Raw genomic sequence first — 115,343 nt, forward strand, 5'->3', positions numbered from 1 at the left:
GGCCCTCGGCGATGCACAGGCTGCGCCGGGAGTCGGCGGCGAACTCGAGGTCGTGCGTCGAGATGATGAGGCGCACGCCTCGCCGGGCCACGAGATCCGCGAGCAGACCCCGCAGCAGTTCGCGGTTGGCGAGGTCGAGCAGCGTGGTGGGCTCATCCAGCACGAGGACGGCCGGATCGACCGCGAGCACCGCCGCGAGCGCCACGAGCTGCCGCTGCCCGCCGGAGAGCTCGTAGACGCTGCGCTCGGCGAGGTCGGCCACGTCGAGTTCCTCGAGGACCGCGAGCGCCTTCTCCCGCCTCTCCCTCCGCCCCTTCACGCTGCGCCGGAGCGAGAGTTCGACGTCCTCGAGGGGCGTGGGCATGACCAGCTGGGCGGCGGGATCGGTGAAGACGAAGCCCACGCGCCGGCGCACCTCCGGCCCGCGCGCGGCGACGTCCAGCCCGTCGACGGAGACGGTGCCCGCATCCGCCGGGACCAGTCCGTTCACCAGCTGCAGGAGCGTGGACTTCCCCGAGCCGTTCGCACCGACGATGCTGATCGTGGGCTCCGCGAGGGTGCAGGAGATGTCCGCGAGGACGGGTCGCAGCCGGACGTCACCCGGTCGGCCCCCGGGGATCTGCTCCTCCACACCCACGGAGACGGAATCGAACACCACGCCCGAGGCCGCCGAGGCGGAGTGAGGGCTCATCGGCGGCGGACCAGGAGGGACGGGAAGGCCCGGTGCACCGTGACGGCGAGCGCAGCCGCGAGCAGATTCTTGACGACGTCCCCGGGCCAGAACGCCATGTCCGCGAACAGGGCCTGCTGCAGGGTCAGGTCGAGATTGAGCGACATGCCGAGGATGCCGCCGGGGTGGTTGGTGAGGAAGCTGCCGAGCAGTCCGCCCACCGCCGCGAAGGCCCACAGGCGCCAGCCGGAGAACCGGCGCACCGCCCAGCGCACGACCAGCCCGCACAGCAGCGCGTAGAGCGGGAACGACAGCACATAGCCCGCCGAGCCCCCGGCCAGCACCCCCAGCCCGCCGGAGAAGTTCGAGAAGATCGGCAGCCCGAGGAGACCGAGGGCGACGTACAGCAGCGCGGCGAGGACACCGCGGCCGGGGCCCAGCACCATTCCGCACAGGGCGATGCCGACGGTCTGCAGAGTGATGGGCACCGCCCCGCCGGTGGGGATGCCGGGGACCGCGGCGAGTGCCGCGGTGAGGGCGGCGAAGACGGCGATGAAAGCGGTGTCGGCGGCGCGCAGACGGGGCGTGCGCGGAGCCCCTGCCGCGGAGGCCGCGGCAGCCTCCTGCGCCGCGGCAGCCTCCTGCACCTCGGCGAATGCGCGGGAGGATTCGGGGGTCGTCGTCATCTCGGACCTCGTCCTTCTTTCGGGGGCAGGTGTTCGGTCACCGGCGGCTCACACACGACCTGAACACCGTTCAGCAACGCCCCGAACATTACCTGAACGCCGTTCAGGACGACAAGCGGACGGAGTCCCGCCTTCCGTCACTCCGCTCGGCGCTGCCCTCGGACGCCGCTCGCACCTCCACAGGCTGTGCTCGCACCTCCACGGGCAGCGCTCGCACCGCACGCAGGCCTCGACCGCATCGCCCGCCGTCCCCGGCCGCACTGCGCCGGGCTCTCCCGCGATCCCGAGAACAAGCGACGCCTGCGCACCGGCCGTGCTGAGCGACCCGTGCGCAGGCGTCATGTGCAGGGGCCGTGAGTGCGGCACTGCACTCACGGCCCTGCCGCGCTCACTCCCATTCGATGGTGCCCGGCGGCTTCGAGGTGACGTCGAGGACCACGCGGTTGATCTCGTCGACCTCGTTCGTGATGCGGTTGGAGATCTTGGAGAGCGTGTCGTACGGCACTCGCGTCCAGTCAGCGGTCATAGCGTCCTCGCTGCTGACGGGACGCAGCACGACTGGGTGGCCGTAGGTGCGGCCGTCACCCTGCACGCCCACGGAGCGGACGTCCGCGAGCAGCACCACGGGGCACTGCCAGATCTGGGCGTCGAGGCCCGCGGCGGTGAGCTCCTCGCGGGCGATGGCATCGGCCTCGCGCAGGACCTCGAGGCGGTCGTGGGTCACCTCGCCCACGATCCGGATGCCGAGGCCGGGACCGGGGAAGGGCTGACGGCCCACGATCGCCTCGGGCAGGCCCAGCTCACGGCCGATCGCCCGTACCTCGTCCTTGAACAGGGCACGCAGCGGCTCCACGAGCTCGAAGTCGAGATCATCGGGGAGGCCGCCCACATTGTGGTGGGACTTGATGTTCGCGGTGCCCGCACCTCCGCCGGACTCGACGACGTCCGGATAGAGGGTGCCCTGCACGAGGAACTTCACGGGTGCGCCGCCGGAGGCCTTCGCCTCCTCGACGAGATCGCGCTGCACCTGCTCGAAGGCGCGGATGAACTCGCGGCCGATGATCTTGCGCTTGGCCTCGGGGTCCGTCACGCCCTCGAGGTGGCCGAGGAAGGTGTCGGCGGCGTCGACGGTGATGAGGCGGACGCCGGTGGACTCGACATAGTCCTGTTCCACCTGCTCCCGCTCGCCCTTGCGCAGCAGGCCGTGGTCGACGAACACCGCGGTGAGCTGGTCGCCGATGGCCCTGTGCACGAGCGCGGTCGAGACAGCCGAATCGACCCCTCCGGAGAGCGCCGAGATGACGCGGGCATCGCCCACCTGGGCCCGGATCCGCGCGACCTGGTCCTCGATGATGTTCTCGTTGGTCCAGTCCGGGGTGAGGCCCGCGATCCGGAAGAGGAAGTTCTCCAGCACGTGCTGTCCGTGCTCGGAGTGCATGACCTCGGGGTGCCACTGCACGCCGGCGCACCGGCGCTCGATGTTCTCGAAGGCGGCGATGGGCGTGGACTCCGTGGAGGCGAGGACCGTGAAGCCTTCGGGAGCGGCGGTGACGGAGTCGCCGTGGGACATCCACGTGGTCTGCTCATGGGGCTGGCCGGCCAGCAGCATGCCCGCATCCGCGGCCAGGCGCGTGTGCGTGGAGCCGTACTCCCGCCTGCCGGTCCGCGCCACGGTGCCGCCGAGGCGCGCGGCCAGGGTCTGGAACCCGTAGCAGATGCCGAAGATCGGCACCGCGAGGTCGAGGACGCCCTCGGCCAGCTGCGGCGCGCCCTCGTCATTGACGGAGGAGGGGCCGCCGGAGAGCACGATGGCGCGGGGGGCCTTCGCCTCGAACTCCTCCGGGGTCGCGGTGTGCGGGATCACCTCGGAGTACAGGCCCGCTTCCCGCACACGGCGGGCGATGAGCTGGGCGTACTGTGCGCCGAAGTCGACGACGAGGACGGGGTTGCGCTGCGCCGAGCCCGGGGCGCCTTCCGCGCCCGCGGCCTCCGGCTGCGCCGGATGGGGTGAGGTCATGGCACCGATTCTAGACGCAGGGCACCTGCTCACCGACTGCGCGGGAGGTCCGGCCGGTGAGCGATCGGCCACGTCGGACGATGGCCTCGCCTACGGCCTCGTCCGCAGCCGGCCCCGCCGGAACCGGTCCTGCCGGAACCCGCTCCGGCGGCTGCGTCCCTCGGATCGCCGTCCCTCAGGCGTCCGCGCCGGCCTCGGCCGCCGCGGTGCGCACGGCGGCGGCGAGCTGGTCCAGCGGCAGCCCGCGGGCCCGCGCCTCGGCCACGGCCTCGCCGGCCCAGCGGGTGACGGCCGGGTCGGTCCCGTCCAGGGTGGGCAGCGCCGAAGGATCCAGCCCCTCCGCGATGCGCGTGCCCGCCCCGCGCCGGGTCGTGATGACGCCGGCCTCCTCCAGCTCGCGGTAGGCCCGCGCGGCAGTGCCGGCGGCCAGCCCGAGATCGTTCGCGAGCGCGCGGATCGCCGGCAGCCGGTCGCCGGGCAGCAGCGCCCCGCGGGCGATCCGGTCGAGGACGCCGCGGCGGATCTGCTCGTACGGCGGGGTGGGGTCGTCGGGCTCGATGGTCAGCCGGTCCATGCGGTGCTCCTCACTCCTTGGGTGCGACCACCACGGCGGCGTCGAGCTCGGCCTCGACCTGGTGGTGGATGCGGCGCTCCAGGATGAACGACATCACCGGGACCACGCCGGCGAGCGCCAGGACGAACAGGCGGCCGAGCTTCCAGCGCATCGACTGGTTGAGCCAGAAGCAGGCGATGAGGTAGACGACATAGCACCAGCCGTGGCTGATCGCGATGGCGGCGGCGAGGTTGAAGTCGCCGAACTGCAGAGCCTCGGACGGCGAACCGCCCAGCACCACCGGCACATAGACGTACTTGTACAGCATCTCGACCGTGAGGATCATGAGCATCGTGCCGGTGAGCAGCGCCAAGACCCGGTAGAACCGCAGGGCATTGCGCGCGGAGGTGAACTGCTTGACCGTCCACACCTCGTCCGGGTCGAACGCGGGCGCGGCGTCGGGGTTCTGGCTCAACGTGGGGCTCCTGTCACTGTGGGGCTCATCGGGTTCCGGACTCCGACCGGGCGGCGGGCAGGGCGGTCATCTCCCGCTCCCCCGCCTGTTTGACGACGACGTACTCGACCGGCCCCTCCGCGGCCCGGCGCTCGGCCTGCTCGCGCCTGTGCGCATCGCGCAGCAGGGTGAACCAGATCGTGAGGGCGAAGCCGGCGAAGAAGATCCACTCGACGGCGTAGATCGCGGACTGGAGGTCGAAGCCACCGCCCTCCTGCCGCTCCAGGACCACCTGCTCCATGGGCGCCGAGTCCGGCGAGCCGACCGCGGCCGCGAAGTCCTCCGGGAAGAGGATGCCGGAGTACGAGTACACATCGAAGAGGTTGACGAGCTGCGCGGTCGAGACCGAGCGGACCTGTCCGGCGGGCAGGCCCGCGGCGGGTTCGGCACCTTCGACGGGCCCGAGCCGCGCAGTCATCTCCCGGCTCCCCTCGGGAGCGGGGGACGCCTCCGCCGAAGCGGCGTCCGGCACCCAGCCCCGCACCACCGGAACCGCGATCGGCTTGGGGCCTGCGGCACCGGCCTGCGGCTGGGCGCCGGCCTGCGCCTCGGCGGCGGGCTCTGCCTCCGCACTGCCCTCCGCGGGGGCGAGCTGGGCCTCCTCACCCAGGTGCGCGCCGTCCGGGGCGAACATCGTCACGACCCAGAAGCCGGACTCCCCCTCGTGCAGGCGCCCCTCGACCAGCACCTGCGCGTCCGGCAGGTACTCCCCTGTGAGGCTCACGCGCTGGTCGGAGAGGATGCCGGGCATGGGGACCTGGGCGTCGAGGGTGTCCGTGAACGCGCGGACGGTGTCGACGTCCTGGGCGACGACCGCATCGTTCTTGTGCTGGGCCCGGTCCACCTGCCATGCGGAGAGGCCCACGAAGCAGGCGGCGAGCGCCAGGACGAGGGCGAGGAAGCCGAGCCAGCGGGGCGTGAGGGCGAGGCGGAGCACGGAACTCAGATCTCCGGCGGAGAGTCCGGTGTCACGACGACGTCCACGCGCTGGAACTCCTTGAGCTCGAGATAGCCGGCGGTGGACATGGCCCGGCGGAGGGCGCCGGTGATGTTGACCTCGCCCAGTGCGGTGTGGCCGGGGCCGAACAGGAGCTGCTCGAGCGGACCCACGGAGCCCAGCTCCACCTTGCGGCCGCGGGGCAGCTGGCCGTGGTGGGCCTCCGCGCCCCAGTGGGAGCCGCGGCCGGGGGCCTCATCGGCGCGGGCGAGCGCGGCGCCGAGCATGACGGCGTCCGCGCCCATCGCGAAGGCGCGGACGATGGAGCCGGAGTGGCCGAGGCCGCCGTCGGCGATGACGTGGACGTAGCGGCCGCCGGACTCGTCCATGTAGTCGCGGCGGGCGGCGTGGATGTCTGCGAGCGCGGTGGCCATCGGGACGTTGATGCCGAGCGTGCGCTGGGTTGTCGAGGACGCCCCACCGCCGAAGCCCACGAGCACGCCCGCCGCGCCCGAGCGCATGAGGTGGAGTGCCGGCGTGTACGAGGCGACTCCGCCGACGATCACCGGCACGTCCAGCTCGTAGATGAACTGCTTGAGGTTGAGCGGCTCCTCGGCACTGGAGACATGCTCGGCGGAGACGGTGGTGCCGCGGATGACGAAGAGGTCGCAGCCGGCCTCCACGACGGTGCGCCAGTGCTCCTGCGTGCGCGCCGGGGTGAGCGCTCCGGCGACGGTCACGCCCGATTCGCGGATCTCCTCGAGGCGCGCGGTGATGAGCTCCGGCCGGATGGGCGCGGCGTAGATCTCCTGCATGCGGCGGGTGGCCGCGGCCGCGTCGAGGCTCGCGATCTCGTCGAGCAGGGGCTGGGGGTCCTCGTAGCGGGTCCAGAGCCCCTCGAGGTCGAGGACGCCGAGGCCGCCCAGCCGTCCCAGCTCGATCGCGGTCGCCGGCGACATGACCGAGTCCATGGGCGCTGCGATGAACGGCAGCTCGAAGCGGTAGGCGTCGATCTGCCAGGACAGGTCGACGTCCCGGGGATCGCGCGTGCGGCGGGCAGGGACGATGGCGATGTCGTCGAGGGTGTACGCGCGGCGCCCGCGCTTGCCCCGGCCGATCTCAATCTCTTGGCTCACGCACCCCAGGGTACCGGGCCGTGTCCGGAAGGCATGTGAGCGGGCGGCATATGAGAAGGGGCGGCCGCATGCCGGACCGGACGAGTGGCGAGGACGCCCTCGGCTTCCCGCATGCTTCCGCGGGTATGACGGATGTCTCAGCCGCCGGCCTTGCCGCAGCGGACGTCCCGGTCGCATCCTGGATGTACGCGGACACCGACTCCTGCCCGACCGGACGGCTCCCCCAGCCGGTCGAGGCGATGGAGCCGCGTTCCAGGGCAGCAGCGCAGACGGGCACCGCCCCACCTCCGGCGAAAGCGCCCTCCCCGCCGCGGAAAGGAGCTGTCATGCTCTCCTCGATCCTTCTCTTCCTCCTGCTCGGCCAGCTGGCCTTCTGCTTCCTGGTCGGCCACCTCGCCTGCCCCCGGCACGACCGGATCGCCGTCAGGGAGATGACGCAGGACGACCTGACCTCCACCATCGTCCGCGGCTGGCACCGGCTCGGCAGCCTGCAGAGCCACCTCCGCGAGTGACACCCGCCCCTCCAGCCCCAGCCTCACGCCCAGTCCCACACCCAACCGTCGAGTGAGCGGTTTCTGTCGGATTCACGGACTGATCCCGACAGGAAGTGCTCATTCGACGGGGCCTGGCCGAGGGAGCCGCAGCTTCTGCCTCACCCGGGCGATGAGTCGGACGCGATCCGTGCGCGCTGTCACCTTCTCCACCGTCCACCCGCAGGCCTGGAGCGCATTCCATCTCTCCGCGTCGCGCGTGAACTGCACGGGGTCGAGCCTGTGGTGCTCCCCCTCGTACTCGAGTGCGACCCGCTCGCGCTCGTAGACCAGGTCCGGGGCGATCTCGCAGCCGAGCTCGGGCACCCAGATCGCCTTGTTCACCGCCGGCTCCGGCAGGCCCGCGCGGACGAGCGACAGCCGCAGCCGCGTCTCCTGGGGAGACTGCACACCGGGACGAGCTCGCACCATCGCAGCCCGGAGCGTTCTGATGCCCCTGATCCGGCCGGCGGCTTCGATCCGCTCACCGATCTCGGTCGCGTCCACAGGCGGTGTGCGCCACGGGCCCAGCAGTCCCTCCATCGCCTCGACCAGCTCGTCCTCATCGAGCATCGAGGCAAGGCCCACGAGGGTCTCCCACCAGGACACCAGGGTCACACCGAAAGCCTGCTGGGTCGTGGGGACGCGTGCGCTCCGGTGTGCCCGGATGCCTTCCCGCCGCAGAGGCCGGGCCAGGGGCACCTGCACGTGCAGGTGCGAACCCTGCCGCTGCAGGCGTGAGGGCAGCGGGATGCCGAGCAGTTCGGCGGCGGTCGCATGCGAGCCGAGGGCGTCCGGCCGGCACAGCTGCAGCGCCTCGAGGCGTTCGCGCAGCGAGAGCCAGCGCGCATCAGCCCATGCCGCCACCTCGCGCGGTCGCGTCACTGCCGGAAGGACGCGGGCTCCGCGGACGGGGCGACGGTTCTCCGCCGAACGCGCGAGGCTGTATGCGGAAACGCCGGCGATGTCGGCTCCTGCAGGCCGCGCCACCAGGGGAACCGCCCGCACCTCCGTGCCCCGGCGCAGGTACAGGGGCAGAGGGTCCGCGAGGCGGACGTCATCATCGGGCGCACCTGCGCCGCAGGGCTCGACTGCGCCCTCAGGCACGCCTGCCCCCCTCGGACCTGCCCGTGCCGTGAAGCCCGAGTGCGTCCCAGTGCCCATTCATGCCGATGCGAGTGCTGCCTGCCCGTGCGGCCCCGGGTCGGTGATCATCCATGAACCCAGAGTGCTCAGGGGAGGCTCCGGTCGGAACCGGCTGCTTCGATCTGTGGATGGGCATCCGCTGTCCACAGGGCGATCGTGCACACGGTCGGACGCTCCCAGCACCCTCCTGTGACGCACAGTGCTCGTGCCTGAACCACATCCCCCAACTGCCCCGCGTCCCCCCCCCACCACCGAAACGCCCAGTGAGCACTTTCTGTCGGATTCAGGCAGCGAATCCGACAGAAAGTGCTCACTGGGCGGATGGGTCAGACCGTCCAGTCCTCCAGGGCGCCCGCGCGAGCCCAGAAGTGGAGCTCGTACACCGTCGCGCGGCGGAAGGCCTCCTCCATGCGCGCTCGGATGTCCGGACCGGCCGCCGCTGCCAGCCGCTCGTAGACCGCCACGGCCTCCTCTGCGGCATGATCGAACTCCTCGGAGTCGTACATCTCGATCCATGCGGAGTAGGGGTTCGCAGCGGACCCTCCCACGTTCTCCGCCGCCTCGGATGCCCGCGCCGTCAGCACCTTGCCCATGTGCGCATAGATCCAGAAGCACGGCAGAATCGCCGCGACCCCGACCTCGTAGGGCTCCGTCGCTGCCGCTGCCACCAGGTACGACGTGTACCCGAGCGTCGTGGGACCCGGCACCGCCGCACCGTCCGGAGCGAGCTCTGCCGCCAGCTCCGCGAATCGCGCGTCCGCCAGCAGATCGGCCTGCATCGCCTCCTCGTCCGCAATGGCACCGGCGGCCGAGGAGCTCCAGAACCGCGCCTCCTCCCGGACCGGCGCCTTCGCCGCGAGCAGGCTCATCGCCCGTGCATAGCCCTCCAGGTAGATCCCGTCCTGGAGGATGTAGTTGACGAAGCTCCTCGGCTCCAGCGAGCCCGCGAGCAGCTCGCTCAGGAAGTCGAGGCCTTCGATCGCGGTGAGCGTCTCCCCCACCGAGTCCCAGACCCGCTGCGAGTGCTCTCCTGCGTGGTACGTCCTCATCGTGCGTCCTCTCTCGTCTGTGTGCCCGCGCGCTCTCCCTCGACGCACGGGCACGTGCTGAACAGCGGATCTCGGTGCGCAGGCTCACGGCGTACGGCAGCGCCTTCATTGCGTCCGGCGGCATCGCGCGCGAACGGCTCAGCGCCGCGGCAGGTCCACGAGGTGGTCGACGGGCCCGTGCGCTCCCGCGGGATCGCGCATGAGCTGCCACCGCGCGCCCGAAGCCAGCGCCCGTGCCAGATAGTCGAGCCCGGCGCCCACGACGGCGGCGAGCTCCTCCGGTGCCCGCGGATCGCGCCCAGCCCGCACGCTCGCAGCCGCCTCGGCCGTGATCGCCGCCGAGAGCGTGCACCCCGTGCCGTGCGTGTGCGCGGTCGCCACCTTCGGGTGGCGGAACTCGCGCAGGAGCACATCGCCGCGGCGCTCCCAGGCGCCGCGGGCGGCATCAGCCTGAGCGGCGGCGCCTCCCGCGGCATCACCACCGTCGGCTCCGGTCTCATCCGCCCGCACCGCGAGGACGTCGAGCAGCTCCTCACCGGACATGTGCCCGCCCTTGAGCAGCACCGCGCGCGAGCCGCGGCGCACCAGCTCCACCGCCTGCGCGCGCTGCTCCTCCGCATCCGCGGCCGGGGCGGTGTCCTCGCCCAGCAGGAGGGCGGCCTCGGGCAGATTGGGCGTGATGAGATCTGCGAGCGGAGTCAGCCGCGTGCGCACCGCATCCACGGCCTCCTCCTCCAGCAGCCTGTGACCGGAGGTCGCGACCATGACGGGGTCCACGGTCAGGAAGCCGAGGTCTCGCGTGGCGGCGGCATCGGCGGCGAGCTCCACGAGCTCACGCGAGCCGAGCATGCCGGTCTTGCTCGCGTCCACCGGCATATCGTCGAGGACCGCCGCGAACTGATCCGCGACGAAGTCCGCGTCGACCGGGTACACGCGGCTCACCCCGTGCGTGTTCTGCGCGACGAGCGCCGTCACGACGGTGGTCCCGTACGCACCGCGGGCGGTGAAGGCCTTGAGATCGGCCTGGATGCCGGCCCCGCCGGAGGGATCCGTCCCGGCGATCGACAGCGCAACGGGCGGGCGCTGGGGCAGGGCGGAGAGGTAGGCGGCGCGGATATCGGCCGCCGCCCGCCGCGGATCGGCCGCCCGGCAGATCGCCGAGACGACGCAGATGCCCAGCAGCGGAGCGCCCGCGAGCTCCGGTGCGCGCTCGGCCGTGATGCCGCCGATGCCCACCGCGGGCATTCCCATCTGCGCGGCCGTACCCGCGAGGTCGGCTATCCCCTCAGGCCCCAGGCCCGCGGGCGCGCCCTCCTTGGTGGTCGTGTCATAGGCGGGTCCGATCCCCAGCAGGTCCACGAGCGCCGCACCCGTGGCGCCATCGCGCAGGGCGGCCGCGGCGGAGAACTGCGCGGGCGTCCGCGCGGACAGGCCCACGAGCGGCTCAGGCCCGAGCACGCGACGGACCTCGGTCACCGGCTCATCCGTCTGGCCCACGTGGATGTGCACCTCGTGGCCCTCCTCGCGGAGGCGACGCACCACCTCGAGGCGGTCGTCCACGAACACCGCGATCGGGGCGCCTCCCGTCGACGCCTCGTGATCGGCCACGGCCGCAAGCACCTCGCGGGTCAGCTCCTCCACCTCTGCGTCCCCGGCCTCCTTGTCCCGCACCTGCACCACGCCGACTCCCCCGGCGAGCGCAGCGGCGACGGTCTGGGCGACGGTGCGGCCCGCGGATGCGCACTGCGCGGTGTCCGTGACGAGGTAGAGGGTCCAGTCGTACGGAGCCAGCCGCGGCGGAAGGACGGTGGTGCTCATGCGGAGGGGGCCCTGTTCTGCGAGAGCGGAGCCTGCGGGAGCGGAGTGTGCGAGCCGAGGGGTGCAGGCGAGCCGGAGCCCGCCTCCCGCACCTCCGACAGCGGTGTGCGCCGGAGCCGGATGTCCGCTCCCGCGATGTCCTCCGCGCTCACCGCGTGCAGCGCATCGAGGAACTCCGTCTGGAAAGTGCCCGGACCGCCCGCGCGTGCGCCTGCCGCCGCGCCCGCCGCCGCGAAGTGCGCGTGAGCGGCGACGACCGCGTGGAAGCGGGCCCGCAGGAGGCCTGCGACTCCCGTGCCAGCGCCCGCCGGCGTCTCCCCCTCGAAGCCGCCCGCGCCCGAGGCGGACTCGCCGCGGTCAGCCGCCTGTGCCTCGGCGGCGGCCTCCTTTGCGGCGAGTTCCTCTGCAGCAGTCTCCTCTGTGACGGCGCCCAGGTATGCGGCGGTGAGCGCGCCCAGGGAGCAGCCGGTGCCCACGACGAGGGGCATGAGGCGATGGCCGCCCGCGATGCGCGCGATGAGCGCTTCCCCGTCCTGGACCGCCACGACCGCGTCCACCGGGCCCGAGACCGCGATGACGGCACCCGTGCGCGCGGCGAGCTCCGCGGCCGGGGCGAGGACGTCGTCCACCGTGTCGATCGACTCGATTCCCCGCCCGCCGGCGCCGGTGCCTGCCAGCCCGGCGATCTCGGAGGCGTTGCCGCGGATGGCGGTCGGCCCGGAGTCCGCGAGGCGGCGGATGTGCATGGAGCGGTGGTCGGCCGCGCCCAGGGAGACGGGGTCGAGCACCCAGGGCGTGCCGAGCGCGTTCGCGGTCCGGACGGCCGCATCGGCGGCGAGGAGCTGATGGCTGGTCGCGGTGCCGAAGTTCACGAGGACCCCGCCTGCGAGCGCGGCGAACTGCGCGGCGTCCGCCTCATGGTCGAGCATCGCGGGCGAGGCTCCTGCGGCCAGGAGCACGTTCGCGCTGAACTGCTGGACCACCGTGTTGGTGATGCACTGGACCAGGGGCACCGAGGCGCGGACCCGTTCGAGCGAGGCCGCGGCGAGCGCGGAACTCGATGCGGCGGCCGATTCGGCGGCCGCTGCGGTGGATCCAGCGCCCGCGGCCTGTGCCGCGGACTGCCCGGAGGATGGATCTGAGACGTCGACGCCTGTCATGACGATCCCTTCGCTAGTGCTGGCTAGATCAGGTTCGATGGGTGTGTTCTCAGCCCGTCCCCGCTGCGGGCCCGGCGCGGTCGGCCGGGCTGCCCTCTCCGCCTGCACGAGCCGGAGATGCGGGGGTGAGCACCCCATGTCACTGCCCGCCACTGTAGCCCGCGGGTCGGGGGCCCGTCACACCGGGCCGTCGCGGCGAAGCGGTGGGCCGTCGCGGGTGCCGGGCGGGCGCGGGCACGCACGAGACCGATGCCGGCCGGCACCTCGGCGCCGCCTATCATCGAGGCAGTGCCAACGGCCCGCACGACCGGGCCCGAACGACGTGACCGGGAGGTCCCCCATGCCAGAGGTCGGATTCGCGCGGCTGAACCCCCTCGAGGGCTCCTTCGCGGCCATGATGGAGCTCGAGATGATCGACGAGAACATCTACCGGGCCGGGTACGTGTTCGACGAGCCCTATGCCCTCTACGGCGGACAGGTCGCGGCGCAGTCCCTCCGTGCGGCGGGGCTCACAGTGGAGGCGGAGCGGCGGCCGCATTCGCTGCACGGGTACTTCCTGCGGCCGGGCAACGCCTCCCAGCCCACCGTCTTCCAGGTGCACCGCGACCGCGACGGGCGCTCGTTCTCGGCCCGGCGCGTCGTGGCCCTCCAGGGCGGGAAGGTCATCTTCAACATGGCCTGCTCGTTCGCCGCTCCCTTCGAGAGCCCGGAGCGCTCCGAGCCCATGCCCGTCGCCGAGGCGCCCATGGGCTCGGTCTCCCCCCTCCCCCGCATGTTCGGGTTCGAGGCGCGGCTGACCGAGCAGGTGCATACGGCACCGGACTACCCGCTGCGGTTCTGGGCGCGGTGCACCGAGGACCTCGGCGATCCGGCCGAGGACCAGCTCCTGCACCTGTGCGCACTCACCTACCTGTCCGACATCTCCAGCGGAGTGGGCGCGTGGAACACGGAGGAGTTCCGCTCCGATTCGAGCCTCGACCACGCGCTGTGGTTCCACCAGGATGTCGACATGAACGCCTGGACGCTCATGGACCTGCATCCGGAGTCCGTCTCGCACGGCCGCGGCCTCTACCGCGGCAGGCTGGGCACGGAGGCCGGCGTCCAGGTCGCGACGATCGCGCAGGAGACCCTGTTCCGGCCTGTCCGCAGGGACTGAGCCGGCGGACGGGCCGGATCGCCGAGGCCGGGTCGGAACCGGCGCAGAGTCCCGGGCGCTGAGTCGGCAGACGGGCCGGGCCCGCGGGAAGGCCGGTTCAGCACCGGCGCTGGGTCACAGCGACTCCAGGTAGAACAGCACCGCCCGGACCCGTCTGCTGTGCCCGTCCGCCGGGTCCAGCCCCAGCTTGTCGAAGATCGAGCCCACCGCCTTCTCGACGGAGCTCGTGGAGAGGAACAGCCGCGAGGCGATCGTCGGGTTCGACCGTCCCTCGGCCATCTCCGCGAGGACCTCCCGCTCGCGCTCGGTCAGCGCGTCGAGCGCGCTGGGCCTCTGCGGCTGGGCGAGCAGCTGCTGGATGACGCTGGGGTCGACTGCCGTGCCGCCCGCGGCCACCCGCCCGATCGAGTCGAGGAACTCGTCGATGTCCGTGACCCGGTCCTTGAGCAGGTACCCCACGCCGGAGGTGTGGGTGGACAGCAGCGTGACGGCGTAGTCGCGCACCACGTACTGGGAGAGGACGAGGACGCCCATCTCCGGGTGGTCGCGCTTGATCTCGATCGCCGCGCGCAGCCCCTCGTCCGTATGGGTGGGCGGCATGCGCACGTCGACGATCGCGAGTGCGGGCCGCTCCCGCCCGACGGCGTGACGCAGCTGATCCGCATCCTCCACCGCGGCGATGACGCGGTGGCCCTCATCCTCGAGGAGCCTGCGCAATCCCTCCCGCAGCAGGATCGAATCGTCCGCGATCGCGATGCTCAGGCCGTGTTCGCTCATCTGCCCATCCTCGCACCCGGGCGTCCGCGCGTCCGGGTCTCGTCGTGCTCACTCATAGGGGATCTCCGCCGTGACGACGGTGGGGCCGCCCGCGGGACTGTTCACGCTGAACGCGCCGTCCAGGGCCTCGACCCGTCTGCGCAGCCCCTGCAGTCCAGAGCCCTGCGGGTCCGCGCCGCCCCGGCCGTCATCGCTGACCACGAGCCTCACCAGCGGCATCCCGGCGGTCGTCACGGTCTCGAGCGTGAGTCTGACGGCGGTGGCCCCGGCGTGCTTGACGGTGTTGGTGACGGCCTCCCGGGCCACGAAGTAGGTCGCCGATTCCACCTCGGGAGCCGGACGGGAGGTGAGAGAATCGTGCAGCTCCACCGGGAGCAGGGAGTTCTGAGCGACCACGGTGAGCGCCTGATTGAGGCCGAGGTCATCGAGCGCGGCCGGATAGATGCGCCAGGCCACCTGCCGCATCTCCTCGATGAGCTCCTGTGACTGCGTGTGGGCGCGCTCCAGCAGCTCTGCGACCCGCTCCGGGTCCTGACTGCGCCGCGCGCGGGCGAGCAGCATCGACAGCGAGATGGTGTGCTGCTGGACCCCGTCGTGGAGATCTCGCTCGATGCGCCGCCGCTCGTCGTCGATGGCCCGCACCACGCCCCGGCGCGTGGTGATGAGCTGCCCGATCCAGTCCTCCACCGTCCCGGTCCTCTCCACCGTGGAGGTGCGGCGGACCCATCGTTCCGTCAGCCATGCGGTGCCCTCGGCGGCGAGCCATGCCGCGCCCCCGGATGCCAGCACGAAGACCCATCCCGAGAGCCACAGGGGCTGGTAGATGGTCCACACCGCGAAGTCGAGGACGATCATGGACAGCGGACCCGCCACCAGCAGCTGTGTCAGCACGGCGAAGACCGTGCCCATGAGCTGGAGCGTCATGTGCAGGGCGAGGTAGCCGCCCACGATGCTGATGAGCGCCTGCCCGGCGAGGCTCAGCGGCCGTGGGGGCGGATCGGTGTGCGCCGAGGCACCGGGGGCGGGGTGCTCAGGCGCGGAACCTTCGCTCCCCTCCACCACGCGGAGCCGATAGAACCGCTCGAGGCGGCGCCGGTCCCACCGCTGGACCTTCACGGCGAAGCCCGGGCTCCAGCGCAGGACGACGAGGGCGGCGAACAGCATGAGCCCGTAGGCGAACCCCAGCAGGGTCCCGGCCGTGCGCAGGCCCGCTCGCCGGAGCAGCCGATACGACTCGACACCGGTCTCGCGCATCGCGGCGGGCGGGCGTGTGCTCATGGACTTCACCCTAGGGCGGGGTGCACGGGCCCTCAATAGGGAGGACCGCACCCCCGTTCCGGTCTGCCGTAAGTCTGCGCTGCGGCCGTCTGCGGCCCTCGTGAAGTCAGCACCGTTCTGGGCAGGAGCGCCGAATTCTAGCGTGGAAGACGTTCCTCCGACGCGTCCGTCGGCCGTCCCCGCAGAAAGCACAGACATGAGTCTCCCGACCCTCCATGCACACTCCGACCGCATCCGCCCGGCTGCGGACGGCCCCGCGCTCCGGGTCCTCGTGGTCACCGAGTCGTTCCTCCCCCAGACCAACGGGGTGACGGCCTCGGTGTGCCGCGTCCTGGAACACCTGCGGGAGGCGGGCCACACCGCCGAGGTGATCGCCGCCTCGGGCCCCGACTGCTACGCCGGTGCCCGCGTGCGCACCGTGCCCGCCGCTCCCCTGCCCGGCTATCCGGGGTTCCGGGTGGGACTGGGCAGCCGCCGGAGGATCGCGGCGATCATGGAGGACTTCCGCCCGGACGTCGTGCATCTGGCCTCGCCGTTCATGCTGGGAGCCGCCGCCGCACGTGCGGCCCGGACGCTGGGCGTCCCCACGGTCGCCGTGTACCAGACGGATCTCATCGGGTTCGCCCGCCGCTACGGCTTGGCCGCCGCCGTGCCCGCCCTGGAGCGGCAGGTGCAGCGCATCCACTGCTCGGTGGACCGCACGCTCGCACCCTCCACCGCGAGCCTCGCCCAGCTGGCGGAGCTCGACGTCCCCTCCGTGCATCGCTGGGGGCGCGGCATCGACCTCGAGCGCTTCTCTCCCCGCCTGCGGAGGCCGGCGTCCGCGTGGCTGCCCGCATCCGAGGGAGCCCTGCCCGAGGAGCCGGTCGTCCTGGGCTATGTGGGCCGCCTGGCGAAAGAGAAGAACCTCGAGCATCTTGCGGCGATCCAGGACCTCCCCGGCACCCGGCTGGCGATCGTGGGCGATGGGCCGCTGCGGCCCCGGCTGGAACAGGCGCTCGACCGCGCGACCTTCCTGGGCGAGAGGTCCGGACAGGAGCTCGCCCGGATCATGGCTTCCCTGGACGTCTTCGTCCATCCGGGCGCGGAGGAGACGTTCTGCCAGTCCGCGCAGGAGGCCCTGGCCTCCGGCGTGCCCGTCGTGGGACCGGCCTCGGGCGGCCTGCTCGATCGGGTGCGGCACGGTTCCACCGGCCTGCTCTATGCGCCCGACGACCGTGCGGGCCTGCGCGGCGCGGTCACCGCGCTGCTGGATCCTGCGACCCGCCGGCGCATGGCGGAGGCGGCCCGGCCCAGCGTCGAGGACCGCTCGTGGCACGTGGTGAACGCCGAGCTGATCCGCCACTACCGGGCGGTGGTGCGCGAGTCCCCGCTGCGGACTCTGCCTCTGTGCAGGGCATCATGAGCGCCGCACTGGAATCCGTGCTGGAGTCCGCGGGACCGCTGTCCTATTTGCTGGCGGCCCTCCTCGCCGCACTGCCCTTCGGCCCCGGCGAGGCGACGGCGCTGACCGGCGGTCTGCTCACGACCGGTCCCGCCCTCGACGCCCGGATCATGGTCCCGGTGCTGGCGCTGGGGGTCTTCCTCGGTGATCTGGCGGTCTTCCTGACCGTGCGCAGGGCCGTGCCCGGAGTGCTGCGGCGCTGGCTGCCGCGGGCCTCGGCGGCGCTCAGCGTCCGCCGGGGCTCCGAACCAGCGAGCGCCACACCAGCGAGCACCGAGCCTGCGGGCTGCCGGGCCGAGGGCGGCGGGTTCGACGGCTGCCGGACCGAGGGCGGAGACCCGCACGCGAGCGGAGATCGGCGCGCGCCGCGGTGGGTGCACTTCGCCGTGCTGGGCGCGCGGTTCGTGCCCGGCGGTCGCACTCCCGCGACCGCACTTGCCGCGGCCTCAGCGCTGGAGCTGCGCCGGTACCTCGGGCTGAGCGCGGTGAGCGCCGGGCTCTGGGCACTGGTCTGGGTGAGTGCCGGACGTGCGCTCGGGGCGGCGGGGACGCCGCTCGGCCCCCTGCTCCTGAGCGCGGTGCTGGTTCTCGCCGTCCTCACCGCAGGCATCCACGCGCACCGGCGCAGGCTCGCACGCACCGCGGCCGCCTCGGGCTCCGCCATCGCCGAGGCGGCGAGCGCGGCCACACGCGCAGCGGGCGAGAACGCGCGCGCTGAGGGGACGAACCACCTCACCGCCCGCGCGGTCCCACGCACGGCGGGAACGCGCCCGACCGACACCGACCACCACCTCACCTCACCTCGGAAGGACACCTCATGGACACCGTTCTGAGCCTCCTCGAAGCCGGCATCACTTCGCCGTGGTTCCTGCTCGTGCTGTTCCTGGCCGTCGCGGTCGATGCAGTCGTCCCCGCGGTTCCGGCCGAGACGCTTCTCATCACGGCCGGCACGTATGCGGCTGCGGGCGCTGTCGAGCTGGTCCCCACGATCCTCGCCGCGACGCTCGGCGCGCTCGTCGGCGACACCGCGTGCCACCACATCGGCCGTGGGGCGCATGGGACTTCGCGGCACCTGCGTCGGTTCCGAGGGGGCGAGAGGGCCTTCGAATGGGTCCGCCGCGCGCTGCTCAGCCGAGGCGGGTCCGTCATCATCACGGCTCGCTTCATGCCGGGCGGGCGCACCCTCGCGACGTTCGCCTCCGGGTACACGCAGTATCCACGGAGGAGGTTCGCGGTGTACGCGGCGATCGGCGGTCTGCTCTGGTCGGTCTGCATCGGCGGGATCGGATACCTGGGCGGTCTCGCCTTCGCCGAGCGGCCGCTGCTGGCCGTCGCGGTCGGACTCACGGCTGCGGTTCTCATGAGCGGAGTCATCGAGCTCGTGCGCCGGGTGATCGCCGGGCGGAGAGCCGCGGCGTGCGGTCAGGACCGGGTACGCCGCACCGAATCGCACGCCCGGCACGCCTCGGACCAGGGCGAACAGCAGGATGCGCGGCATGGGACGCTCTCGGAATGCCGGTGAAGAAGGCGACTCCGACAGTTACTCCATCACACTCTCTCAGTTACTCTGTCAAGCTCTATCAGCGCCTGATAGAGCTTGACAGAGTAACTGAGAGAGTGCGCCGGGGCCGCGCAGGGCCCTCAGACCGGACGTCACTCCGGCGAGGCCCTCAGCCGCACGGGCGCCCTCAGCCCCGGCTGGAGACGAACACCTGCGCGGCGGCTGCCGTGCCCAGGCTGGTGGCCTCGCTCCCGGCGGGAGTGACGGGGAAGGACCCGGAATACGGCTCGCCATGCCCCACCTCGAGCACGGCCCCCACCGTGATCCCGCGCGAGGCGAGGAACTTCAGCAGCGCGGAATCCGCATCGGAGATCCTCTCCACCACGACGCGCGTCCCCGGCTCCGCGTCCGCAAGCGCAATGGCCTCAGGCCGTTCCACCCGCCCCTCCGCATCCGGGATGGGGTCTCCGTGCGGATCACGGGCAGGGCTGCCCAGGAGCTGATCGATCCGGTCGATCATGAGATCGGAGACGGCGTGCTCGAGGTGCTCGGCCTCGTCGTGGACCTCGTCCCAGCCGTAGCCGAGCGTCTGCACGAGGAACGTCTCGATCAGCCGGTGCCGGCGCACCATGGCGACCGCACTCCGCCGCCCCGCCTCCGTGAGGGAGACTCCGCTGTACGGCTCGTGCACCACGAGCCCCTGCTCGACGAGCTTGGGCAGCGCGCCGGAGACGGTCGAGAGCCGCAGCCCCACCCGCTCCGCGATGAGACTCGGGCTGGTGGGCGCGTCCGACCATTCCTGCAGGTTCCAGATGACCTTGAGATAGTTCTGGGTGCTGACGGAGAGACCGGCGACAGACATGCCGTCAGCCTATCGGGCGCACGCACTCCCCTCCGAAGGACTCAGGTCAGATCGGCGGCGCCGCCGGAGAGCCCGTCCGCCACACCGCCCTGGAGCCCGTCGTCCTCGGCCTTCTCCTCGTCCTCGGCCTTCTTCCGTTCCGCCTCCTCGGCGGCCTTCTCCTCCTCGGCGGCGTTCTCCTCGGCGGCCTTCTTCTCCGCCTCGAGGTCCCGGCCGTCCTGGATCTCCTTCGCGGTGGTGCGCACATCGCCGAAGGCCGCGTAGAACGCGTCGCCCGGGCACGAGGTCGTCCCCAGATCGCGATGGCCCACGATCGCGTCGATCCGCTCCCCCGCCACCGTCGCCTTCCCGTCCGCGGAGACGCCGTCCTTCCCGAGCTTCCACGCGATGGCGGAGCTCACGGCATCGAGAGTCTCCTGCGGAGGGGCCTTCTCGTCGAACGAGCCGAGCACGGAGATGCCGAACGTGCCGGTGTTGTAGCCCGCGGCATGCGCGCCCACGACGGCCTTGTCGACACCGCCGGCCCGGCCCTCCCAGAGCCTGCCGTACTTGTCCGCGAGCACGTTGTAGCCCACATCGGCCCACCCGCGGCCATTCACGTGGAACGCGTAGATGCCGCGCAGGATCGCGGGGACGTCCTCCTGCGAGTAGTCGTTCTGACCGTCCGTGTGGTGGATGACCGCCGCGGAGACCTTCGAGGCGACGTCCGGGCTTCCCTTCTTCAGGCTCTCGTCCGCGCCCCAGGACTTGCGGGAGCGGATCTCCGGCTTCTTCGCCTCGGTCTTCGCGACGTTCTGCACCGAGGCACCCTCTCCCGCCGGGCGGTGGACGGCGTGCTCCGCGGATGTTCCCGGCGCGGCGTCCTGCATGCCCGCCTGCGCCTCGCCCTCCGCGCTCGCGGCTGCGGCTGTGCCCTGTGCGCCCGAGGCCGCGGCAGCGCACTGCGGGCACGTGCAGCCGCCCGTGGTGCAGGTCCGCCCGGAGTTCGCGCGGGCAGTGACGTTCGCCGCCCCCTGCACTCCCACGTCCTCGGAACCACCCGCGCCCCCGGACTCGCCGGAACCGCCGGCAGTCTCCTCCGAGGCGCTGCTCGCAGGGATCTCCGCCGGCGGATTGTCACGGATCGCCTCGGCGTCGGAGGCCAGTCGTTTGGGATCGACGAGGACCATCCGGGTGTGCTCCGGCGCGCCCTGTTCGCCCAGAATCCGGAGCTGCAGGCTCTCCGCGTCTGCGACGTAGAAGGGGTCCGTACCCGGCTTCCCCTCGTCGCCGGCGTCCTCGACATGGACATGGCGCCAGTCCGACCAGCCGTCCTCGGTCCTGGTCCTGATCTCGAACTCGACCGCGGCATAGTCGTCGAAGACGAGACCGACGACCCCGGGGGCGTCCGCGGGCAGGTCGACCTCATCGGAGAGCGCGGCGATCGCGATGCCGTCCTCGGTCAGCTCGGTCACCGAGCCGGCGGGTGCGGGCGCTTCCTCCTGCGCCATCGTGGAGGCCTGGAAGCCCCCGCTCAGGTCGCCTTGGGAGGACTCCTGCACATGCTGGGCGACGGACTGCGTGAATGCGGCCGAGGTCGCCGCATAGGAATCGGGTGCGCGCAGCAGCGGTGCCAGATTCCGGGTCTGCGGCTGCGCCTCGGCGGCCGCAGCCGTCGCCGAGGAGCTCGACCGGGCACCGGGCAGGCCCAGACCGTCCTCGCTCACGTCCACGAGGTCTGCTTCCGTGACCTCGGTGCGATCTGCCGCGACGGCGGCACCGGCCACCAGGCCCAGCGCCGATGTGAGCACCACGGCAGTGCCGCATGCCGCGGCCGTCTTGAGTCCATTCTTCATGCGCGAACCTCTGCGTATCGGGGAAGTGACGATGCGCGCAGTGCGGATTGTGCGATCACCGCACGGCGCGCATCCGGGTTCTTGCCGGACCTCGGTCCGCCAGTCATGCTCGCACGGATCGGCTCCCGCGCAGCGCTGCCACGCGGGGCTCCGATGCATACAGCGCTGATGCGCCCGTGGAACCCCGTCGCAGTATCGACACAGTAACTCAGGTGTTTTGTTCAAACAACACAAAAGTTGCGCAATTGATTGCGAACGGCGAGGCGAAGGTTCACCGAAAGCAGGACGCCCGCCTCACGCACGCTCACCCGGAATCCGCCGAAAGGCGTGGGCATATGTGCGAGAAGCGGGCGTCCTGGACGAACCGGTCACGCCTCCAGCAGCGTGAGGAGATGGCGGTTGCGCATGCGGATGAGTCGGCGCAGGTAGGGCATGAGCACCGCACGCTCAACCAGCCGGCCTCCCAGAGGCGCACTCAGCGCCACTCGATCGAGCATCCGCGTGCCCCCGCCCTCCGGCTCGAAGATGTGCTCATGGCGGAAGGAGCGAAAAGGTCCCGCAACCTGCGCGTCCACGAAACGGTGAGGGGCTTCGAGCACCTCGATCCTGGAGGTCATCGTCCACATCACTCCGAAGTGACGCGCCCGCCACGTGACGGACTCACCGCACGTGATCTGGCCCGATGTCACCCCCGCCACCGCTCGCTCTCCCGAGCGGGTCATGGACGACAGATGCGCGTCGATGCTCAGGGACACCTCGCAGAGACGTTCCGGACTGTGCCGGCTGTGCGTAACCAGCTCGAAGTGCGCAGTCACCGGCGCCCCCAGATCACTTCACGTGGTAGTTGGGAGCCTCGACCGTCATCTGGATGTCGTGCGGGTGGCTCTCCTTGAGCCCCGCGGTCGTGAGCCGCACGAAGCGGCCGCGCTCCTTGAGCTCGGGGATGGTGCGCGCGCCGACGTAGAACATCGTCTGGCGCAGACCGCCGGTGAGCTGGTTCGCAACCTGGCGCAGCGGACCCCGGTAGGCGACCCGGCCCTCGATGCCCTCGGGGATGAGATCCGTGTCCGTGGCGACGTCGGCCTGGAAGTAGCGGTCCTTGGAGTACGACTTCCCCTTGCGCGGGGCCATGGCGCCCAGCGAACCCATGCCGCGATAGGCCTTGTACTGCTTGCCGTTGACGAGGATGAGGTCGCCGGGGCTCTCCGCCGTGCCCGCGAACAGGGAGCCGAGCATGACGGAGTCGGCACCGGCCACGAGCGCCTTGCCGATGTCGCCGGAGTACTGGAGGCCGCCGTCGCCGATCACGGGCACGCCCGCGGCACGCGCAGCCTGCGCCGCGAGATGGATCGCCGTCACCTGAGGCACGCCCACACCGGCGACCACGCGCGTGGTGCAGATGGAGCCGGGCCCCACACCCACCTTGATGGCATCGGCCCCGGCATCGATGAGGGCCTGCGCGCCCTCCGTCGTCGCGACGTTGCCCCCGATCACCTGGACGTCCCGGAACGCGGGATCGGTCTTGAGGTGGCGGATCATGTCCGTCACACCGCGGGCGTGCCCGTTGGCGGTGTCGACGACGAGCACGTCCACCCCGGCCTCGGCGAGCAGACCGGCGCGCTCGAAGGCGTCGCCGTAGAATCCGACGGCCGCGCCCACGAGGAGGCGGCCCTGCCCGTCCTTCGCCGCGAGCGGGTACTCCTCGCGCTTCACGAAGTCCTTGACGGTGATGAGCCCTCGCAGCACATTGCCCTCATCGACGAGGGGCAGCTTCTCGATCTTGTGCTCGGCGAGGATCCGGTAGGCCTCCTCGCGGCCCACCCCCACCAGCGCGGTGTGCAGCGGGCTGGTCGTCATGTGCTCGCCCACGGTGGCCGTGGCGAAGTCCGCATGGGGGATGAAGCGCAGGTCGCGGTTGGTGATGATGCCCACAAGCACACCGCCCTCGTCGACGACCGGCAGGCCGGAGATGCGGTACTGGCCGCAGATCTCGTCGAGCTCCGCGATCGTCCGGTCGGGCGTGATCGTCACCGGGTTGTCGATCATCCCCGATTCGGAGCGCTTGACGTAGTCGACCTCCTCAGCCTGGTCCTCCTTGGACAGGTTGCGGTGGATGATGCCCATTCCGCCGATCCGGGCCATCGCGATCGCCATCCGCGATTCCGTCACGGTGTCCATCGCGGCGGAGACGAGCGGGATGCTGATGCTGAGCTCCCGCGTGAGCCGCGTGGCGGTCGAGGCCTCGGACGGGATCACGTCCGTTTCGCCGGGGAGCAGGAGGATATCGTCGTAGGTCAGACCCGTGAGCCCGAACGGATCTCCCCCCGCCGCCGCTGCCGCATGGCCCGTGTGATCTTCCGCCATCTCTCCCTCTCCGCGCAGTGTGGTGCCGGCCGCGGGAACCGCTTCTCCGCCCGGCGTCGACCGTGCCCTCCATGGTACTCCGCACGAGGGCCCCGCCGGGCATGAGAGCCGTCACCCGGACGGAGCCGCGCAGCGGGCGGGCAGCAGCTGCTTCACCGCAGCCCGCCGCAGAGGCGCGCGCCAGGGCCTCCCGCAGCGGACCGCCCGGAGAGCCCGCACTCACCGCCTTCAATGTTTGCCATGCAAAACTCAATTGCTTGTACGGCAGTAGACACCCGCCCGGCGGCAGTGCTAGAACTAGATATCGCGCTTCGAGAGCGCACGGAACACAACATCTGGTGGTTGAGGATCAAGAGCCCTGCCAGGGAGGAGAGCGGGAAAGTGCAGACGGACAACCGCAGCAGGCCCATACCGGTCCGCGAGCTGTCGAGCGGGGAGTCAGCGGACCTGGTGTTCTTCTCCAGCGTCTCCGAGAACACGCGGCGCTTCGTCGAGAAGCTCGCACGCCCGGCCGTGCGCATCCCACTGCGGCCCAGGCCGGAGGGCATGATCCGGGTCTCTCGGCCCTATGTGCTCGTGGTGCCCACGTACGGCGGAGGAGCACGCTCCGGAGCGGTCCCCAAGCAGGTGATCGCTTTCCTCAACGACCCCGTCAACCGGGCGCTGCTGCGCGGGGTGATCACGGCGGGGAACACCAACTTCGGTGAGCACTACTGCCTCGCCGGACCCGTGATCTCCGCGAAATGCCGCGTGCCGGAGCTCTACCGCTTCGAGCTGCTGGGCACGCCTCACGATGTCGCCCGCGTCGACGAAGGCCTGTCCCTGTTCTGGGCGGAGCCGCCCTCGACACCCGCACACTCCTGAAAGGAACCCCATGACCACGCCCACCTCACTCCTCAGGTCCTCCGTCACTCCTCCCGGATACAGGCGCGACCCTGCCGCCCGCCTGCGCCCGATCAACTGGAACCGGGTCTCCGATGAGAAGGATCTCGAGGTCTGGAACCGCCTCACCGCCAACTTCTGGCTGCCGGAGAAGGTCCCGCTGTCCAACGACCTCCCGGCCTGGCGCGGCCTCTCCGCCCCGGAGCGCACGTTGACGATGCGCGTCTTCACGGGGCTGACGATGCTCGACACGGTCCAGGCCACGGTCGGGGAGATCTGCCAGATCCAGGACGCACGCACCGAGCACGAGGAGGCGGTCTACACCAACATCGCGTTCATGCAGTCGGTTCATGCCCGCTCCTACTCCAGCGTGTTCTCCACGCTGACCAGCACACCGGAGATCGACGACGCCTACCGCTGGGCGGTGGGCAACGACCTGCTCCAGCGCAGGTGCAAGGCGGTGCTCCAGCACTACTGCGGGGACGACCCGCTCAAACGCAAGGTCTCCTCCACGCTGCTGTCGTCCCTGCTGCTCTACGCGGGCTTCTACCTGCCCCTGCACTTCTCCGTGCACGCCACCCTGACGAACACGGCGGACATGATCCGGCTCATCCTCCGCGACAAAGCGGTCCACGGCTACTACTCCGGCTACAAGTACCAGCGCGGTCTCGAAGCGCACGGCCCCGAACGGCAGGAGCACATGCGTGAGTTCACCTTCGCCCTGCTGGAACAGCTCTACGAACTGGAGCTCGAATACTCCGGTGAGCTGTATGAGCCTCTCGGGCTCATGGACGACGTGTCCGCATTCGTCCGCTACAACGCGAACAAGGCTCTCATGAACCTGGGGTACCCGGCGCGGTTCGCCACCGAGGAGACAGCGGTCAGGCCCGAGATCCTCGCGGCCCTCTCGCCCGGCGCGGACGAGAACCACGACTTCTTCTCAGGGTCCGGCTCCTCCTATGTCATCGGCACAGCGGTGGACACAAGTGACGAGGACTGGGATTTCTGAATCGCCGATCCCATCCGCCGCTCGACGCGGACCGCCGGTTGACCTGAAGCTGTGGGCACGTGCCCACACATCCCACCGCCCCTACCGATTCAGAGACACTGAGGATTCTCTGAGGACTCTCCCCTACCGTCGTGGATCATGGATCATCGTGACGGGAAGAACCTCCGGCCCGAGGCGCAGCCCGGGGCTCAGTCCGCGTCCCGCTCCGGGCAGCCCCGCCGAATCTCCGCCGGGGCCGACCAGGTGAGACTCTCACTCTCCCAGACCTCGACCGAACCCGTCCCCCGTCGCCGCCGGCGCCACGAGGCGCCCGCCCATGAGCCCGAGCCGCAGGACTTCACCGCCGCCCCGGAGATGCTGGGCGAGCGCGTCCGCCTCGAGCAGCTGAGCGAGGACCATGCCGCGGACCTCGCCGAGGCAGCGGGCCGGCTCGGCGATGTCTGGGTCACCTCGATCCCGGCCCCGGGGGGCGTCCCCGCAGAGATCGCCCGGCGGCTCGAGGAGCAGAGCGCGGGCCGCATGGCCCCGTTCGCGGTGGTGGACGCGGAATCGGGGCACGCGATCGGCATGACGACGTTCATGAACATCGACGCGGCCAATCGCCGCCTCGAGATCGGCTCCACCTGGATCGCGCCCGCGGCCCAGGGCGGGAGCATCAATCCGGAGATGAAGCTCATGCTCCTCACGCGCGCCTTCGAGGAGCTCGGCTGCATCGCGGTGGAGTTCCGGACCCACTTCCACAACCACCGCTCACGGCGTGCCATCGAGAGGCTCGGCGCCAAGCAGGACGGCATCCTCCGCAGCCACCAGATCCACCGCGGCGTCCTGCGCGACACCGTCGTCTACTCGATCACGGCGGCGGAATGGCCCGCGGTCCGGCTGGGACTGGAGCATCGACTCGACGGCTCGCACGGCTGAGCGCGCACCGCGCAGTCGGCCGCAGTCACACGTCCGCGTAGTACTGCGCGGCCGTGAAGACGTTGTCCGCGTACTCCTGTGACGCGTTGTAGGCGAAGACCGCGGAGAGCCAGTCCTCGTCCCGTGTGAGATCGCGGTCCCCGCTGCACAGATAGCGGGCGGTCGTGAACGCCGCGTCGTCGATCGAGTGCGGGTCCGGCGCTCCCGTCCCGCGCGCATCGACGCGGTACCGCTCCCATGTCTGCGGGATGAACTGGAGCGGACCCACGGCACGGTCGTACTCCGTGTCCCCGTCGAGCGCGCCGCCGTCGGTGTCCGGGATCCGCGCCGTAGGGCCCTCACCGTCGAGCCGGATCCCGATGATGGCGGGGCGGGCCACACCGTCCGCGTCGACCTCCGCACCGCTGATCGTGCCGTGGCGGCTCTCCACCCAGCCGATCCCGGCGATCGTGTTCCACCCGACCCCGCAGGAGGGATAGGTGGACTTCGCCCATTCCGCAGCACCGGCGTAGGCGGCGAGCGCCCGCGCACCGATCCCCGTGCGCGTGCTCAGCTCCTCAGCCCACTCACCGGCCACCGCGAACTCCGCTGCGGGCGAGCCGGCGGCGGGAGGCGGGCCGGCGGCCGAGGCGCCACCGTCCTCCCTCTCGGCAGAGGGGTCCTGGGCCTGCACTCCCCCGAGCGCGGGGGCGGCGGGCAGCGCGGGTGAGCCCTCCGCGGGTCCGTAGTCCGCCGAGGCCGGCCCCGGCTGCCTGTCCAACGGCGCGGGAGCCGGCGTGGAGAGGAGAGACCCCAGCGCCCAGATGCCTCCGACGAGCACGAGTATGACGACGAGGGCGAGTATGCCGAGCAGTGCCGCAGTTCCGCGTCGCATCCGTCTCCGTCCCCGTCGTTCTCGTGCCTCTGCCCTCGGGTCTCCGGCCGGCAGCGATGCGCACGGCCTCCGTCCGAGGGCGCACTCACCCTACCGGCCCATCCGGAGGGACCGCTGGGAGGCCGCGGACAGCAGGCCGTCCGCGGCACGCGCACACGCTGCAGGCCGGTCGGCGCCTCGCCCGGTGCCCTGCGACGGGGAGCACCACGGCGCCTCACCCGAAGGGCGTCACCCCTCCCGGCGGGCGAAGGCGAGAGCGAACTCCTTCCGGCTGTCCGCGACAGCCTCGCGCTCGAAGGTGTTCTGCCACGTGCGGAAGAGCCGCTTCTGCTGGGCGAGCACCTCCCTGTCGGCCAGCGCCGTCTCCAGCAGGAGGGCGAGCGCACGGGACTCGGCCTCGGCGTCCGGGACGAGGGCGGTGAGGAAGCCGCACCGCTCCATCTCCTGCGCGCTGAAGCGGCGGGCGGTGAGGATCAGCTCCGCGGCCTTGGTCCAGCCCATGAGGCGGTGGAGGTTCGCGGCCTCGAGGACGGAGGGGATGCCGATGCGCACCTCGGGCATCGAGTACCACGAGCGCTCGCCGCCCACACGGAAGTCCGCGGCCGCCGCGATCTCCAGCGCTCCCCCGATGCAGTACCCCCGCAGCGCGACGGCCACCGGCACCGCGCAGGCCTTGACCGCCTCGCACACCCGCCCGAGGCGCGCGATGGTCTCCCCGGCCCGCACGGGGCTCGCGTGGTCGAACTGCGCGGTGTCCATACCCGCCGAGAAGCCCTTTTCCCCCGCCGAGGTCAGCAGCACCCCACGCACCTCGGGATCCGCCGAGGCCGCCTCGAACGCCGCGCACAGCTCCGTGAGCATGGGGGCGGTCAGAGCGTTGGCCTGGCCCGGATTGTCGAGGACGAGGGTGACGATGCCCTCGGAGCGGGACTGACGGATCATGGGGAGGGCCCTTCCTTCGCGGGAGGCCGGGGCACCGGGCGGACGGGCTCCGGCGGGCACCCTCGGCAGGTTCTCGCAGGATACGGGACGGCCGAACCTCAGACCCCGCCGAGGCACAGGCGGGTCTCGAAGACGCGCGGCTCCCAGGTGAGCGGGTCGCGGAACTCGAGCCTGCTAGCAAGCAGCTGCAGCGGCGAGGAGAGGTCATAGGGATCGGGTTCGAGGTCGACGGGATAGACCGGGTCGCCCACCAGCGGCATCCCCCAGGCATTCATGTGCACGCGCAGCTGATGCGTCTTCCCCGTGAGCGGGTGGAGTTCGAACTCGCCCACGGCACCGTCCGGATGCGTGCCCCTGTGCCCGGCAGAGCTCCCGAGGCCGCCAGGGCTCCCGCACCCGTTCTCGCAGACGCGCAGCAGCCGCGCCTCGGTCCGCGCATTGGGCGGGCCCGGCTCCTCGAGCACCTGCCGTCCGCCCTCGGGCTTGTGCAGACGGGAGACGCGGCAGGCGGCCCAGCCCGGTGCGAGCATGCGCCCGGACGCCGGTGCGAGCGCGCCTTCGGGCCCGCTGCGGCCTCGGGCACCAGCCTCGGCCCCACCCGCACCCCCGCCCTCCGGGAGCCGAGCGAGCGCACGGTAGGTCTTGCGGATGAGCCGCTCCTGGAACAGCGTCTGGTAGGCGCCGCGGGTCTCGGGCCGCCGGGACAGGACGAGCAGGCCCGCCGTCACCCGGTCGAGGCGGTGGATCGCCACGAGGTCCGGCTCATCCCGCTCCACTCGCAGGCGGGTGACGGCGCACTCGCGCACGAAGCGTCCGTTGGGCGTGCTGGCGAGGAAGTGCGGCTTGTCGACGACGAGCAGCTCCGCATCCTCGTGGACGACGCCGATCTCCACCGGCAGCCGCTCCTCCGGCGGGAAGTCGCGGTGGAAGAAGTAGAAGCCGCCGGGCACGAGCGGGCTGTCCAGGGCGACCCGGCAGCCGCTCTCGTCCGTGAGCTCGCCCGTCGTGGTCAGCGCCTCCAGCTCCGCCGCCGAGGCCTCCGGAAAGTCTCCGCGCAGCCACTCCCCCACGGTCTCCGGCGGGGTCTCGTGCGAACGCGCATGCGTCCGCGTGCCGCCGGGAGCGCGCAGGCGCTGGGCGGTGATCCCCTCGCGCGGGGGCAGAGGCGGGCGCATGACTGCGAGGCTAGCACCGCGGCAGAGCCGGCGCTGCGGCGCCGTCAGCGCCCGGCAGGAGGGGCGGCAGGCTGCGCGGCCGGGCCTCGGGACAGCCTCGCCGCCACCGGCCGCGCAGCCGCGACGAGGATCCAGAACCTCTGCCGGTTGCGCAGCCAGGTCACCACCACGAGCACTCCGGTGATGCCCACCAGGAGCAGGAAGAGGGGATCGGCGAGCGGCGCGAACACCCTGCCCAGCGCGGATTCCGCGAAGGCTCGGACCAGTGCCTCACGCGCCGGGAGGGAGAGGAGCGCGACCGGGCCGCAGAGCGCGGCGGCGGCGAGGACCGCAGCCATCAGCCGCGGAGGGACCGCAGGCGGGCGGACGCAGAGGCGGGGAGCCGAGGGGTCATCGCACGGACTGCTCATGGAAAGCGACCGTACGGATTCCCTGCCACAGACCCAAGCCGACGCACCCGCCCGCCCGCAATGCCTCACGGCCGCACGGTGAGGCCCCGGGTCACGCAGCCTGCGCCGGGGCGGCCGCCGCGACGCGGAGCTCGCCGTCTGCCGCCGTCACCGCGACGCAGTCAGCGGCGCGCAGCCGCTCGGCCATGAGGAGCTCAGCGATCCGGTCGTCGAGCTCGCGCTGCAGCACCCTCCGCAGCGGCCGTGCTCCGTACTCCGGCTCCCAGCCGCGCTCCGCGATCCAGTCGACGGCGTCCTCGCCGACCTCCAGTTCGAAGCCCTGCGCCCGCACGCGCCGCCGGGTGTCCTCGAGCTGGATCTGCACGATCCGCCGCAGCTCCTCACGGTCGAGCTTCCCGAACAGGACGATGTCGTCGATCCGATTGAGGAACTCCGGACGCATCGTCTCCTTGAGGCGGGACATCACCCGGCTGCGCACCCCGGCGTCCATAACGCCGGCATCCGCGGCGTCGCCGGCCTCGGCGGAGAACCCGATGGTGCCGATCGAGCTCGTGAGGAACTCGGCCCCCACATTGGAGGTCATGATGACGACCGTGTTCCGGAAGTCCACGGTGCGCCCCTGTCCGTCCGTGAGCCGGCCGTCGTCGAGCACCTGCAGCAGCAGGTTGAACACGTCCGGGTGCGCCTTCTCGATCTCGTCGAGGAGGATCACCGAGTACGGACGGCGGCGCACCTGCTCCGTGAGCTGGCCGGCCTCGTCGAAGCCCACGTAGCCGGGAGGCGCGCCCACCAGCCGGCTGGCCGTGTGCCGCTCCCCGAACTCGCTCATGTCGAAGCGGATCATGGCCTTCTCATCGCCGAACAGCGAGGCGGCCAGTGCTCGGGCGAGCTCCGTCTTGCCCACGCCTGTGGGACCCAGGAAGAGGAACGAGCCCACGGGCCGGCCCTCGTCGCTCAGCCCCGCACGACTGCGCCGCACGGCACGGGCCACGGCGGAGACCGCATCGGACTGCCCCACGACCTGTTCGTGCAACTCGTCCTCGAGGCGTGCCAGGCGCTCGCGCTCGCCCTCCGCAAGGCGGGCGACCGGGATCCCTGTGGACCGGGCGACGATCTCCGCGATCTCGTGCTCGTCCACGATCTGGTTCGCCTCGCCTGCGGCGGAGGCTTCGGACGCGCCCGAGGCCGTGCTCCCCTGGGCGGCGGCACCCTCGGGGGCACCCGAGACCGCGGAGGCGTCCTGCGCAGCCGCATCCCGCCGAGCGGCGCTCCCCTCGGCCGCGGCGATCCGCCCGTCCACCTCCTCGATCTCGTCACGGAGGCGGGCGGCCTCCTCGAAGCTCTCGGCGGCCGCAGCTGCGGCCTTCGCGGCGTCCAGCTGTGCGCGCTTCTCGCGGAGATCCAGCAGCTCGCGGCTGGGTCCGCGGCGCAGGCTCATGCGCGCACCTGCCTGGTCGAGCAGGTCGATGGCCTTGTCCGGCAGGAACCGGTCCGTGATGTAGCGGGAGGACATCTCCACGGCCGCGCGCAGGGCCTCGTCCGTATACCGCACGCCGTGGTGCTCCTCGTAGCGGTCCTTCACCCCGGCGAGGATCCGCACAGCGTCCTCCTCCGAGGGCTCGTCCACCGTCACGTGCTGGAAGCGGCGGGCGAGCGCCTGGTCCTTCTCCACGCGGCGGAACTCGCTGAGCGTCGTGGCGCCCACCAGGTGCAGGTCGCCGCGGGCCAGGCGCGGCTTGAGGATGTTGCCTGCGTCCATGCCCTCGCCGCTGCCGCCGGCGCCCAGCACGGTGTGCAGCTCGTCGATGAAGGCGATGATGCGCCCCTCGCTGTCCGCGATCTCCTCGATCGCCTTCGTGAGGCGCTCCTCGAAGTCGCCGCGGTAGCGGGTGCCGGCGAGCATGGCGGGCAGGTCGAGGGAGATCACGCGCCGGTCGCGCAGCTGGGCGGGCACCTCATCGGCGATGATCGCCTGCGCCAGCCCCTCGACAACGGCGGTCTTGCCCACACCGGCCTCGCCGATCAGCACCGGGTTGTTCTTGGTGCGACGGGCGAGGATCTCGACCGTCTGCTCGATCTCCTCCGCCCGGCCGATGACCGGATCCAGGCCCCCCTCACGTGCCAGCGCGGTGAGATCGAGGCCGTACTGGTCGAGCGTGGGAGTCCCGGAGGCACCCTCTCCGGTGGGTTCCCCCGTCGAGGCGCCGCTCGCCGTGGCCTCGGACTGTCCGGAGGCCTGTCGCGCCGCCTGCTCTGCGGCGGCCTGATGCAGGGTCTGCGGGGTGACGCCCGCCTGAGCGAACAGCTGGCCTGCGGACATGTCCTGGTTGAGCACCAGCGCGAAGAACACGTGTTCGGGCTCGATGTAGGTGGAGCCGAAGCTGCGGGCCACCTGATAGGCGTCGAGGAGGGCGCGCTGCGTGGCCGCGGTGAGGGAGACCTGGGCCGCAGCCTGCTCGTCGGAGCTCTCCGAGGCACCCTCGGCGCGCTCCGGCATGCGGGACTCCGCCGCCTGTGCGATCGCCTGCGGGTCCGCGCCGGTGGCGGCGATGTGCCGGCCGATCTGATCGTGGTCCATCATGACCCGGACGAGGTGGAGCACGTCGAGTTCTGCGTGGCCGTGCTCTGCCGCGAATCTGCCTGCGACCTCGAGCAGCGCGTGCGTGCGCCGGGTGAGGAGCCGGGTGATGTCGATGGGACGGCGCGCCTGCCCCTGACTCTGCATGAGCCGGGCCAGGAAGCTCTCGAACGAGTCGCCGCCCGCACCGGACGGACCGAAGAAGGTGGGCAATTCAGCCTCCCGTTGAGTTGAGCGTATGTCACTCAAGTCAACACTCGGGAGCGCTGGATATTCCCGCCCGCAGATCCGCCATTCCTGCCCGAGGCCGCCATTCAGCACCGGTCAGGTGCCCAGCCGCCGCTCCCCTGCGGGAGCCGCGGCCTCGCGCCCAGCGGTTCAGGAGCCCAGCCGCCACTCCTCGACGGGAGCCACGGCCTCACCGTCTTCGTTGTAGGTGTAGAAGCCCGCGCCGTCGGCGCGACCGGCCCGGCCCGGCCTGATGCCGCGCTCCTCGAGGAGGTCTGCGAACTCCTGCAGGGTGGCGTCCTCCGGATTGTTCCGGATGATGTTGACCGCCACGTTGAAGCCCACGGTGTCGTAGATCTCGAAGGGGCCGTTGGGGGCACCGGTGGCGACCTTCCATGTCCTGTCGATGTCCTCGGGGTCCGCCACTCCGTTCGCATAGAGATAGGCACCGGCGTTGAGCAGCGGGATGAGGAGGCTGTTGAGCACGTAGCCCGGCGTCTCCTTCCGGATGGCGATGGGCTCGAGAGCGATCTCCGCAGCGAACTCCAGCACGGTGTCGAAGACCGCATCGTCCGTCCTCTCCGTCCGCATCACCTCGCCGGTGTTGTGCAGCCAGACCATGTTGGCGAAGTGCAGGGCGAGGAACCTCTCGGGACGACCCGTGGCATCTGCGAAATCGCTGGGCTGCAGGGAGGAGGAGTTCGTGGCGAAGATCGTCCGCTCCGGGGCCGCCTCGCCGATCTGCGACCACACCTTCCTCTTGAGCTCGAGGTTCTCCGGGACCGCCTCGATCACGATATCGGCCTCCGCGACGGCCTCGGCGATGTCCGTGGTGGTGCGGATGGAGGCGATGGCCTCGTCGAAGCGCTTCTCGTCGAAGTCCGGGAGGTCGCGGCGGTAGAAGCCGCGCATCCACTCCCAGCGGTCCGGCAGCTTTGCGAGCAGCTCGTCCGAGATGTCGTAGCCCGTGACCTGCTTGCCGTTGTAGGCCGCCTGCATGATGATCTGGGAACCCAGGACCCCAGTGCCGAATACGGTGACGGTCGCGATGTCCGTCATGTGCGCTCCTCCGTGCTTCCGGCCGAATCGGCCCGCCCGCGGGAGTGCGGGCAGCGCCTCGGTCACCTGCCACAACGCACGAGGGTGCCGCAGGATTTCCGGATGTGAGGCAGAGATCAGCGCGAGCGGGACTCGTCCGCACCGACGAGCAGATCCCATCCGAGCCGCCGCGCGGCCCGTCGGTCGAAGGTCACCACGCGCTCCACTCCGAACAGCTCCATGGCACCGGCGATCAGAGCATCTCCGAAGTCCGCCCCCTGCTCTGCGAGGACGAGGGCACGCAGCGCACCTTCACTGTCGTCGAATTCCAGGGACTCCGTCTCCAGGAGGCGGCGCATGATCGCCAGCCCTTCCTGCGGTGACAGCCCGCAAGAACGCCGGAGCACCCAGTACGTCTCTGCGAGTGTGATCTGCGTGACGAATACGGGAGCCTCACGGGAGAAGGACAGCAGCACTTCTGCGGCGACAGACGACTGAGTGGCATCGTCCTGCAGAAGAGCCCGGAGGAGCACATTGGTGTCCACCCCCGTCGCAGAACGGCCGAGTGCACTCACTCTCGCTCCTGCCGCTCCACGCCCTGCGCGCCACTGGCAGCCCAGCCATCGGCAATCGCCTCGTTCATCTCCTCGATCGTCATCGGGGCGCGTTCCGGGTCGTGCAGGATTCCGATGAGGTCCCGGATGCTCCGAGTCCGGGGAATGAGCCGATAGAGCCCTTCTCCCGCTCGAATGAACGCCACCTTCGAGCCCGTGGTGAGGTGGAGCTCGTCCCTGAGCTCCTTCGGCAGCGTGATCTGACCCTTGCTGGTCACCGTCGCCTCAGACATCGGATCTCCTTTCGGAAGACACCTACATCTTACGAGAAGGCAAAAAGTAAGGCAAGGGTTCGCAGAATCGACGCATGATGCCGAGGGCCCGCGAACAGGCGGCAGCCAATCCACCGTCCGCCGATTCTCCCCGAGACCCACATGACCGGGAACACGCGCTCAGCCGGCCGCGCCCTCCTCACCGGCTCAGTCCTCCAGCAGCAGGCCGCGCAGGCGGGTGAGTTCGTCCTCGCTCAGACCCAGCCCCCGGCGCACATAGCCCTCGATCCCGCCGAACCGGGTCTCCGCCTCTGCGAGCGCCGTCACGAGGTACTCCTCCCGGACCCCGAGCACCGGTTCGAGCATCGCCGGGTTCCCGCCGCTCTCGGCGAAGCGGTCGAACAGCGGCTGCAGCGCCGGCAGAAGATCCGTGTTGGTGCGGAGGTAGTCGGCCATGACGGTGTCCGCGTCCACGCCCAGGGTGAGCAGCAGCGAAGCCGCCGCCCAGCCGGTTCGGTCCTTCCCCGTGGTGCAGTGCACGAGCGAGGGAGCGTCACCGAAGTCCAGGAGACCGCGATACCAGCCGCGGTACGCCTCGAGCGCGCTGGGCAGCGAGACGATGTCCCGGTACGCCTGCGCGAAATGCTCCACCGCGCGGCCGCCGCTCAGGAACTCCCCCGCGAGGGCGGGGTCCTCGAAGAACGCAGACATGTGCGCCGGGGCCGTCTGCTGCGAATCGCGCAGGACATCGAGTGGGACGCGTCGTGCGCCCGCCGGCAGCCGGTCCGGTCGCTCCTCGCACTCGGACGCAGTGCGGAGATCGAACACGGTGCGGATGCCCCGCTTCCGCAGCGCCTCCTGACCTCCTGCGTCCAGGCGGCTGAGGTCCACGGAGCGGTAGAGGAGGCCCGAGCGCACGCTCCTCCCCTCCGCCGTGCGGTGTCCGCCCAGATCACGGAAGTTGGGCAGGCCGGGCACAGGCATCGTCACCGCCCGTCCCGCTGGTGGAGGATGCGCCCGGCGCCCACCACGAGCTCCCGCTGCGGGCCCCGCACAAGCAGATCCATGGGGTTCTCGGCATCGACGAGCACCACGTCGCCGCGCCCTCCCACCACGAGGTCGTGGTCGTCGCGGCCCACCGCCCAGGCACCGTCACTGCTCGCCAGCCGCACCACCTGTGTGAGGTCCTCATCGCGCACCCAGCCTCCGGCCCGGGCGAACTGCCACGCGATGCCCATGACGTCTCCCGTGCCGTAGGGGCTCCAGAGGTCGCGGATGCCGTCCGTGCCCAGCCCGAGGCGCACCCCCGCCTTCTCCAGCTCGCGCATCGGCAGCTGCTGCGCGCCCAGCCGGGGCGGAGCCACCGTCGTCATCGACATGCCCAGCTCGCCCATGCGCGCAAGCAGATCGCGCCGCCGGGCGGCGTCCACCTGTGCCACCGCGAAGCCGTGCGCGATGTTCACCAGCCCCTGCAGCCCGTGCCGCTCCACTCGCTCGCACATGAGCTCGATCTGGAACACGCCGAGGTCCGCCGGGTCGTGGAGATGGACGTCCACGCCCGCGGAGAACTCGCCCGCGATCTCCATGATCCCGTCGATCTGCCCCACCGGATCGCGGTCGATCGTCGCGGGATCGAGGCCGCCGATGCTCTCCGTGCCTGCCTGCACCGCGTCCCGCAGCAGCGACATGACGCCGGGCCTGCGCAGCACGCCGTCCTGCGGGAAGGCCACGATCTGCACCTCGAGTGCACCGCCGAAGCCTGCGGCTGCCTCGCGCACGGTCTCGATCCCGCGCTGGCCCAGACCGAGGTCCACGTCGACATGGCTGCGAATCGCGGTGGTGCCGCTCGCGACCATCCGCTCCAGCACCGTCCGGGTGATGTCCGCTCCCGGGATGCCCAGGCGGTCGCGCTCGGCCCGCTCGTGGCGGATGCGCCCGTCCGTGCCGGGCTCGCCGCCGAAGGACTCCCACGGCAGGCCCCACCAGGACTTGTCCACGTGCGCGTGCGCATTCACGAGGCCGGGAACTGCGAGCAGTCCGCGTCCGTCGATCTCCGGGACGGACACCCGTGCTGAGCCCTCACCCACCGGAGTGAGCGAGGCGATCCGGCCGTCCTCGATCAGGATGTCCCGGGCCCCACCGCCCCAGGGTCGGACGTTGCGGATGAGGAGAGTGCCGCTCTGTGCGGCTCCGGCGGTGTGCGGCGAGTGCTGAGCAGGAGTCATACTGCCATCGTCGCACAGCTCGCCCTGCTCAGCCTCTGCCCGCTCAGCCTCTGCGCTGCGCTCATCCGCACACGTATGCACTTTCTGCGCGCTCAGCCGACCGGAGGCGCAGAATCCACATACCCGCAGCGGACCGGCAGCGCGCAGCAGCAGGCATGAGAAAAGCACCGCGGGGCCGCTGCCTGCAGCAGCGGCCCCGCGGTGCTCACGCCGGTCCGGGCGGAGGAGGATTCAGTCCTCGTCCTCCTCGTCCTTCTTCTCGACGACCAGGGTCTCCGTGGTCAGCACGAGCGCGGCGATGGAGGCCGCGTTGCGCAGAGCCGAACGGGTCACCTTCACCGGGTCGATGACGCCTGCGCCGATGAGGTCGCCGTACTCGCCGGTCGCGGCGTTGAAGCCCTGGCCGGCGGCCTCGAGCTCGGACACCTTGGAGACGACGACGTAGCCGTCCTCACCCGCGTTCTCGGCGATCCAGCGCAGGGGCTGGACGACACCGCGGCGGACGATGTTCACACCGGTCGCGGCATCGCCGGACAGGCCCAGATCGTTGCCGTCGAGCACGCGAGCGGCGTGGATGAGTGCGGAGCCGCCGCCCACCACGATGCCCTCCTCGATGGCCGCACGGGTCGCGGACACGGCGTCCTCGACACGGTGCTTGCGCTCCTTGAGCTCCACCTCGGTCGCCGCGCCCACCTTGATGACGGCCACGCCGCCGGCGAGCTTGGCCAGGCGCTCCTGGAGCTTCTCGCGGTCCCAGTCGGAGTCCGTGTTCTCGACCTCGGCGCGGATCTGCGCCACACGGGCGTCCACCTCGGCCTGCTCGCCCGCGCCGTCGACCACCGTGGTGGCGTCCTTCGTGACGGTGACGGTGCGTGCCGAGCCCAGCTGCTCGAGCGTGACCTGGTCGAGCTTCATGCCCATGTCCGGGGTCACGACCTCGCCGCCGGTCAGGGTCGCCAGGTCCTGCAGGATCGCCTTGCGGCGGTCGCCGAACCCGGGGGCCTTGACGGCCGCGACGTTGAGGATGCCGCGGATCTTGTTGACCACGAGCGTCGAGAGCGCCTCGCCCTCGATGTCCTCTGCCACGATGAACAGCGGCTTGCCCGCCTGCTGCACCTTCTCCAGCACCGGGAGCAGATCCTGGATGTTCGAGATCTTGCCCTGGTTGATGAGGATGTACGGGTTCTCGAGGACGGCCTCCTGGCGGTCCGCGTCCGTCACGAAGTACGGCGACAGGAAGCCCTTGTCGAACTGCATGCCCTCGGTGAACTCGAGCTCCACCGAGGCGGCCTGCGACTCGTCGATCGTGATGACGCCGTCCTTGCCCACCTTCTCGAAGGCCTCGGCGATGAGCCCGCCGATCTCCTCCGACTGCGCGGACAGGGCCGCGACGAACGCGATCTCCTTGGAGCCGTCCACATCGCGGGCGATCTCGCGGAGACGGTCCTCGACGGCGTCGACGGCCTTCTCGATGCCGGCCTTGAGCTGGCCGGGGGCGGCACCGGCGGCCACATTGCGCAGGCCCTCCTGGACCAGCGCCTGCGCCAGCACGGTGGCGGTCGTGGTGCCGTCGCCGGCCACGTCGTTGGTCTTGGTGGCGACTTCCTTGGCCAGCTGTGCGCCGAGGTTCTCGTACGGGTCGTCCAGCTCCACCTCACGGGCGATGGTCACGCCGTCGTTGGTGATGGTGGGTGCGCCCCATGCCTTGTCGAGGACGACATTGCGGCCGCGGGGTCCGAGCGTCACCTTGACGGTGTCGGCGAGGACATTCACGCCGCGTTCGAGGGCCTTGCGCGCCTCATCGTCGAACTGCAGGGTCTTTGCCATTCTTCACTTCCCCTTCGTGTGCGTTGATCCTGTGACGATGCCGCGCCGCGCGGGGGCGGAACGGCGTCGCGTCAGCGAGGAAGCGGTCAGGAGATGACTGCGAGGACGTCGCGCGCCGAGAGGACGAGGAACTCCTCGCCGCCGTACTTGAGCTCGGTGCCGCCGTACTTGGAGTAGACGACCTTGTCGCCCTCCTTGACGTCCAGCGGGATGCGGGAGCCGTTGTCTGCGACGCGGCCGGGGCCCACTGCCACGACCTCACCCTCCTGCGGCTTCTCCTTGGCGGTGTCGGGGATGACCAGGCCCGAGGCCGTGGTCTGCTCTGCCTCGACCTGGCGGATGACGATGCGATCCTCGAGCGGCTTGATGGAGACCGACATGTGCGGACACTCTCCTTATGACGAAGGTTTGTCTTGTCGTCGTGCGACGCGTGAGCCTCCACGCGGGATTCCGCGATTCGCCGCCCGTCGTCGCGGGTGCCGGGCAGCAGGCCGGTGTCGCACAGTTAGCACTCACATGGCGCGTGTGCTAGCTCGACTCTAATTCCGCACTGGCACTCGTGCAACTCGAGTGCCAGGCCGCGGACGCGCTCTCAGCGGACTCCCGGAGAAGTGCGAATAGCCGCGGCCGAGGCGGGACCTGAGTCCCGCCTCGGCCGCGGCTCCCGTGCATCACGGGGATCAGCCCACGCCCACCATGCCGGCGCACTCCCACTGGCTCCAGCCGTGGCGCTCCTGCAGCATCTTGGCGCGCATGAACTGCTCCTGCGGTGAGGCATCGGCAGGATTGCCGGAGCCGCCCACGCCCTCCCACGTGGGGATGCCGAACTGGAAGAGGCCGAAGTACCTGTTGTTGGACCGGTTCACGGCCTTGGGGTTGAACTCGGACTCGCACTGGACGATCTTGTACCAGGGGCTCGAGGGTCCGCCGAGCATCTCCTTGATCGCGGCCGTGGACATGGTCCCGCCCTCCTGGCCGTCCGGCGAGATCTCGTAGCTGTCGGGGTCCGTGGGGTCACCGGTGCCGACGAGGACGATCTCCTCCTTCGGCTCCTCCAGGACCTTCTCGTCCGTCTCGACTCGGGAGACCTCCTCGCCGTCGATGAGCCCGATCTCGTAGGTGACCTCGCGCTTGCCGTCCGCGCCCTTCTGCTCGACCTTCTTCCCGCCCTCGACCATCCTGTCCGTCTTCTTCTCGGTGACCTTCTTCTCCACGGTCTCCTCGACGGTCTCCGTCTTCGTCTCGGTGCGGAGCACATCGACGGTCTGCCCCGAGGCGATGGGGGCGGTGAGCGGCGAGGAGACGATGTCCGTGTCCTCGACGGCGACGCCGGCGAGCTCGAGCGCCTCACCCGTCGTCGCGGCGGTGCCCTGCACCTCATGGGACTCGCCGTCCGCGCGCACCGTGACGGTCTTGGGGGTGACGACGGTGAGCTCGGTGGGGGACGCGGGGTCCAGCGGCGCATCGCCGGCGGCGGAGACCTCCGCCCCGGCCGGATCCACGCCCAGGTCCGCGAGCGCCTCGTCCACCGTGTTCGCATGGGTGGTCTCCTCCGAGGCCACGCCGTCGAGACTGAGCGCCACGCTCTTCTGCGTGTTCACCACGATGTCCATGCCGCGGGTCACGGAGGCCTCCCCGCCCGGCTGGATGCGGTCCTCGCCGGAGAGGTCGAGGTTCTGCCCGGCGAGCACCTCCTCGACGGAGCCCGCGAAGGTGCGCACCTGCTGGTGCTGTCCGTCGACCACGAGGTCGACGCTCTTGTTGAAGCCGACGAAGGCGGCGGTCGAACCCACCAGTGCGGTGATGACGACGGCCTGCCCTGCGATCTGGATGCCCTTGCGCTTCATGTCTCCCCCGCGGCGCCTGCCGCCGCTGCTCGTGGTGGGTGATGCTCGTGGTGGATGTTGCTGTGTGAGGCGGGTCCCGGCCGCCGGAGCGCCGGCCTGCGTGCGTCCGGTCACCTGCTGTGCGCCCGGTCACTCACGGCTGGGCGACGCACCGAGCGCCGCGCTCACGATGGTGAGTGCGGCGCTCGGCAGCGGTCAGGTGTCGGCATGCCGGATGCAGACCACGTGCGGGAGTCCGGGGATCATGCGCAGGACCACTGGCCCCAGCCTGCCTTCTCCTGCAGGATCTTGGCCCGCTTGAACTGCTCGGTGGGATGGGCGTCGATCGGGTTGCCGGAGCCGCCCACACTCCGCCAGGTGGCGAGCTTGAACTGGAAGAGTCCATAGTGGCCGTTGGGGTTGACCGCACGCGGGTTGAAGGTCGACTCGCACTCGACGATCTTGTACCAGCGGCTGCCGGACCCGCCGAGCATCTCCTTGATCTCGGCCGTGCTCATGTCGCCGGAGTAGTTGCCGCCTCCGCCGGAGCCGCCGTCATCCGAGCCGCCGGACTCGCCCTCGTCCTCCTTGGGAGCAGGTGCGGGCGCCGGAGCCTTGGTGCCGACCTTGACGATCTCCTCGACCGGCTCGGCGACGACCTCCTCGGACTTCTTCTCCTTGGAGATCTCCTCGCCGTTGACGGTGGTGACGGAGTAGACGATCTCCTTGGAGCCGTCCTTGCCCTTCTGCTCCACCTCGCGCTTGCCGCGCTCGAGCGAATCGTCCTTCTTCTCCGTGACCTTCTTCGCGATGGCCTCGGTCTCCGTCTTGTCCTCGGTCTTGGTGCGCAGCACCTCCACCACGCCGCCGTCGAGCACGGGGGCCGAGGCCGGGAGCGAGAGCGTGTCCGCCTCGCCCAGCTCGACGCCCGCCTCGTCGATGACCTCCTGCGCCGTGGCGGCGGTGATCTCGACCGGCGTCCGCTCCCCGTCCGCGACGACCGTGACCGTCTTCGGGGTGATGACGGAGAACTCGCTGTTCTGGCCGTCGGCCAGGCTGGCTTTGAGATCCGCGGAGACCTCCGCGCCCTCCGGGTCCACGCCGAGCTCCGCGAGCGCCTGACCCACCGTGTTCGCCGTGGTGCTCTGCGCGGAGGAGACCCCGTCCAGCGTGAGCTGCAGGTCCTTCGAGGTGTTGACGACGATGTCCATGCCGCGCGTGATGCTCGCGTCCGCGCCGGGCTGCACCTGGTCACCGGCCTCGACCTCGATCTCCTGGGAGTCCAGGAGATCGGAGACGCTGCCGGAGAAGGTGCGCACCTGCTCGGACTGGCCGTCGACCACGAGGTTCACCTGCTTGTTGAGGCCCACGAAGGCAGCCGTGCCGCCCACCAGAGCGGTGATGACGACGGCCTGACCGGCGATCTGCACCTTTCGGTTGCGCAGAGCTGAGATCACGTGAAAGTCCAATCAGAAGACGGGAGGGACGGAACGACTGCAACGAGTGTAACCGGTTCGTTATCTAATCGCTACCGCCGTTACAAAGGATGTGACAGAACCCTCGTCGCGCGGGCCTCTGCGCCAGAGATCCCAGCTCGCGCCGTGCCACCCAGCGCCACAGCCGCTCGCCGGTTCCGCGCGTCCCAAGTCCCAGCCCGCGCCTTGTCCCACAGCCCTACAAGTCCTCGCGGGTTCCGCGCGACCGGCGTCCCAGCCCGCGCCTTACCTCACGGCCTTATAGGTTCCAGGGCCCGAACACGGTCTCTGCGTTGGCCGTCACCTGCTCGCACAGGTCAGCGAGCTCCTCACCCCGGACCTCGGCCAGTTTCCGGGCCGTGACCGCAGTGAGATAAGGGCCGCCCGGCCGGCCTCGGTGCGGATGCGGGGTGAGGAACGGCGCGTCCGTCTCCGTGAGCAGCAGCTCGGGCGGCACGAGCGCGGCGGCCTCGCGCAGACCGGAAGCGTTCTTGAACGTGATGTTGCCGGCGAACGACATGAAGTAGCCGCGCTCCGCGCATTCCCGCGCGAGCGCCGCGTCGCCGGAGAAGCAGTGGAAGACGGTGCGCTCGGGGGCGCCGGCATCGCGGAGCACGCGCAGGACGTCGGCGTGCGCCTCGCGGTCGTGGATCTCGAGGGCGAGCCCCAGGCGCTTGGCGATCTCGATGTGCGCACGGAAGGACTCCTCCTGCCATACGCGGGCCCGCTCGGCGGGCACGGCCACGCCGTTCACCTGGGCCTCATCCAGACGGAACCAGTCGAGGCCGGTCTCCCCCACGACGCGCATGCGCTCGGACCGGCACAGCTGCTCGATCTCCGTGAGCGAGTCCTCGAGCACGCCCGCCGCCGCCAGCCGCGGCGCCTCGTTGGGGTGGATCGCCGCCCCGCCGAGCATCCAGTCGCGACCCGAGGCGGCCTCGGCGGCGACGATCTCCGCCGTCCACCGGGCCGCGCCCATCTCGCACCCGATCTGGACGATCCGGGTCACGCCCGCGGCCTGCGCGGTGTCGTGGAAGAACGACAGCGGCGGGAAGGACTCGTCCTCGGCCGGGACCACCTCGGGCGCGGGCTCGCCGGCCCTGAGCGGACCGCGTGCACCCACGCAGATGTCGAGGTGCGTGTGGGTGTCCACGACCGGGAACGGCAGCGCCTCGGGAACCGGCGGGTACTCTCCGGCGGCACGGGAGCCCATCAGGCCCGGACCGCTTCCGCGGGCGCGTCCTCCACGTGCTTGGGGAAGACCGGCTCCGGAGCGGGCAGCTGCGTACCCGCCGCCACGGGCGATTCGAGAGCCGCGAAGGTGCGTGCATCCTCGGCGACGGCCAGCTGATCGAGGATCCGCGAGGCGGACTCCGGCATGACCGGCTGCACGAGGAGCGTGACCCGGCGGACGACGTCGAGCGTCACGGCCAGGACCGTCGCCATGCGCGCGGGATCCGTCTTCTTCAGCTTCCACGGCTCCTGGGCGCTGAAGTAGCGGTTGGCTGCGGAGAGCACCTTCCAGGCCGCTTCGAGATAGAGGTGCAGGCTCTGGACCTCGACGTGCCTCCGGGCGGTCCCATGGAGAGCGCGCGCGGCGGCGAGCAGCTCCTCGTCCTCCGCGGTGAGGTCCGCGAGCTCCGGCATGATGCCGTCGAGGTTCTTCCGCACCATCGACAGCGAGCGCTGGGCCAGGTTGCCGTACTCATTGGCGAGGTCCGCGTTCTTGCGGGTGATGATGCCCTCGGCGGAGTATGAGCCGTCCTGGCCGTAGGGGATCTCGCGCAGCACGAAGTAGCGGACGGTGTCGAGGCCGAAGGAGTCCACGAGGTCGTAGGGATCCACGACATTGCCCACGGACTTCGACATCTTCTCGCCGCGGTTGAACAGGAAGCCGTGGGCGTGCACGCGCCCGGGCAGCTCGATGCCGGCGCTCATGAGGAAGGCCGGCCAGTACACGGCGTGGAAGCGCAGGATGTCCTTGCCGATGATGTGGACGTCCGCCGGCCACAGCTGGGCGAACCGCTCCGAGCCGACGTCCGGGAAGCCCGCGCCCGTGAGGTAGTTGGTGAGCGCATCCACCCACACGTACATGACATGGCGCTCATCGCCGGGCACGGGGACGCCCCAGTCGAAGGTGGTGCGGGAGATCGAGAGGTCCTTGAGCCCCGAGGCCACGAAGGAGGCGACCTCGTTGCGGCGCGCGTCCGGGCCCACGAACTCCGGGTGCTCGCGATAGAGCTCCAGCAGCGGCTCCTGGTACCGGGACAGGCGGAAGAAGTAGGACTCCTCCTCCGTCCACTCGACGGGCGTGCCGGTGCTGAGGGAGTACCGGACGCCGTCCTCCCGGACCTCGGTCTCCTCCTCCTGGTAGTAGGCCTCGTCGCGCACGGAGTACCAGCCGGAGTAGGAGTCGAGGTAGATGTCCCCGGCTTCCTCCATGCGCTGCCAGATCGCCTGGCAGGCCGCGTGGTGATCCGCATCCGTGGTGCGGATGAAGCGGTCGTAGGAGGAGCCGAGGAAGTCCTGCAGCGCGCGGAAGGCCGCGGCGTTGCGGTCGGCGAGCTGGCGGGCTGTGATGCCCTCCTTCTCCGCCGTCTGCTGCATCTTCAGGCCGTGCTCGTCCGTGCCCGTCATGAAGTAGACGTCCTCGCCGTCGAGCCGGTGGAAGCGGGCCATCGTGTCCGCCGCGATGTATTCGTAGGCGTGGCCGATATGGGGGGTGCCGTTGGGGTACGCGATCGCGGTGGTGATGTAGAACGTCATAGTGCCGCTCAGTCTAGCGATGCGCACACGACGGCACGCACGCGCGCCGTCCCATACGCTCGCCCCGTGCACCGGTGCCGTCCCACCCGTTCGTCTCCACACGCATTCGCACCTCCCCACCCGAAATGCCGCCGGACGCCACGACGCATCGGTGCGGCCAGCGGCACGAGGGGTGGCTGACGCTCAATGCGGGGTGGCCGGCGCTCACTTCTGCCGGAGATAGGCCTCGTAGACCTCGCGCGTGCGCAGTCCGTGCGCGGCGGCCACCTCGGCGGCCGCCTGCTTGGCCCGCTCCCCCGCCTCGACGCGGGCTGCGACCTCACCGGAGACGGCCTCGGGCGCGGGGGCGGGCTGCGGCGCACCGGGTGCCACGACGAGGCAGATCTCACCGCGCAGTCCTTCGGCGGCAGTCTCGGCAAGCTCGCCGAGGGTGCCGCGGAGCACCTCCTCGTAGGTCTTCGTGAGTTCACGGCAGAGGACGGCCTCGCGGTCGGCGCCCATGCCCTCGGCGAGATCGCGCAGCGCCTCGGCGATGCGGTGGGGACTCTCGTAGAACACGAGGGTCCGCTGCTCCCCGGCCAGCGCTGCGGCGAGCCGGCGCCGCTCCCCCGCCTTGCGCGGGAGGAAGCCCTCGAAGGCCCAGCGGTCGCTCGGGAGGCCGGACACCGCCAGTGCCGTCACCGCGGCCGAGGCGCCGGGCACGCTCGTCACGGCGAGTCCCCTCCCGGCTACCTCCCGCACGACGCGGTAGCCGGGATCGGAGACGGCCGGCATGCCCGCGTCCGTGAGGAGGACGACGGTGCGACCGGCGGCCACATGATCCGCGAGCTCGGGGGCGCGGGCGGCCTCATTGTGGTCGAACAGGCTGAGCACCGTCGCCTGCGTGCGCAGCCCGAGGCGCTCGCACAGGGCGTGGAAGCGGCGAGTGTCCTCGGCGGCGATGACGTCCGCGGACTCGATGGCGCTGCGCATGCGCGGGCTCGCATCGTCGGCGTTCCCGATGGGCGTGCCGACGAGCACGAGCGCACCGCCCTCGGCGGTCCTGTCTGCGGCCACCCCGCTCAGGCCCCGGCCGCGGCGAGGGAGCCCGCCCCCAGGAAGATGAAGAGCACGATCATGAGGCCGAAGTACAGGAGCCAGCCGATGGTGACCACATAGCCGATGATGAGGCCCGTGAGCGCCATGCCCCCGCCCTGCTCGCCGGTCCGGGCGATCTGGCTGCGCGCGATGTGCCCGCAGATGATGCCGGCGAGGGCGGAGATGCCCGTGAAGAGACCCGCGAGGCCGCACACGAGGGCGACGATCGCCATGGCGTTGGTGGGGCGGTAGGCCGGGGGCTGCCCGTAGCCGCCGTACCCGGCGGCGCCGTAGGTGGATGCCCCGTAGGCGGCGGCGCCATAGGGGTCGATGCCCTGGCCCGCCGCGGGGTACGACTGCGGTGCGGAGGCGCCGTAGGCGGGCAGGCCGTAGCCGGAGCCCTGCCCCGCCGGGGAGGAGCCGTAGGGGGCCGAGCCGTAGGGGTCGGAGCCGTACGCAGCGGAGCCGGAGGCGCCTGCGCCGAATGGGCCCGGGCCATAGGGGCCGCCCGAGGGGAGGCTCTCCTCCGGCGCGGGGATCATATGGGAGGACCCCGAGGTCTCGGCACCGGTGTCGAACGGGCTGCTGCTGGAGAGCTCTCCCCTGCCGTAGACGAGAGTCGGCTCCTCCGGGCTCACACCGAAGACACGGGTCGGCTCCTCCGAACCCGCACCGTAGACGGGGTGCGAGTGATCCGGCCCGGAGCCGTAGGACCCGGAGCCGCCCTGCGGATCATAGGGATCGCGTCCGCCTGTGCTCATGCTGGTCTCCTCCCGCCGGTCCGGCCCCCGCGCACCGGGGCCCGCGCTCACAGCACGTCAAGGCTACTGCGCCCGAGGCTCCCCGGTACAGCCGGACCCGCAAGTACACTGGCGCCTGTGACTGCCCCCACCGCCGATCCGACTGCCGCGACGTCCTCTGCCGCGGACCCGCGCACGCGTCGCGGCCGTGCGCGTGCGGCAGCCCCCGGCACCGTCGTCCTGGGCCTGAGCGTCCGGACCTGGGGGTGGCTGCTGCCCGCGCTCATCGCCGCGGTGGGCGGAGTCCTCCGCTTCTTCCGGCTCGGCACTCCCGGCACCCTCATCTTCGACGAGACGTACTACGTCAAGGAGGGCTGGTCGCTCGCGAACTTCGGCTACGAGCGGAGCTGGCCGGACGAGCCCAATCCGGCGTTCGAGGCCGGCGACCCCTGGGTCGTGCTCGGCGAGGGCGATTTCGTGGTGCACCCGCCCCTGGGCAAATGGCTGATCGGCTGGGGCATCGAGCTGTTCGGGCAGGCGAACACGTTCGGTTGGCGGTTCTCCGCAGCGCTCGTGGGCACGCTGTCCATCCTCATGCTGGGCGTCATCGCGTGGAAGCTGCTGGGCTCCGTCTGGCTGGGTGCGATCGCGGCCCTGCTCCTGGCCGTGGACGGCGAACACCTCGTGCACTCGCGCACCTCCCTGCTGGACATCTTCGTCATGTTCTTCGTCCTCGCGGGGTTCGGCCTGCTCGTGGCCGACCGCCTGCAGACCCGGGGCCGGATCGACCGGGCGCTGACGGCGGCGGGGGCCGGCGCCTCGGCGGCAGACCTGCGCTCGCATCTGCGCGCCCGCGCGCCCTGGCTCACGCCCGAGGCCTGGGGCCCCTCCCTGGGCATGCGCCCCTACCGGCTTGCCGCGGGGCTGGCGCTGGGCTGTGCGATGGGCGTGAAGTGGTCGGGGCTGTACGCCCTCGCGGTGTTCGGCCTCATGACCGTGATCTGGGACTGGGGGCACCGCCGCCGCATGGGCGTGCGGCATCCGTGGCGTGCGGCGCTGCTCAAGGACGCGGTTCCCGCCTTCTGCTCCCTCGTGCCCGTCGCGTTCGCCGTCTACGTGGTCTCGTGGACGGGATGGATCGTCAATCGGGGCGGCTACTACCGCGACTGGGCGGAGCAGAACTCCGGCTGGTGGGACTTCCTGCCCGATTGGCTCGTGAGCCTCGCCCGCTATCACAAGGCGGCCTATGACTTCCACGTGGGCCTCGACTCCGAGCACACCTACATGTCGAATCCGTGGGGCTGGATCGTGCAGTGGCGGCCCACGAGCTTCTACTACAAGACCGCCGAGGCCGGGGGGCAGGGCTGCGCGGTCGACCAGTGCTCCTCGGCGATCACCTCGGTGGGCAATCCCGTGGTGTGGGGGCTCGCGCCGCTGGCGGTCCTCGTGCTGCTGTTCGCGTGGGCCGTGCGCCGGGACTGGCGGGCCGAGGCCGTGCTCGCAGGGCTGCTCGCGACCTGGGCGCCGTGGTTCATGTACCAGGAGCGGACGATCTTCACGTTCTACACCATCGTCATGGTGCCCTTCGTGGTCCTGGGGCTCACGTATGCGCTCGGTCTGCTGTGGGGCAGGCAGCCCGGCGCCGAGGCGGGATCCCCGCGGCCCGAGGGCACCCTGGTGCTGCGCCGGACGGTGGTGGGGCTCGTGCTCGCCGGAGCGATCATGGCCTTCGCGTTCTTCTGGCCGGTGTGGACGGCCACCTGGATCCCGCGCGAGGCCTGGGAGATCCGGATGTGGAACCCCACCTGGATCTGAGGCCCAGCCCCGGGTGGGTGGCTCGATGGCGTGCATCGGTGCGGCGACTCACAGCAGCATCGTCTCAATCGGGACCGCTTCGCCGAGAGTGCGAGCTTCCAGATCGGGCCGGATCGACCGGTCGGGCAGAGGCGCCGATTCAGCCTCGGCGGCCTCCGGGGCCCTCGTGGCCGAGCGCCTTGCCCGCGGCACGCCGGGCCTGCCTGATCCTGTCGTCGTAGCGCCCCTTGGTCGCGCGGCGGGCAGCGACCTCCGCCCCGTCCAGCACGGAGCGTCCCTGCGGTCCGCGCAGGAGGCGGAAGAGCATCCACACGATACGGCCGAACTTCATGGCGGAGATCCTTTCGCGGAGCAGAGCTGCGGGGGCGATTCTACGGGGCCGGCCTGCGTGCTCCCTCACAGAGCCGCACGCGCCGAGAGCTGCACGCGTCCTGAGCTGCGCGCACCCAGAGCTATACGCGCCCCGTGGGGGAGCGGGCGCACAGGGTGGGCACGCGCCGTTCCCACGGGTAGGTTCGGAGCATGACCACAGCTCACATCATCGGGGCGGGCATCGCCGGTCTCGCGCTGGCGGCGGCGCTGCCGCGCGGCTGGGAGGTGCACCTGCACGAGGCGGACTGGGATCCGAGGGCGGTGCCCACGCTGTTCGGCCTCCAGGCCGGCGGTCTGCGGGCGCTCGCGCGGCTGGGCCTGGAGCAGGAGGTGCGCCGACGCGCCGTCAGGGTCGCAGAGGGCCGGCTCAGCGATGCCCGCGGCCGCACGCTCGCGCACATGCAGATGCGCGAGGTCGACATCCCCCTCGTCCCCCGCACGGAGCTGCGCGACCTCCTACGTGGGGCCCTGCCCGCGTCCGTGCGGGTGCACCGCCATCGAGTCCACTCCGCGCGCGGTCTCGAGGCCGACCTCGTCGTCGGTGCCGACGGGGTGCACAGCCGTGTCCGCCGCGATTTCTGGGGACCTGCCTCGGCCGCCCGCAGGCTCCCCGTCACCGTGATCCGCGGCGTCATCGACGAGGATCCCGTGGGCGGCAGGTTCCAGGAGGTGTGGCGGGCGGACGGGCTCTTCGGGATCACACCGCGGCCCGGCGGCGGGATCAACTGGTTCGCAACGGTGCCCGCACAGCGCTTCTCCGGCAGAGAGGAGGCCCTGGCGCATCTCCGCCGGCGCTGGGAGGGCTGGGCCGAGGACCCCCAGCGCGTCCTGGCCCACGCGCGCGAGGCCGACACCCTCGTCAACGACCTCTGGGAGTCGCGCTGGCCCGGCCGCCTCGTGCGCACCATGCCCCGGGCCGCAGAGGCCGAGGCCGTCCCCCTCGCCGCAGGTGATCAGGCCGCAGAGGTCCGGGGTGGGGCGGATGTCTCCGGGGCCGGGCTGGGTGCTCCTCCGGCGGGAGCGCTCGGAGCTCCCGGCCCGCGGTACGCCGTGCTCATCGGGGACGCCGCTCATGCGATGGCGCCCAATCTGGGCCGGGGCGCCAACGAGTCCCTCGTCGACGCCGCCGCCCTGAGCCGTCTTCTGGAGACTCATCCCCTGCCGCAGGCGCTGCGGAGGTACGAGGCCGCCCGGCTCGTGCGGCCCCAGGCGGTCCGCCGCGCCTCCCGCGCCGTCCTGGGCGTGGCGACGACGCGGCACGACCGTCTGCGCGACCGGCTCCTCGGCCTCCTGCCCAACGGCCCCGGCGCACCCTGACAGCCCCACACTCCCCACTCCCCACTCCCCGATCCCCGCCGGGTGAGCACTTCATGTCGGCTCCGACGGCGGAATCCGACAGGAAGCGCTCACATGAAGAGATGGTGGCGGATCGGGGACAGTGCAGATGAGGGAGCCTCTAGTCGTCCTCGGCACATCCGGCAGATGAACAGCCGGTGACAACACCCGATCCTTGCGCATACGCCGCCCTCCGTTCACCTGCGCGCAACCATGCGCGGCCTACCGTGGCCGCCTATGACGACCTCGACCACACCCCCCGGACTCCGCGGCGGAGCACAGCCCGGCGCCGCCCGCCCCACGGCGGTCGCGATCATCCCGGCCCGCGGCGGCTCCAAGGGGATCCCGCTCAAGAACCTGCAGAAGGTGGCCGGCCGCACCCTGCTGGCCCGCGCGATCGACGCCGCCCACGGCGCCCGGCACATCGACCGGGTCCTCGTCTCGACCGATCACGAGGGCATCGCCGCCGAGGCCCGAGCCGCCGGCGCACAGGTGATCCACCGGCCTGCGGAGATCGCGGGGGACCACGCGAGCAGCGAGTCCGCCCTCCTCCACGCACTGCACGCCCTGAGCACCGCTGAGACCCCCGGCACCGCAGTCCCGAACGCCGCCGCTCCAGGCACAGTGAGTGGCCCGGGCACAGCGAACGCGGGGAGCACAGAGTCCGCTGGCCTCCCCGCCGTCACGGTCTTCCTCCAGTGCACCTCGCCGTTCATCGACCCCGCCGCCCTCGACAGCGCAATCGCGCAGGTGGCGGACGACCGCGCGGACGTCGTCTTCTCCGCCGTCGAGGACCATTCCTTCCTCTGGAAACTGGGACCGGACGCACGTGCGCAGGCCGTGGGCCACGAGGCCTCCTTCCGCCCCCGCCGCCAGGACCGCGAGCCCCATTTCAACGAGACGGGCGCCTTCTACGTCATGGACACGCGGGGATTCCTGGAGAGCGGCCACCGCTTCTTCGGCCGCATCGGCATCGAGGAGGTGCCCGCGGAGCACGCCAGGGAGATCGACTCCATGAGCGATCTCAGCCTGGTCCGCGCGCTCGCTGAGGGACAGGAGCCGCCCTCGCACCTCGACGTCGACGCCCTCGTCACGGACTTCGACGGGGTCCACACCGACGATTCCGCGTTCGTCTCCGAGGACGGCCGCGAGGAGGTCCGCGTGCACCGCGGCGACGGCATGGGCGTGGGTCGCCTCGTGAATGCGGGCTTCCCCGTCCTCATCCTCTCCAAAGAGCGCAACCCCGTCGTCACCCGCCGCGCGGAGAAGCTGCGGACCGAGGTGCTCCAGGGCATCGACGATAAGGCCTCCGCCCTCGAAGGCTGGTGTGCCGCCCGCGGCCTGGACCCCGCCCGCGTTGCCTATGTGGGCAACGACCTCAACGATCTGCCCGCTTTCGGCGTGGTGGGCTGGCCCATCGCGGTCGCCGATGCCCACCCGGCCGTGCGCACCGCCGCCCGTCTCGTCCTCACCCGCGAGGGCGGGCACGGCGCAGTGCGAGAGGTCTGCGACCTCATCCCCGATTCCGTCCTGCAGGCCGCGCCCGAGGCCGCCGCGGGCCGCCGCGAAGGCAGCCCCGGGCACATGCCTCGGCGGCCCGTCCCGCAGTCCGACCACCGATCCGTCCCGCTGCCCACGGCAGCTCTGACCCCCTCTGCACGCAATCTCAAGGAGTTCGCATGAGCCAGACGCTCGCTTCCACCGCAGTCCTCGCCTTCGCGCCCGTGTCCGCCGCAGAGCCGGCCACCGCGCAGGCCGCGCAGCAGACCGCCGCGAGCACCCCCGGCGCGCAGACCGTCCTCCGGCCGGCGCTGGCCCTCGACCGGATGCCGGCCGCCTCCCCCGCCCCCGTCGCCATCGGCGATCTGCGGGTGGGTCCGGGCGAGCCCGTCTACATGATCGGCGAGATCGGCATCAACCACAACGGCGATGTCGAGATCGCCAAGCGGCTCATGGACGTGGCCGCAGAGGCCGGCGCCCAGGCCGTGAAGTTCCAGAAGCGCAACCCGGACGTCGCGGTGCCCGAGGCCCAGAAGTCCAAGATGCGCGAGACCCCCTGGGGCACCATGACCTACCTCGAGTACAAGTACCGCGTGGAGTTCGAGCGCGAGCAGTACCGGGAGATCGACGCGCACGCGCAGAAGCTCGGCCTGCAGTGGTTCGCCTCGCCGTGGGACGTCGATTCGGTCGAGTTCCTCGAGACGGAGTTCGACGCCCTCACCTACAAGATCGCCTCGGCCTCGCTCACGGACTTCGAGCTGCTGCGCGCCGTCGCCGCGACGGGCAAGCCCGTGCTGTGCTCCTCGGGCATGGCCGACTGGGCGATCCTGGACGCCGCGGTGGAGGTCTTCGACCAGGACAGGCTCGTCCTCATGCACGCGGCCTCGACCTACCCGCTGCCGCCGGAGGAGGCCGGCCTGCTGGCGATCCCGGCGATGCGCGAGCGCTACGGTGTCCCGGTGGGCTACTCCGGTCACGAGATCGGCACGGAGATCTCGCTTGCGGCCGTCGCCCTGGGCGCGGTGACGGTGGAGCGCCACATCACCCTCGACACGAACATGTGGGGCTCGGACCAGTCCGCCTCGATGGAGCCGGAGGAGTTCATCGCGCTCTGCCGCGGCGTGCGGGTGATCGAGCGCGCCCTGGGCGACGGCGAGAAGCGCATCATGCCGGGTGAGGAGTCGAAGATCGCCTCCCTGCGCAAGTGAGCCGGCGCCCGGCAGGAGGCAGGAGCCGCCTCCCGCCGGGCCGCTTCGCCCCCGCTCTCTCCGCCCGCCACGCCCTCCCCGGCACACCCAAGGACGCATTCCGTGACCCCACCACCCCGCCTGTCCGTCGTCATCCCGGCCAAGGACGCCGAGGCGCACATCGCCGAGGCGCTCACGTCCCTCACACATCAGGGCGTGCCGGGCGAGGAGCTCGAGGTGGTGCTCGTCGACGACGGCTCGAGCGACCTCACGGGCGAGGTCGCCGCGGGCTTCGCCGACCGCTTCGGCTCCTTCCGGCTGCTGCGCAGCGAGCGTCCCACCGGTGTCGCCGCCGCCCGCAACCGCGGTCTGCGCGCGGCCCGCGGCGAGGCCCTCACCTTCCTCGACGCCGATGACTGGTACGGCAACGGCCATCTCGCGGTCATGCTGGCCGCCCTCGACGCGCTCGGCACGGACTCGGTGCGCACGGACATCATCCTCGCCTCAGGCAAGCACCGCTCGCTCAAGGCGGCCCCGGTCCACCTGCGCGGCCGCCGGCTGCGCTGCGCGGACTACACCGTGCGCGGCTTCGAGCAGACGATGGTGGACTACCCCAATCCGCCCACCGGCGTCTTCCGCCGCCACCTGCTCGATTCCGGACTCCTCCTCTTCGACGAGGACCTGCGCAGCGCGGAGGACCGGGAGTGGAACTGGCGGCTCATGCTCGAGTCCGAGACCTTCGCGGTGGTGGACACGCCGGGGGTCTACTACCGGCGGGACGTCGCCGGCTCGATCACGGCGGTCTACGACGAGACGCAGCTCGACTTCATCGCCAGCTGTGCGAAGACCCTCGCGCGCACCCGCGCCCTCGGCTGTTCGAACGCCCACACGCTCAAGGCCGCGCACAACCTCTTCGCCCTCGCCGATCTCCATCTCCAGCGCCGCGCCGAGATGAGCCGCCGGCTCCGCACGGAGCTGATCCGCCGGGTCGCCGAGGTGGGCGCCGGCCTGTCGGAGGACGACCTCACAGCACTCCTCGGCTCCTTCACCCGCAAGCGGCAGGCCGCGCTGCGTCCCATCCTGCGGGAGATCGAGCGGCGGCGCAGCAGCGCGACCATGCCCCGCCCCACCGCACCCGATACCCCGAGGAGGAGCGCATGAAGCAGGTCTTCGCCGCGTCCTCGTGGCTGCAGCTCGTGAACATCTCCGCCGCGCTCGACTCCGGCCTCCTCGACGAGGCCGAGGAGCGCGTGCTCCTCGTCTGCGACACCCGCCTCGTGAGCGAGGTGGGTCCGTCCTTCGCAGGGCAGCCGGAGGCCGCTCCGCTCGTGGCCCGCTTCGATCGGGTCATCGACCTGAATGCCTGGATCCGGCCCATGCACCCGGCGCAGTGGAGCGTGAAGACCACCGAGCGCGCCGTGTGGGGCAGGCTCCTCGCCCGGGCGTGGGAGCTCGAGGGCGCGGAGATCCAGCTGTTCCTCGAGTCCCTCCAGAGCAGTCCGGCGCAGCCGCTGGCCGCCGTGTTCGCCGACGCGGAGCTCTTCGTCCACTCCGACGGCCTCATGACGTACGGCCCCTCGCGCAACCGGTTCTCCCCACTCGTCTGGCACCGCCTGTCCGGTCTGCTGCACATGGACCTCGTGCCCGGGCTCACCCCCCTCCTGCTCAGCGAGTTCCCGGGGGTGCGGCGCATCCCCGTCCCCGCCGAGGCGCTGCGGGAGGTCATCGCCGACGTCGCCTCCCGCACCGCCGCCGAGGTCTCCCCCGCCCCGCCGGGCTCCGTCCTCGTGATCGGCCAGTACCTCTCGGACATCGGGCTGCTCTCCGTCGAGGAGGAGACCGCGGTGTACGAGGACATGGTCCGCCGCGCGGCCGCCGAAGGAGCGAGCACGGTGCTGTTCAAGGCCCATCCCGCGGCCTCCTCGGCGGTGGGCGGGGTGCTGGAGCAACGGGCCCGGGCCGCGGGCATCGGCTTCGAGCTGCTCCCGGCCTCCCTGCCGGTCGAGGTGTGCGCGGAGCGGATGCGGCCTGAGGCCGTCTACAGCTGCTTCTCCACCGGCATGGTGACGGCCTGGCGCCTCTACGGCACCGCCGCGCGCTCCTTCGGCACGGAGCTGGCCCTCGAGGCCTTCGCACCGTACGAGAACAGCAATCGCATCCCCGTCACCATCTGCCGCGACCTGTTCGGCGACCCGGCGGGCGCGGGTCCGGCGGGCGCAGCCCCGGCAGAAGCGGGTCCGGCGGGCGGTGACGCCGGCGGCGGAGCCGGCACCCGCGCGCAGAGCCCCTACACCCTGCAGGAGCTCGTCGATGCCGTGGGCTACTGCATGCAGTCCCGCATCCTCGCGGTGCTGCGCCCACGGGCCGAGGCGTTCCTCACCGCGCACGGCGCGGAGGCCTCCGCGTACTTCAAGCGCCGCCGCCTCACGAAGCTGGATCTGCCCGGCGGGCTGCCGCCCCGGGCAGGGACGCTGCCGCAGAGGGCGCGCCGGGCTGCGGGCCGCGGCGCGCGCGAGGCTGTGCAGACTGCCGCACACGCGCTGCCGCCTGAGGTGGTGGAGGGCTTCCGGCCGCTTGCGGCGCTGGCCGGGCGGACGGGGCTCAGGATGCGGACGAGCGCTGGACGGGTCGCTGCCGAGGCCGGCGGCCGGGTGCGGAGCGCCCTCGCACGGGCCGCCGGCGGAGCTCCCACGACGGGGGCACATGCTCGACCGGCCCCCGCAGGTGCGCCCACCGGCCCCGGGGCGGCAGGGGAAGGACAGGAGGCCAGGTGACCGAGATGCCCAGGACGCCCGCCGTGCACGCACTCGTCGAATCGCCCTTCCAGTTCCTCTCCGCGCTGGAGGCGCTGCACGCCGTGGCAGGTCCGGCCGATGTGCAGGCGGGAGGCCGGGGCACCGGCCAGCGCGCCGTCGTCCACGTCCGGGCCGAGGCTCGCGGCATGGGCGATTTCCTCGACCGCTTCCCCACCGTGCTGCTGCCTGCCGGGGTCTCCGTCTCACGGAGCCTGCCAACGGCCGCGCAGCTGGTGCGGGAGGGTGCGGAGCGGCTGCTGCTCGGGGATCTGTGCTCGGGCCGGATCCAGCGCATCCTGCTGGAGGGCTGGTTCCTCCGGCGCCTCCCGCGGATCACGGTGCTGGACGACGGTCTCGCGACGCTGTCGGTCATGCGGCAGCTCGTGGCCGGCCCCGGGCCCCTGGAACGACCCAGGCAGCGGCTCGATCCCGTCCGCCGGCAGCTGTCCTCGGCCTTCGCCGCACGCCTGCGCGGGCTCGCGGGCAAGGGCCGCGTCGACTGGTTCACGGCTCTCCGCCCGGATGCCGGGCTCACGGCCGACGTCCGCAGCGCGGGCATCCTCGTGCATCCGCACACCTTCGAGCTCGCGCGAACCCGCGGCACCGGTCTCGCGGCGCTCCCCGCAGCAGATGCGCCTCCGGGAGCCCCGGCGGGCTCCGCAGCCGAGCCCGCACCCGCCTCGCCGGCGGAGGCTCCGGCCGTCGTGATCGGCTCCGCGATGGCCGCTGACGGCCTCGTGCGGGCGGAGAGCTACGAGGCCTGGCTGCGCGAGGTCGCCGCCGCACGGCCGGCCGTGTACTTCCCGCACCGGCGCGAGACCGCCGAGGCGCTCGACCGGATCGCCTGCATTCCGGGGCTCACGGTGGAGAGTGCCGGCCTGCCGCTCGAACTGCGGCTGTCCGCGCTGCCTGCGGGGGCACAGGTGCACAGCGTGCCCTCCACTGCGGTGGTGGGGCTGTCCACCATGCACCCGGGCGCCGCATTCGTCCTCCGGGACGTCCCCGGAGACTGGTGGACCGAGGATGCTCCGCACGGCTTCCGCCGGATGACCGAGGAGAGCTTCCGTATGCTGAGCGCATGGGTGGACGACGCGGCCGGGACGCGGTGCGCGGCGGAGGCGAGCGCGTGCTGAACCGGGGCGACTCCGCGGCGAGGACCGCCGCCGGGCCCCGTCTCCCGTCCGGTCCCGACCGCCCGCGCCTCGTGGCGGTGGCCGACAGCGAGTCGTACCTCAAATGGGCGGCGCGCCTGCTCGACCGCCTCGGGGACTTCGACACCCGGCTCGTGCTCATGGACACCCCAATCCTGCCCGCGGCAGCGCAGATCGAGGCGGCCACGGCCGGCACCTCGTGGGCCGGGCGCAGGCCTGCGGTCATCGGCAGGCGCGGACTCGCCGCACTCCTGACCGAACTGGGGCCGCACATCGTGCTGGCGGCCGCGACGGGGCCGGTGGTCCAGCAGATCCACGCGACCGCGGCCCGGCTGCGCCCGCGGCCGGGGCTGGTCTCCGGGCTGCCTGGGGTGGGGCTGCCGGCGACGGGGAAGGGCGCGCGGTACCGGCGCCTCGGCGATGCCTTCCTCACGCACTCGCACCGCGAGGCGGCCGAGTACGCGCGGGTGTACGCCGGGCTGCGCCTGCCCGCCGAGATCCTCACGACGCGGCTGCCGATGCTCGAATCTCAGGCGCCGCCCGCTGCCCGGGGCGGCGCGGACGGTGTGCGCAGGCTGGTCTTCGCCCCGCAGGCGAAGGTCCCGGTGCGGCGGGAGCAGCGGGAGGCCGTCCTGCGCGCGCTGGCCGCATGGGCCGCGGCTGCGCCCGGGCGCGAGGCGGTCGTCAAGCTGCGCTCGCGGGAGGGCGAGCAGGAGACCCACCACGAGCACGTGAGCTACCGGGAGCTGCTCGCGCAGCTGCGCGCCGCGGGCGAGGCAGGACCGCAGGTGCGCGAGGGGTACGGGCCGATGTCCGATTTCCTCACGCCGTCCTCCGCGCTCGTGACGGTGTCCTCGACCGCCGCCCTCGAATCGCTGGACCGCGGGCTGCCCACCGCGATCATCTCGGATTTCGGGGTGGACGACGAGATGCTCAACGAGGCGTTCGCGGGCTCTGGCACGGAGCGCACGCTCGCGCAGATCGCGGCGGGGGACCTCCCCTTCGCCTCCGAGCGCTGGCTCGAGGAGAACTACTTCCATGCGGAGGACGGGGAGCTCGAGCGCGGGCTCGCACTGCTGGCCCTCCGGGCCCGCGAGCGGCAGCTCCCGGGCCTGCGACGACAGGCCGCGATGCAGGATCTGCGGCGAGTGCGGGCGGAGCTGCGGACGCTGGCGCCCGCGCCGGTGGTGCGCGCCTACCGGGCCGGGGCCGCGGCGGTGCGCGGGCTCAGCCGATGACCTCGCGTTCGGGGGCCGGGGCCTCGCCGCGGTCGGGGAACACCCACGTGCGGTAGATCCAGAAGCGGAAGACCATCGCGAGGCCGATGCCCACGATGTTCGTCGAGATGTTGTAGGTGAGCGGATCGCGTAGCCCCAGCAGGTACCACGTGACGCCGAGCGGCGCGACGACGATGACCATGCCGAGGGCATTGGCGACCGCGAACTTCCAGATGGTGGAGAACTCGGAGCCGGAGTTCCTGCTGCCGTAGGTGAGGAAGCGGTTGCCGAGCCAGGCGACGGCTACGGAGACGACGGTTGAGACGACCTTCGCCTTGACGGGGCTGCCGTCGAGCAGCGCGGGGACGCCCGCGAAGCCGAACAGGAGCAGGTTCGACAGCCCCACGTCCACGATGTAGGCGAGTCCGCCCACGGACAGGAACGAGAAGACCTCGCGCACGAGGCGCCGGAGACGAGCCCAGCGGGAGGCGCGCCGGACGTCCTCAGAGGAGGGGGCGGCGTCCTCGGCAGGTGTGGCGGGCCGGGGCTCGGGGTGCGCGGCGACCTGTCGGGAGCTGTCCAATGCGTGTTTCCTCGGCTGGGATGGGACGCACGGCTGGCACGCCCGAGTTGACGGACACCCACTCTACGACCGATGGCAGGATGCGGGCGCCTCCGACACAGAAGACTTGCTGGGGATCACGTCAGAGCGCTCGCGGTCTCACATGCTCTCGACGTGCCGGGACAAGTGCCGTGGCACGGGCTGATGCTGCCGCCCGGCAGACGAGATGGCGACGGACCGAGGGCGGGAGCGAGTGGAAAGGGGCTTGAGGAGGAGCCCGGCGAGCCGTCTGCTGGGCTCCGAAACGGCCCAGTGCAGAGGCCGGACGGCGAGCAGCTGAGCCAGGGCCCAGGCGAGAAGCGCGCAGAGGACCACCGCACCGATCTGCACCGCTCGCTCATAGCCTCCGTCATAGATCGTCGCCAGGGTGGGAGTGAGCAGGATGACCGCCAGGCCGTGCAGGAGATAGACCGACAGAGAACGTGCCCCGATGGTGGTGACGGATGTTGTCCGATCGGGCACGGCGGTGAGGAGCGCAACAATGGCGAGACCCGCGATGAGATAGAGGCAGAGGCGGATGAAGATGCCGTGGACGAGTCCCACCTCGAGCCATTCGTAGTTCCGGCTGCCGTAGAGCCACTCGCGCTCGAGGTCCGCGACGAACAGGGCAAGCGGCGGGCAGGCCGCAGCGATGACCATGCCGACCCTGAACCACGGCAGCAGAGCGGAGGGCCAGGTGAGCAGGGTGCGGCCGAACACCTTCCCCAGAACGAAGAAGGACCAGAACACGAGCGCGCGCGACAGTGAGAACTCATAGTCCGCGAAGGGCACCGCCCCGGCGAGCAGCCCGGTGGCGACGGAGACCACGACCATGACCCGCGGAGCCCTCTCGATGAGCGGCACCGTGAAGTACCAGGCGATCATCGCGAAGAGGAACCACAGGATCCAGTGCGGCCTGATCCAGCTCCATTCGAAGGGGTCACCGGCCAGCCGCTCCGCGACGTAGTAGACGAGCTGCGCCGCGAGGAGCGTAAGGAGGAGATTGAGGATCCGTTCGCCCAGCCGCTTCGATTTAGCAGTGATGCCCGCGAGGAACACGAAGGCCGGCATGTGGAACGCATAGATCGAGGTGAGCACGAGGCGCCCGAGGCCGTCGTCCCACCCGGAGCTCAATCCCTCAAGCAGATGCCCGAGGACCACGAGCACGATGAGGACGCCCTTGGCGTTGTCGATCCGTCTGTCCCGCACAGGCATCGGGACAAACTAGCATCCGCTTCTGCACTTCCTCCGCATTCGCCTCATCGTCCGCTCATACTTCTTCCAGGAAAAGCAGAACATTCATTCCTCGAATCGCAGGACCGTTGAGGTCAGGAGATTCCCACCCAGCCCCACTCCCCTTTCAGGACGCTCTCTCGAAACTGAGATGTACAGTGCGACAGCAGAAGAGGCGGAGTTCGCCGATGAATCATCGATCTAGGTGAATTACGCTTCACGGCATTTCCCCAACCCAGGAGACCTCGATGGCACAGCTTTCCCTCAGGAGTCGCGCGCACAGGCGCCTCGTCACGGAGACGGTAGCCCGGTCCCGCCGCCTCCCCGTCAGGAAGAACACCGTCCTCTACGAGGCGAATTCCGGACGGGGAGCGGTCTGCAACCCTGAAGCGATATTCCGTGCACTCATGGCAGCACCGGACATGTCCCACCTCAAGCATCTCTGGGTGCTCGAGGAGGACTGCCTGAACGATCCGATCGTCACGGAGTTCGAGAAGGCGAAGAATGTGCGCTTCATCGAGTACAAGTCCCTCGAGTACTACTACGCACTTGGGACAGCCGGGTACCTCATCAACAATTCGACCTTCCCTCCGGAGCTCGCGAAAAGGCCGGAGCAGACCTACATCAACACCTGGCACGGGACGCCGCTGAAGCGGATGGGGTACGACGTCGAGGACGGAGGGCCTGACACCCGGAACATCATCAGGAACTTCCTGGCGGCCGATTGGATACTGTCACCGAACCCCTTCACCACCGAGACCATGCTGCGCAAGGGCTACCGCCTGGACGGGATCTTCCGCGGGAGGATCGCCGAGGTCGGATATCCGCGCATCGACCATCAGTTCACCGACGCGATCGGCCGCAAGGACATCCTCGAACGTCTTCGCGCGAGCGGGACTGCCGTGCCCGCCGGCGCGAAGATCGCTCTGTACGCTCCCACCTGGAAGGGCGCGTCCTTCTACGATCCCCTGGACGAGATGGCCTCCACGGCGGAGTTCGTCACCGAGCTCCAGGAGCGCCTGGGCCCCGGCTGGCGGGTTCTCCTCAAGGTCCATCAGCGCGTCCTCGCGCAGGCGGATGCGCATCCCGAGCTCCGCGACCGGCTCGTGCCGAACCACATCCCTGCCAATACGGCGCTCGCAGTCTCGGATGCACTCATCACCGACTACTCGAGCATCTTCTACGACTACCAGGCCCTCGAACGGCCGATCCTGTTCTACATTCCCGACTACGACTCCTACTCGGGCTACCGCGGCCTCTACCAGGAGCCCGCGGACTGGCCCGGGCCCATCGTCACCACGGTCGAGACCGCGGCGGAGGCTCTCCTCACCGCGCCGGACGAGGCCGTGACGGACCGCCTCCATGCCGCGCGGCAGACCTACAACCCCCACGACGACGGACGGGCGTCGCAGCGTGTGGTGGACCTCGTGTTCCGCGGCAGGGACACCGGCGGGACCGTGATCTCCGACTTCTCGGACGGGCGGACGAGCCTGCTGCTCTATCCGGGCGGCCTGCTGCCCAACGGCATCACGAGCTCGTGCATCAACATGCTCAACTCCCTGGACTTCGACCGATTCGACGTCTCCGTGGCCTACGGCCACAGCACCCGGCCGGATGCGCTCGACTTCCTCAGCCGGATCGACTCCCGCATCCGCTTGCTCCCCCGCATCGGTCGCTTCACCACGGGCAAGAAGCCCGCAGAACAGGTTCTCGGAGCCGAGTTCCCCTGGGGAGACGATGCACGCGCACCGCGCGCCCGGAAGGACTTCCACGACGAGTGGCGGCGCTGCTTCGGAGACGCCCGCTTCGACCACGTCATCGACTTCTCCGGCTACGGGCCACTGTGGGCGGGGGTCTTCGCCGCAGCGCCCTCCGGAGTGAAGTCGATCTGGCAGCACAACGACATGGTCTCCGAGGTGTCCAAGGAGATCAACGACTCCACTCCCCATGAGCGCCGCCTCAAGCAGGTCTTCGACCTGTACAACGACTTCGACACCGTGGTCGCCGTATCGCCCAGCCTCTGCGAGCTCAACCGTGCCGGGCTCCAGCACTATGCGCCCCACACCACCTTCACCTATGCGCGGAACCTCATCGACGGTGAGGCGGCCCTCGCCCGGGCCCGCCCGCAGTTCGAACTGCAGCGGCCCCAGGCCGAGGCTCCGCCGGGAGCCGATCTGCGGACGCAGGTCCGCCTGCTCACCGATGCGTACGGCGGCGAGGCCGTCGCCCAGGCGGTGGAGTTCGAGACCGTGCTCTCGAGGTTCCTGCCGCCGTCGGAGGACACCACCTTCCTCACGATCGGCCGGATGAGCCCCGAGAAGAACCAGGCGAGGATGATCCGCGCATTCGCGCAGGTGCACCGGGAGAACTCGGCCACGCGGCTGGTGATGGTGGGTGACGGAGTTCTCCGTGAGAGCCTGCAGTCACTGGTGCAGAGCCTCGGACTCGCCGATGCTGTGGCATTCACGGGCCAAGTGCCCAACCCCTTCCCGCTGTACGAGGCCGCAGACTGCTTCGTCCTCTCCAGTGACTACGAAGGTCAGCCGATGGTCATACTCGAGGCGAGGGTCCTCGGCCTGCCCATCGTGTCCACCCGGTTCGCCTCGGTGAAGGACGCGCTCAGCAAGGAGCAGGGACTCATCGTCGAACGCTCCGACGAAGCACTCGCCGAGGGTATGCGCGCCTACCTGGAGGGTGCCGTGCCGCAGCAGGAATTCGACTGGAGGGCATACAACGCACGCACACGCGCCGAGTTCCTCTCCGCTGTGAGGGCCGTATGAACCCCGGACGCGCAGGCCGCTCACTGAGGGTGCTGGGGCATCGCCTCACCGCACGGCTGAGGGCGGCGCAGGCGGAGCGGAAGGTGAGCGCGCCCTCACACGCAGGAGCCGCACACCGTGCAGACGACGCAGCCGGAGGAGAGACCACCCCGACAGCGGCACCGGCGGCGTTCGGACCGGTGCACGGAGTGAGAGCAGATCTGCGTGCGGTGCGCTGGGAAGGCTCTGCGCTCCTGGTGGATGGATGGGTGACAGTGGGCGGACGGGCGCGGAAGGCGCCCCCCGTCCTCCGTGTGCTCACGGTCCCCGCGGGCGGCGAGCAGCCGCACTCCGAGACATCCGCCCTCCTCACCGCTGGAACGGAGCTGCCCACGGAGCCCGCGCCCTGGCTCGATGCCAACGGCTTCGTGGACAAGGGCCACGATCTCACCGCCGCGTCCTTCCGGGCCGTGTGCAGGGTGCAGGATCTCTGCGGATCGCCGCACGACCGGCTGCAGCTGGTCGTGCAGTACGGAACGGAGGCCGCAGAGGTCACGCCCTTCACCCACAGGTATCGCTGGGGGTCGGCGGGACATCTGCAGTCGCTCGTAGCGTCCGGCCTCCGCCTCGCGCCGCAGTGGAGCGAGGAACGCGGGCTGTGCCTCCTCCGCTCGGCACCCGAGGCATTCGCCGAGGGGCCGCCGCACCCGGAAGGAGAGCAGCTCACGGTGCCCCTCGGCCTCGTCCCCGGCTTCGCACCGGTGAGCGCGCAGTGGAGTCTGGAGAGGGCCTCGTGCCCGGTGCCGCTGAACCTGACCCACAGCGCCGGCGGCGGCAGCGAGCTGCGGATCGGGCCGGTCGTCGGCGCCCCTGACCCCGGCTCCTGGGCCATCGCTCTCACCGGTGACGACGGCACCCGCAGACACGTGCACTGGAGTGCCGCGGACTGGGAGCCGGTTCCGTTCGCCGGCTGCACGCTGGAGAGAGGGACAGGCGGCCTGGTGCGGCTGACCCGCGCACCCCGCCGCTGCCCGGCCGCGGATGTGACGCTGTCCGACGCGCACCTCGCGATCACGCTGGCTGCGACGGCACCGGACTCCGTCTCGCATCTGCTGCTCCGCGGGGCCCGCACGGAGCTCCGCGGTGAGCGCGCGGAGGCGTCGCGCTTCAGCATCCCCCTGGCACACCGCGCGTGGCGGGCGGAGATCGACGCGCCGCCCTCCGGCGGGTATCGCGCCTGGGCCGTGCTCGAGGACGGGGACGAGGTCCCCGTGGTCCTCACCGGGCCGCTGAGCGCCCGGACTCCGCTCCCCCTGCAGGGTCCCGCCGCCGTCCGCGCCGAGCACGCGCCGGACGGACAGCTCTACTTCGACTTCGCCGCGCCGCTCGGCCTCGACGAGAGGGGGCGCAGCAGCCGCAGATCGCTGGCCTCTGCCTGGACCGGCCCCGGCAAACCTTCCCCTGCCGACGGTGTGTTCCTGGAATCCTGGTACGGCAAGACCGTCTCGGACAACCCACCGGCCCTCCTCGAGGCTCTGCAGGCGGAGGGCGTGCCCGGCCCCTACTACGTCACGGTGGCGGACCGTTCGGTGGAGTACCCGGCCCAGGCGGAGCCGGTCATCGCGGGCAGCCGCGCGTACTGGCAGGCACTGGGCGCCAGCAGGCTGGTCGTCTTCAACACCTGGCTGCCGAGCGGGTTCAGGAGGCACAAGGACCAGTACATCGTCCAGACCTGGCACGGCACGCCCCTCAAGGCTCTCGGTGCGGACGTGCCCCACCGGCGCGGCAAGCCGGAAGCGGTCGAGCGGCTGCGGAAGGGCTCCCGCGAATGGGATCTCCTCCTCTCCCAGAACCCCTACTCCACGGAGATCCTCCGCCGCGCCTATGCCTTCGAGGGCGAGGTCGCGGAGACCGGGTATCCGCGCAACGACCGTCTGGGCGGCAGCGGAAAGGATGCGCTGCGCGCGCGTGCCCGTGCGGACCTGGGCCTCTCCCCCGAGGCCGTGGTGGTCCTCTACGCCCCCACGTTCCGCCCGGAGGCCAAGGGCAGCCTCGGCCCCCTGGACACAGCGGGGCTCATGGCACGCCTTCCCGAGGACGCCGTGCTCCTCGCGCGGGGCCACAGCGTCACCCTGCGGCGGGGGAAAGACCTCAGGAGCGACCGGGTGGTGGATGTGACCTCGTATCCGGAACCCGCTGACCTCATGGCCGCGGCCGACTGCCTGGTCACCGACTACTCCTCCATCATGTTCGACTTCGCCGTCACGGGCAGGCCGATCCTGTACTTCACCCCCGACTACGAGGACTACCTGGAGACCGGCAGAGGCGGATACTTCGATCTCGCCGCCGAGGCTCCGGGACCGCTGCTGCGCACGGAGACCGCGCTCGCGAAGGCGCTCACGGAGACCCTCTACGGAGGCTGGACCCCGTCCGAGGCCTACAGGCGCTGGCAGCGGGAGTTCGTCCCCCACGACGACGGGGAGGCCGCCCGCAGACTGGCCGCCCGGATCTCCGCGGCGCTGCGCTGAGACCGACCAGGGAGGAATCATGTCGACCATCGTCAATCTCGTTCCCAATCCCAGCTTCGAGCAGACCGCTCCCGGAACCCGGGGACGCTCGGACTTCGAGATGCCCTATGCGGAGGGCGGCCTCTACACGCACGTGCACAACACCGCCCGGGCCTCGACCGCCTGGTGCGCCGGCGGCCGGCAGTCGGTGTTCGTGGAGGGGACGAGCCGCAGCAGCGACACCCACATCGCTCCGGGAGGGCGGAATGAGGAGGGCGCCTTCCGTCTGGGCATGCGCCCGGGCGAGACATACACGGCACAGGTCACCGTCCACCTCGAGGAGCGGCTCCGGGGCGCGCTGCACAAGGACGCCCTCACGATTGCGCTCGGCTGCGTCATGGGCGGGAGGACGGACTGGCGGGTCGCGGTCTCGGAACCGGCCCCCAACAGGCCCGGTACACGGCAGCTGACACTCACCTTCACCGTGCCGGCGGAGGCCACCGTCGCCTGGATCCGTCTGGTGTGCGGCATGAGCGCAGGCGCAGGCGGAGTGCACTGGGACGACTTCATGCTCACACAGTCGCCGGGCGCCCTCCCCTACTTCGACGGAGACACGCCGGAGGACGCCTGCTTCACCTATGGCTGGACCGGAGCGAGGCAGGTCTCCCCGTCCACGCGGACACTGAAGGACCCGGACCTGCTGCTGCGCGATCCCAGGACGCGGGAGCCGTTGGACGAGGAGCGGCTGCAGGGCGTCTGCCACCTGCTCGCGGAGGCGGGCACGGCGGAGGAGCTCGCGCTGGTGTCGGACCACATCAGGCAGCTGCCGGCGCTCACGGAAGAGACGGCGAAGACGCTCACGACGATGCTCGCGGAGGCACAGGAGCGCATGGAACGGACGCGCGCCCGGGTCACGGCCTCGGCCGGCCTGGAGCGCGTGCCGGAACACCAGGTGCAGAAGGCCCGCGCGCTGCTCAACGAGCGGCGGTGGCGCTCCGCCGCGGCCGCCTATGAACGAGCTGTCGCCCTCGCTCCGGAAGACGCGCAGCTGCGGTACGAGCTCGCCGAGGCCTACGACCGGGTGCGCGACGACGCCTCCAGCCTGCGAGTGTGCAGGGAGGCGGTCGCGCTCGACGACCCGCTGCCGTTCGATGCGCGCGCCGCGCTGGAGACCTACCCGCGGGCGTTCCGAGCGAGGAGGACCACGGGTCTCTTCGTGGCGGAGAGGCTCGCGGAGATCAGGCGCCGAGCGGATGCCGCACCAGGAGGAGAGGGGAGCGTGGGCGGCCCACTCCCGGTCTTCAGCTACTGGGCACAGGGCAGGTCCTCGGCGCCGCCCCTGGTGCAGCGCTGTCTCGCACGGATCGAGGAGGCCGCGGAGGGCAGTGCGCACGTGCTCAGCGATGCGGACCTCCCCTACTACGTGAGCATCCCCCGGAACATCGAGGCCGCGGTGGGGGCGAACAAGACGTACTTCTCAGACATCCTCCGGGTCGAACTGCTGCACCGCTACGGAGGCGCCTGGCTGGACTCCACCTGCTGGCTGGGAACGGCGGCGGCGCCGTTCCTGGACCGCTGTCTTACGGCCGGTTTCACCGCCCCGAGCTACACCGGGCCGCGCATCTCGAGCTGGTTCATGGCGGCGCGGCCGGGCAACCGGATCGTCGCGCTCCTCCGCTCCGCGCTGCACCTGTGGTGGGAAGAGCACCCGTACCTGCCCCACTACTACCATCTGCATCACGTGTTCGAGATGCTCTACCGGCTCGACGAGGAATTCCGGCAGGAGTGGGATGCCGCGTACGCCCCTTCGTCACAGGCCGCGCACGCGTTCCACGCACGGCTGCTGGAACCGCGCAGCGGTGTGGACGTAGAGGCGATCCTCCGCCGCTCTCCCGTGCAGAAGCTGCGCTACAAGTACGACCCCGCGGCGGTGACGCCAGACCTGCTCGTGGCGCACCTGGTGCGCGGGGATGCTGCGCTTACGCGCGTGCCACGGGCGGAGTAGGCCTCCGGGCGATATCGTCGCTCGCGTCCTGCGCAGCGGACCTCCCCCTGCACACGCTGCGCTGATTCAGAACAGGCCCGTGATCCGCCCCTCGGCATCGACGTCGATGCGTTCGGCGGCCGGAGAGGCCGGCAGGCCCGGCATCGTCATGATGTCGCCGCAGATCGCCACGATGAAACCGGCCCCTGCGGACAGCCGGACGTCCCGGACCGTGAGGGTGTGACCCTCGGGTGCCCCGCGCAGGGTGGGATCGGAGCTCAGCGAATACTGGGTCTTGGCCACGCACACGGGCAGCTCGCCGTAGCCCTCCTCGGCGAATCTGCGCAGCTTCGCCGCGACGGAGGAGGGGATGTCCACCTCTCCGGCCCGGTAGATCTTCGAGGCGATCTTCTCCAGCTTCTCCTCGGGGGTGTCGCCGAGCGCATAGGAGCGCGGCGGCTCCGCGGCAGCGGCTGCACCGGTGCCCTCCTCCGCCGCCTCGCGCTCCGCGACCGCGGCGATGACGGCATCCGCGAGGTCGAGCGCCCCTTCCCCGCCGCGGGCCCAGTGCTCGGCGGGCACCGCACGCACACCCAGGCCGTTCAGATGCTCGACCGCCGCGGCCACCTCCGCATCCGTGTCGCTGGGGAAGCGGTTGAGGCTGACCACGGGAGTGAGACCGTACACCTCACGCAGCACATTCAGGTGGTGTTCGAGGTTGGACATGCCCGCGAGCATCGCCTCGACGTTCTCGGCCTCGAGATCCGCCTTCTCGACCCCTCCGTGGTACTTGAGCGCACGGACGGTCGCGACGACGCAGACGGCGTCCGGCCAGATGCCGGCGGAGCGCGTCTTGATGTCGAGGAACTTCTCCGCGCCCAGATCCGCCCCGAAGCCGGCCTCGGTGACCGCCCAGTCGCCGAGCGCCATCGCGGCCTTCGTCGCGAGGACGCTGTTGCAGCCGTGTGCGATGTTCGCGAAGGGCCCGCCGTGGATGAACGCGGGAGTGTGCTCGAGGGTCTGCACCAGATTGGGGGCGAGCGCATCGCGCAGCAGCGCGGTCATCGCGCCCTCCGCCCCGATGTCGGCGACGGTGACGGGCTTCCGGTCGCGGGTGTGTGCGAGCACGATGCGCGAGAGACGGTCGCGCAGGTCCTCGATCCCCGTCGCGAGGCAGAAGATCGCCATGACCTCGCTCGCGACGACGATGTCGAAGCCGTCCTCGCGCGGGACCCCGCCGCCGAGCCCTCCGAGCCCGATCACCGTGCTCCGCAGGGCGCGGTCGTTGAGATCGACGACCCGCCTGATGTGGATGCGGCGGACGTCCACGTTGAGCTCGTTGCCGTGCTGGATGTGGTTGTCCAGCATCGTCGCGGCGAGGTTATTGGCCAGTGCGATCGCGTTGAAGTCGCCCGTGAAGTGGAGGTTGATGTCCTCCATCGGCACCACCTGGGCATGACCGCCTCCGGCGGCTCCGCCCTTCATGCCGAAGACGGGGCCCAGGCTGGGCTCGCGGAGCGCGAGGACCGCATTGCCCGTGGGCTCCCCGCCTGCGGCCTCACGACGGCGGTTGCGCTCGTTGAGGCCGTCGGCCAGGCCGATGCTCGTGGTCGTCTTGCCCTCACCGGCCGGCGTGGGGCTCATCGCCGTGACGAGGACCAGCTTCCCCGGCCTGCGCTCCTCCTCGATCCGCCGCAGGATGGCCAGCGGCACCTTCGCCTTGGTCCATCCGTAGGGGACGAGGTCCTCCGTGGGCACCCCCACGGACTCGGCGATCTCCGTGATCCGCTTCAGCGACGCTGCCTGTGCGATCTCCAAGTCGATGCTCATGGGGCCATTCTGCCTGACTCGTACGGTGTCGATCACACCGCACATGCCGAGGTCCCGTGTCACCGCGGAGGGCCGAGGCGAACACGGGGCGGCGGAGGGGGCAGCGGGCGACGATCTCGGCGGCTCAGCCGAGCACTGCGCGACGGAACTCCTCGACGACCTCCGCGTTGTACTGCGCAGGGTCGAGCCGCCGCGCGCCGGTCTCACCGCGGAGGTACGCTCGCATGCCTTCGGCCAGCGCATCGACGGAGCGCTCCACGATGAGCCCGTCGCTGCCCTCCATCGCGCTCTCCGCGGAGCCGAACCGCGTGGTGAGGACGGGCAGGCCGAGTACTCGCGCCTCGAGGATCACGATGGGCTGGCCCTCGTAGTCGCTGGACATCACGAAGCAGTCGGATTCCGCCATCACGCCGTAGGGGTTGGAGAGCACGCCGGTGAAGGTGACGGCCCGGGCGATCCCGAGGGATCCGGCGAGCGCGGCGAGCTCCGTCCCCAGCGGTCCCCCGCCGATGATGACGAGCCGCGTGTCCTGGGCTTCCGCATGAACCTGCGCGAAGGCGCGGAGCAGACGCTCGTGGTTCTTCTCCGGGGACAGCCGACCGACCGTCACGAACACCTTCTCGCCACTGCGGACGAGATCGGCGGCGGATGCCTGGCGCTGCACCTCGGCCAGCACCGCTTCGAAGGAGAACGCCTCTCCCAGCGCCGTGACGGCTGCGCCGAGCTCGCCGCCCTGCGCCGCGCGTCCGATCGCGGCAGCGGTGTCCGCCCGCGGCCCGTCCGACAACTGGGCGTCCGCGGAGGGCACTGGGACCCCGCCCCGTTACATTCATTGGTAGGTCCTCACCAGAGGATCTGGTCGCTGGCCCTGGTATGGCTGTCTTGCCCTGTCATCGATGGTCCGGGGGGATGTTGCCGCCAGGAGTCCAGGACACGCGTTGACTGCTGATAGGGACGCGGCCCAGCCTCGGTTGAGGTCTCTTCGTAACGTGGGCGCCAGTATCGGGTGTCATGACACCAGCGACCAGGGATACAACAGGACAAGGGAGCCTGTCATGACACCCGAATACGCCATCACGCTGGGACTCGACGTCGGGAAGTCCGCCCATCACGGGTGCGCTCTCACACCCGAGGGCCAACGGGTCTACGACCACGAACTGCCCCAAGACGAGACCGCGCTGCGCGCGGTGATCACTGATCTGCAGGAACACGGTGCGGTGCTCGTCGTCGTGGATCAGCCGAACATGATCGGTGCACTGCCGATCGCGGTAGCCCGCGACGTCGGCGCGGATGTCGCCTACCTGCCCGGCCTGGCAATGAGGAAGGCCGCCGACCTGCACCCCGGTAGGTCGAAGACCGACGCCCGGGATGCGTTAATCATCGCCGACACAGCCCGGACAATGCCGCACACCCTCCGTGCTGTCGACCGAGATTCCGACGTGCTGTCGGCGTTGAAGGTGCTGTCCGGGTTCGACGAGGACCTGGCAAGGGAATCGACCAGAGCGATCAACCGGCTGCGGTCCCTCCTGGTCCAGATCTACCCCTCCTTGGAGCGCGTCTTCGCAGGCGTCACCCTCACTCGAGCGATCGTGTTGGAGCTGTTCATCCGCTATCACGGGCCCGCCGGGCTCAAGGCTGCCGGCAGGGCTGGTGTGAAGCGGTGGGCGCGGAACCACAGCCGCAAAGATCCCGGCCCGCTCATCGACCAAGCCTTCGCGGCACTGGCTGAGCAGACCGTCACGGTGCCCGGCGCCGACGCAGTCGAGCTCGTCATCCCAAGAGTCGCCGCACAGATCAAGGAGCTCAAGCATCAGCGGAACATCGTCGCTGGTGAAGTCGAGAAACTGGTCGATGACTTCCCTCTTTCCCAGGTCTTGACGTCCATGCCGGGAGTCGGAGTCAAGACCGCAGCGCAGATCCTCCTGGCCGCTGGCGACATGTCCGCGTTCCCCACCCCAGGCCACCTGGCTGCCTATGCCGGGATCGCTCCGGTGACCAGCCGGTCGGGGACCTCGATCCGGGGTGAGTTCCCCGCGAGGGCTGGGAACAAGCGGTTGAAGAACGCGTTGTTCCGGTCCGCGTGGGTCGCGTCGTGTCACGACCCGCGATCGCAGGCGTACTACGAGCGGAAACGTGGTGAGGGGAAGCGTCACAACGCTGCGGTCATGTGCTTAGCTCGTCGCCGCCTGAACGTCATGTACGCGATGATCAAGACTGGGACTCTCTATGAGCCCCGCGTCCCCACGGTTGCTTAACAACAACCATAGGGACACCCCACACTCCGCATGGCAGAGGATCACCCCTTCGCCATGTGCGCCTATATCCACACCGACACCATCGCGATCGAAGCGGATGTGGATTGCTATTTCTGGGTGCGCCATGCGGACGAACAATCGGCGGGCAAGCACCTCACGGGCCATATCCTGCCGGTCGAGGAGTTCTACCGCTGTTTCTACGCCGTCTTCCGGATGATCGAGTCCAGCGCCGAGGCCCCCGTCGCGCGCCGGGAGTTCGCCCGTGCCGCCTACTGGAACAGACTGCTCACGTTCGACCTCGTGACCGAATTCCGGCGGAAGCGGGACGTGGAGGACGCGGAGCTCTCTCTCGAGACCGCACGGTCGATCGCGGAGGAGTTCGGCGCATCCGCCGCCTCTCCAGCCCTCAGCCCCAAAGCGCGCTTCATGCTCCTACTGCTGACGAACGGAGACCTCGAACTCCTCCGGGTCGGGCTCAGCGCTCTGCGGTAGCTCTGTCTAGATTCGCGCTGGCCGTCTCCATCGAGAGCCTCACAGGGCAACGGGAGAATGAAAAGCGAAAGGCATTATGATATGCTACGAAGGTGGCAACACTGAACGCAGCAGTCAACCCGGGGACCAGGACATGACGAAGCGCTACCTTATGCGGCTCGGAAAGACGCCCTTCGAGGCGATCGACGGATTCGATACGCTGGAAAGAAACTCCATCGGCGGAAACAATGGGAATCTGATATTCGGAGCAGCATCGCACAAACTCTTCTCAACGGAGGGAACAGAGGTCGAGGCCAACAGGTATGTAATAAACCGCCATATGGCAGACCGAGTCAACGACGAGTACGACGGCTTCATCCTTCCCCTCGCCAATGCATTTCGTCCGAGCTTCGAGACTGAGATGCTGCGCACTGCAGAGTTTATCGAGAAACTCACGATTCCCTTCATCATGCTCTCAGGCGGCGTGCAGATACCCGCGTCAGGAGACACCGCAGCACTCCGCAAGATGGAGCCCACGATCAAGCGCTTCGCACGGGCAGTGCTGAACAAGTCCAGCGCCCTGTCAGTACGCGGAGAGAAATCCGCGGAATACCTTCGATCCCTGGGCTTCAGTGATGTCGAAGTGATCGGCTGCCCCTCCATGACGATGAACGGCCCAGGCCACACCGTGAGACCCTCGACGTCCATTTCCGAGGGCGCACCTATCGCCTATAATATTGAAACCTCCAACCCCTTCGGGGCAGCGCTCATCAGAGATGCCGAGGAACGGTTCAACGCTGTCTACATGCCACAGGACAGAGCGACACTTGAAATGCTCCTCTGGGGAACCTCTCCGCACCCCGGGTCCTCACCCGAATACCCCCTGAACAAACATCACCGACAGTTCGCCGACAATGTGGCTGAATATCACCTTGACGCGTCAACCTGGATCGGCCGCATGTCAGACATGGAATTCTCATTCGGAGCGCGGATCCACGGAAACATCGCTGCGGTGCTTGCAGGGACTCCGGCGGTCGTTCTCGCACATGACCAGCGCACACTGGAGCTCGCGGAGTACCACGAGATACCACATCTCGACGCACAGAGCGACCGCATCCCCGACACAGTGGAAGAGCTTTTCGGAAATGCGGACTTCACCGCCTTCAATTCCGGGCACACCGAGCGCTTCGACAAGGTGGAGAAGTATCTTCACGAAAACGGCTTCAGCCACATCTACGAGCGAGGGCAGGAGAAAGCCCTCGAGGAGTATTCTGAGAAGCTCCGCGAGACTGCGTTCCCGAACGCCCAGAAAAGCACATTGGCAGGGGCTTCGAAAGATGTCCAGAAGATGATGGAGATCATCCAGACAAGGCATGCAGCCACGAGCAAGTCACTGAAGAAGTCGAATCACCAGCACGAATCCATGCGGAAGAAGGTGGCCGACCTCGCACGGCGCGTGCATGGCTCGGAGCGCAGCGATCGCGCCGGGAACAGGAGCACGGATCTTTTCAAGCGGGCGCTGAGGCGGCTCTCAAGCGGGAGGTAGGTGCCGCATCCACCGTCTCCGCGCCTCGCCCCCGCTTGCTGCTCATGAGGTCGAGGCGCGCCGCATCCGGTTCGCACCGACTTCCGAGCGACGACTGGGGGTGAGATGATACACGCCTATACGCCGTGTCTGCCCTCGCCGAGAGGAGCGGCGTCGGTTGCTGCCGCGCTCCCGCCGGTGCTCTGCAGAACGGTCCATTCGTGATCATTCCGGCGACCGACACCTCACCCTCGTGCGCGGACTGCACTCCTCACGATCTCGTCGAGTCCGTACTCGGCCTTCCAAGACAGTTCCGCCGCAATTCGGCTCACATCCGCCACGAGTTGCGGCGGATCGCCTGCCCGCCGGTCTCCCATCTCCGGCACCACGGCCTGTCCAGTGCTCTCCGCAATCGCCACGATGACCTCGTTCACGGAGGCGCCCTGCCCGGTTCCCACATTGAACACGGTCTCCGCGGGCTCCCCCATTGCCAGGTAGTCGAGGGCAGCGATGTGCGCCTCGGCCAGATCCTTCACATGAACGTAGTCGCGGATGCACGTCCCGTCCGGTGTGGGATAGTCGTCGCCGAAGACGATGGGCGCCTTCCCCGCCGCCAGCCGGTCGAGCACGATGGGGATGAGGTTCATGACCGCAGTGTCCGCGAGATCGTCCCAGCCCGCGCCGGCCACATTGAAGTACCGCAGCTTGGCCGCCCGCAGACCGGTCGCGCGGATCGCGTTGTCGATCATCCACTCTCCGATCAGCTTGGTCTGACCGTAAGGGTTGATGGGGCGGCACTCGATGTCCTCGTGGACCATCGGCACGTCCGGCATGCCGTAGACGGCTGCGGACGAGGAGAACACCAGCGCACCGACTTCCGTGCGCTGCATCGCCGCAAGCAGATTCGCCAGCCCGCTGACGTTCTGCCGGTAGTACCAGACGGGATGCTCGACGGACTCACCCACCTGCTTCTTCGCGGCGAAATGGATGACGGAGTCCACGTCGTGACGGAGCAGGACGTCCGTGAGCGCGTCCTCGGCGTCCGCGGCGGAGAGGTCGATCCTCTCTAGAGGATGTGCGCCGATCCTCGCGAGGACCCCGTTCGAGAGGTCGTCGACGACCACCACGCCGTCGCCGCGCTCCTCGAGCAGGCGTACCACATGGGAGCCGATGTACCCGGCACCGCCGGTAACCAGAACAGTCATTTTCCTCACCTCGACGGCCGGCACGGCCGCTTCTCCGATCTCGATTCGTAGGTCTGCGAGCGCCACCGCCGGGCATCGCCGACAGCTGCAGCTTGCGCGAACCGGTGTGCACACCAGATGTCCTACAAGATAGGGGGCCTGCCGTTCACGGACATCGCGAGCAGCCCCTTGCCCGAGAGCTTCCTCGGCGTCTCGTCCTCACCCCACGGATCGTCCCTCCAACCGTCCCTCCAGCCGGAGAACCAGGCACGCAGCTGCTGTGGCCGACGCGCCCAGCGCGCGCACTGGACTGCGGTCCAGGAACCCACATAGGCCCAGCTCAGCGGCCATGGCAGATTGCGCCTGGCCAGCCACACCCGGTTGCGCGCATTCATGTAGAAGTACTCGTCGTGACGTTTGGGATCGATCACAGGATGTGCAACCGCCAGATCACCGGCGTACCAGACCTGGAAGCCCGCGTCCCAGATCCTCCAGGCCAGTTCGATCCCCTCGTGCGCGTACCAGAAGGGAGCCGGCCAGCCGCCGGACTGGTCGAACGCCCGCCGCTGGAGGCAGACCGCGCCCTCCCAGACGGAGAAGACCGCAGACGAGTGCTCCGCCGAACCCTTGTGCAGGCGTGGGATCCAGCGCTTGGGCGCATCGTCGCGCGAGGGATCCGTGACACGCGGCTGGATGAGGCCGATCTGCGGCTTCGCCCGCATCATCTGCGCCATCCGCAGGAGCGTCGTCTCGTCCGGCAACCAGGCATCGTCGTCGAGGAAGAAGAGGAACTCCCCGGAGACATGCGGCACGCCCTCGTTCCGGCCGGCGGGGATGCCCAGGTTCTCCGGGAGCGCGAGGGTCTTCACCTCCGCAGGCAGGCCGGTGGGCTCCCAGCCGTTGCCCACGCACACGATGTCGAGATCCACGCCCTTCTGCACAAGGAGAGAGCGGAATCCGCGCTCCAGGTCCTCGGGCCGCCTGCCCTGCGTGAGGACGACGACTCCGAAGCCGTACCGCGCCTGGCCCGCACCCGCCTGCTCGGCCTCCGCAGGAAGCCGCTGCGACGTCTCCACGGTCCTCCGGGTGCGTGCACGGGCCCCCGTCGCCGGCATGATCTCGAACGTGCTCTCAGCCGCCTGGGAGCCTGCGTCCCGGAGCACGTGCACATCACGGCGGAGGTGCTCCTCACGGTCCCATGCACCCGGTTCGTCCGGCAGCCCTCGCGCGCTCTCGCCACCTTCCAGCCGTCCATCCACGGAGCTAGCGAGGAGACCCTCCTGTCTCCACCTCGCGGCATCGCCCTCGCTCCGCGTGCTCATCCCAGCCTCCTCGACGCCATGATCGATACGAAATGCCCCACGACGGAGACCGCGCACAGGACGGCGAGCCCGAGGACCAGCACGCGATCCGCTTCGGCCCCGAGTCCGCCGATCAGTCCGACGAGGGCCGCGACCACCGCGAGGATCGACATCTCCACGGAGTGGTAGATGCGGTGGAAGGGCACGAATCGGGCCGCGGATTTCAACGTCGCGAGGGCCCCGGAGGGGATCGCCGTGGCCTGCGCGGTGTCCGGCAGCCTGTCGAGCCCGTTAAATGCCCGAGAAACGTGAACCATGTCGTTGAGGGCTTTGTTGAGCAGGACGAACCAGCCCAGCACCAGGCCGGCCACCACATAGAGATAGGCCGCACCCGGATCCGTCCGCAGAAGACTCAGATCACCGACCGCCCGGAAGCCGAGGGCCACCGCGACTGCACCTTCCGTGGTGTAATGGCCGACCTTGTCCAGGAACACGCCCTTGGCTGACTTGGTGCCCCGCCAGCGCGCCACCTCACCGTCGCAGCAGTCGAAGTAGAGCTGCAGCTGAGAGAAGAAGAGCGCGAGCAGCGCCCCCCAGACCCCCGGGATGAAGAGGGCTGCGGCGATGGCCCAGCCGGACAGGATCATGAGCCCGGTCACGCCGTTGGCGGTGATCGGGGTGCGCACGAGCAGTGCGGTGCAGTAGATGGAGATGTGACGCAGGTAGAGCTCCGCGGTCCAGTGCTCCGCATTCTTCCTGGACCTCACCTCGGGAGGCTGCGCGACCGCGCGGAGCTCCGCGAGCGTGGGGCGGTCGCGACGGACTGCTGTGCTCATGGTCCCCCTGCGCTTCCGTCTATGGACATCAGACCAGTTTACCGGCCGTTCATCAGCCGGCCAATCAGTCGTCGGAGCCGCGCCCGCTCACCACTGCGGCGAACTCCTCGACGACCTCGGCGTTGTACGCCGCGGCGTCGAACTCCGGAGCGGGCACGGATCGCCAGTCGAGCATGGCCTCGGCCAGCGCCTCTGCACTCCGCTCCACGACGCGCCCGCTCCCGGGAGGCAGCGCGGACCGGACGGAGCCGAAGGCGGTGCTGATCACCGGCAGGCCCAGCACGAGCGCCTCCAGGATCACCATGGGCTGCCCCTCGTAGTCGCTCGAGAGAACGAAGCAGTCCGCTTCGCTCAGCACCACGTAGGGATGCGGGATCCGGCCCGTCATCATCACCCGGGCGGCGATGCCAAGCCCCTCTGCGCGGTCCTCCAGCTCTTCCCGCAGCGGTCCGTCGCCCACGAGCACCAGGAGCGCCTCCGGCTGCTCCTCGAGCACGCGGGCGAAGGCCTCGAGGAGCCGGGCGTGGTTCTTCTCCGGGGACATCCTGCCCACCGTCACAAAGACCGGCCCCTCACCGCGGCGGGAGCGCAGCGCGGAGTACAGACTCCGCCTCTCGACCGCTTCCTCCAGACCGGCGCGTCCGTACCGCTCCAGCAGCGCATCGAGCGCACTGTCGAGGTCACCGGGGATCAGTCCGGCGTCAACGTCACCGGTCTGCTGACCGTCGACGCTCTCACGCCCCGCACCGGCGAGGATCGCGGCAGCATCGATGGTGTTGCGCGCATGGAGGAAAGAACCGGCATCTGCGAAGTCTCTGAGATTCTCCGCATTGATGGCGGCGAGTTCGGAGGAGACGGAGACGAGTCCGTCGAAGTCCTTCAGCAGCGCGAAGACCGAACGCAGCGACCGGGAGTACGGCAGAGCACCGGAGACCACCCTCCGGGAGTCGGCCAGCAGGTCGTTGTGCATCCAGAGAAGGCTGCGACCGCAGTCCGCCGTGAGCATCATCCGCGCCCATTTCGCGCTGTAGCCGGAGAAGTCGATTGCGACATCGAACTGCGCCTCGCCGGCGATCCGGCGCCATTCCCGTCGCCACAGAGCCCCATCCGCGTCACGCTCCGGGGTTCCCGTCGCCGGCCGGTGCCCATCCAGCTGACGGGTGTAGGAGGACGCCAGGGAGTAGCGGTCGAGCCCGGCACCGACCGGCAGCTGGCGGATGTGGCGCGGGATGCGGCTGCGCACCTCGCGCCGTGCAGGCTCCGAGGGGTCGGGGTACACGGCGGTCACATCGAAGCACTGCGGGTCGAGAGCACTCAGCAGCCCGAGCGCCGAGGTCGAGATCCCGTTGGGCTTGAGACCGCCCAGGTGAACGACCAGTCTCAGCGGACGCGCCTTCCCCCCGGAAGGGCGCAGATCCACGAGCCTGTGCACGGCCTCGGCCCGGCCTCGGAACACCAGATCTGCGAGACGGGCGGCGGAGCCTCCGTCGTCATGGGGCACCCACCGCTGTCTCGCCGCAGCATAGGACTCCGCGAACCTTCCCTGTCGCGGCTCTGCGCGCTCATGGGCGAGGATCTCCCGCAGTGCGTCCGAGAGTCCGTCCAGATCCGTGGTCACGGGACCGGGCAGATCCTCAGTCGGAACGTAGGTGCCGCGGGCGGCGAGGTACTCCGCGTGGTCCTCGGCGAAGAAGACCACGGGAATGTCCGTCGCGAGCGCGTCCATGAAGATCGACGAGAAGTCGGTGACGAGGAGACGGGTCCGGGCCAGCAGTGCGTTCGTCTCGACGGAGTTCTCGACCAGCGCACCCGCAAGCCGTGGGTCATCGGCAACCGCCGCATATACGGACTGGTGCACCTTCAGCCGGATCTCCCAGCCCTCGAGCTCGGGCATGCTCCTGAGACGACTGAGGGTCTCTGCGAGGGCGGCGACCTCGACCTGCGGAGCACGGAAGGACTTCCCCCGCCACGTGGGTGCGTACAGGAGGACGGGCACACCCCGGCCTGTCTCGGTGGAGCTCCCGGCCTCGGCGAACTGCAGGTCGGTGCGCGGAGAGCCGTCCTCGACGATGAGCCCGGAGAAGACCCCCTCCAGCCGGTAGGCATCGCGGTACATGCGCTCTGTCATGTACGGACCGGAGGAGAGCAGATAGTCCGCGGAGAGGAAGTTGCGCAGCACGTTGCGCGAGGCCCAGGCGCCGTCAGGCTCGTCGTAGCCCATGTGCTTGAGTGGGGTGCCGTGCCAGGTGTTGAGATAGACCTGCCCGTCGCGCTTGACGTATTCGACGGGGAAGGTCGCGTTGTTGACGAGGACGGTGGCGCGTTCGAGTAGCGCGAAGTATTCCGGACTGCGATAGGCCGCAGTCCTCACCCGAGGATGGTCCGCAAATTCGTCGAGCAGCCCCCCGCCAGCGGCGATGGCTTCCGGACGGAGCATCCAGACGTGTGTGAGATGAGTGAGATCGGGCGCATCGACGACCTCGCGGAACAGCGCCGCCGGGTTGCACAGCGCCCCGTTCCCGCCGAAGCTCTCCCACACCACGAGGCGGGGGTCGAGCGGCTTCGCGCAGGCGGCCTCGAACGCGCGAGCCCTGCGATACGAGCCCAGGGACCTCCGGGCCTCCCCCACAGCACCGCGCAGGCCGCTCGCAGAGCTGCGCGCAGCGGCTGCCTGCACGCGCGCCTGCGAGCCGAGCATCGGACGCAGAGAGCGCAGCAGGGCGCCCGCGGAATCGGGCAGCGCCCTGATGGCACCCGACTTCGCAGCTGCGAGCGCTGATCGCGCCGTGGCCTTCGCCCCGGGCACGCCACTTCGCGGTCGCTTCATTCTCGGTCTCCTTCAGCTCGCAGCGCGCACGTCCTCAGGCAGCCGGTTCTCACCGAATGCCTCTGCCAGCGCAGCCACAAGCGGCTCGTCGACATAGTGGATCTCGGGATCGACTGGTCGCACCGCGGACCGCTCCCGCTTCCAATCGGTGTTGATCGCGAAGAAGTGCCGGTGACGGATGGACTCATCGACTTCCAGCACTGGGCCGTCCTTCACCCGGTGCACGCAGAACTGCGAATCGTCCGGCATCCTGCGAGGATCGACCGTCCACTTCTTGGTGCCGAGCATCCGCTTCTTCGAACGGTAGACGAAGTCCCAGAAGTGACGTTCCGCACCGATCTCCCTGGTCGCCACAGCCTCCACCCAGTTGCACTGATACGCCACGAAGCCCGACTCCGAATCCTTGAGATGATCGAACACCGAACGTCCGTCATCGCAGACCACGAGCTCGTCGATGTCGGCATTGATGATGCCCTCTGCGTCTCGGCAAAACCGCCAGCGCATGTGCTCCAGTGCGGTGTACTGGCAGAAATCCGAGTCCCAGGTATCGTCTCGCGGAGACCCCGGTCCGTAAGGGAAGGGCCACGAGAGCACGCAGCCCTCCTCAATGCCGTCGACCTCGGAGAGCACCTTCGCGAGGTCCTCAGGACGATAGTCCGGGGAGCCATTGTCGTAGATGACGACGGCGTCGACGCCGTGGATCCGGTGGTAGTACTCGGCCCAGTCGCGCACCCACTCGAGGCGATTCCCCTTCTGCAGGGTGAAGAGAACCCTGCGACCTGAGAACCGCGCGGCACCGTCCGGCTGGAGCGGCATCCGGAAGCTCGCGGTCCTCCCCTCGGAGGCCACATCGAACGACAGGACCCGGCACCCGGCGAGGGCGAGAACAGCCTTGCGCAAGACCTTCCGCGGCAGTGAATAGGTGCCCCAGTCCACGAAGGACCGCTGAGTCTTCCACAGGTCGCTGAGCCTGGGCCGCATCGGCAGGAGCCGATCGAGCCTGAAGCTGCCGGAGTCGATCGCTGCACGCAGATTGAACAGCGGCGGGCCGGACAGGACAATGCGGCCGTCGGAATAGAAAGCATCGCAGAAGACGGTCATGGAATCGTACTGCTTCTCGTAGCCCTCCTGCCTCAGCTCCGAGGGTCGAGGCATCGCGCGAACTGCGGGGAAGCCTGCCGGGAGCACCGCAGAGCTGACCTGTTCGACTGTGATCATCGCCGTTCTCCTGCAGCAGAGGCGGAGCTGGACGATCCAGACTCCCGAGAGACCACGGCGGCATCCGCCTCTGCGCCGAACCAGCCCGCGGTCTCGAGCTCACACAGCACACGGGCAGAGGCGTGCCCATCATCCCAGGGTGCGAACCGTTCGACGAACTCCTCATAGCGCTTGTCCCGGAAGGACCCAGGGTCCGCAAGGGCGCGGAGGACCAGGCTCCCCGTCTCCGCCGTGGTCCGGGTCATCGGCCCGGGGCAGATCTCCCTGAAGTCCAGGTAGAAGCCCCGCGTGGACGACTCGTACTCCTCGAGATCCGGCACGAAGAAGATCATCGGCTTGCCCGTGACCGCGAAGTCGAAGAGCAGGGAGGAGTAGTCCGTGACCAGGACGTCGGCGGCGAGGAACAGCTCGCTGATCTCCCCATACGTGCCCACGTCGATGATGCTGCCCGCATGGGGCGCCAGATCGGGGGGAACGGTGTTCGCATGGCCGCGCACCAGCACCGCTGCCCCCTCCGGCAGCATCGAGGTGAGCTCGGAGAAGTCCAAGGCCGTGTCGAAGACGAAGCCGCCCGCAGTCCTCTTGGAGTCGCGGAAGGTGGGCGCATAGAGCACGACGGGGGCGTCCTCGTCGATGCCGAGCCGATGACGCACAGCGGCTCGCGTGCTGGCCGAATCGGGTGAGCGGAGCACATCGTTCCGGGGGTATCCGAGAGCGAGCGTACGACCGGAATACCGGAACGCGGCAGGCAGGACCTCTTCCGAGAACGGGTTCTGCGCCAGGAGGAACTCCCAGCGCGCGACTTCTCTGCGCATGAGCAGCCGGTAGCCCAGGGAGAGATTCTCCGGGGGCATGTCCTCGGCGATCCTCTTCATGGGGGTGCCGTGCCAGGTCTGGATGTACCGCTGCCCGTCCTGCAGGCGGGTGTAGCCCGGGAAGTTGGCATTGTTGACGAGGTAACGGGAGCGGTGGACAGCTTCGAGCCATTCCGGCGTTCCCTGGATGATCCGCACGGCGCCTTCCGGCACCGAGACCGCGGACGAGGCGACGGACCAGTACGTCTGCAGATGTGGGTGCTGCTCGCGCACGGTCTCCCAGAGGGCGCGCACGCTGTCCGCAAGCTGCTTCCCGTGGTAGCTCTCGAACACCACAGTCTCCGCGAGACCATCGCGTGCGTTCTGCCGCAATGCCTCGTCGATCATGAGACGCCGACTGCGCAACCCCAATTCCTCTGGTGCGCTGGGGGCCGAGAATCGGAGCCACAGAGCCCTTCCGCTCCGGGTGCGCGTCGCTCGGATGAGGTTGAAGCGGCCACCGCGCCAAAGAGGGAAGCGGTTGGCATCGGCATCGGACACGAGTGCCCATTGCACTTCGGCCTGCCCGTCCCCGCGGACCGCGGGGGCTGTCCACCGCAGCGTGTAACCGCCGTGGGACAGCCCCGTCGTCCGGCCGTACCAGTCTGTGCGGGTGAGGGGGAAGGCTGCGGAATATCTGCCATGCGCGTCCTCCCATTCGAACTCCGACGGCGCGATGTCGACCCCGGCGCCGGAGAGGGAGAGAGCGGATGGCTCGACCGGGCTGGAGGACCGGAGCACACCGGTCGTGCGGATCACCGTTCCATCCGGGCTCAGCTCCAGGCCGTCGCAGGTGAACAGGAAGGGGTGCTCGATCACGCGGAGATAGCCGTGGCTGTTGGCATAGAGCATCAGCGGGGCAGGTGCACAGCTGCGCTCATCGAACTCGTGAGTCGAGGAGGACGACGCAACCTGATTGGACCGCCCATCGGCGAACTCCGCCTTGATCTGCCATGTATGACGATCAGCAGTCCGATGCTGGTTCGGGAGCTGCGGGAGCTCGAAGTCGAACTCTGCACGCCCGCAGTGGTCGTAGCCGACGGGCTTCACAGAGAACGACTGCCACGAGCGTCGATTGGAGACCACCAGCTTGAGGATGTGCTTCCCGTTCAGCGCCTCGGCCGTCAGCCTCAGACGCCTGCCGTCAACCTCTTCTGTATGGGCCCAGACCTGCGGGTTCGCAGACCTGAGGACCAGCCCGTCGAGATCATCATGGGTGAGCACGGTGCGCACCCCCGCGGAGAAGGAGGAGAACCCCAGCACTGCGGCACCGGCGTCTCCAGCCCGGGTCTTGACGATCTCGGTCACAGCGTGCCCGCCCACCGTCACGGTGGCGAGCAGTCTCCACAGAACCCCGCCACCGGAATCGGAAGCGATCAGCTCCCGCGTGTCGATGGTGGTCCGCACCACCGAACCGCGGGCATCTCGCCATTCCGATCCAGAGCCCTCGTTGAGGTGGGGAGCGAGACACCGTTCAGTGCTCAGCTCCCGTCGCTCTCCGGTTGCGGTGTTCTCGATCGAGAGAGTGATTCCGCCCTCGTCGGGAGCGTCTTCGAAAGCGCTGCGGCAGAACGCGGAGATCTCCAGCGTCACCCGGTCCCCGTCGAGCCACTGGGCGCGCTCCGCGCGGGTCACGAGCTCCAGGCTCTCCGGCCGGATCTCATAGAGGCGCTCGGGCAGCGCCGCGCGGAACTCCTCCGCGTATCCGGGCACCGCGAGCAGAGTGGGGCCGCTCTGCTCCAGTCGGTAGCCGGTGCCCCTCGTGATCTTCCCGTTGAGCACGCTGAGAAGGTCCTCGTACTCACCATTGGCCGCGAAGCGTCCGGCAAGCCGCGGATAGATCGGCACCGCTTCCCAGGGCACCTCATCGAACAGATCCAGGATCTCCCGAAGCCCCCGAGAGAGAACCTCGAAGTACTCCGGGCCGGTCCTCGGAACCTGCTCCGCGTACTGGATGAAGTCGTATGCGAGAAGCTTGCGGAACCACTCCTCGCGGACAGCCCGATCCGCGTGGGCGAGGATGAGCCGGGCGGAGGCCTGCGTGACCTGCAGACGATCCTCCAGGTCCCGGAGTTTCGTCTTCTGCTGTGACAGGGATGACCCGTCGTCCCTGACCCTCCAGTAGTACACCTGATCCGGAATCACATCGAACGCCGACGCTCCCAGATACGATTTGAGCGAGGGCTCCTGATCCTCGTAGGCGATGCCAGTGGGGAACCCGCCGACGACCTCGCGGAAGAAGGAAGTCCGCCAGAGCTTGTTGCATGCGAACACGTCGAGCATCATCTGAGGGTGCTCGGCGAGGGTGATGGAGCGACGCGTCTCACGGTGCGCCGATCGTGCCCAGTGGGGAATCCACTTCCGGTTTCCCTGCAGCCGGACGATGGTGCCGACCACGAAATCGGAGCCGGTGCGCCGCAGCGTGCTCAGCATGGCGGAGATCGCATCGGGTGCCAGTTCGTCATCGGAGTCCGCGAACGTGATGTACTCGCCCCTCGCCTCCTCAGCACCGGTGTTGCGCGCTGCGCCCAAGCCGCCGTTCTCGCGGCTCACGACGCGGATCCGCGGATCCAGCAGAGCCCAGGCCCGCGCAATCTGCGCGGAACGGTCCGGGCTCCCATCGTCGATGATGAGGATCTCGAGGTTCCGATATGTCTGAGCGGCGAGGCTGGCCAGAAAGCGCGGCAGATACGCCTGCACGTTGTAGACGGGCACGACCACCGTGACGAGAGGTCCCTCCCCCGCGCGCCCTCTGCTCGCAAGAGAACGGGCGACGCCCCATGCGATCGTCGGATCCACGCGCTCACGGGCGCCCTTGCGCACCTTCAGCGGGATGCGAGACAGCAGAGGGGCCGCAGCCCGCATCGTCTTCGTCAGCAGACGTCTTCTCATCGCCACTTCTCGATCACCCTTCACGATTGCCTGAAACGCCCCTCCGACCGACCGGCCGATGCACCTCAGCTCCCGCCGAGGTCGTTCTTGATCTGAGTGGTGGAGATCTCCGGCGTGCGCGGCAGGTAGATGACCTCGACCTTGTCCTTGAGGAAGTCGAACTTCCCGGTCCAATCATCACCCATGACGAAGGCGTCGATGTGGTACTTTTCCATATCCGCCTCCTTCTGCTCCCAGGTCTCCTCCGGGACGACGAGATCGACATAGCGGATCGCCTCGAGCATGTTGCGTCGCTCCTCGTAGGAGAAGTACGACTTCTTGCCCTTGCCTGCGTTGAACTCGTCGGTGGAGAGGGCGACGACCAGGTAGTCGCCCTGTGCCTTGCAGCGCTGAAGCAGGCGGATGTGGCCGTAGTGCAGCAGATCGAAGGTGCCGTAGGTGATGATCCGGCGCATCGATGCTCCGTTCGGTGGGTCTGGGGCTGGGCAGGGACGGGCGTCCCGAACCCAGACAGATTAACCCACCGTCACCGCGCCGTTCACCCAGCAGTCCCCCAGGCTCGGCCTTCCAAAGCTGCCTCCGGCCTCAGCCAGCCCGTGCCCGCAGGAGGATGACGCGCTCCTCTGCGACACGACGCACCGCGTCAGCAAATCTGCGCATCTGCGCTCCCGGCGCGGTGTCACCGAGGTAGTGTTCGGCCGCCGCTGCGAGCTCTCTCGTATCCGTCTCTGCGCCCGAGGCACCCCCGCCCTCCCCGGCCGCACCTCCGTGCCCCCCGGAGACTCCGGGGAGCTGTCGAAGCACGGAGGCCACCGCCTGTGCGGCATTCTCAGCCGGGAACGACGGCACTCGGTCGAACAGCCCGCCCCGCTGCCGCACCGCCCGCGCGTCCGCAGGCTCCAGCAGCGCCAGCGGCTTGTGCGTCGCCAGCCAGTCGAAGGCGACCGAGGACATCTCCGCGATGCAGGCATCGGCGACGTCGAACTGCCAGCCCACCGCCGGCGTCACATCGACGAAGCCTCCGGCCTGCGCCACGAGCTCGCTCACTCGTCTGTGTGCATTCCTGAATTCCCGGTCCAGGAACCCCGTCCTCGGGTGAGGTCGATAGATGATCCGCGCACCCGCGCTCGCCAGCTCCCGGACCAGCGCCTCGCCGCTGCGCGTGAGCGTGCCGTATGCCATGGAAGAGGAATCGCCCTCCCACGTGGGCGCCCAGAGGACCGTCTTCCCCGGCCGCGCCGGGTGGCTCGCGGCGAAATCCATCCATTCCCGGGGCAGGGGGCGAGGCTGGTCCAGCTGCGGGCGCCCCACATCGATCATCCGGTCCTCGCCGAAGCCGATGAGCTGGGACCTCAGCCTCTCCCGCGCTGCCTCCCCCGCCGTGAAGACGAGATCATAGGCCTTCAGCTGATTCGTCACCATCGAGGCCTTCTCGCTCTCACCATGCGAGAGATGGACGTGAGCCGGCCGGGGGTGGCGCAGCGCGTGGAAGTTCTGCGTGGCCTGGTTGACGTAGAGGACGCAGCGCACGGACTCCGCCCCCAGGACCGCATCGAGATCCGCGATGCTCCGCCCATAGCGCACCGGCAGGCCCGTCCGCCCCGCGATCCGCTCCGCCGTCCGCGCCCCGCGGCACAGGATGCCCACCGACTCCTCCGCGGCCAGCCGCTCCAGGGGCCACAGCCACTGCTCCAGCTGATAGGCCGAGGCCGCATCACCCGCGAAGTGCACGATCACGGTGAAAGCGTCATCATCGCGCGGGCCCAGAACCCGAGAGGTCCGCGCGGCCGCGAGTCGATCGGCGGCTGTGCCGCCTGCTCGCCTGGCGAGGGCGGTGCCCCGCCGCACGGCGGAGACGGCCTTCGAAGCGACGGCACGGGGACGGAGTCTGCTCATGGTATCCAGCCTAGCGAGAGGAGCACGGAGCTCCTCCCGCGGATCGCCATCGCCTCCTCACGGCGCCTCCCGCACGTTCGCCGGGGAAACGCGTCCGCTTGTCCGAGAGAACAGGATTCCTTGACTGAATACGCGAATCCCGGCATCCTGGGACGAAACCGCATATGCACATGTGACCATGCGAATCACCCACTCTCGGGAGGCAGTGCCATGGCAGTCTGCGAGACCTGCGGAAACACCTACGACAACGCGTTCACCCTGACCCGCGGCGGCGAGTCGCACACATTCGACAGCTTCGAGTGCGCGGCCCACCGCATGGCCCCGCGCTGTGCGCACTGCGGATGCATGATCCTGGGCCACGGCGTGGAATCGGAGAACTCCACCTACTGCTGTTCGCACTGCGCGAGGGAGGCCGGCCACCCCCAGGCCCGCGATCAGGTGTGAAGCTCCGCCCGGCTCCGTCCGGTGCCGGACCGCTTCCCCCAGCCCCGAGCGGCGTTCCATCCGACAGGACCTCGACGGTATCCGAGCCGGTGCATTTTCCGGTTTCGCGCACTAGACTGAGGGCGGCGGAAGGAGCGTCCATGATCCCCGAGCAGCTCTCCCACACCCGGAACGCATCCGATATGCAGGCCGATACGGCTCTTGCAGAGATGGGCCTGAGAGCAGACGACCTCACCTCGGCGGTGGCCGCGGGCGTGCGGGCTGCGGGCCGGATCACTGCGGACCACCCGGTCACCGCTCCCGGCTTCACCCTGTGGTCAGAGACTGTCGCGCACCTGCGCCACACCCTCGGCGAACGCGGGTGGAAGCGCGTGAACCCGGGGAACTCACCCCGGATCGTCTCCCCCGACGGCCGCATCACGCTCATGCCCGTCCGCGGCAACCACGCCACCGGCGTATCACCGGATGTGGAGCCCTCCACCTTCAGCCACCGCGGCCCGGCCACGGTCGATGCCGTCCGCCGCAATGCCCAGACCGGCCTCGCCCTGCTGAGCCCGGAGGCCGAACCCGCGGATCTCACCGCGGACCACATCTGGTTCCTCCTCTACCACTGGTTCGAGGACAGCCCGGAGTTCCGCGCAGAGCTCTCCCTGCCCCTCCTCTCCGGAAGCGGCGACGACGAGCCCGACGCCGTGGTCTTCTCCCGCTGGCGGCGGCGCATCCTCCTGCCCCCTGTGGACACCTCCGGCTTCGAGGTGCCGATGCGTCCGCACCATCACACCGATGACGAGGTTCCCTTCGACATCGACGAGATCGCGTGAGACTCGAGCCCACCCGCATCACCCTCGCCCGCGCCCGTGCAGGACTCACGAAGGCGGAGCTCGCACGGCACCTGGGAGTCGAGCCGCGGTCAGTCACGAACTACGAGACCCGCGGGGCACCCGAGCGCCTCGCCCCCGCCCTCGCCCAGGCCACGGGCTTCCGGCTCGGCTACTTCACCCGCGGCGAGGTCGAGCCCATCGACGGCACCCGCGCCTTCTTCCGCGCCCGCAGGCGCACCTCCGCGCGCGTCAAGCACTCCGCTGTGGCCGCGGGCCGGACCGGGACCGAGGTCTACCGCCTCATCACGGACCGGTTCCGCCTGCCCGCGCTGAACCTGCCCGACCTCAGCGGCATGGAGCCGGAGAGCGCTGCGGTGACCGTGCGCGCACAGTGGGACCTCGGCGTCATGCCCGCTCCCAACCTCGTCCAGCTCGCGGAGTCGAAAGGGGTGCGCGTCCTCGGTCTGCCCGGCTCGACCTCGGATGTGGACGCTTTCAGCGTGTGGGACGACGGCGCCCCATACGTCTTCCTGTCCCGGCAGAAGACCGCGGAGCGCGCCCGCTTCGACCTCGCCCACGAGCTCGGCCACCTCGTGCTCCACTCGGGTTCGTGCCTGGACGAGACCGCCGTGACGGACATCGAGCGGGAGGCGGATCATTTCGCCTCGGCGTTCCTGCTGCCCGCGGCCGAGGTCTCCGCGGTACTGGGCCGAGAGCCGTCCGTCACCTCTATCCTCGCGGCGAAGAGGCGGTTCCGGGTCTCGGCGGTCGCGCTGGCCTACCGGCTGCGGACCACGGGGCAGCTGACGGAGTGGACCTACCGGACCACGGCCGGGGAGCTCGCCTCCCTCGGCTACCGGACGGGCGAGCCCGACGGCATCCTCCACGAGCGCTCACGCGTATTCACCACCGTGCTCGCCCGCCTGCGCGAGAAGCACGGACTCGGCACCGAGGCGATGGCAGACCTCCTGGGCGTGCCCGCCGAGGAGATCCACGGGCTCACCCTCGGCCATGCGCTCACGGCATCGGGGACGGGCACGCCTCCGCCGGCCGACTCGGCCTCGGCTGCCGGCAGCCACGACGGCCCCGCGGCAGGCGAGGCTCCCACCGCCGAGGCCGGCTCCCGCCCCCGGCTGCGCGTGGTCCGCTGACACTGCATCTCCTCCCCTCCACGGGCAAAGACAGAAAGGCATCACACGATGGAATTCCGCTATCTGGGCAACTCCGGTCTCAAGGTCTCCGAGGTCACCTACGGCAACTGGCTCACGCACGGCTCGCAGATCGAGAACGAGGCGGCGGCCAGCTGCGTGCGCGCCGCTCTCGACGCGGGAGTCACCACTTTCGACACCGCCGATGTCTATGCCAACACCGTCGCCGAATCCGTCCTCGGCGAGGCGCTGGAAGGCGAGCGCCGCGAATCCCTCGAGATCCTCACCAAGGTCTACTGGCCCACCGGCCCCAGGGGCCACAACGACTCCGGGCTGTCCCGCAAGCACATCATGGAGTCCATCAACGGCTCGCTGAAGCGCCTGCGCACGGACTACGTCGACCTCTATCAGGCCCACCGCTACGACCACGAGACCCCGCTCGAGGAGACGATGCAGGCGTTCGCGGACGTGGTCCGCCAGGGCAAGGCGCTCTACATCGGCGTCTCCGAGTGGAACGCCGAGCAGATCCGCGCCGGCCACGCGCTCGCGAAGGACCTGGGCATTCAGCTCGTCTCCAACCAGCCCCAGTACAACATGCTCTGGCGCGTCATCGAGGCCGAGGTGATTCCCGCCTCCCGCGAGCTCGGCATGAGCCAGATCGTCTGGTCGCCCATCGCGCAGGGCGCCCTCACCGGCAAGTACCGGCCGGGGCAGCCCCTGCCTGCAGGCTCCCGCGCCACGGACGAGCACGGCGGGGCGAGGGCCATCGAGAAGTTCCTCGCCGAGGACACCCTCCGCGCCGTCGCGAAGCTCGAGCCGATCGCCGCCGACCTCGGCCTCACGATGGCCCAGCTCGCCATCGCCTGGGTGCTCGCCAACGACAACGTGGCCTCGGCCCTTGTGGGCGCCTCGCGGCCGGAGCAGATCGAATCGAACGCGCTGGCCGCAGGCGTGGAGCTCGACGCCGAGACCCTCACGGCGATCGACGAGGCCGTGGGCGCCCTGGCCGAGCGCGACCCGGCGAAGACGGTCTCCCCGGAGACCCGCCCCAGCTGACACGGCACGGGATCCGCGCTGGGCTCTGTGAGCCGGGGGCAGAGCCGCGGAGGTGCGCACCGCCCGCGGGCGCCCTCCGGCCTCGTGCCCCTACGCCCTCCGGCTCACTGCTTCCCGATGAAGTAGGCGTCGTCCGCCGAGGTGGACCGCCCTCCCGCCGTCCGCCCCTCGGTGAACCGCGAGGGCCGGAAGTCCGCGAGCAGTGCGGACTCCTCACCCGCGAGCTCCTGAGCCGTCAGCTGTGCGAACAGCGCGGCCAGCGTCATCCCGCTGTGCGTCACCGCGCAGTAGACGGTCTCCGCCTCGTCGAGGAAGCCGATGATCGAGAGCCCGTCCTCCGGGAAGCTCCGGCCCGAGAAGATCACGGTCTCCATCGGCACGCGTACGCCGAAGAGGCGCTCCAGCTCCTCCTCCATCACGGCGGACACCTCGGCCAGCAGCTCCGGGGACTCCCCTTCGGCCACGCGCGCCTCCACCCGCGGCACCTGGACCCACAGCCGGCCGTCGTGCCGCGGTCGGACATTGATGCGATCGGAGATGAACACATGACGCAGGTCCACGTCCGCAGGCTGGGTGAGCCCGAGGAGGCTGTGCGTGCGCTCGCTCGCGGTGCTGAGATCCGCCATGGGGATGCTCAGGCCCGAGGCCGCGGCCAGCTCCCGCGAAGCCGCCCCAGCCGCGACCACGATCCGGTCGAAGGCCTCCGAGCTGCCGTCCGAGAAGTGCACACGCGCACCGCCTGCGAGCCCGGCCGCGCCACCGACGCCATCCGCCGCGCCATCGGTCCCGCCGCCGGCAGCAGAATCGCCCGCAGCAGTCCCGCTCTCCACCCGCACCGCCTCGGCGGTCCGGATCTCCACGCCGCGCTGTGCGAGTGCCGCCTGCAGCACCTCACCCAGCACGTCGTTGTCGAGGTAGCCCTCGGAGGGGTGGAGCAGGGCCTCGTCGAGGTCCTCGGGCCAGGCGATCGCCGGCTCCAGCTCCCGGAGTTCGGCGGCGGCGACGCGGCGGACGGGATAGCCTTCCGCCTCGGCATCCGCGATCCGCTTCGCATAGGTCGCGGTCCGCTCTCCGCCGAAGTCCGCGAGGATGCCCCCGCTCACATGGAACCAGGTCTCCCCGTCCTCGCTCCGGGTGTGCGCGAGCCGCTCCTGCAGCTGTGCGTGCGCGCGGATGCCCTCCGCATTGATGCTGTGGTAGGAGGATGGGAACTTGTTGTTCGCATTGATCCACGCGAACGAACGGCGGCTCGCACCCGCGAACGGACGCTCCCGCTCCACCACCGTCACGGCGTGGCCCGCCGCGCTCAGCTCGCAGGCGATGCCCAGCCCGAGCACTCCCGCGCCGATGACACAGATCTTCACTGGCCGATCACTTCCTCGTTCTCCTCTGCGGCCCCTGGACGGGACCGGACTGCATGTTCATGGACGGGGCTCCCCGGCGGGAGCGGCACCCGGGCTCTCCTCAAAGGCGGCGCCCGAGGCGTCCTCGGGCACCTCGGGCACGGCGCCCCCGGGCATCCGCACGGGCCGGACGAACAGCAGCGCGAGCAGATAGCCGGCGAGGCTCGCACAGATCCCGAACACCGCGTACGGCACCTCGGTGCCGAGCACATGCGCTCCTGCGCACCCGATCACTCCCGCGATCATAGAGGCGTAGGCCACCGGCGTGCGCACCCGGTACCGGCGACTCATGACGATGCCCAGCAGCAGGGGGACGGCGAGGAGTGAGGCGGAATAGGCGTACGTGGCGACGAGCCAGCCCAGCGCCTCGGGGTAGACGATCGCGAGCACCGCCGCCACGAGCGTGACGCCCACGGTGCACCAGCGGGACAGCGAGATCCGCGTGCGCTCGCTCGTCTCCCGGGTGACATAGGCATTGCGCAGATCGCTGATCATGTTCGCCACGACCGACTGCAGGGCGGAGCCCGTGGTCGAGACGATCGTCGCCATGAGGAACGCGCCGTAGACCGCGAGCAGCCACACCGGGACCTGCGCGAGGAACCAGCCCGCCGCACCCTCGCGTCCGTCCACGCCCAGGTCCGGATGCATCGCACGGACGGCGAGGCCGATGAGGAGGGCGTATCCGCCTGCCACCATGACCATGACCGCGCTGAGGTAGATGCCGGTGCGCGCCTCCTTCCCGGACTTCGCCGCGAACACCCGCTGGTAGTACAGCTGGTTCGTGAGGGTGCCGGGCAGGATCGCGAACAGCCACAGGAGGATCGTGGTCCACCCGGCAGCGGCCAGGCCCTCCGGCATCGCGAACAGCTCATCCGGCACCTGTGCCGCGATGCTGCCCCAGCCCCCGGCCATCCAGACCGCATAGCCGGCGACCACGACCGAGGCCACGATCATGAAAACGCCGAAGAAGAAGTCCGACCACGCCACCGAGGTGAGCCCGCCGGGCAGCACGAACAGCAGGCTGATGAGCGCCATGACGATGATGAGCGGCGCGAAGGGCACGCCGGTCACCTCGCTGAAGAGGTTGGCGAAGGCGACGAACTGGGTGGCGAGCCAGCCGAAGGGCACGATGATGACGCTCACCGCCGTGACCGTCAGCAGCACCTTGTGCTGTCCGTAGAGCCGGGTGAAGACCTCGGGGATGGTGGCGAAGCGCCGCCTGCGCAGCCAGTTCGCGAAAAGCGCGATGATGAGCATGCCCACCACCACGAAGGCCTCGTACCAGAAGACCGAGAAGCCCCAGGAGTAGGCGATGCCCACGTGCGCCACCAGCACGCCGCCCCCCACCGCGGTCGCGTACTGGGTGAAGGCGAGGACGTAGACGGGCAGGCTGCGACCGCCCACCATCCAGTCCGCCTCGGACTTGTGCCGGCGGCTCACGAGGAAGGAGATGAGCGCGCCGAGCCCGATGACGATGAGCGAGGCGAGCCCGATCATGAGCGTGATCCCGACGTTCATGCCCGCTCACCCCCGGCCGCGCTCCGGCTCCAGCGCAGCGAGTCCATGACGGAGACCGCGTCTGCGGATGCTCCGTGCTCCGCGTAGTCCGCGAGGATGCTGCCCACCATCGGGGAGAACTTGAAGCCCTGCCCGGACATGCCCACCGCGAGCAGGATGCGCTCGTCCTCAGGCGAGGGCCCCACGACGGGTGCCCCGTCGGCGGTGAAGCCCTCCGTCCAGGTCGAGATGCGGATCGCCGTGGGATCGAGCCCCGGCATGAGGCGGGCGACGGCCCGCTCCGCCGCCTGGACGAGCTCCGGCTCGACGAAGCGCGGGAGCTGCCCCACCGTCTCCAGGTCCTGCCAGGGCAGGTGGTGGGGCAGGATCTTCACCGCCATCCCGTCGAGCACGGGGAAGCAGGAGAAGCCGCCCTCGGGGTGTCTGCGGATGGAGATGGGCATGCGCGCAGGCCGGTGCAGCTCGACGTCGCCGGCGGGGAACCAGCCCGCCACGAGGCGCCTCGGCGCGAGGACCTCGCGTCCGAGGCCGCTGAGCTCGTTCGCCCACGGCCCCGAGGCGAGGACGACGGTGTCAAAGGCCTCGGCCCCGGCCGCGGTGTCGACCATGACCCCGAAGCTCTGCGGGCGGATGTTGAGGACGCGCGCATATGTGCGGTACTCGGCTCCCGCGCGCATGCCCGCATCGCGTGCGGCGAGGACCGCGAGCTCGGGGCGGAACACCCCGGCCGCGGGATCGAGCACCCCGACCTCGTCGTCATCGAGCCGGAACTGCGGGTACTCGCGGGCCATCGTCTCGGCGTCGAGGACGCGGTGCTCGAGCCCCGCGCTCTCCGCACAGGCGATCACGGCGGCGACGTCCGGCTCCTCGGGACGGCCGATCGTCAGGCCGCCGCACATCTCGAGGATCTGCGCACCGCGCGCTCCCCGCTGCAGCCGGTCCCACTGGTCCCGGGACTTCTGCAGGAGCGGCACGTACTCCGCCCCCTCCTTGTAGACCGTGCGGAAGATGCGGGATTCCCCCGCCGAGGCGCCCCGGTCGTTGGGCGTGTTCCACTGTTCGAAGACGGTGACCGAGAAACCGCGCTCGGCCAGCTGCCAGGCGGTCATGGTCCCGATCACGCCGGCTCCGACGACGGCGATGCGCGTGCTCTCATGTGGCTTCAAGCTGACTCACCTCCATGGTGATGTTCGTGGGATGGAAGAGGAACTCCGCGACTTCCAGCGAAGTCCCCTCCCCGATGTGGATGGTCCGCACCTGCCGCAGGATCGGAGTGTCCTCGGCGACCCCCAAGAGGGCCGCATCCTGAGCGCTCAGGTGCACCGCGCTCAGCACCGAGGTCACGCGTCGGTCCGCGATTCCGCGGGCGGTGTAGTGGGCAGTGGTGGTGAGGTGGACGAGGTCCTGTTCGAGGAGGTCCGGCACCTGGGAGAGGTCGACGATGCACCGCTCCAGCGCGATCGGCGCGGAGCCGGAGTCGAGTTTGGTGCGCACGAGCTCGGCCAGCGGTGCGCTGTCGCTCAGCACGCCCGCGGCCAGGGGGAAGGACGCCGCGGTCGCGACCCGCACGCCGTCGACCCGGTGGGCTCCCGCGACCTCCGGCTCCGTCAGCCTGGTGTCGAGCGTGCGCAGCAGGTTTCCGCGCAGTCCCGTGGAAGCCACGAGGCTGCCGGCCCCGCGCCGCCGCACGACGAGGCCGGACTCCACGAGCCCGGACATCGCCTTCTGCACGGGGTTCCGGCTCACGCCGAACATCGCCATGAGCTCGGCCTCCGTGGGGAGCCGGTCGCCGATCGCGAAGCGCCCCGCGCGGATCTCACCCTCGATCCACTCCCGGACCTCGGTGTGCTTGGGCATGTGCGTCCCTGCTGCCATGATGTGACCTTAGACACGCAACTTTGTCATGACAATAGACCGAATGAGATGTCTTTGATCGTGAGACGGCACAGGCGTGAGGACAGCCGGTTTCCCCCTGGTCCACCGCCGGGCCACCTGCCCGCAACCATCCGTCACTACCGTCCCGGGAGCCCCTCAAGCCCCCAGCGGAAAGCCGAGCGATGACCCACCGCCGACACCTGCCCCCGGACGCCGAGAGAGGCGCGAGGACCACAGGAGCCGCTCAGGCGCACTCGCCTCCGGAGGGCTGTGCCTCTCACCGCGAACCGCGGCCCGTCCGCGAGGCTCCCACGCGCCCGTGCCCCTCGCGGCCCACCCCCTCACGCGGAAGCCCGGCCGCCGGCGCCTACCGGGGCGATGTCGACCTCCTCCGCCTCACCGCCTGCCTCACGGTCATGCTCGGCCATGCCGGGGGCACGCTGATCCGCCGCGCGCGGGACGAACACCCGGAGTCCGCGGCGCTCCTCGTGGGCCATCTGGCCGAGGCGGTGAATCCCTGGGCCGTGCCGATGTTCTTCGCCGTCGCCGGCTGGGCGGTCCTCGCAGGAGCTCCGCCCACGGGAGAGGCGACGATGGTCAGGAGGATCGTGCGGCACGCCGTCCCGCTGGCCTTCTGGTCTCTGGCGTACCTCCTCGTGCACAAGCTCCTCGACTGGGACCGGACCGACCTCCGCGGCACGCTCGCCCAGCTGCCCTTCAGCGCGGCCGGACCGGGATACCACCTGTGGTACCTCTACCTGTACATCCCCCTCATCGCGGTGTTCGGCGCTGCCGTCCTCGTCGTCCGCGGCGGGAGGCCGTGGAGGCTGGCCGCACTCGGGCTCCTGTTCTCCGCCGGGCCGGTGCTGTTCGAAGTCGCGCAGAGCACGGTCACGGGCGACCTCGGCGGCTGGAGATGGGGCCTGACCACGTACGCCGTCGTCTACTTCGTCGGAGGCGGTCTGCTCATCCACGCGGCGGAGACCCTGCAGCTGCGGCCGTGGGCGCACTGGGCGACGGGGCTCGTCTTCGTCGCAGCGGCGGGCGCGGTCTTCCTCTGGGAGACGCGCATCCACTATCCCATCGAGAACGCGAACCCGCTCACCGCCTTCCTCGGCGTCTGCGTCGTCCTGCTCGCATCCGCACTGTGGCGGCGCTTCGGGGAGAGGCCCGGCGCCCGAGGCGGAACCGGCCCCCGCGGCACAGAGGGCTCCGAGGGGCGAACCGGAACCGGGGGCGGGAAGGCACCGGGCTCCGGGACCGGCGCGGCAGCTGCGCAGCCGCCGTCGAGGCGCGTCACGAGGCTCCGCACGCTCGCGGGCGCCTCCTTCGGGGCCTTCCTCGTCCACGTGCTCCTCATCGACGCTGTGTTCGGGGCCCTGTTCCCCCTCGAGCTGGGCTTCGCAGCGACGGCGGTGCTCTTCGTCTGCCTCTGGCTCGGCTGCTTCGCGGTCTCGCTCGCGGCGAGCCTGCTGTGGGGCCGCGTTCCGGGAGCCAGGCGCCTGCTCGGATGACACGGCCCGCCCAGGCGTCGGCACCGCCTACCGCATGGCCCCCGGCAGCGCGGGAGCGGCATGACCGAGCTCGTTCACCGCACCACCCGGGTCCCGCCTGCGTGTGCCACCGCGCGATCATTCGCTAAGTCATCACTGACGGATCACTCATCATGAGTGATGATCACTGATCCGTCAGTGATGAGTGATCCGCCAGTGACGGGCGCGATCGCGGAAAGCCCCGCACTGCGACCGCCGCAGCCGGTTCTTCATCACCCAGGCGGCCGCGTCCCCGGAGGAGGCGCCTGCTCGGCTGATGCGGCCCGCCGAGGCACCGCCTACCGCATGGCCTCCAGCAGTGCGGGGACCACATGGTCCCTGGTGAGCGGTGCGACCTGTCGCTCCGGGGTGTCCTCCGGCAGCTCCCGCAGCGGCATCCAGGCGAGCTCCGCGATCTCCGCCTCTCCGATGAGGGCCGCAGGGTCGAAGTCCTGTCGCAGATCGCTGAAGACGAACACGCTGCTCTCGACCACGTGATCCGGTTCGTTCGCAGCCCCTGCCGTGAACCGTCCGAGGAGGCCGATCTCATCCCCGCTCACGGACAGCCCCAGCTCCTCCGAGACCTCCCTGACCACGGCCTCGGCGGCGGTCTCCCCCGCTTCCAGCTTCCCGCCGGGGAGGATGAAGGAGGTGGTGCCGTGCTTGCGGACGGTGAGCAGATTCTCCCCCGCCATGATCACGAGGGCGGCGACGGCTATGGTGCGGTTCTGCGACATCGGCTTCCTTTCCAGCGGACTCGTCTCCCCTATATTGTCTTCCTACGGAGGGGTCGCACGTCCTCGCCACCGCACGCAGCACCCGAGAACGCAGACTGGAGACTGAACCATGTCCCACGGAAGCAATCCGTACGATCCCTCGCAGAGCGGGCAGCCGTACGGATCAGGTCCCGCACAGCCCTACGGCTCCGGGCCGGTCCAGCCTCCCGTCGCTCCTCAGCCGGGAGACCCGGGCGGCTCCGGCGGTCAGCCCCCGTACGGCGCACCCCAGCAGGGCCAGGCCCCCTACGGCCAGCCGCAGAACGCCCCCTACGGCACTCCCGAGGGCTCCCCGTACGGCGCCCCCGGCACCTATGGCGCTCCCGGAGCACAGGGCGCCCCGGGCTTCGCCCCCACCAGCACCACCGTGCTGCCGGGAGGCCCTCAGGCGGTCGGTCCCGACGGTGAGCCCGTGCTCAGCCAGCCCCTCTACGGGGCCACATTCATGCAGGCTCTCAAGCGCTACTTCAAGAAGTACGCGCGCTTCTCAGGCTACGCCTCGCTGAGCGAGTTCTGGTGGGCGCAGCTGGGCATCGGCCTCATCGGACTGGTGCTGTCGATCCCGCTCATGATCGGCTACTTCGCGATGATCGCCAGCGCGGTCTCCGCCTCAGCCACCTACGAGTCGGGGATGAGCACCGGAGCCACCGCCGGCATGGGCGTCGGCGGGGTCTTCCTGATCCTCGGGGCGATCCTCTCCGGCCTGTTCAGCCTGGCCATCATCGTCCCGAGCCTCGCGATCACCTCGCGCCGTCTCCACGACGCCGGGTTCTCCGCCTGGTTCATGCTCCTGTACCTCGTGCCCTCCGTGGGCAGCCTCATCGTCCTCGTGCTGACGATCCTGCCCACCAAGCCCGAGGCCCGCCGCGGCGAGTGGGACGACCACAACGGCGACTGAGCCGCCTCCGGGCTGAGCGCACTCCGGGAGAGATGAGAGCACAGAGAGGGGGTGCAGGACCGCCGGGTCCTGCACCCCCTCTCTGTGCGTGCGACTCCTCCTGAGCCGCTCAGCCCTTCTTGAAGACGAGCTGTTTGTTCACGAACTCGTCCATCGCGAGCGGTCCCAGCTCCCGACCCACACCCGAACGCTTCACCCCACCGAACGGCAGGAACTCCCGCGTGGTCTCAGGCGTGTTGAGGAAGACCATGCCCGCGTCGATCCGGGACCCCACACGCTCTGCACGCTCGAGATCATCGGAGAACACCGCGGACCCCAGCCCGAAGGGCGTGTCATTGGCCAGCTCCACCGCCTCGTCCTCGCTGCTGACCTTGAACAGCATGAACGCCGGACCGAAGAGCTCCTCATGGTAGCCGCGCATGCCCGGCCTCACGTCCTCGAACACCACCGGCTGCACGAACGCCCCCGGTATGTCATAGGCCTCACCACCGGCCAGGACCTTCGCACCATCGGCCTTGACCGCCTCCACCTGCTCCATGAACCGCTCCCGCGCGGCAGGCGAAGACAACGGAGACAGGGGTGAACCCTCCACCGTCGGATCCTCCGGCGTGCTGGCTTTCGCCAGAGCCGTCAGCTCAGCGGCGAACTCGTCATAGATGTCCTCGGCGACGATCATCCGCTTCGGGCTGTTGCATGCCTGACCCGTATTGCCCATACGGGTGGCGAAGAACGTCTCCGCCGACTTCTTCACATCCGAAGAATCCAAAAGTATGTACGGGTCCGAACCACCGAGTTCGAGCACGACCTTCTTCAGGTTCTTCCCGGCTTCGGCAGCGACCGCGGACCCGGCCCGCTCCGACCCCGTCACCGAGACTCCGTGATTCAGGGGTGAGGGCAGGAGGATGTCCGCGACCTGCTCATTCGTGGCATACACATTGATGTAGGCATCCGCAGGCACCCCGGCCTCATGGAAGATCTCTTCCATGACCGCAGAGGACTTCGGGTCCTGGGGTGCGTGCTTGAGGATGATCGTGTTGCCCAACGCCAGGTTCGGGGCGGCGAAGCGGGCGACCTGGTAGTAGGGGAAGTTCCAGGGCATGATCCCCAGGATCGACCCCACCGGACGGCGACGCACGAACGCCTGATCCTCGGCCGCCGTCCCGCGGAGGGGCTCATCGGCCATGAACGCCTCGGCGTGCTCGGCGAAGTACCGATAGATCAGCTGGCACAGCTTCAGCTCGCCCTTGGCCTCGGCGATCTTCTTGCCCATCTCCTGGTGGATGATCTCCGCGAGCTCGTCCGAGCGCTCGGCGTAGAGGTCCGCGACCCGGTTCAGGACCGCCGCCCGCTCGGCCACAGGCCGGGCCGCCCACTCGGCGAAGGCGTCATGGGAACGCTGCTGGGCCTCGGCGATCTGAGCGTCCGTGGCCGTGGGATACGTCTCCACGACCTCACCGGTCGCGGGATTGAGAATCTGATAGATCGACATCGATGCACTCCTTCTCTCACATGGTGCACGCACGGCAGTGCCTGCACGGTCACGGGGACCAGCGCTCCAGCCGACGGAGCCGCCAGCTAGTGTGGTTCCTACGTTAGGCAGGTCACAGAGCAGGACGCAAAGCACAGTGAAGGATGCTGAGACTCATCACAGCTTCGCGGCTCTCACAGCCTCGGGCCGTGTTTCACGCTCCGCAACCCGACCTCCGGTTCCCAGTCCCGACCGCCCCGCACACCGCCACCCGAGGAGAGACCCATGACCGAGCAGCCTTCCGCTCCGCCGCAGACCCATGCCGAGCAGCTCGCCGCGCACTACTACACCACCGTGGACGCCGGCGACGCGGATGCGACCATCGCGCTCTTCGCCCCCGATGCCACCTACGACAGGCCCGGCTATCCCACTCTGCGCGGTGCGGAGATCGCGGACTTCTACCGGGGCGAGCGCATCATCGTCACGGGCAGCCACACCGTGACGGAGACGGTGGCCGACGGCGACCGGGTGGCCGTACGCGGCACCTTCTCCGGCACGCTCAAGGACGGCTCCGAGGCGCGCGAGGGCTTCGCCGACTTCATGCGCTTCGACGAGGCCGGCCTGATCGCCTCCCGGACCACCTACTTCTTCCGCGCCGCCGTCTGAGGGCTCCCAGCCCTCAGCCCTCAGCCCTCAGCCGGAGTATCGCCTCCTGCACGCGGTCCCGCTCCTCCGCGATCCGGGCCTCGGGCGGGAGTCCGTACGCCTCCTCGGCCTGCGTGATGACGGGCTCCGTCCCGGCCTCAGACATGTCCGGTTCGTGCACATCGATCGCGGCGAACGAGGGGCCGATGTGCTCCATGAACGCCCGCAGCCCTCCGGTGCCCCCGCCCAGGTGCATGCCCTCGAGCGGTCCCACGGCCGCCCAGCGCAGCCCCAGCGAGTTCCTCACCGCCGTGTCCAGATCCGCGACCTCGACCACGCCCGATTGCACGAGGTGCACCGCCTCCCGCAGGACGGCGTTCTGCAGCCGGTTCCCCACGAACCCGCGCACCTCCCGCCGCAGCCGGATGGGCGCCCTGCCGTAGGCCCGGTAGAGGGCCGGTGCGACCTCGGTCGCCGCGGCGGAGGTCCGCTCCCCCGGCACCACCTCCACCAGCGGCATGATGTGCGGCGGGTTGAACGGGTGCCCGATCAGCACGCGGGCGGCGGTCTCCGCAGGCAGCTCCTCGGCGATGCGCGTGGCGGGTATCGCCGAGGAGGAGGACAGCAGCAGCGCGTGTGCCGGTGCCGCCTCTGCCAGGCGCGCGAAGAGCTCCCGCTTCGCTGCGGGAACCTCCGGTCCGCTCTCCTGCACGAAGTCCGCGCCCGAGGCGGCCTCCTCCGGTGAGTCCGCCCGCACCAGCGTGCCCGGCGGCAGGCCGGCGGCAGGCCGGCGGCCGACTCCGTCTCGCGCAGGGCCGCGGCGAGGTCCTCACGCGGGTCGAAGACCGTGACGGCAGTGCCGTGGGAAGCGAAGAGCCGCGCCCATGACAGCCCGATCGTGCCGGCGCCGATCACCGCCGCGCGCGCCGGAGGCTCTGGAACCCGTGTCTCCTCGTCTGCGTCCATGCACCTCACTCTAGAGTCCCGGGCCGGACGCAAAGGGGCTCAGGACCTGCCCCTGCGCACGGCTCCTGCTCGCGATCCCTGTGTTCACCGGCGCAGACGCTCCTTGCGGTGGCAGAATAACGTCATGGACGACGCAGCAGGAACCAGGTCCCGGACCATCGAGGCGGCAGAGCGCGAACTCGAACAGGCGCAGGAGCGCGCCGGGGTCGAGCTGCGGCTCATCCACGACCCGCAGACCGCCGCCGAGGCCTCCCTCCTCCTCGACGAGGTGTGGAATGTGGGCGCGGCCGGCACCACGGTGATGGAGCCCAGCCTCCTCATGGCCCTCGCGCACGCCCAGAACTACGTCGCCGCGGCGGTGGTGCCGGAGACGGGTGAGCTGATCGGCGTGACGGTGGGCTTCTTCTCCTCCCCGCCGGAGTGGTCGATGCACTCGCACATCGCCGGGGTCAGGCACGACGAGGTAGGCCGCGGCACGGGGGCGGCGATGAAGCTCCACCAGCGTCTGTGGTGCCTGCAGCGCGGCATCACGGAGATGACGTGGACTTTCGATCCGCTCATCAGCAGGAACGCATACTTCAACATCGGCCGCCTGGGCGCCCGGGCGATCGAGTACCACGAGGACTTCTACGGCCAGATGCGCGACGGCGTCAATGAGGGCACCGCCTCGGACCGGCTGCTCGTGAGCTGGGACCTCGAGCGCTCCGTGGGCTGGGGCGGGGCACCGGCTGCGGCGGGAGCCCATGCCGGAGGGTCGGGAGCAGCGACTGCGGGAGCCGAGGATACACCGGCCGCCCGCCCCCGGCTCGCCGATGCCGCCCCCGCACTCAGCATCGACGCCGGCGGCCGGCCCATCGAGCTCGACGTCCCCCGCGAGGCCGAGCTCGTGTCGCTCGCGATCCCCAGCGACATCGAGACGCTGCGCGGAACGGACCCGCAGCTCGCTGACGCATGGCGCCACGCCCTCCGCCGCGGGATCACGGAGCTGACCGCGGACGGCTGGCAGATCACGGACTTCGACCGCTCCGGCGCCTATCTGCTCACCCACCCCTGAACCCGCGGACCGCGCACGCGCAGCCCCGACACCCGTGCGCACGGAATCTCCGCATCTACACGCTGCAGCGCGTGTCTGCGGAGTGTCCGTGCGCCGATCACCCGCATGCGCACGAAAGCTCGGGTCGCACACGCAATTGCTTGTGCGACCCGAGCTTTCGTGACGCCGGCCTGCCCGCGCTGAACAGACGCGCAGAGCAGCCTCTCAGTCGCGCAGCGCCGTGAAGAGGTCGGTGCGCAGATCGGCCGGGTCCATGTCCGGGCTGGGCTCGGTCACGTAGACCTCCCAGAACGGCATCGCGGGCGCCTCACCGCGTGAGCCCAAGGTCTCGAGGAACGTCCCCCAGGCCTCGCCCAGCCCGTCGAAGCCGCCGAGGTGCGTAGCGGCTCCCAGCCGTCCGCCGGGCAGCGCCGAGGCCACGGCCACCAGCTGCGCCTCTCCCGCACCGGGCACGTCCACCGCGCCGAGGTCGATCTCGCCGCCGAGCACCCGATCCACCGGGATCCCCACCTCGATGTCCACCGTCTCCCCCGGGAGGGAGGTGTAGAGGGCGTGCGCCGGTCCTGCGGGGTTCACGCCCACACGCGCCAGGGCAGGGAACAGCCGGGAGAAGACCCCGTCGAACAGAACCGCGAGATGTTCCGTGGGGAAGCCCTCGGCACGGACGCCCACCGTCACGCGCTCCGCCGCCTCGATCACGCTGGGGCTGCCGGGTGCACCATAGGGTCCGGGTGTCTGCTCCGCGCCCTGCTCAGGACCGGTGCCCTGCTCAGAGCCGGCATCCCGCTCAGGGACTGCACCCTGTCCGGAGTCAGCGCCCTGGCCGGAGCCGGCGCCCGCACTCACTGCGCACCTCCGCCGGAGTGCGAACCGCGGATCGCCTTCTTGTCGAGCTTGCCCACGGAGGTGCGCGGCAGCTCCTCGGTGAAGACCACCTCGTCCGGCAGCTGCCATTTGGCGAAGCGGGAGCTCAGGCCCTCGCGCACGTCCTCGGCGGTGAGGCTCTGCCCTTCGGCCGGCACCACGTAGGCGACGGGCCGCTCGTCCCACTTCTCGTCCGGGACGCCGATGACTGCGGCCTCCTTGACCCGCGCATCGTCGAGGATCGCGTTCTCCATGTCGATGGAGGAGATCCACTCGCCGCCGGACTTGATGACGTCCTTGAGCCGGTCGGTGAGCTTGATGTAGCCGTGCCCGTCGATGACCGCGACGTCGCCGGAGCGCCACCAGCCGTCGAGGAACCGGTCCGCGCTGTCGGAGAGCTTGTGGTAGGACGTCGTGATCCACGGTCCGCGGATGAGCAGCTCGCCCATCGAGGAGCCGTCGTGCGGCAGCTCCTCCCCCACCGGGTCCACGATCTTCACCTCGACGCCCAGGAGCGGCAGGCCCTGTGCGCGCTTGAGGTCCCATGCGGCGTCCTCGCCGATCTCGCCCAGCTCCGGCTTGATCCGCCAGTTGAGGCTCACGAGCGGGCTCGTCTCCGAGGCGCCGTAGCCGTGGATGATCTCCGCCCCCGTGAGCTCCCGGAAGCCCTTCATGAGCGAGACCGGCGGCTCCGTGGATCCGCTGACGAGGCGGGCGCGGGAGAGGTCCGGCGCCTCGGGCTGCGCCCTGATGTACTGGAGGAGGCCCGCGAAGATCGCCGGAGCGCCGTTGGCGACGGTGACGTCCTCGTCGACGAAGGCCTTCGCGATCGCGCCCATGTCGTCGGCGGAGAAGCGGCCCGGCAGCACCATCTTCGCGCCCACGGCCGTCGCCGCCTGCGGGAATCCCCAGGAGAGCACGTGGAACATGGGCGTGATGGGCATCGTCACGTCCTCGTACGTGAGGCACAGCCCCGCGTCGACGCCCACCGCGTGCAGATAGGAGGCCCGGTGGGAGTAGTAGACCCCCTTGGGCCGGCCCGTGGTGCCCGTCGTGTAGCCGGCGTAGGCGGCGGTGGACTCCTCGACCTCCTCGAAGGGGTAGGTCTCGGCCGCCTCCGCCATGAGCTCCTCGAGGAACACGGCGCCGGGCAGACTCGTGCTGACCTCCCCGGCAGGCCGGTCGGAGGCCACGATCCACTGCTTCACATAGGACTCGCCCGCGAGCTTCTCCGCGATGGGCAGCAGCGATTCGTCGACGATGACGTACTCGGTCTGCGAGTGGTTGACGACGTAGGCAAGATCGGCCTCGCCCAGGCGCAGATTGAGCTGGACCATCGTCGCGCCCAGGCTCGGCACCGCGAAATAGGCCTCGTAGTGGCGGCGCGAGTTCCAGTCGAGTACCCCCACGGTGCTGCCCGCGCCCACGCCGAGGCCGGACAGCGCACCGGCCATCCGCGCCACACGGGTGAGCTCCTCGCGATAGGTGGAGCGGCCCCAGCCGCCGTCGGAGCGGCGGTGGACCACCTCGGTCCGGGGGAAGTTGGCCGCGGCGTGCCGCAGCAGGGAGAGGACGTTGAGCTGGTGGTCATCGCCCATGGTCGAGGGGATACCGCGGAGCATGGAGGCCTCCATCGTGTCGGAGCGGACGGGGACGCCGCAGGCGGAACCCGCCGCGGCGACGCGGAGGGTGCCTCGGCACCGAGCCGGTGCCGCGGAGGACTGCGCGTCCCGCGGCACCGGCTCGCGCACGCACAGGGATGTGACGCGCGTCTCGCTGCTCAGAATACGGTGTAACCGCCGTCGATGACGAACTGCTGCCCGTTGACGAACGACGAGCCCGGCGAGGCGAGGTACACGGCGGCGGCCGCGAAGTCCTCGGGCGTGCCCCAGCGGCGGTAGGGGACCCGCGAGATCACCTTGCGCGTGAACACCTCGCTGCTCACGGAGCCCTGCGTCATCTCCGTCTCGATCCAGCCGGGCAGGATCGCGTTCGCGCGGATGCCCTCACGCCCGTACTCGACCGCGATCGCGCGCATGAGCGCGAGGACCGCGCCCTTGGTCGCACCGTAGAGCGAGTTCCGGCCCGCGCCCTCGATGCCCGCGAGCGAGGCCAGCAGCACGAGCGAGCCGCCCTCCCCCTGGTCCAGGAACTGCCTGATCGCGGCCTGGCAGCCGGAGATCACGCCCTCCACGTTCACCGCCGAGACCTTCCGCCAGGCCTCGAGGTCGAGCTCGTGCAGGCGGCCGTACATGCCGGACACGCCCGCGTTCGCGATGAGCGAGTCCAGCCGGCCGAACCGCTCCAGCGTCTGCTCCATCGCACGGTTCACCTGTGCGGGGTCCGAGACGTCGCAGGCGAATGCCGCGACCCCGGGGGCCAGGCCGGCGGAGGCGTCGGAGCCCGCGGTCCCGCGCTCCTCGGCGAGCGCGCGCAGCTGGGCCGCGGCCTCGGCGTTGACCTCCTCATTACGTCCCCAGATCGCGATGTCCGCCCCGGCCTCCACGAGGCCCCTGGCCATGCCGAGGCCGATGCCCCGGTTGCCGCCCGTGACGACGACGGTGCGGCCGGTGAGATCGAGCGCCTGCATCTCAGCCCTCCCCGTTCTCGCCGGACTCCGCCCGCACCTCGAGCAGCACCTTGCCCCGGACGGCCCGCGTCTCGAGCTGCCGGATCGCCTCGGCGGCGGATTCGAGCGGATAGACGCCGTGGATCACCGGATCGAGCCGGCCCGCGGCGAGGTGGTCCCACATGGCCTCCCACTGGCGGCGGACGAGGTCGCGGTCCTTCGCGAAGGCCGCGCCCCAGCCCACGCCGGCCACGCCGACGTTGTTGAGCAGCAGGCGGTTGACCTTGACCTCGGGGATCGCACCGGCCGTGAAGCCGAGGACGAGGACCGTGCCGAACGTGCTCAGGCAGCGGAGCGAATCGGTGAAGCGGTCGCCGTCCTTCGGATTGCCCACGGGGTCCGCGACGAGGTCCACGCCGCCGGGGAACAGCTCCTTGACCGCGTCCTTGAAGCCGTCGCTGAGCACCGCGTGCGCAGCGCCCAGGGCGCGGACGGTCTCCGCCTTCTCCTCCGTGGAGACGACGCCGACCACGGTGGCGCCCATCGCCACCGCGATCTGCACGAGCGCGGTGCCGAGGCCGCCGGCCGCGCCGTGGACGAGCACCGTCTGGCCGGGCTCCAGACGGCCGCGCACACGCAGCGCGAAGTCCGCCGTCAGGAGGTTCATGGGCATGCCTGCCGCGGCCTTGAGCGAGACCGAGTCCGGCAGCTTCACGGTGGCGTTCGCGGGGGCGACCATCGCCTCGGCGTAGCCGCCCTTGTTCGAGATCGTGGCGACGCGGTCGCCGGGCGCGAAGCCCTCGACGCCCTCGCCCACCGCGGTGACCGTGCCGGAGGCCTCGGCGCCCAGCGTGAACGGCGGCTCGTGCTTGAGCTGGTAGAGCCCTCGCGTCTGCAGCAGCTCGGGGAATGTCACCCCGGAGTAGGCGACGTCGATGAGGATCTCACCGGGTCCGGGCGCGGGGGCTGCGACCTCGCGCAGTTCGATGGAATCGGGTCCGTCGAGGGTGACGACCTGTACAGCTTTCATGGCGTCCTTTGCGTTGTCGATGGGTGTGCGTGCGTTCGGTGGCGGGAACGGGACAGCGGGTGCAGGGAGCACAGATGCGCGGAGGTGCCGTGCCGGTCCCCGCTCAGCGCCCGGTGAAGACCGCCGCGCGCTTCTCGCGGAAGGCCGCCCCGCCCTCCGCGAAGTCCTCGGAGACCAGCAGCAGGCCCTGTCCGACGGTCTCGCGGTCCAGCACCTCCTGCAGGGTGCCGAGCGTCTCCGCGTTGACGGCCCGGCGGGTGGCGGCGAGCGAGAGCGGGGGCCCTGCCGCGAAGGAGGCGGCGACCTCGGCCGCGCGCTCCTGCGGGGTCTGATCGGTGACGAGCTCGCTCGCGAGCCCCCACTCGTAGGCGCGCTCGCCGTAGACGCGCTCGGCGGTGAGCGCCATGCGCATGGCGCGGTGACGGCCCGCCGAGGCCGCGACGAGGGCGCTCGCACCGCCGTCGGGCATGAGGCCGATCTTCGTGAAGGCGAGCATGAGGAAGGACTTCTCGTCCATGATCACGTAGTCGCAGGCCAGGGCCAGCGAGCAGCCCACGCCGGCGGCCGCGCCGGAGACCGCGGCGACCGTCGGGACGGCGGAATCGCGCAGGATCACCATGATCTGGTTGATCTCCGTGAGGATTCCTCCCGTCGCACCGGGATCGCGCTTGGCCTGGAGATCGGCGCCCGAGGAGAACGCACGGTCGCCGCCGGTGAGGACGATCGCGCGCGTGCCGTCGGTCTGCGCGGCGCGGAGGGCCTCGAGCAGCCCCACCGCCACCTCCTTGCTCAGCGCGTTGAGCGTCTCGGGGCGGTTGAAGCGGAGGGTCGTGATGCCCGAGTCGTCGGTGGTGACGACGAGGGGTGCCTGCTCTGTCATGGTCCTCTTTCTCTGTCTTCCTTCTGGGTGGGTGCTGCGCGGGCCGGGCCTCAGCCGCGGGCCAGCGAGGGATCGAGCTTCCTCTTGACCAGTTTGCCGGTGGGCGTGCGGGGCAGCGCATCGATCACGCGGATGCGCCGGGGAACCTTGAACTTCGAGAGGCGGCCGGTCAGCCATTCCCGCACCTCGGAGCCGAGGTCCCGCTCGGGGGACACGTGCTCCTCGGGCTCGATGTAGGCGACGGCGACCTCGCCGAGCTCCTCGTCCGGCTCCCCCACCACGGCGACGTCCCGGACGTCCGGGTGGAGGGCGAGCGCGTTCTCGATCTCCTGCGGGTAGATGTTGACGCCGCCGGTGATGATGAGGAAGCCCCTGCGCTCGGAGAGGTACAGGTAGCGGTCCTCGTCGATCCAGCCGAGGTCTCCCGTGGTCGCCCAGCGTTCGTGGACGGGGTGGCGGGAGGCCGCGGTCTTCGCCTCGTCGCCGAAGTAGCGGAACATCGGCTTGTCGGGATCGACCTCGAAGTAGATGGTGCCCACCTCTCCCGCGGGCAGCTCCTCGCCGTCCGGTCCGCAGATGCGGATGGTGCCCAGATAGCCGTCGCGGCCCACGGAGCCGGGTTTGGCGAGCGCCTCCTCGGAGCTGATGAGCGTGACCCCGGGCCCCTCGGTGGAGGAGTAGTACTCGTAGACGACGGGCCCGAACCACTCGATCATCTGCCGCTTGACCTCGACGGGGCACGGCGCGGCTGCGTGGATGGCGGCCCGCAGCGAGGACACGTCATAGGACTCGCGCACCTCCCGATCCAGTTTGAGCATGCGGATGAACATGGTGGGCACCCACTGCGAGTGCGTGACCCGGTGCTTCTCGATGGCGGCGAGGGCGGCCTCGGCGTCGAAGCGGGGCATGATGACGGCGGTGCCGCCGCGGGCGTGGGTGGTCCGGACGAAGCGCAGGGGCGCGGCGTGGTAGAGCGGCGCCGGGGAGAGGTAGACGGTGTCGGGGCCGAACCCGTAGACGCCTGTGAAGAGCTGCACGATGGGGATGTTGGGGTCCTCGACGGACTGGTCCTTGAGCTCCGGGAGGATGCCCTTGGGCCTGCCCGTGGTGCCGGAGGAGTAGAGCATGTCGTCGCCGCAGGGCTCGTAGTCCGGGCGCTCGGCCGAGGCCGCGGCGAGCACCTCCTCGTAGGGGTCGAAACCGGGCAGGGGCGCGCCGATCCAGATCCGATGGGGCACATCGGCGCAGCGCTCGGCGAGCTCCGCGGCATCGTCCAGCTCACCGGACAGGAGCACGATCTCGGCCTGGCAGTCGTGGACGATGTAGGAGGCCTCCTCCGCCGTGAGATGGGAGTTCACGGCGGTGATGAGGGTGCCGGTGCGCAGTGCGGCCCACATCGCCTCGACGATCTCGAAGCGGTTCTCCGCGATGATCGCGAGGTGCTGGCCGGGCAGCACGCCCAGGGAGCGGAAGTGGTTGGCCAGCCGCAGGGAGCGCTCCTCGAGCTCGGCATAGGTGAGGACCGCGCCGGTGTCGGCGAGGATGAGGGCGGGCTTGTCCGGGTGCTGGGCCGCGTGGGCTCCTGGGTACATCGGATCACTTCCTCGTGACGGGGCGATGCGGACTCGCTCTGCGCGGGGCCTGCCCGCACAGAGCTACACTGCGAGGGACGACAGCTCTGACTGAACGTTTGCTAAGGACCTTAACCGGAACGGCATCCGCAGACAAGAACGCCGGAGCGTCCCGCCTCATCCGCCGGCGCACGCCGGCCGACCGCCCACCGGCTCATGCCGACTGACAGCAGAGAGGACGCGATGACCAGCGTCTCCCCCTTCGCCGAGCACAGCACCCGCCTCACGCGCAGCCTCATCAATGCGCTCGTCTCCGAACGGGACGATGCCGCTCTCGCAGCGCGCATCAGGGAGATCGCCGCGGACCTCTCCGCCGCAGCAGAGGCCCCCGAGGCCGTCGAGGTGAGCGATCCTGCGCCGCCCCGGGCCCGCTTCTCGCGCGACATCACCCCGGCCTCCTCGGCCCGCAATCCGATCGCACCGCCCCTCGTGATCCGGCACAGGCGGCTCGATCCCGCGGGCGGCGAGGATGTGCCCGCGGGCGGGCCGGCCTCGTCCGCGCCCGAGGCAGGTGCGAGCGCGGCGGGTGGAGCGTCCGCTGCCGAGGGGGCGCCGGTGGCCGCAGCCGGAGTGGCCGCGGACGGCACCGGCACCCACGAGTCCTATGCGGACGTCGTGCTGCCGCTGCAGTACCAGGGGCCTCCCGGACGCGTGCACGGCGGGATCGTCGCGCTCATGCTCGACCAGATCCTCGGCGATGCCGCGCACTCCTCGGGGCTGCCGCCGGCGTTCACCCGCGAGCTCACGCTCACCTACGATGCCGGCACTCCCCTCGACGCCGAGGTGCGTGTGAGCGGCCGCCTCATCCGTGTGGAGGGCCGCAAGCGGTTCATGGAGGGGGAGATCACGGCGGACGGCACCGTCACGGCCCGGGCCCGAGGCCTGTGGATCGCACCGCGCGAGCTCGATCCCAGCGCTTTCAACGTCCGCGGCTGAGCACATCTCCCTCCGACTCTCCGGACTCCGCGGGGCAGCGAAAGCAGCTGCGTGCCGATCGGCGCTTCAGTGCGAGCTCGTCGACAGTGTCGTCGATGAGGTCTCCGGCCACCGGGGTCGCGCCGGAGGAGGCGACGGTGTCGGCCTGATCGGGGCTGCGGTGCATACCCGAGGCCGTGTCGCCGTGGGCGGTGAGCGCTGCAGCCAGGCGTGTGCCGACACGTCCGGCAGCGCCGATGAGAAGCACCTCCACAGGGTCTTCCTTTCAACAGTGAGTGAGGCCGGCGAGCGCGGCTCATCGGTGCCGCCGCCGGTCAGGTGGGCGAGGCGGAGGCCGTCGATAGAACCGGTGATCGGGACGCGCGACATGCTGCAGGCTCCGGTCTGCTGGTTCACCAGGGCTGGTTGGCCGGGCAGATCGTCGCGGTGCGGATGTTCGTGCCCTCCTGGGCCGATTCCATGCGCAGCACCTCCATGAAGTCGCGCACGAACCACTTCGTGCCGCCGTAGACCGCGTTGAGGAAGGTCGCATCGAGACGCCCGCATGTGTCCTGGGCGAGCTGCACGATCGCATCGTCGCCTTCTTGCACTGTGACGTCGAGAACCTGTGCGACGGCCTGGCCGCCTGCGGCTTCGATATCGGAGACGATCCGGTCGAGCTTGTCCTGACGCCTGGCGCCGAGGACGACTTTCGCGCCCCGGCCGGCGAGCAGCTTCGCGGCTGCCTCGCCGATCCCGGAGGAGGCGCCGGTGATGACGACGACATGCGGGAGTTCCTGATCTCCCGGCGCGCGAACATCACCCCCCGAACAGGCCCGACTGCCCGCTGGCCTGCAGCCTCACCGCGGCGATGCTGCGCTTCCATGCCGGACGCGCCCCCCTCAACGCCGACCTCACCGCGCTCATCGGGGAGCTCTCCACCCGCAGCCCGCAGTTCCGGCAGGACTGGGCCGACCATGACGTCCACGAGCACCGCACCGGGCAGAAGACCTACCGCCACCCCGAGGTCGGCGACCTCCACGTCGCCTACGACGTGCTCGAGATGCCCGGCGAACCCGGCATCTCCATCACCACCTGCAGCGCCGGGCCCGACAGCCCCACCGAGGAGCGCTTCCGCCTCCTCGCAAGCTGGACCAACACCACCGTGCCGGCCTCTGACCACGTTCGTCAGACCGAATAGGTCGCAAGGTCACCACCTGGAACCCGGCACGCCGCGGAGCAGCAGAAGCAGCGTCCTCCTCTGTCGCGGACCTTCTAGCGTTCACGAGGCTTCCCCGGTGATCGTATCTGCGCAGCGAGAGCGACGAGGGTGATGCACGCTGCTGCCGTGATCGCGATGGGAAGCGACGCGATCGTTGTGATGCCTCCGATCGCGGGTGTGAGCGCGATGGTGGCGGCTCGCATGATCCAGTTGACCCAGGTCACTCCGGCATGCGCCTTGAGGCCCGGCAGCGCATCAGCGCCCGCGAACGCCAGCGGCACGGTGATCGCGCAGCCGAGGCCCGCCAACGCGAAGCCTGTCAGGGTCAGTGGCACCCAAGACGTCCAGGCGGCCGTGATGAGTCCGCCGGCGATGAGGATGAGACTGGTGATGACGGCCGGCCTGTTTCCGACCCGGTCGATGAAGCGATCCCCGATCATCCGCCCGATGAACTGCGCCCCCAGGATCACGCTCAACCCGATACCTGCCATCGACGGGGAAACGTCGCGCTCGGCGGCGAGGAACACGGCCGACCAGTTGTTGCCGACATCCTCAACGGAGACGCCGGCCAGAGCGACGAGCGCGAGCGGGATGAGCAGCCACGCGGCGCGACGACCGAGCGGCTCCGATGCAGGACCTTCTCCTGCGCTGGCCGCACGGTCGGGAAGAAACGAACGCGCAGCGCACGCCATCGTGACAGTGCAGAGCACGCCCCACACAGCCAGGTGGATCAGCAGCGGCACTTCGGCCGACGCCATGATGGTTCCCACGATGCCGCCGGCAGCGGCACCGATGCTCCATCCTGCGTGCATCGAGGACAGCAGCGAGCGCCGGTGGGCCTCCTGCACTCGGAGCCCTTGGGAGTTCTGCGCGACATCGACTACGGCGTCTCCGTATCCGGCCAGCACCAGGCCGGCCGTGAAGATCCACGGATTGCCCAGCGCGACACCGGCGGCAGCGAGGAGGAACGCAGCGGCCATCCATGCGGTGCCGAGCGAGGTCACCCAGCGGCTGCCCCAGCGTCGCAGGAACGCTCCCGGCGTCTGGAAGGCTCCGGCTGCGCCGATCATGAATCCCGCGACGAGGAGCCCGAAGACCCCGGCGTCCGCATCGAGCGCGTCCTTCACCTCGGCGTAGCGGGCGAGCAGTGTGGCCGGGAGCGTCCCGTTCGTGGCGAACGCGACCATCGTCGCCGCGCGCGCCCGCCGACCGGCCTGTGACTGTTGCATGTCCAGCACTCTCGCGTTTGAATCGAACACATGCAACGTTCAGTTCGCCTCAAAACGATCATCAATGCCGTCAGGGTGCCGGGCGGCGCACGGGTGGGCGAGCTGGCACGCGTAACGGAGACCTCGACGATGACGATCCGGCGAGACCTCGCCGAACTCGAACGCCAAGGCATGCTCCGCCGCACACACGGAGGCGCAGTCAGCCTCCCCGCACGAGGCGCACGGCTGCCCTACAGCATGCGAGCCGACAGCGGCATCGAGCAGAAACAGACCATCGCCGCGAAAGCGGCGACGCTGATTCCCGATGGTGCGAGCGTGATCGTCGACACCGGCACGACCTGCGCCGCCGTCGCGCAAGCCCTCGCCGGGCGCGACATCACCGCTCTCGTGTTGTCGGTTCCGGCTGCATCAGCACTGGGCGCATGTCCTGGGGCTAGGATCATCACCCCGGGAGGCGAGCTCGACCTCGAGGAGCTTGCCTGGTCGGGGCATCGCGCGATCCGGGAGATACGCGAGTTCCGGGCCGACTGCGCCGTGGTCGGCGTCTGCGCCTGGGATGAGGAAGCCGGGCTGACCGCGACGTCGACGCACGACGCCGAGGTCAAGAAAGCGATCATCGACTCGGCCCAGCGCGTCCTCGCCGTCTCGACCGCGGACAAGATCGGCACCTCAGCCACGTTCACGGCGTGCCCGACCGATCGAGTCCACGCGCTCGTGACGCACAACCTCGGCGACGAAGCCAGAGCATGGATGACCGCTGCCGGCGTCGACATCATCGACAATGCGTAAGCACCAGCTTCGCCCGGTGAGGCCGTGGCGGAGCCGCTACTCGGAACCCGGCACTCCGCTGAGACGTTTCCCACCTGCGGCGCTCTGCGGTGGGCTCCGCAACCCCTCTTGTGGTTGACTGTTGTGCTGCACATGAGGCGAGCCCGGCGGCTGAAGGACACACTCCGGCCCCCGGCTCGCCTCGACGCCTCTGAAGCGTCGTGCAGCGCAACCGCAGCGCCTCGGCCGTCCGGCCGAGCGCGCAGCGCACCTCAACGTTAGCGAGAACCGATGCCCGAGCGCTCCAGCGCCGCGTCCCCTCAGCCCGCACGTCCCTCCGCACCCGACCGCCCGGTCGCCTTCATCAGCATCGGCGTCCTGGCCATGTTCATCCTCCTGGCCCTCGTGTTCCGCGACGCCGTCACGAGCGGCATCGACACCGCGTTCGCCGCCTCCTCGGAGTGGTTCGGCGGCTACTGGCAGCTCCTGCTGCTCGCCACCTTCCTCGCGGCAGTCGTCCTGGCCTTCACCCCCTATGCCCGCGCACGCATGGGCGGCACCGCCACCGTGGAGTACAGCCGCTTCAAGTGGCTGGCGATGATCATGTCCACGCTGCTGGCCGGCGGGGGCGTGTTCTGGGCGGCCGCCGAACCGGTGGCCCACTACCTCGACGAGCCGCCGCACTTCGGCGCGGCGGCCACCGCGCAGGAGCGGGTCACCAATGCGCTGGCGCAGAGTTTCGTGGACTGGGGCTTCCTCGCCTGGGCGATCCTGGGCACCCTGGGCGCCGTCGTGATGTCCCACGCACACTCGAAGGGCATGCCGCTGCGCCCGCGCACGCTGCTCTACCCGGTGATGGGGAAGAGGATCCTCACCAGCTGGGTGGGCACGGTGGCGGACATCGTCTCCGTCCTCGCCGTCGTCGCCGGCACGGTGGGGCCCATCGGCTTCCTGGGTCTGCAGGTCTCCTACGGGATCTCCGTGCTGACCGGGATCCCCGACGGCTACCCCATGCAGCTGACCATCATCGCGGTGCTCACCGGCATGGCGGCGCTCTCCGTCTCCTCCGGCCTCGGCAGGGGCATCCAGATCCTGAGCCGCGTGAACATCTGGATGGCGCTGATCCTCATGGCCGCGGTCCTGCTGCTGGGCTCCGCCGGCTACGTCCTGCGCGCCTGGGCGGGCGGATTCGCCACCTATGTCACCGACTTCTTCAGCCTGTCCCTCTACCAGGGCGACCAGGCGTGGCTCTCCGGCTGGACCGTGTTCTTCTTCGGCTGGTTCGTGGGCTACGCGCCGCTCATGTCCGTTTTCGTCGCCCGGATCTCCCACGGCCGCACCGTTCGCGACCTGCTGCTCAGCAACGCCGTGCTCGCGCCCGTCGTCACCACTCTCTGGTTCGCGGTGCTGGGCGGCACGGGCCTCGCGCTGGAACTGCGGAACCCGGGCAGCGTCACCGGCGCGTACGCGTCCGACGGCGTTCCCGCCGTCGTCATGTCGATCTCCGCGCAGCTGCCGCTCTCGCTGCCCGTCACTGTGTTCTTCCTGGTCCTCACCACGATGTTCGTCACCACGACGACGGACTCCATGTCGTTCGCGATCGCGCAGTCCTGCACCGCCTCCGGCGAGCCCTCCACGCGCCTGCGGGCGACGTGGGCGGTCGTCATGGGCATCGCCGCGGCGGTCCTCATCTCGATCGGCGACGGCGGGATCGGCGCACTGCAGTCGGTCATCGTCATCACCGCCGCCCCGGTGGGCTTCCTCATGCTCCCGTCCGTGTTCGCCGCTCCGGTGTTCGTGCGCCGCATGGCGATCGAGCAGGGTGTGGTCACCCCGCGCGGCGGCGCTGCGGCGCCGGCTGAGGCGGAGGGCTCTGCAGAGCCCGTGCCCGAGGCGGATGCATCCGCAGCTCAGTCCTCTGCATCCAGGAGCATCTGAGCGGAGGCGAGCCAGGTGGCGCGCATCGGCTCGGTGTCCATCGGCCTGCCGGAGAACGCGTAGGTGAGCGCCATGCCGCGCATGCTGGTGAAGAGCAGGTCCAGCACCTGCGGGAACCGCGGATGCGCACTGAGCCGCGGACCCGCGAGCACATGGGCGTTGGCCCGCACCCTCCGGAGCACGCTCCGCTCATGGTCGACGATCTGCCCTGCGAGCTCCGCGTCCGTGCGCGCGGCCACCCAGGTCTCCACCGCCGCCCAGAAATTGGGCTCGGAGAAGCTCGACCACAGCCGGTCCAGCATCCACTCCAGCCGAGCACCCCGGTCCTCGGCGGGCGGTGCACCCGCGATCTCACCGGAGGAGCCGCTGTCCGCGCCGCCATTCGCAGCTGTTCCCTCCGGCGAGCCCGCCGCCGCACCGGCACCGGCCTCGGCGCCCTCCTCCGACAGCCCCACGGCGGCCAGGCGATCCTCCGTCAGCCGGCGGGTGGCGGCGGCGAGCAGCTCCCGCTTGGACGGGAAGTGGTGGAGCAGCTTGCCGCGCGAGACGCCCGCGCGCTGCTGTACGCGCAGGGTCGTCGTCGCGGCGTAGCCGTCCTCGAGCAGGCACGCGATCGCGGCGGAGAGGATGGCCTCCTTGGCCTCCCTCCCCCGCCGCTGACCGGGCTGCGCCGTCTGGCCGGGCGTCTCCACCTCGCGGCTGCGGATCAGCGCGGCGCCATCCGGATGGAGCCGTCCAGGCGGATGGTCTCGCCGTTGAGCATGGGGTTCTCCACGATCTGCGCGGCCAGCAGACCGTACTCGGACGGCTCGCCCAGACGCTTGGGGTGCGGGACCTGCTCGCCCAGCGACTTCAGCGTCTCCTCCGAGGCGCCCAGCATGAGCGGGGTCTTGAAGATG

The 115,343-nt window shown here is 70.2% G+C and carries 100 protein-coding genes and 1 pseudogene (2 of these 101 cut by a window edge); 34 read left to right on the forward strand and 67 right to left on the reverse strand.

Features of this window, described 5'->3' with window-relative positions; translation table 11 throughout:
• The 7 genes from K318_RS0100870 to K318_RS0100900 all read right to left on the reverse strand — a co-directional run.
• Positions 1 to 691: the 5' portion of an energy-coupling factor ABC transporter ATP-binding protein gene (locus tag K318_RS0100870; protein WP_029088069.1), read on the reverse strand. The gene continues 119 nt to the left of window position 1, outside the view; only the first 691 of its 810 coding nucleotides appear in the window; the start codon lies at positions 689 to 691; the stop codon falls past the left edge of the window.
• The gene (locus K318_RS0100875; protein WP_051297295.1) at positions 688 to 1,356 is read right to left on the reverse strand and encodes a biotin transporter BioY; all 669 of its coding nucleotides are present in this window, start codon (positions 1,354 to 1,356) and stop codon (positions 688 to 690) included. The genes K318_RS0100870 and K318_RS0100875 overlap by 4 nt, the downstream gene beginning before the upstream one ends.
• A 388-nt stretch (positions 1,357 to 1,744) precedes the next feature.
• Complete coding sequence (gene guaA, locus K318_RS0100880) at positions 1,745 to 3,373, reverse strand: glutamine-hydrolyzing GMP synthase (RefSeq protein ID WP_035280137.1); 1,629 nt, start codon at positions 3,371 to 3,373, stop codon at positions 1,745 to 1,747.
• Positions 3,374 to 3,548: 175 nt separating this feature from the next.
• Positions 3,549 to 3,947, reverse strand: coding sequence for a GntR family transcriptional regulator (locus tag K318_RS0100885; RefSeq protein ID WP_029088072.1), 399 nt, complete (start codon positions 3,945 to 3,947; stop codon positions 3,549 to 3,551).
• A gap of 10 nt (positions 3,948 to 3,957) precedes the next feature.
• The gene (locus tag K318_RS0100890; protein WP_029088073.1) at positions 3,958 to 4,401 is read right to left on the reverse strand and encodes a DUF3817 domain-containing protein; all 444 of its coding nucleotides are present in this window, start codon (positions 4,399 to 4,401) and stop codon (positions 3,958 to 3,960) included.
• A 25-nt stretch (positions 4,402 to 4,426) separates the two neighbouring features.
• The gene (locus K318_RS18425) at positions 4,427 to 5,377 is read right to left on the reverse strand and encodes an SURF1 family protein (protein ID WP_051297296.1); all 951 of its coding nucleotides are present in this window, start codon (positions 5,375 to 5,377) and stop codon (positions 4,427 to 4,429) included.
• Between the two features lie 5 nt (positions 5,378 to 5,382).
• Positions 5,383 to 6,513, reverse strand: a complete 1,131-nt coding sequence (locus tag K318_RS0100900; RefSeq protein WP_029088074.1) for a GuaB3 family IMP dehydrogenase-related protein — start codon at positions 6,511 to 6,513, stop codon at positions 5,383 to 5,385.
• 326 nt (positions 6,514 to 6,839) lie between these two features.
• Between K318_RS0100900 and K318_RS0100905 the strand changes: the two genes are divergently transcribed.
• Positions 6,840 to 7,025 carry a hypothetical protein gene (locus tag K318_RS0100905; RefSeq protein WP_029088075.1) on the forward strand — a complete coding sequence of 62 codons (186 nt, stop codon included), beginning with the start codon at positions 6,840 to 6,842 and terminating at the stop codon, positions 7,023 to 7,025.
• 99 nt (positions 7,026 to 7,124) lie between these two features.
• Here the strand turns inward: K318_RS0100905 and K318_RS23280 are convergent, their stop codons facing one another.
• From K318_RS23280 to thiM, 4 genes are all read right to left on the reverse strand, one after another.
• A complete protein-coding gene (locus tag K318_RS23280; protein ID WP_156913728.1) occupies positions 7,125 to 8,150 on the reverse strand; it encodes a hypothetical protein in 1,026 nt (341 codons plus the stop codon).
• Between the two features lie 365 nt (positions 8,151 to 8,515).
• Positions 8,516 to 9,238 carry a TenA family protein gene (locus K318_RS0100915; RefSeq protein WP_035280138.1) on the reverse strand — a complete coding sequence of 241 codons (723 nt, stop codon included), beginning with the start codon at positions 9,236 to 9,238 and terminating at the stop codon, positions 8,516 to 8,518.
• Between the two features lie 138 nt (positions 9,239 to 9,376).
• Entirely contained in the window at positions 9,377 to 11,056 is a 1,680-nt protein-coding gene (gene thiD, locus K318_RS25350) for a bifunctional hydroxymethylpyrimidine kinase/phosphomethylpyrimidine kinase (protein ID WP_245579721.1), read from the reverse strand.
• Complete coding sequence (gene thiM, locus K318_RS18440) at positions 11,053 to 12,216, reverse strand: hydroxyethylthiazole kinase (protein WP_084499469.1); 1,164 nt, start codon at positions 12,214 to 12,216, stop codon at positions 11,053 to 11,055. Before thiM ends, thiD begins: the two co-directional genes overlap by 4 nt.
• 340 nt (positions 12,217 to 12,556) lie before the next feature.
• On the opposite strand from thiM, the gene K318_RS0100935 reads away from it, so the two are divergent.
• On the forward strand, positions 12,557 to 13,372 hold the full coding sequence (locus K318_RS0100935) for an acyl-CoA thioesterase (RefSeq protein WP_029088077.1): 816 nt from the start codon (positions 12,557 to 12,559) through the stop codon (positions 13,370 to 13,372).
• 114 nt (positions 13,373 to 13,486) lie between these two features.
• On the opposite strand, the gene K318_RS0100940 is transcribed toward K318_RS0100935, so the two are convergent.
• Together K318_RS0100940 and K318_RS0100945 are read right to left on the reverse strand one after the other, a co-directional pair.
• Positions 13,487 to 14,149 (reverse strand): response regulator transcription factor, encoded by a 663-nt coding sequence (locus K318_RS0100940; RefSeq protein WP_245579722.1) that lies wholly within the window; start codon positions 14,147 to 14,149, stop codon positions 13,487 to 13,489.
• Positions 14,150 to 14,197: 48 nt separating this feature from the next.
• Entirely contained in the window at positions 14,198 to 15,427 is a 1,230-nt protein-coding gene (locus K318_RS0100945; protein ID WP_211233248.1) for a sensor histidine kinase, read from the reverse strand.
• Between the two features lie 196 nt (positions 15,428 to 15,623).
• Between K318_RS0100945 and K318_RS0100950 the strand changes: the two genes are divergently transcribed.
• From K318_RS0100950 to K318_RS18445, 3 genes are read left to right on the forward strand one after another with little or no spacing between them, the layout of a single operon-like run.
• Complete coding sequence (locus K318_RS0100950; RefSeq protein ID WP_051297299.1) at positions 15,624 to 16,832, forward strand: glycosyltransferase family 4 protein; 1,209 nt, start codon at positions 15,624 to 15,626, stop codon at positions 16,830 to 16,832.
• A complete protein-coding gene (locus K318_RS24505; protein WP_156913729.1) occupies positions 16,829 to 17,704 on the forward strand; it encodes a DedA family protein in 876 nt (291 codons plus the stop codon). Before K318_RS0100950 ends, K318_RS24505 begins: the two co-directional genes overlap by 4 nt.
• Positions 17,689 to 18,393, forward strand: coding sequence for a DedA family protein (locus K318_RS18445; protein ID WP_051297300.1), 705 nt, complete (start codon positions 17,689 to 17,691; stop codon positions 18,391 to 18,393). The genes K318_RS24505 and K318_RS18445 overlap by 16 nt, the downstream gene beginning before the upstream one ends.
• A gap of 166 nt (positions 18,394 to 18,559) precedes the next feature.
• Here the strand turns inward: K318_RS18445 and K318_RS0100965 are convergent, their stop codons facing one another.
• From K318_RS0100965 to guaB, 4 genes are all read right to left on the reverse strand, one after another.
• Positions 18,560 to 19,234, reverse strand: a complete 675-nt coding sequence (locus K318_RS0100965; RefSeq protein ID WP_029088082.1) for a metal-dependent transcriptional regulator — start codon at positions 19,232 to 19,234, stop codon at positions 18,560 to 18,562.
• Positions 19,235 to 19,275: 41 nt separating this feature from the next.
• Positions 19,276 to 21,069 carry a peptidoglycan recognition protein family protein gene (locus tag K318_RS25690; protein WP_029088083.1) on the reverse strand — a complete coding sequence of 598 codons (1,794 nt, stop codon included), beginning with the start codon at positions 21,067 to 21,069 and terminating at the stop codon, positions 19,276 to 19,278.
• Positions 21,070 to 21,437: 368 nt separating this feature from the next.
• Positions 21,438 to 21,686: an SRPBCC family protein gene (locus K318_RS25785; RefSeq protein WP_342664191.1), complete on the reverse strand. Its 249-nt coding sequence runs from the start codon at positions 21,684 to 21,686 to the stop codon at positions 21,438 to 21,440.
• Positions 21,687 to 21,897: 211 nt separating this feature from the next.
• Positions 21,898 to 23,433: an IMP dehydrogenase gene (gene guaB / locus K318_RS0100980; RefSeq protein WP_029088085.1), complete on the reverse strand. Its 1,536-nt coding sequence runs from the start codon at positions 23,431 to 23,433 to the stop codon at positions 21,898 to 21,900.
• 381 nt (positions 23,434 to 23,814) lie between these two features.
• Between guaB and nrdI the strand changes: the two genes are divergently transcribed.
• The 3 genes from nrdI (at position 23,815) to K318_RS0100995 (ending at position 26,242) form a co-directional block, all read left to right on the forward strand.
• Positions 23,815 to 24,297: a class Ib ribonucleoside-diphosphate reductase assembly flavoprotein NrdI gene (gene nrdI, locus K318_RS0100985; protein WP_051297301.1), complete on the forward strand. Its 483-nt coding sequence runs from the start codon at positions 23,815 to 23,817 to the stop codon at positions 24,295 to 24,297.
• 10 nt (positions 24,298 to 24,307) lie between these two features.
• Entirely contained in the window at positions 24,308 to 25,324 is a 1,017-nt protein-coding gene (nrdF, locus tag K318_RS0100990; RefSeq protein ID WP_084499473.1) for a class 1b ribonucleoside-diphosphate reductase subunit beta, read from the forward strand.
• Between the two features lie 138 nt (positions 25,325 to 25,462).
• Complete coding sequence (locus K318_RS0100995; RefSeq protein ID WP_084499474.1) at positions 25,463 to 26,242, forward strand: GNAT family N-acetyltransferase; 780 nt, start codon at positions 25,463 to 25,465, stop codon at positions 26,240 to 26,242.
• Between the two features lie 25 nt (positions 26,243 to 26,267).
• Here K318_RS0100995 and K318_RS0101000 read toward each other — a convergent pair whose 3' ends face one another.
• The 18 genes from K318_RS0101000 to K318_RS25695 form a co-directional block, all read right to left on the reverse strand.
• Positions 26,268 to 27,116 carry a lytic transglycosylase domain-containing protein gene (locus K318_RS0101000; protein WP_029088089.1) on the reverse strand — a complete coding sequence of 283 codons (849 nt, stop codon included), beginning with the start codon at positions 27,114 to 27,116 and terminating at the stop codon, positions 26,268 to 26,270.
• A 228-nt stretch (positions 27,117 to 27,344) separates the two neighbouring features.
• The gene (locus tag K318_RS0101005) at positions 27,345 to 28,058 is read right to left on the reverse strand and encodes an enoyl-CoA hydratase/isomerase family protein (RefSeq protein ID WP_029088090.1); all 714 of its coding nucleotides are present in this window, start codon (positions 28,056 to 28,058) and stop codon (positions 27,345 to 27,347) included.
• Positions 28,059 to 28,156: 98 nt separating this feature from the next.
• Positions 28,157 to 29,233, reverse strand: a complete 1,077-nt coding sequence (locus K318_RS0101010) for a pseudouridine synthase (RefSeq protein ID WP_029088091.1) — start codon at positions 29,231 to 29,233, stop codon at positions 28,157 to 28,159.
• A gap of 44 nt (positions 29,234 to 29,277) precedes the next feature.
• Entirely contained in the window at positions 29,278 to 29,571 is a 294-nt protein-coding gene (locus K318_RS0101015) for a hypothetical protein (protein WP_029088092.1), read from the reverse strand.
• A gap of 163 nt (positions 29,572 to 29,734) precedes the next feature.
• On the reverse strand, positions 29,735 to 32,434 hold the full coding sequence (locus K318_RS0101020) for an ATP-dependent Clp protease ATP-binding subunit (RefSeq protein WP_029088093.1): 2,700 nt from the start codon (positions 32,432 to 32,434) through the stop codon (positions 29,735 to 29,737).
• 165 nt (positions 32,435 to 32,599) lie between these two features.
• Positions 32,600 to 33,508 (reverse strand): 3-hydroxyacyl-CoA dehydrogenase, encoded by a 909-nt coding sequence (locus K318_RS0101025; RefSeq protein WP_029088094.1) that lies wholly within the window; start codon positions 33,506 to 33,508, stop codon positions 32,600 to 32,602.
• A gap of 116 nt (positions 33,509 to 33,624) precedes the next feature.
• Positions 33,625 to 34,062, reverse strand: coding sequence for a type II toxin-antitoxin system VapC family toxin (locus K318_RS18450; RefSeq protein WP_051297302.1), 438 nt, complete (start codon positions 34,060 to 34,062; stop codon positions 33,625 to 33,627).
• Positions 34,059 to 34,334 (reverse strand): AbrB/MazE/SpoVT family DNA-binding domain-containing protein, encoded by a 276-nt coding sequence (locus K318_RS18455; RefSeq protein ID WP_051297303.1) that lies wholly within the window; start codon positions 34,332 to 34,334, stop codon positions 34,059 to 34,061. The genes K318_RS18450 and K318_RS18455 overlap by 4 nt, the downstream gene beginning before the upstream one ends.
• Positions 34,335 to 34,520: 186 nt before the next feature.
• Positions 34,521 to 35,297, reverse strand: a complete 777-nt coding sequence (locus tag K318_RS0101040) for a tyrosine-protein phosphatase (RefSeq protein ID WP_035280139.1) — start codon at positions 35,295 to 35,297, stop codon at positions 34,521 to 34,523.
• A gap of 2 nt (positions 35,298 to 35,299) precedes the next feature.
• Positions 35,300 to 36,538, reverse strand: a complete 1,239-nt coding sequence (locus K318_RS0101045; protein WP_051297304.1) for an amidohydrolase family protein — start codon at positions 36,536 to 36,538, stop codon at positions 35,300 to 35,302.
• Between the two features lie 231 nt (positions 36,539 to 36,769).
• Complete coding sequence (groL, locus tag K318_RS0101050) at positions 36,770 to 38,365, reverse strand: chaperonin GroEL (protein ID WP_029088097.1); 1,596 nt, start codon at positions 38,363 to 38,365, stop codon at positions 36,770 to 36,772.
• An 86-nt stretch (positions 38,366 to 38,451) separates the two neighbouring features.
• Positions 38,452 to 38,745 (reverse strand): co-chaperone GroES, encoded by a 294-nt coding sequence (gene groES / locus K318_RS0101055; protein WP_029088098.1) that lies wholly within the window; start codon positions 38,743 to 38,745, stop codon positions 38,452 to 38,454.
• A 300-nt stretch (positions 38,746 to 39,045) separates the two neighbouring features.
• On the reverse strand, positions 39,046 to 40,212 hold the full coding sequence (locus tag K318_RS18460) for a resuscitation-promoting factor (protein ID WP_035280141.1): 1,167 nt from the start codon (positions 40,210 to 40,212) through the stop codon (positions 39,046 to 39,048).
• Positions 40,213 to 40,454: 242 nt separating this feature from the next.
• Positions 40,455 to 41,648 (reverse strand): resuscitation-promoting factor, encoded by a 1,194-nt coding sequence (locus tag K318_RS0101065; protein WP_029088099.1) that lies wholly within the window; start codon positions 41,646 to 41,648, stop codon positions 40,455 to 40,457.
• 277 nt (positions 41,649 to 41,925) lie between these two features.
• Entirely contained in the window at positions 41,926 to 42,879 is a 954-nt protein-coding gene (locus tag K318_RS0101070; protein ID WP_035280142.1) for a TatD family hydrolase, read from the reverse strand.
• Positions 42,879 to 44,432, reverse strand: a complete 1,554-nt coding sequence (metG, locus tag K318_RS0101075; RefSeq protein WP_029088101.1) for a methionine--tRNA ligase — start codon at positions 44,430 to 44,432, stop codon at positions 42,879 to 42,881. Before metG ends, K318_RS0101070 begins: the two co-directional genes overlap by 1 nt.
• A gap of 204 nt (positions 44,433 to 44,636) precedes the next feature.
• Complete coding sequence (rsmI, locus tag K318_RS0101080; RefSeq protein ID WP_029088102.1) at positions 44,637 to 45,488, reverse strand: 16S rRNA (cytidine(1402)-2'-O)-methyltransferase; 852 nt, start codon at positions 45,486 to 45,488, stop codon at positions 44,637 to 44,639.
• A gap of 5 nt (positions 45,489 to 45,493) precedes the next feature.
• Positions 45,494 to 46,270 carry a DUF4190 domain-containing protein gene (locus tag K318_RS25695; RefSeq protein WP_051297305.1) on the reverse strand — a complete coding sequence of 259 codons (777 nt, stop codon included), beginning with the start codon at positions 46,268 to 46,270 and terminating at the stop codon, positions 45,494 to 45,496.
• 117 nt (positions 46,271 to 46,387) lie between these two features.
• Between K318_RS25695 and K318_RS0101090 the strand changes: the two genes are divergently transcribed.
• Positions 46,388 to 48,064 carry a dolichyl-phosphate-mannose--protein mannosyltransferase gene (locus tag K318_RS0101090; RefSeq protein ID WP_245579751.1) on the forward strand — a complete coding sequence of 559 codons (1,677 nt, stop codon included), beginning with the start codon at positions 46,388 to 46,390 and terminating at the stop codon, positions 48,062 to 48,064.
• A gap of 139 nt (positions 48,065 to 48,203) precedes the next feature.
• On the opposite strand, the gene K318_RS0101095 is transcribed toward K318_RS0101090, so the two are convergent.
• Positions 48,204 to 48,395 carry an antitoxin gene (locus tag K318_RS0101095; RefSeq protein ID WP_029088104.1) on the reverse strand — a complete coding sequence of 64 codons (192 nt, stop codon included), beginning with the start codon at positions 48,393 to 48,395 and terminating at the stop codon, positions 48,204 to 48,206.
• A 191-nt stretch (positions 48,396 to 48,586) separates the two neighbouring features.
• Here K318_RS0101095 and K318_RS25160 point away from each other — a divergent pair, with 191 nt between their 5' ends.
• From K318_RS25160 to K318_RS18490, 7 genes are all read left to right on the forward strand, one after another.
• Positions 48,587 to 49,753, forward strand: coding sequence for an FAD-dependent monooxygenase (locus tag K318_RS25160; RefSeq protein WP_051297306.1), 1,167 nt, complete (start codon positions 48,587 to 48,589; stop codon positions 49,751 to 49,753).
• Between the two features lie 255 nt (positions 49,754 to 50,008).
• Positions 50,009 to 51,454 carry an acylneuraminate cytidylyltransferase gene (locus K318_RS18475; RefSeq protein WP_084499479.1) on the forward strand — a complete coding sequence of 482 codons (1,446 nt, stop codon included), beginning with the start codon at positions 50,009 to 50,011 and terminating at the stop codon, positions 51,452 to 51,454.
• 143 nt (positions 51,455 to 51,597) lie between these two features.
• Entirely contained in the window at positions 51,598 to 52,479 is an 882-nt protein-coding gene (locus tag K318_RS0101110) for an N-acetylneuraminate synthase family protein (RefSeq protein ID WP_029088105.1), read from the forward strand.
• A 102-nt stretch (positions 52,480 to 52,581) separates the two neighbouring features.
• Positions 52,582 to 53,619 (forward strand): glycosyltransferase family 2 protein, encoded by a 1,038-nt coding sequence (locus tag K318_RS18480; RefSeq protein WP_051297307.1) that lies wholly within the window; start codon positions 52,582 to 52,584, stop codon positions 53,617 to 53,619.
• Positions 53,616 to 55,232, forward strand: coding sequence for a polysialyltransferase family glycosyltransferase (locus tag K318_RS18485; protein WP_051297308.1), 1,617 nt, complete (start codon positions 53,616 to 53,618; stop codon positions 55,230 to 55,232). Before K318_RS18480 ends, K318_RS18485 begins: the two co-directional genes overlap by 4 nt.
• Entirely contained in the window at positions 55,229 to 56,386 is a 1,158-nt protein-coding gene (locus tag K318_RS0101125; protein ID WP_029088106.1) for a hypothetical protein, read from the forward strand. Before K318_RS18485 ends, K318_RS0101125 begins: the two co-directional genes overlap by 4 nt.
• Entirely contained in the window at positions 56,332 to 57,642 is a 1,311-nt protein-coding gene (locus tag K318_RS18490) for a DUF6716 putative glycosyltransferase (RefSeq protein WP_245579724.1), read from the forward strand. The genes K318_RS0101125 and K318_RS18490 overlap by 55 nt, the downstream gene beginning before the upstream one ends.
• Here the strand turns inward: K318_RS18490 and K318_RS18495 are convergent.
• A complete protein-coding gene (locus tag K318_RS18495) occupies positions 57,632 to 58,204 on the reverse strand; it encodes a GtrA family protein (RefSeq protein ID WP_084499480.1) in 573 nt (190 codons plus the stop codon). The two genes, K318_RS18490 and K318_RS18495, sit on opposite strands and share 11 nt — an antisense overlap.
• A gap of 138 nt (positions 58,205 to 58,342) precedes the next feature.
• Positions 58,343 to 59,437 carry an acyltransferase family protein gene (locus K318_RS18500; RefSeq protein ID WP_051297309.1) on the reverse strand — a complete coding sequence of 365 codons (1,095 nt, stop codon included), beginning with the start codon at positions 59,435 to 59,437 and terminating at the stop codon, positions 58,343 to 58,345.
• Positions 59,438 to 59,703: 266 nt separating this feature from the next.
• Here K318_RS18500 and K318_RS0101145 point away from each other — a divergent pair, with 266 nt between their 5' ends.
• The 3 genes from K318_RS0101145 to K318_RS0101155 all read left to right on the forward strand — a co-directional run bounded on the left by K318_RS0101145 (position 59,704) and on the right by K318_RS0101155 (position 66,726).
• Entirely contained in the window at positions 59,704 to 62,235 is a 2,532-nt protein-coding gene (locus tag K318_RS0101145; protein WP_035280143.1) for a glycosyltransferase, read from the forward strand.
• Between the two features lie 248 nt (positions 62,236 to 62,483).
• Entirely contained in the window at positions 62,484 to 64,742 is a 2,259-nt protein-coding gene (locus tag K318_RS23290) for a CDP-glycerol glycerophosphotransferase family protein (RefSeq protein WP_156913730.1), read from the forward strand.
• 19 nt (positions 64,743 to 64,761) lie between these two features.
• The gene (locus K318_RS0101155) at positions 64,762 to 66,726 is read left to right on the forward strand and encodes a capsular polysaccharide synthesis protein (RefSeq protein WP_029088109.1); all 1,965 of its coding nucleotides are present in this window, start codon (positions 64,762 to 64,764) and stop codon (positions 66,724 to 66,726) included.
• 66 nt (positions 66,727 to 66,792) lie between these two features.
• Here the strand turns inward: K318_RS0101155 and K318_RS0101160 are convergent, their stop codons facing one another.
• Both K318_RS0101160 and K318_RS0101165 read right to left on the reverse strand, forming a co-directional pair.
• A complete protein-coding gene (locus K318_RS0101160; RefSeq protein ID WP_029088110.1) occupies positions 66,793 to 68,535 on the reverse strand; it encodes a formate--tetrahydrofolate ligase in 1,743 nt (580 codons plus the stop codon).
• Between the two features lie 124 nt (positions 68,536 to 68,659).
• Positions 68,660 to 69,322, reverse strand: coding sequence for a glycosyltransferase (locus K318_RS0101165; protein ID WP_169721429.1), 663 nt, complete (start codon positions 69,320 to 69,322; stop codon positions 68,660 to 68,662).
• Between the two features lie 268 nt (positions 69,323 to 69,590).
• Here K318_RS0101165 and K318_RS0101170 point away from each other — a divergent pair, with 268 nt between their 5' ends.
• From K318_RS0101170 to K318_RS18505, 3 genes are all read left to right on the forward strand, one after another.
• On the forward strand, positions 69,591 to 70,790 hold the full coding sequence (locus K318_RS0101170) for an IS110 family RNA-guided transposase (RefSeq protein WP_029088112.1): 1,200 nt from the start codon (positions 69,591 to 69,593) through the stop codon (positions 70,788 to 70,790).
• Positions 70,791 to 70,820: 30 nt separating this feature from the next.
• A complete protein-coding gene (locus K318_RS0101175; protein ID WP_035280144.1) occupies positions 70,821 to 71,282 on the forward strand; it encodes a hypothetical protein in 462 nt (153 codons plus the stop codon).
• Between the two features lie 133 nt (positions 71,283 to 71,415).
• Positions 71,416 to 72,807, forward strand: a complete 1,392-nt coding sequence (locus tag K318_RS18505; RefSeq protein WP_084499481.1) for a polysaccharide pyruvyl transferase family protein — start codon at positions 71,416 to 71,418, stop codon at positions 72,805 to 72,807.
• A gap of 224 nt (positions 72,808 to 73,031) precedes the next feature.
• Here K318_RS18505 and galE read toward each other — a convergent pair whose 3' ends face one another.
• The 8 genes from galE to K318_RS18515 all read right to left on the reverse strand — a co-directional run bounded on the left by galE (position 73,032) and on the right by K318_RS18515 (position 85,794).
• Positions 73,032 to 73,991, reverse strand: coding sequence for a UDP-glucose 4-epimerase GalE (gene galE / locus K318_RS0101185; protein WP_029088114.1), 960 nt, complete (start codon positions 73,989 to 73,991; stop codon positions 73,032 to 73,034).
• A 122-nt stretch (positions 73,992 to 74,113) separates the two neighbouring features.
• Positions 74,114 to 75,046, reverse strand: coding sequence for a glycosyltransferase family 2 protein (locus tag K318_RS0101190; RefSeq protein WP_245579725.1), 933 nt, complete (start codon positions 75,044 to 75,046; stop codon positions 74,114 to 74,116).
• Positions 75,047 to 75,288: 242 nt separating this feature from the next.
• Entirely contained in the window at positions 75,289 to 76,107 is an 819-nt protein-coding gene (locus K318_RS0101195) for a CDP-alcohol phosphatidyltransferase family protein (protein WP_029088116.1), read from the reverse strand.
• Positions 76,108 to 76,171: 64 nt separating this feature from the next.
• Positions 76,172 to 78,934, reverse strand: coding sequence for a glycosyltransferase (locus tag K318_RS18510; RefSeq protein ID WP_084499482.1), 2,763 nt, complete (start codon positions 78,932 to 78,934; stop codon positions 76,172 to 76,174).
• 12 nt (positions 78,935 to 78,946) lie between these two features.
• A complete protein-coding gene (locus K318_RS0101205) occupies positions 78,947 to 80,152 on the reverse strand; it encodes a glycosyltransferase family protein (protein WP_029088117.1) in 1,206 nt (401 codons plus the stop codon).
• Complete coding sequence (locus K318_RS0101210) at positions 80,149 to 83,898, reverse strand: bifunctional glycosyltransferase/CDP-glycerol:glycerophosphate glycerophosphotransferase (RefSeq protein WP_084499483.1); 3,750 nt, start codon at positions 83,896 to 83,898, stop codon at positions 80,149 to 80,151. The genes K318_RS0101205 and K318_RS0101210 overlap by 4 nt, the downstream gene beginning before the upstream one ends.
• Positions 83,899 to 83,963: 65 nt before the next feature.
• Positions 83,964 to 84,353, reverse strand: coding sequence for a glycerol-3-phosphate cytidylyltransferase (tagD, locus tag K318_RS0101215; protein WP_029088119.1), 390 nt, complete (start codon positions 84,351 to 84,353; stop codon positions 83,964 to 83,966).
• 130 nt (positions 84,354 to 84,483) lie between these two features.
• Entirely contained in the window at positions 84,484 to 85,794 is a 1,311-nt protein-coding gene (locus K318_RS18515) for a CDP-glycerol glycerophosphotransferase family protein (protein WP_051297313.1), read from the reverse strand.
• Positions 85,795 to 86,004: 210 nt separating this feature from the next.
• Between K318_RS18515 and K318_RS0101225 the strand changes: the two genes are divergently transcribed.
• From K318_RS0101225 to K318_RS0101240, 4 genes are all read left to right on the forward strand, one after another.
• On the forward strand, positions 86,005 to 86,238 hold the full coding sequence (locus tag K318_RS0101225; protein WP_029088120.1) for a hypothetical protein: 234 nt from the start codon (positions 86,005 to 86,007) through the stop codon (positions 86,236 to 86,238).
• 140 nt (positions 86,239 to 86,378) lie between these two features.
• Entirely contained in the window at positions 86,379 to 87,059 is a 681-nt protein-coding gene (locus K318_RS0101230; protein ID WP_029088121.1) for a hypothetical protein, read from the forward strand.
• Positions 87,056 to 88,210, forward strand: coding sequence for an XRE family transcriptional regulator (locus K318_RS18520; RefSeq protein WP_051297314.1), 1,155 nt, complete (start codon positions 87,056 to 87,058; stop codon positions 88,208 to 88,210). Before K318_RS0101230 ends, K318_RS18520 begins: the two co-directional genes overlap by 4 nt.
• A 48-nt stretch (positions 88,211 to 88,258) precedes the next feature.
• A complete protein-coding gene (locus tag K318_RS0101240; RefSeq protein ID WP_029088122.1) occupies positions 88,259 to 89,263 on the forward strand; it encodes an aldo/keto reductase family protein in 1,005 nt (334 codons plus the stop codon).
• Between the two features lie 104 nt (positions 89,264 to 89,367).
• Here the strand turns inward: K318_RS0101240 and K318_RS0101245 are convergent, their stop codons facing one another.
• Genes K318_RS0101245 through K318_RS0101260 form a run of 4 tightly spaced genes read right to left on the reverse strand, consistent with a single transcriptional unit; the run spans position 89,368 to position 94,059 of the window.
• Positions 89,368 to 90,627 carry an NAD(P)/FAD-dependent oxidoreductase gene (locus K318_RS0101245; protein WP_029088123.1) on the reverse strand — a complete coding sequence of 420 codons (1,260 nt, stop codon included), beginning with the start codon at positions 90,625 to 90,627 and terminating at the stop codon, positions 89,368 to 89,370.
• Between the two features lie 57 nt (positions 90,628 to 90,684).
• Positions 90,685 to 92,184, reverse strand: coding sequence for a sodium:solute symporter family protein (locus K318_RS18525; protein ID WP_051297315.1), 1,500 nt, complete (start codon positions 92,182 to 92,184; stop codon positions 90,685 to 90,687).
• Positions 92,181 to 93,350: an N-methyl-L-tryptophan oxidase gene (solA, locus tag K318_RS0101255; protein WP_029088124.1), complete on the reverse strand. Its 1,170-nt coding sequence runs from the start codon at positions 93,348 to 93,350 to the stop codon at positions 92,181 to 92,183. Before solA ends, K318_RS18525 begins: the two co-directional genes overlap by 4 nt.
• A complete protein-coding gene (locus K318_RS0101260) occupies positions 93,337 to 94,059 on the reverse strand; it encodes a GntR family transcriptional regulator (RefSeq protein WP_029088125.1) in 723 nt (240 codons plus the stop codon). The genes solA and K318_RS0101260 overlap by 14 nt, the downstream gene beginning before the upstream one ends.
• A gap of 182 nt (positions 94,060 to 94,241) precedes the next feature.
• On the opposite strand from K318_RS0101260, the gene K318_RS0101265 reads away from it, so the two are divergent.
• Positions 94,242 to 95,573 carry an acyltransferase gene (locus tag K318_RS0101265; protein ID WP_029088126.1) on the forward strand — a complete coding sequence of 444 codons (1,332 nt, stop codon included), beginning with the start codon at positions 94,242 to 94,244 and terminating at the stop codon, positions 95,571 to 95,573.
• 317 nt (positions 95,574 to 95,890) lie between these two features.
• Here K318_RS0101265 and K318_RS0101270 read toward each other — a convergent pair whose 3' ends face one another.
• A complete protein-coding gene (locus K318_RS0101270) occupies positions 95,891 to 96,328 on the reverse strand; it encodes an NUDIX hydrolase (protein WP_029088127.1) in 438 nt (145 codons plus the stop codon).
• A 109-nt stretch (positions 96,329 to 96,437) separates the two neighbouring features.
• On the opposite strand from K318_RS0101270, the gene K318_RS25365 reads away from it, so the two are divergent.
• The gene (locus K318_RS25365) at positions 96,438 to 97,265 is read left to right on the forward strand and encodes a DUF805 domain-containing protein (RefSeq protein ID WP_051297316.1); all 828 of its coding nucleotides are present in this window, start codon (positions 96,438 to 96,440) and stop codon (positions 97,263 to 97,265) included.
• Between the two features lie 109 nt (positions 97,266 to 97,374).
• Here K318_RS25365 and K318_RS0101280 read toward each other — a convergent pair whose 3' ends face one another.
• Positions 97,375 to 98,754 (reverse strand): NAD-dependent succinate-semialdehyde dehydrogenase, encoded by a 1,380-nt coding sequence (locus K318_RS0101280; protein ID WP_029088129.1) that lies wholly within the window; start codon positions 98,752 to 98,754, stop codon positions 97,375 to 97,377.
• Between the two features lie 264 nt (positions 98,755 to 99,018).
• Here K318_RS0101280 and K318_RS0101285 point away from each other — a divergent pair, with 264 nt between their 5' ends.
• The gene (locus tag K318_RS0101285) at positions 99,019 to 99,399 is read left to right on the forward strand and encodes a nuclear transport factor 2 family protein (protein ID WP_029088130.1); all 381 of its coding nucleotides are present in this window, start codon (positions 99,019 to 99,021) and stop codon (positions 99,397 to 99,399) included.
• A gap of 13 nt (positions 99,400 to 99,412) precedes the next feature.
• On the opposite strand, the gene K318_RS25370 is transcribed toward K318_RS0101285, so the two are convergent.
• Both K318_RS25370 and K318_RS25700 read right to left on the reverse strand, forming a co-directional pair.
• Positions 99,413 to 100,135 (reverse strand): 3-hydroxyacyl-CoA dehydrogenase NAD-binding domain-containing protein, encoded by a 723-nt coding sequence (locus tag K318_RS25370; protein WP_281170670.1) that lies wholly within the window; start codon positions 100,133 to 100,135, stop codon positions 99,413 to 99,415.
• A gap of 95 nt (positions 100,136 to 100,230) precedes the next feature.
• Positions 100,231 to 100,344: pseudogene (locus K318_RS25700) on the reverse strand (hypothetical protein); the annotation flags it as partial.
• Positions 100,345 to 100,468: 124 nt separating this feature from the next.
• Here K318_RS25700 and K318_RS0101295 point away from each other — a divergent pair.
• On the forward strand, positions 100,469 to 101,398 hold the full coding sequence (locus K318_RS0101295; protein ID WP_029088131.1) for a hypothetical protein: 930 nt from the start codon (positions 100,469 to 100,471) through the stop codon (positions 101,396 to 101,398).
• A 204-nt stretch (positions 101,399 to 101,602) separates the two neighbouring features.
• Here the strand turns inward: K318_RS0101295 and K318_RS18535 are convergent, their stop codons facing one another.
• From K318_RS18535 to K318_RS0101325, 6 genes are all read right to left on the reverse strand, one after another.
• Positions 101,603 to 102,244 (reverse strand): GyrI-like domain-containing protein, encoded by a 642-nt coding sequence (locus K318_RS18535; protein WP_245579727.1) that lies wholly within the window; start codon positions 102,242 to 102,244, stop codon positions 101,603 to 101,605.
• On the reverse strand, positions 102,241 to 103,884 hold the full coding sequence (locus tag K318_RS0101305) for a long-chain-fatty-acid--CoA ligase (RefSeq protein WP_029088132.1): 1,644 nt from the start codon (positions 103,882 to 103,884) through the stop codon (positions 102,241 to 102,243). Before K318_RS0101305 ends, K318_RS18535 begins: the two co-directional genes overlap by 4 nt.
• 158 nt (positions 103,885 to 104,042) lie before the next feature.
• Positions 104,043 to 104,852 (reverse strand): SDR family NAD(P)-dependent oxidoreductase, encoded by an 810-nt coding sequence (locus K318_RS0101310; protein ID WP_029088133.1) that lies wholly within the window; start codon positions 104,850 to 104,852, stop codon positions 104,043 to 104,045.
• Between the two features lies 1 nt (position 104,853).
• Positions 104,854 to 105,861: an NADPH:quinone oxidoreductase family protein gene (locus K318_RS0101315; RefSeq protein WP_029088134.1), complete on the reverse strand. Its 1,008-nt coding sequence runs from the start codon at positions 105,859 to 105,861 to the stop codon at positions 104,854 to 104,856.
• A 103-nt stretch (positions 105,862 to 105,964) separates the two neighbouring features.
• On the reverse strand, positions 105,965 to 106,741 hold the full coding sequence (locus K318_RS0101320; protein WP_029088135.1) for an enoyl-CoA hydratase-related protein: 777 nt from the start codon (positions 106,739 to 106,741) through the stop codon (positions 105,965 to 105,967).
• A gap of 50 nt (positions 106,742 to 106,791) precedes the next feature.
• Positions 106,792 to 108,333 carry an acyl-CoA synthetase gene (locus K318_RS0101325; protein WP_029088136.1) on the reverse strand — a complete coding sequence of 514 codons (1,542 nt, stop codon included), beginning with the start codon at positions 108,331 to 108,333 and terminating at the stop codon, positions 106,792 to 106,794.
• A 222-nt stretch (positions 108,334 to 108,555) separates the two neighbouring features.
• Here K318_RS0101325 and K318_RS23300 point away from each other — a divergent pair, with 222 nt between their 5' ends.
• On the forward strand, positions 108,556 to 109,308 hold the full coding sequence (locus tag K318_RS23300; RefSeq protein WP_051297317.1) for a PaaI family thioesterase: 753 nt from the start codon (positions 108,556 to 108,558) through the stop codon (positions 109,306 to 109,308).
• Here the strand turns inward: K318_RS23300 and K318_RS0101335 are convergent.
• Positions 109,292 to 109,561 carry a Rossmann-fold NAD(P)-binding domain-containing protein gene (locus K318_RS0101335; protein ID WP_029088137.1) on the reverse strand — a complete coding sequence of 90 codons (270 nt, stop codon included), beginning with the start codon at positions 109,559 to 109,561 and terminating at the stop codon, positions 109,292 to 109,294. The two genes, K318_RS23300 and K318_RS0101335, sit on opposite strands and share 17 nt — an antisense overlap.
• 139 nt (positions 109,562 to 109,700) lie before the next feature.
• Complete coding sequence (locus tag K318_RS24120; RefSeq protein WP_084499485.1) at positions 109,701 to 110,063, reverse strand: SDR family NAD(P)-dependent oxidoreductase; 363 nt, start codon at positions 110,061 to 110,063, stop codon at positions 109,701 to 109,703.
• 71 nt (positions 110,064 to 110,134) lie between these two features.
• Between K318_RS24120 and K318_RS0101345 the strand changes: the two genes are divergently transcribed.
• Entirely contained in the window at positions 110,135 to 110,488 is a 354-nt protein-coding gene (locus K318_RS0101345) for an MmyB family transcriptional regulator (protein ID WP_281170673.1), read from the forward strand.
• A 74-nt stretch (positions 110,489 to 110,562) separates the two neighbouring features.
• On the opposite strand, the gene K318_RS18550 is transcribed toward K318_RS0101345, so the two are convergent.
• A complete protein-coding gene (locus K318_RS18550) occupies positions 110,563 to 111,738 on the reverse strand; it encodes an MFS transporter (protein ID WP_156913731.1) in 1,176 nt (391 codons plus the stop codon).
• Positions 111,739 to 111,768: 30 nt separating this feature from the next.
• On the opposite strand from K318_RS18550, the gene K318_RS0101355 reads away from it, so the two are divergent.
• Positions 111,769 to 112,527: a DeoR/GlpR family DNA-binding transcription regulator gene (locus K318_RS0101355; protein WP_029088140.1), complete on the forward strand. Its 759-nt coding sequence runs from the start codon at positions 111,769 to 111,771 to the stop codon at positions 112,525 to 112,527.
• Positions 112,528 to 112,797: 270 nt separating this feature from the next.
• Positions 112,798 to 114,444, forward strand: a complete 1,647-nt coding sequence (locus K318_RS18555) for a BCCT family transporter (protein WP_051297319.1) — start codon at positions 112,798 to 112,800, stop codon at positions 114,442 to 114,444.
• On the opposite strand, the gene K318_RS24515 is transcribed toward K318_RS18555, so the two are convergent.
• Together K318_RS24515 and K318_RS0101370 are read right to left on the reverse strand one after the other, a co-directional pair.
• Entirely contained in the window at positions 114,417 to 115,136 is a 720-nt protein-coding gene (locus K318_RS24515) for a TetR/AcrR family transcriptional regulator (RefSeq protein ID WP_029088141.1), read from the reverse strand. The genes K318_RS18555 and K318_RS24515 overlap by 28 nt on opposite strands.
• 14 nt (positions 115,137 to 115,150) lie before the next feature.
• Positions 115,151 to 115,343, reverse strand: the 3' portion of a protein-coding gene (locus K318_RS0101370; protein ID WP_029088142.1) for an SDR family NAD(P)-dependent oxidoreductase. The gene runs 560 nt beyond the window's last position; the window shows 193 of its 753 coding nt (coding positions 561–753); the start codon falls outside the window, past its right edge; its stop codon occupies positions 115,151 to 115,153.

Origin of the sequence: Brevibacterium album DSM 18261, from assembly GCF_000426445.1 — a bacterium.
GTDB classification, from domain to species: Bacteria; Actinomycetota; Actinomycetes; order Actinomycetales; family Brevibacteriaceae; genus Brevibacterium; species Brevibacterium album.

Coding starts and splice junctions, on each gene's coding strand:
- K318_RS0101325 (WP_029088136.1), bottom strand. CDS start 108,333: ATGTACCCAGGAGCCCACGCGGCCCAGCACCCGGACAAGCCCGCCCTC.
- K318_RS18490 (WP_245579724.1), top strand. CDS start 56,332: ATGGGTGGACGACGCGGCCGGGACGCGGTGCGCGGCGGAGGCGAGCGC.
- K318_RS25160 (WP_051297306.1), top strand. CDS start 48,587: ATGACCACAGCTCACATCATCGGGGCGGGCATCGCCGGTCTCGCGCTG.
- K318_RS0101025 (WP_029088094.1), bottom strand. CDS start 33,508: ATGACGGACATCGCGACCGTCACCGTATTCGGCACTGGGGTCCTGGGT.
- K318_RS0100935 (WP_029088077.1), top strand. CDS start 12,557: ATGCCAGAGGTCGGATTCGCGCGGCTGAACCCCCTCGAGGGCTCCTTC.
- K318_RS0100995 (WP_084499474.1), top strand. CDS start 25,463: ATGGATCATCGTGACGGGAAGAACCTCCGGCCCGAGGCGCAGCCCGGG.
- K318_RS18445 (WP_051297300.1), top strand. CDS start 17,689: ATGGACACCGTTCTGAGCCTCCTCGAAGCCGGCATCACTTCGCCGTGG.
- K318_RS18550 (WP_156913731.1), bottom strand. CDS start 111,738: ATGCAACAGTCACAGGCCGGTCGGCGGGCGCGCGCGGCGACGATGGTC.
- nrdF (WP_084499473.1), top strand. CDS start 24,308: ATGACCACGCCCACCTCACTCCTCAGGTCCTCCGTCACTCCTCCCGGA.
- K318_RS0100915 (WP_035280138.1), bottom strand. CDS start 9,238: ATGAGGACGTACCACGCAGGAGAGCACTCGCAGCGGGTCTGGGACTCG.
- K318_RS0101315 (WP_029088134.1), bottom strand. CDS start 105,861: ATGAAAGCTGTACAGGTCGTCACCCTCGACGGACCCGATTCCATCGAA.
- K318_RS18460 (WP_035280141.1), bottom strand. CDS start 40,212: ATGAAGCGCAAGGGCATCCAGATCGCAGGGCAGGCCGTCGTCATCACC.
- K318_RS18525 (WP_051297315.1), bottom strand. CDS start 92,184: ATGAACGTCGGGATCACGCTCATGATCGGGCTCGCCTCGCTCATCGTC.
- galE (WP_029088114.1), bottom strand. CDS start 73,991: ATGACTGTTCTGGTTACCGGCGGTGCCGGGTACATCGGCTCCCATGTG.
- thiM (WP_084499469.1), bottom strand. CDS start 12,216: ATGACAGGCGTCGACGTCTCAGATCCATCCTCCGGGCAGTCCGCGGCA.
- K318_RS0101265 (WP_029088126.1), top strand. CDS start 94,242: ATGACCCACCGCCGACACCTGCCCCCGGACGCCGAGAGAGGCGCGAGG.
- K318_RS0101270 (WP_029088127.1), bottom strand. CDS start 96,328: ATGTCGCAGAACCGCACCATAGCCGTCGCCGCCCTCGTGATCATGGCG.
- K318_RS0100945 (WP_211233248.1), bottom strand. CDS start 15,427: ATGAGCACACGCCCGCCCGCCGCGATGCGCGAGACCGGTGTCGAGTCG.
- K318_RS25695 (WP_051297305.1), bottom strand. CDS start 46,270: ATGAGCACAGGCGGACGCGATCCCTATGATCCGCAGGGCGGCTCCGGG.
- K318_RS0101240 (WP_029088122.1), top strand. CDS start 88,259: ATGGAATTCCGCTATCTGGGCAACTCCGGTCTCAAGGTCTCCGAGGTC.
- K318_RS25690 (WP_029088083.1), bottom strand. CDS start 21,069: ATGAAGAATGGACTCAAGACGGCCGCGGCATGCGGCACTGCCGTGGTG.
- K318_RS0100875 (WP_051297295.1), bottom strand. CDS start 1,356: ATGACGACGACCCCCGAATCCTCCCGCGCATTCGCCGAGGTGCAGGAG.
- K318_RS18475 (WP_084499479.1), top strand. CDS start 50,009: ATGACGACCTCGACCACACCCCCCGGACTCCGCGGCGGAGCACAGCCC.
- K318_RS18505 (WP_084499481.1), top strand. CDS start 71,416: ATGACGAAGCGCTACCTTATGCGGCTCGGAAAGACGCCCTTCGAGGCG.
- metG (WP_029088101.1), bottom strand. CDS start 44,432: ATGACGTTCTACATCACCACCGCGATCGCGTACCCCAACGGCACCCCC.
- K318_RS18500 (WP_051297309.1), bottom strand. CDS start 59,437: ATGCCTGTGCGGGACAGACGGATCGACAACGCCAAGGGCGTCCTCATC.
- K318_RS18515 (WP_051297313.1), bottom strand. CDS start 85,794: ATGAGCAGACTCCGTCCCCGTGCCGTCGCTTCGAAGGCCGTCTCCGCC.
- K318_RS0101225 (WP_029088120.1), top strand. CDS start 86,005: ATGGCAGTCTGCGAGACCTGCGGAAACACCTACGACAACGCGTTCACC.
- K318_RS0101095 (WP_029088104.1), bottom strand. CDS start 48,395: ATGAAGTTCGGCCGTATCGTGTGGATGCTCTTCCGCCTCCTGCGCGGA.
- K318_RS0101280 (WP_029088129.1), bottom strand. CDS start 98,754: ATGTCGATCTATCAGATTCTCAATCCCGCGACCGGTGAGGTCGTGGAG.
- K318_RS18510 (WP_084499482.1), bottom strand. CDS start 78,934: ATGAAGCGACCGCGAAGTGGCGTGCCCGGGGCGAAGGCCACGGCGCGA.
- K318_RS0100905 (WP_029088075.1), top strand. CDS start 6,840: ATGCTCTCCTCGATCCTTCTCTTCCTCCTGCTCGGCCAGCTGGCCTTC.
- K318_RS0101285 (WP_029088130.1), top strand. CDS start 99,019: ATGACCGAGCAGCCTTCCGCTCCGCCGCAGACCCATGCCGAGCAGCTC.
- K318_RS18555 (WP_051297319.1), top strand. CDS start 112,798: ATGCCCGAGCGCTCCAGCGCCGCGTCCCCTCAGCCCGCACGTCCCTCC.
- K318_RS0100940 (WP_245579722.1), bottom strand. CDS start 14,149: ATGAGCGAACACGGCCTGAGCATCGCGATCGCGGACGATTCGATCCTG.
- K318_RS0101230 (WP_029088121.1), top strand. CDS start 86,379: ATGATCCCCGAGCAGCTCTCCCACACCCGGAACGCATCCGATATGCAG.
- tagD (WP_029088119.1), bottom strand. CDS start 84,353: ATGCGCCGGATCATCACCTACGGCACCTTCGATCTGCTGCACTACGGC.
- groL (WP_029088097.1), bottom strand. CDS start 38,365: ATGGCAAAGACCCTGCAGTTCGACGATGAGGCGCGCAAGGCCCTCGAA.
- K318_RS0101170 (WP_029088112.1), top strand. CDS start 69,591: ATGACACCCGAATACGCCATCACGCTGGGACTCGACGTCGGGAAGTCC.
- K318_RS0101195 (WP_029088116.1), bottom strand. CDS start 76,107: ATGAGCACAGCAGTCCGTCGCGACCGCCCCACGCTCGCGGAGCTCCGC.
- K318_RS18485 (WP_051297308.1), top strand. CDS start 53,616: ATGAAGCAGGTCTTCGCCGCGTCCTCGTGGCTGCAGCTCGTGAACATC.
- groES (WP_029088098.1), bottom strand. CDS start 38,745: ATGTCGGTCTCCATCAAGCCGCTCGAGGATCGCATCGTCATCCGCCAG.
- K318_RS0101145 (WP_035280143.1), top strand. CDS start 59,704: ATGGCACAGCTTTCCCTCAGGAGTCGCGCGCACAGGCGCCTCGTCACG.
- K318_RS0101175 (WP_035280144.1), top strand. CDS start 70,821: ATGGCAGAGGATCACCCCTTCGCCATGTGCGCCTATATCCACACCGAC.
- K318_RS0100950 (WP_051297299.1), top strand. CDS start 15,624: ATGAGTCTCCCGACCCTCCATGCACACTCCGACCGCATCCGCCCGGCT.
- K318_RS25365 (WP_051297316.1), top strand. CDS start 96,438: ATGTCCCACGGAAGCAATCCGTACGATCCCTCGCAGAGCGGGCAGCCG.
- K318_RS0101110 (WP_029088105.1), top strand. CDS start 51,598: ATGCCGGCCGCCTCCCCCGCCCCCGTCGCCATCGGCGATCTGCGGGTG.
- K318_RS0101015 (WP_029088092.1), bottom strand. CDS start 29,571: ATGGCTGCGGTCCTCGCCGCCGCCGCGCTCTGCGGCCCGGTCGCGCTC.
- K318_RS0101305 (WP_029088132.1), bottom strand. CDS start 103,884: ATGCTCCGCGGTATCCCCTCGACCATGGGCGATGACCACCAGCTCAAC.
- K318_RS0101000 (WP_029088089.1), bottom strand. CDS start 27,116: ATGCGACGCGGAACTGCGGCACTGCTCGGCATACTCGCCCTCGTCGTC.
- K318_RS23300 (WP_051297317.1), top strand. CDS start 108,556: ATGACCAGCGTCTCCCCCTTCGCCGAGCACAGCACCCGCCTCACGCGC.
- K318_RS24505 (WP_156913729.1), top strand. CDS start 16,829: ATGAGCGCCGCACTGGAATCCGTGCTGGAGTCCGCGGGACCGCTGTCC.
- K318_RS0101045 (WP_051297304.1), bottom strand. CDS start 36,538: ATGACTCCTGCTCAGCACTCGCCGCACACCGCCGGAGCCGCACAGAGC.
- K318_RS0101040 (WP_035280139.1), bottom strand. CDS start 35,297: ATGCCTGTGCCCGGCCTGCCCAACTTCCGTGATCTGGGCGGACACCGC.
- K318_RS0100885 (WP_029088072.1), bottom strand. CDS start 3,947: ATGGACCGGCTGACCATCGAGCCCGACGACCCCACCCCGCCGTACGAG.
- K318_RS0101155 (WP_029088109.1), top strand. CDS start 64,762: ATGTCGACCATCGTCAATCTCGTTCCCAATCCCAGCTTCGAGCAGACC.
- K318_RS0101005 (WP_029088090.1), bottom strand. CDS start 28,058: ATGATCCGTCAGTCCCGCTCCGAGGGCATCGTCACCCTCGTCCTCGAC.
- guaA (WP_035280137.1), bottom strand. CDS start 3,373: ATGACCTCACCCCATCCGGCGCAGCCGGAGGCCGCGGGCGCGGAAGGC.
- K318_RS0101160 (WP_029088110.1), bottom strand. CDS start 68,535: ATGAGCATCGACTTGGAGATCGCACAGGCAGCGTCGCTGAAGCGGATC.
- K318_RS0101320 (WP_029088135.1), bottom strand. CDS start 106,741: ATGACAGAGCAGGCACCCCTCGTCGTCACCACCGACGACTCGGGCATC.
- K318_RS0101295 (WP_029088131.1), top strand. CDS start 100,469: ATGGACGACGCAGCAGGAACCAGGTCCCGGACCATCGAGGCGGCAGAG.
- K318_RS0101310 (WP_029088133.1), bottom strand. CDS start 104,852: ATGCAGGCGCTCGATCTCACCGGCCGCACCGTCGTCGTCACGGGCGGC.
- guaB (WP_029088085.1), bottom strand. CDS start 23,433: ATGGCGGAAGATCACACGGGCCATGCGGCAGCGGCGGCGGGGGGAGAT.
- K318_RS18455 (WP_051297303.1), bottom strand. CDS start 34,334: ATGTCTGAGGCGACGGTGACCAGCAAGGGTCAGATCACGCTGCCGAAG.
- thiD (WP_245579721.1), bottom strand. CDS start 11,056: ATGAGCACCACCGTCCTTCCGCCGCGGCTGGCTCCGTACGACTGGACC.
- K318_RS0101210 (WP_084499483.1), bottom strand. CDS start 83,898: ATGAGAAGACGTCTGCTGACGAAGACGATGCGGGCTGCGGCCCCTCTG.
- K318_RS0100965 (WP_029088082.1), bottom strand. CDS start 19,234: ATGTCTGTCGCCGGTCTCTCCGTCAGCACCCAGAACTATCTCAAGGTC.
- K318_RS0101070 (WP_035280142.1), bottom strand. CDS start 42,879: ATGGGCTCCCGTGCCGCCGGAGAGTACCCGCCGGTTCCCGAGGCGCTG.
- K318_RS0101260 (WP_029088125.1), bottom strand. CDS start 94,059: ATGGCAGCAGGGACGCACATGCCCAAGCACACCGAGGTCCGGGAGTGG.
- K318_RS25785 (WP_342664191.1), bottom strand. CDS start 21,686: ATGACCTCCAGGATCGAGGTGCTCGAAGCCCCTCACCGTTTCGTGGAC.
- K318_RS0101010 (WP_029088091.1), bottom strand. CDS start 29,233: ATGCGCCCGCCTCTGCCCCCGCGCGAGGGGATCACCGCCCAGCGCCTG.
- K318_RS0101355 (WP_029088140.1), top strand. CDS start 111,769: ATGCAACGTTCAGTTCGCCTCAAAACGATCATCAATGCCGTCAGGGTG.
- K318_RS0101205 (WP_029088117.1), bottom strand. CDS start 80,152: ATGATCACAGTCGAACAGGTCAGCTCTGCGGTGCTCCCGGCAGGCTTC.